Source organism: Myxococcus guangdongensis (assembly GCF_024198255.1).
GTDB lineage: Bacteria > Myxococcota > Myxococcia > Myxococcales > Myxococcaceae > Myxococcus > Myxococcus guangdongensis.
This window is the reverse complement of sequence record NZ_JAJVKW010000009.1, coordinates 172398-287740: the sequence shown is the minus strand read 5'-3', so window position 1 is coordinate 287740 and position 115343 is coordinate 172398. Positions and strand designations below refer to the sequence as shown.

The 115343-nt window shown below is 70.0% G+C and carries 89 protein-coding genes, 1 other RNA gene and 1 pseudogene (2 of these 91 cut by a window edge); 41 read left to right on the top strand and 50 right to left on the bottom strand.

The window, feature by feature from the left end:
- Positions 1-71, bottom strand: the 5' portion of a protein-coding gene (locus tag LXT21_RS27070; RefSeq protein ID WP_254041085.1) for an EF-hand domain-containing protein. The gene continues 2194 nt to the left of window position 1, outside the view; only the first 71 of its 2265 coding nucleotides appear in the window; its start codon is at positions 69-71; its stop codon lies off the left edge, out of view.
- Positions 72-265: 194 nt separating this feature from the next.
- On the opposite strand from LXT21_RS27070, the gene LXT21_RS27065 reads away from it, so the two are divergent.
- A complete protein-coding gene (locus LXT21_RS27065; RefSeq protein ID WP_254041084.1) occupies positions 266-574 on the top strand; it encodes a hypothetical protein in 309 nt (102 codons plus the stop codon).
- A gap of 22 nt (positions 575-596) precedes the next feature.
- Here LXT21_RS27065 and LXT21_RS27060 read toward each other — a convergent pair whose 3' ends face one another.
- A complete protein-coding gene (locus LXT21_RS27060; RefSeq protein ID WP_254041083.1) occupies positions 597-2255 on the bottom strand; it encodes a TolB-like translocation protein in 1659 nt (552 codons plus the stop codon).
- A complete protein-coding gene (trmFO, locus tag LXT21_RS27055; RefSeq protein ID WP_254041082.1) occupies positions 2252-3625 on the bottom strand; it encodes a methylenetetrahydrofolate--tRNA-(uracil(54)-C(5))-methyltransferase (FADH(2)-oxidizing) TrmFO in 1374 nt (457 codons plus the stop codon). Before trmFO ends, LXT21_RS27060 begins: the two co-directional genes overlap by 4 nt.
- Positions 3626-3911: 286 nt before the next feature.
- Here trmFO and LXT21_RS27050 point away from each other — a divergent pair, with 286 nt between their 5' ends.
- Positions 3912-4298: a TraR/DksA family transcriptional regulator gene (locus tag LXT21_RS27050; RefSeq protein ID WP_254041081.1), complete on the top strand. Its 387-nt coding sequence runs from the start codon at positions 3912-3914 to the stop codon at positions 4296-4298.
- A 52-nt stretch (positions 4299-4350) separates the two neighbouring features.
- On the opposite strand, the gene LXT21_RS27045 is transcribed toward LXT21_RS27050, so the two are convergent.
- The 8 genes from LXT21_RS27045 to pgeF form a co-directional block, all read right to left on the bottom strand.
- Positions 4351-4932, bottom strand: a complete 582-nt coding sequence (locus tag LXT21_RS27045; RefSeq protein WP_254041080.1) for an ExbD/TolR family protein — start codon at positions 4930-4932, stop codon at positions 4351-4353.
- A 3-nt stretch (positions 4933-4935) separates the two neighbouring features.
- A complete protein-coding gene (locus LXT21_RS27040) occupies positions 4936-5457 on the bottom strand; it encodes an ExbD/TolR family protein (protein WP_254041079.1) in 522 nt (173 codons plus the stop codon).
- A 20-nt stretch (positions 5458-5477) separates the two neighbouring features.
- The gene (locus LXT21_RS27035; RefSeq protein ID WP_254041078.1) at positions 5478-6218 is read right to left on the bottom strand and encodes a MotA/TolQ/ExbB proton channel family protein; all 741 of its coding nucleotides are present in this window, start codon (positions 6216-6218) and stop codon (positions 5478-5480) included.
- Between the two features lie 75 nt (positions 6219-6293).
- Positions 6294-8870, bottom strand: a complete 2577-nt coding sequence (gene topA, locus LXT21_RS27030; RefSeq protein ID WP_254041077.1) for a type I DNA topoisomerase — start codon at positions 8868-8870, stop codon at positions 6294-6296.
- Positions 8871-8881: 11 nt separating this feature from the next.
- Positions 8882-10003, bottom strand: a complete 1122-nt coding sequence (locus tag LXT21_RS27025; RefSeq protein ID WP_254041076.1) for a DNA-processing protein DprA — start codon at positions 10001-10003, stop codon at positions 8882-8884.
- A 135-nt stretch (positions 10004-10138) separates the two neighbouring features.
- Positions 10139-11374 (bottom strand): LysM peptidoglycan-binding domain-containing protein, encoded by a 1236-nt coding sequence (locus LXT21_RS27020; protein WP_254041075.1) that lies wholly within the window; start codon positions 11372-11374, stop codon positions 10139-10141.
- A gap of 26 nt (positions 11375-11400) precedes the next feature.
- Positions 11401-12288, bottom strand: coding sequence for a tetratricopeptide repeat protein (locus LXT21_RS27015; protein ID WP_256572003.1), 888 nt, complete (start codon positions 12286-12288; stop codon positions 11401-11403).
- 65 nt (positions 12289-12353) lie between these two features.
- Positions 12354-13118 carry a peptidoglycan editing factor PgeF gene (gene pgeF, locus LXT21_RS27010; protein WP_254041074.1) on the bottom strand — a complete coding sequence of 255 codons (765 nt, stop codon included), beginning with the start codon at positions 13116-13118 and terminating at the stop codon, positions 12354-12356.
- 192 nt (positions 13119-13310) lie between these two features.
- Between pgeF and LXT21_RS27005 the strand changes: the two genes are divergently transcribed.
- A complete protein-coding gene (locus LXT21_RS27005; protein ID WP_254041073.1) occupies positions 13311-15236 on the top strand; it encodes a GGDEF domain-containing protein in 1926 nt (641 codons plus the stop codon).
- A gap of 20 nt (positions 15237-15256) precedes the next feature.
- On the opposite strand, the gene LXT21_RS27000 is transcribed toward LXT21_RS27005, so the two are convergent.
- The 4 genes from LXT21_RS27000 to LXT21_RS26985 all read right to left on the bottom strand — a co-directional run bounded on the left by LXT21_RS27000 (position 15257) and on the right by LXT21_RS26985 (position 21501).
- Complete coding sequence (locus LXT21_RS27000) at positions 15257-15850, bottom strand: SGNH/GDSL hydrolase family protein (protein WP_254041072.1); 594 nt, start codon at positions 15848-15850, stop codon at positions 15257-15259.
- Between the two features lie 17 nt (positions 15851-15867).
- Entirely contained in the window at positions 15868-17334 is a 1467-nt protein-coding gene (locus LXT21_RS26995; protein ID WP_254041071.1) for a trypsin-like peptidase domain-containing protein, read from the bottom strand.
- Between the two features lie 77 nt (positions 17335-17411).
- Positions 17412-19001 carry a glycoside hydrolase family 57 protein gene (locus LXT21_RS26990; RefSeq protein WP_254041070.1) on the bottom strand — a complete coding sequence of 530 codons (1590 nt, stop codon included), beginning with the start codon at positions 18999-19001 and terminating at the stop codon, positions 17412-17414.
- Positions 19002-19026: 25 nt separating this feature from the next.
- The gene (locus LXT21_RS26985; protein ID WP_254041069.1) at positions 19027-21501 is read right to left on the bottom strand and encodes a DUF4912 domain-containing protein; all 2475 of its coding nucleotides are present in this window, start codon (positions 21499-21501) and stop codon (positions 19027-19029) included.
- A gap of 133 nt (positions 21502-21634) precedes the next feature.
- Between LXT21_RS26985 and LXT21_RS26980 the strand changes: the two genes are divergently transcribed.
- Together LXT21_RS26980 and LXT21_RS26975 are read left to right on the top strand one after the other, a co-directional pair.
- Positions 21635-25549, top strand: a complete 3915-nt coding sequence (locus LXT21_RS26980) for a glycosyltransferase family 4 protein (protein ID WP_254041068.1) — start codon at positions 21635-21637, stop codon at positions 25547-25549.
- Positions 25550-25648: 99 nt separating this feature from the next.
- Entirely contained in the window at positions 25649-30154 is a 4506-nt protein-coding gene (locus LXT21_RS26975; protein ID WP_254041067.1) for a response regulator, read from the top strand.
- 165 nt (positions 30155-30319) lie between these two features.
- Here LXT21_RS26975 and LXT21_RS26970 read toward each other — a convergent pair whose 3' ends face one another.
- The gene (locus tag LXT21_RS26970) at positions 30320-30526 is read right to left on the bottom strand and encodes a hypothetical protein (protein ID WP_254041066.1); all 207 of its coding nucleotides are present in this window, start codon (positions 30524-30526) and stop codon (positions 30320-30322) included.
- Positions 30527-30738: 212 nt separating this feature from the next.
- On the opposite strand from LXT21_RS26970, the gene LXT21_RS26965 reads away from it, so the two are divergent.
- The 8 genes from LXT21_RS26965 (at position 30739) to LXT21_RS26930 (ending at position 40894) form a co-directional block, all read left to right on the top strand.
- Complete coding sequence (locus LXT21_RS26965) at positions 30739-31677, top strand: AAA family ATPase (protein ID WP_254041065.1); 939 nt, start codon at positions 30739-30741, stop codon at positions 31675-31677.
- Positions 31678-31770: 93 nt separating this feature from the next.
- The gene (locus tag LXT21_RS26960) at positions 31771-33186 is read left to right on the top strand and encodes a patatin-like phospholipase family protein (RefSeq protein ID WP_254041064.1); all 1416 of its coding nucleotides are present in this window, start codon (positions 31771-31773) and stop codon (positions 33184-33186) included.
- A 94-nt stretch (positions 33187-33280) separates the two neighbouring features.
- On the top strand, positions 33281-34228 hold the full coding sequence (locus LXT21_RS26955) for a branched-chain amino acid transaminase (RefSeq protein ID WP_254041063.1): 948 nt from the start codon (positions 33281-33283) through the stop codon (positions 34226-34228).
- Positions 34229-34378: 150 nt separating this feature from the next.
- Complete coding sequence (locus tag LXT21_RS26950) at positions 34379-35716, top strand: AAA family ATPase (RefSeq protein WP_254041062.1); 1338 nt, start codon at positions 34379-34381, stop codon at positions 35714-35716.
- Positions 35717-35830: 114 nt separating this feature from the next.
- A complete protein-coding gene (locus LXT21_RS26945) occupies positions 35831-36673 on the top strand; it encodes a Fic family protein (RefSeq protein WP_254041061.1) in 843 nt (280 codons plus the stop codon).
- Between the two features lie 221 nt (positions 36674-36894).
- On the top strand, positions 36895-38016 hold the full coding sequence (locus tag LXT21_RS26940; RefSeq protein WP_254041060.1) for a DHH family phosphoesterase: 1122 nt from the start codon (positions 36895-36897) through the stop codon (positions 38014-38016).
- The gene (locus LXT21_RS26935) at positions 38013-39158 is read left to right on the top strand and encodes a cysteine desulfurase family protein (RefSeq protein WP_254041059.1); all 1146 of its coding nucleotides are present in this window, start codon (positions 38013-38015) and stop codon (positions 39156-39158) included. Before LXT21_RS26940 ends, LXT21_RS26935 begins: the two co-directional genes overlap by 4 nt.
- Before the next feature lie 191 nt (positions 39159-39349).
- Complete coding sequence (locus LXT21_RS26930; RefSeq protein WP_254041058.1) at positions 39350-40894, top strand: right-handed parallel beta-helix repeat-containing protein; 1545 nt, start codon at positions 39350-39352, stop codon at positions 40892-40894.
- Between the two features lie 39 nt (positions 40895-40933).
- Here LXT21_RS26930 and LXT21_RS26925 read toward each other — a convergent pair whose 3' ends face one another.
- From LXT21_RS26925 to LXT21_RS45470, 3 genes are all read right to left on the bottom strand, one after another.
- Positions 40934-41116, bottom strand: a complete 183-nt coding sequence (locus LXT21_RS26925; RefSeq protein ID WP_254041057.1) for a hypothetical protein — start codon at positions 41114-41116, stop codon at positions 40934-40936.
- 119 nt (positions 41117-41235) lie between these two features.
- On the bottom strand, positions 41236-42228 hold the full coding sequence (locus LXT21_RS26920; protein ID WP_254041056.1) for a serine/threonine-protein kinase: 993 nt from the start codon (positions 42226-42228) through the stop codon (positions 41236-41238).
- Complete coding sequence (locus tag LXT21_RS45470) at positions 42225-43157, bottom strand: tetratricopeptide repeat protein (RefSeq protein WP_254041055.1); 933 nt, start codon at positions 43155-43157, stop codon at positions 42225-42227. The genes LXT21_RS26920 and LXT21_RS45470 overlap by 4 nt, the downstream gene beginning before the upstream one ends.
- Positions 43158-43353: 196 nt before the next feature.
- On the opposite strand from LXT21_RS45470, the gene ssrS reads away from it, so the two are divergent.
- From ssrS to LXT21_RS26890, 5 genes are all read left to right on the top strand, one after another.
- A non-coding RNA gene (gene ssrS / locus LXT21_RS26910) (6S RNA) lies at positions 43354-43549 on the top strand.
- 19 nt (positions 43550-43568) lie between these two features.
- Positions 43569-44195, top strand: a complete 627-nt coding sequence (locus tag LXT21_RS26905) for a 5-formyltetrahydrofolate cyclo-ligase (RefSeq protein ID WP_141322811.1) — start codon at positions 43569-43571, stop codon at positions 44193-44195.
- Positions 44192-44983, top strand: coding sequence for a TIGR00282 family metallophosphoesterase (locus LXT21_RS26900; RefSeq protein ID WP_254041054.1), 792 nt, complete (start codon positions 44192-44194; stop codon positions 44981-44983). Before LXT21_RS26905 ends, LXT21_RS26900 begins: the two co-directional genes overlap by 4 nt.
- Before the next feature lie 58 nt (positions 44984-45041).
- Positions 45042-46304, top strand: a complete 1263-nt coding sequence (gene tyrS / locus LXT21_RS26895) for a tyrosine--tRNA ligase (RefSeq protein ID WP_254041053.1) — start codon at positions 45042-45044, stop codon at positions 46302-46304.
- A 100-nt stretch (positions 46305-46404) separates the two neighbouring features.
- Positions 46405-47538 carry an EndoU domain-containing protein gene (locus LXT21_RS26890; RefSeq protein WP_254041052.1) on the top strand — a complete coding sequence of 378 codons (1134 nt, stop codon included), beginning with the start codon at positions 46405-46407 and terminating at the stop codon, positions 47536-47538.
- 172 nt (positions 47539-47710) lie between these two features.
- On the opposite strand, the gene LXT21_RS26885 is transcribed toward LXT21_RS26890, so the two are convergent.
- The 3 genes from LXT21_RS26885 to LXT21_RS26875 are packed head-to-tail and all read right to left on the bottom strand — an operon-like array spanning position 47711 to position 55903.
- Positions 47711-49105 carry a hypothetical protein gene (locus LXT21_RS26885; RefSeq protein ID WP_254041051.1) on the bottom strand — a complete coding sequence of 465 codons (1395 nt, stop codon included), beginning with the start codon at positions 49103-49105 and terminating at the stop codon, positions 47711-47713.
- Positions 49106-49161: 56 nt separating this feature from the next.
- Positions 49162-55206 (bottom strand): alpha-2-macroglobulin family protein, encoded by a 6045-nt coding sequence (locus LXT21_RS26880; RefSeq protein WP_254041050.1) that lies wholly within the window; start codon positions 55204-55206, stop codon positions 49162-49164.
- Positions 55207-55255: 49 nt separating this feature from the next.
- Positions 55256-55903, bottom strand: a complete 648-nt coding sequence (locus tag LXT21_RS26875) for an RlmE family RNA methyltransferase (RefSeq protein ID WP_254041049.1) — start codon at positions 55901-55903, stop codon at positions 55256-55258.
- Positions 55904-55955: 52 nt separating this feature from the next.
- Here LXT21_RS26875 and LXT21_RS26870 point away from each other — a divergent pair, with 52 nt between their 5' ends.
- The 3 genes from LXT21_RS26870 to LXT21_RS26860 all read left to right on the top strand — a co-directional run bounded on the left by LXT21_RS26870 (position 55956) and on the right by LXT21_RS26860 (position 57098).
- Positions 55956-56396, top strand: coding sequence for a hypothetical protein (locus LXT21_RS26870; protein ID WP_254041048.1), 441 nt, complete (start codon positions 55956-55958; stop codon positions 56394-56396).
- Positions 56397-56457: 61 nt separating this feature from the next.
- Positions 56458-56745, top strand: a complete 288-nt coding sequence (locus LXT21_RS26865) for a hypothetical protein (RefSeq protein WP_046713217.1) — start codon at positions 56458-56460, stop codon at positions 56743-56745.
- A gap of 47 nt (positions 56746-56792) precedes the next feature.
- A complete protein-coding gene (locus tag LXT21_RS26860) occupies positions 56793-57098 on the top strand; it encodes a hypothetical protein (RefSeq protein WP_254041047.1) in 306 nt (101 codons plus the stop codon).
- A 58-nt stretch (positions 57099-57156) separates the two neighbouring features.
- Here LXT21_RS26860 and LXT21_RS26855 read toward each other — a convergent pair whose 3' ends face one another.
- Positions 57157-58296, bottom strand: coding sequence for an acyl-CoA dehydrogenase family protein (locus LXT21_RS26855; protein WP_254041046.1), 1140 nt, complete (start codon positions 58294-58296; stop codon positions 57157-57159).
- Between the two features lie 337 nt (positions 58297-58633).
- Here LXT21_RS26855 and LXT21_RS26850 point away from each other — a divergent pair, with 337 nt between their 5' ends.
- Genes LXT21_RS26850 through LXT21_RS26835 form a run of 4 tightly spaced genes read left to right on the top strand, consistent with a single transcriptional unit; the run spans position 58634 to position 64664 of the window.
- On the top strand, positions 58634-59731 hold the full coding sequence (locus LXT21_RS26850; protein ID WP_407667035.1) for an efflux RND transporter periplasmic adaptor subunit: 1098 nt from the start codon (positions 58634-58636) through the stop codon (positions 59729-59731).
- Between the two features lie 40 nt (positions 59732-59771).
- Positions 59772-62918: an efflux RND transporter permease subunit gene (locus LXT21_RS26845; RefSeq protein ID WP_254041045.1), complete on the top strand. Its 3147-nt coding sequence runs from the start codon at positions 59772-59774 to the stop codon at positions 62916-62918.
- Positions 62918-63487, top strand: a complete 570-nt coding sequence (locus tag LXT21_RS26840; RefSeq protein ID WP_254041044.1) for a MarR family winged helix-turn-helix transcriptional regulator — start codon at positions 62918-62920, stop codon at positions 63485-63487. Before LXT21_RS26845 ends, LXT21_RS26840 begins: the two co-directional genes overlap by 1 nt.
- Position 63488: 1 nt before the next feature.
- Positions 63489-64664 carry a hypothetical protein gene (locus tag LXT21_RS26835; protein WP_254041043.1) on the top strand — a complete coding sequence of 392 codons (1176 nt, stop codon included), beginning with the start codon at positions 63489-63491 and terminating at the stop codon, positions 64662-64664.
- On the opposite strand, the gene LXT21_RS26830 is transcribed toward LXT21_RS26835, so the two are convergent.
- The 3 genes from LXT21_RS26830 to LXT21_RS26820 all read right to left on the bottom strand — a co-directional run bounded on the left by LXT21_RS26830 (position 64630) and on the right by LXT21_RS26820 (position 66695).
- On the bottom strand, positions 64630-65799 hold the full coding sequence (locus tag LXT21_RS26830) for a CaiB/BaiF CoA transferase family protein (protein WP_254041042.1): 1170 nt from the start codon (positions 65797-65799) through the stop codon (positions 64630-64632). The genes LXT21_RS26835 and LXT21_RS26830 overlap by 35 nt on opposite strands.
- 96 nt (positions 65800-65895) lie before the next feature.
- Entirely contained in the window at positions 65896-66225 is a 330-nt protein-coding gene (locus LXT21_RS26825; protein WP_254041041.1) for an SCP2 sterol-binding domain-containing protein, read from the bottom strand.
- A 98-nt stretch (positions 66226-66323) separates the two neighbouring features.
- Entirely contained in the window at positions 66324-66695 is a 372-nt protein-coding gene (locus LXT21_RS26820) for a response regulator (RefSeq protein ID WP_254041040.1), read from the bottom strand.
- Between the two features lie 221 nt (positions 66696-66916).
- On the opposite strand from LXT21_RS26820, the gene LXT21_RS26815 reads away from it, so the two are divergent.
- Positions 66917-67921: a sensor histidine kinase gene (locus LXT21_RS26815; protein ID WP_254041039.1), complete on the top strand. Its 1005-nt coding sequence runs from the start codon at positions 66917-66919 to the stop codon at positions 67919-67921.
- An 88-nt stretch (positions 67922-68009) separates the two neighbouring features.
- Complete coding sequence (gene tatA, locus LXT21_RS26810; protein WP_407667033.1) at positions 68010-68234, top strand: twin-arginine translocase TatA/TatE family subunit; 225 nt, start codon at positions 68010-68012, stop codon at positions 68232-68234.
- 134 nt (positions 68235-68368) lie between these two features.
- Here tatA and LXT21_RS26805 read toward each other — a convergent pair whose 3' ends face one another.
- From LXT21_RS26805 to LXT21_RS26780, 6 genes are all read right to left on the bottom strand, one after another.
- On the bottom strand, positions 68369-70237 hold the full coding sequence (locus tag LXT21_RS26805) for an AMP-dependent synthetase/ligase (RefSeq protein ID WP_254041038.1): 1869 nt from the start codon (positions 70235-70237) through the stop codon (positions 68369-68371).
- The gene (locus tag LXT21_RS26800; RefSeq protein WP_254041037.1) at positions 70234-70974 is read right to left on the bottom strand and encodes a tetratricopeptide repeat protein; all 741 of its coding nucleotides are present in this window, start codon (positions 70972-70974) and stop codon (positions 70234-70236) included. The genes LXT21_RS26805 and LXT21_RS26800 overlap by 4 nt, the downstream gene beginning before the upstream one ends.
- A gap of 149 nt (positions 70975-71123) precedes the next feature.
- Positions 71124-71861, bottom strand: a complete 738-nt coding sequence (locus LXT21_RS26795; protein WP_254041036.1) for a sigma-70 family RNA polymerase sigma factor — start codon at positions 71859-71861, stop codon at positions 71124-71126.
- Between the two features lie 226 nt (positions 71862-72087).
- Positions 72088-73512: an FAD-binding oxidoreductase gene (locus LXT21_RS26790; protein ID WP_254041035.1), complete on the bottom strand. Its 1425-nt coding sequence runs from the start codon at positions 73510-73512 to the stop codon at positions 72088-72090.
- Positions 73509-74066 (bottom strand): GTP cyclohydrolase I, encoded by a 558-nt coding sequence (gene folE, locus LXT21_RS26785; RefSeq protein WP_256572033.1) that lies wholly within the window; start codon positions 74064-74066, stop codon positions 73509-73511. The genes LXT21_RS26790 and folE overlap by 4 nt, the downstream gene beginning before the upstream one ends.
- Before the next feature lie 106 nt (positions 74067-74172).
- Positions 74173-74517 (bottom strand): Rieske (2Fe-2S) protein, encoded by a 345-nt coding sequence (locus LXT21_RS26780; RefSeq protein WP_254041033.1) that lies wholly within the window; start codon positions 74515-74517, stop codon positions 74173-74175.
- Between the two features lie 141 nt (positions 74518-74658).
- Between LXT21_RS26780 and LXT21_RS26775 the strand changes: the two genes are divergently transcribed.
- From LXT21_RS26775 to LXT21_RS26745, 7 genes are all read left to right on the top strand, one after another.
- Positions 74659-75084, top strand: coding sequence for a hypothetical protein (locus LXT21_RS26775; RefSeq protein ID WP_254041032.1), 426 nt, complete (start codon positions 74659-74661; stop codon positions 75082-75084).
- 81 nt (positions 75085-75165) lie between these two features.
- Positions 75166-76536 (top strand): zinc-regulated TonB-dependent outer membrane receptor, encoded by a 1371-nt coding sequence (locus LXT21_RS26770; protein WP_254041031.1) that lies wholly within the window; start codon positions 75166-75168, stop codon positions 76534-76536.
- A gap of 25 nt (positions 76537-76561) precedes the next feature.
- On the top strand, positions 76562-77488 hold the full coding sequence (locus LXT21_RS26765) for a metal ABC transporter substrate-binding protein (protein ID WP_254041030.1): 927 nt from the start codon (positions 76562-76564) through the stop codon (positions 77486-77488).
- 4 nt (positions 77489-77492) lie between these two features.
- Positions 77493-78338 (top strand): hypothetical protein, encoded by an 846-nt coding sequence (locus LXT21_RS26760; RefSeq protein ID WP_254041029.1) that lies wholly within the window; start codon positions 77493-77495, stop codon positions 78336-78338.
- Positions 78325-79146, top strand: coding sequence for a metal ABC transporter ATP-binding protein (locus LXT21_RS26755; RefSeq protein WP_254041028.1), 822 nt, complete (start codon positions 78325-78327; stop codon positions 79144-79146). The genes LXT21_RS26760 and LXT21_RS26755 overlap by 14 nt, the downstream gene beginning before the upstream one ends.
- Entirely contained in the window at positions 79127-80002 is an 876-nt protein-coding gene (locus LXT21_RS26750) for a metal ABC transporter permease (RefSeq protein WP_254041027.1), read from the top strand. The genes LXT21_RS26755 and LXT21_RS26750 overlap by 20 nt, the downstream gene beginning before the upstream one ends.
- A gap of 103 nt (positions 80003-80105) precedes the next feature.
- A complete protein-coding gene (locus LXT21_RS26745; RefSeq protein WP_254041026.1) occupies positions 80106-81605 on the top strand; it encodes a hypothetical protein in 1500 nt (499 codons plus the stop codon).
- A gap of 3 nt (positions 81606-81608) precedes the next feature.
- Here LXT21_RS26745 and LXT21_RS26740 read toward each other — a convergent pair whose 3' ends face one another.
- The 7 genes from LXT21_RS26740 to LXT21_RS26710 form a co-directional block, all read right to left on the bottom strand.
- A complete protein-coding gene (locus LXT21_RS26740) occupies positions 81609-82157 on the bottom strand; it encodes an isochorismatase family protein (RefSeq protein WP_254041025.1) in 549 nt (182 codons plus the stop codon).
- A gap of 63 nt (positions 82158-82220) precedes the next feature.
- Positions 82221-82649, bottom strand: a complete 429-nt coding sequence (locus tag LXT21_RS26735; protein ID WP_254041024.1) for a MerC domain-containing protein — start codon at positions 82647-82649, stop codon at positions 82221-82223.
- On the bottom strand, positions 82646-84370 hold the full coding sequence (locus LXT21_RS26730) for a hypothetical protein (protein ID WP_254041023.1): 1725 nt from the start codon (positions 84368-84370) through the stop codon (positions 82646-82648). Before LXT21_RS26730 ends, LXT21_RS26735 begins: the two co-directional genes overlap by 4 nt.
- Positions 84342-84983 (bottom strand): hypothetical protein, encoded by a 642-nt coding sequence (locus LXT21_RS26725; protein ID WP_254041022.1) that lies wholly within the window; start codon positions 84981-84983, stop codon positions 84342-84344. Before LXT21_RS26725 ends, LXT21_RS26730 begins: the two co-directional genes overlap by 29 nt.
- A 15-nt stretch (positions 84984-84998) precedes the next feature.
- Entirely contained in the window at positions 84999-85382 is a 384-nt protein-coding gene (locus tag LXT21_RS26720) for a hypothetical protein (RefSeq protein WP_254041021.1), read from the bottom strand.
- 95 nt (positions 85383-85477) lie between these two features.
- On the bottom strand, positions 85478-85972 hold the full coding sequence (locus LXT21_RS26715) for a hypothetical protein (protein WP_254041020.1): 495 nt from the start codon (positions 85970-85972) through the stop codon (positions 85478-85480).
- A gap of 299 nt (positions 85973-86271) precedes the next feature.
- Positions 86272-86706 carry a hypothetical protein gene (locus LXT21_RS26710; RefSeq protein WP_254041019.1) on the bottom strand — a complete coding sequence of 145 codons (435 nt, stop codon included), beginning with the start codon at positions 86704-86706 and terminating at the stop codon, positions 86272-86274.
- A gap of 225 nt (positions 86707-86931) precedes the next feature.
- Between LXT21_RS26710 and LXT21_RS26705 the strand changes: the two genes are divergently transcribed.
- The 3 genes from LXT21_RS26705 to LXT21_RS26695 all read left to right on the top strand — a co-directional run bounded on the left by LXT21_RS26705 (position 86932) and on the right by LXT21_RS26695 (position 90511).
- A complete protein-coding gene (locus LXT21_RS26705) occupies positions 86932-88404 on the top strand; it encodes a hypothetical protein (RefSeq protein ID WP_254041018.1) in 1473 nt (490 codons plus the stop codon).
- Between the two features lie 98 nt (positions 88405-88502).
- Positions 88503-89213 (top strand): Bax inhibitor-1/YccA family protein, encoded by a 711-nt coding sequence (locus LXT21_RS26700; protein ID WP_254041017.1) that lies wholly within the window; start codon positions 88503-88505, stop codon positions 89211-89213.
- Positions 89214-89353: 140 nt separating this feature from the next.
- Complete coding sequence (locus tag LXT21_RS26695; protein WP_254041016.1) at positions 89354-90511, top strand: lytic polysaccharide monooxygenase; 1158 nt, start codon at positions 89354-89356, stop codon at positions 90509-90511.
- Positions 90512-90585: 74 nt separating this feature from the next.
- Here LXT21_RS26695 and LXT21_RS26690 read toward each other — a convergent pair whose 3' ends face one another.
- On the bottom strand, positions 90586-90927 hold the full coding sequence (locus tag LXT21_RS26690; protein WP_254041015.1) for a (2Fe-2S) ferredoxin domain-containing protein: 342 nt from the start codon (positions 90925-90927) through the stop codon (positions 90586-90588).
- A gap of 1002 nt (positions 90928-91929) precedes the next feature.
- Between LXT21_RS26690 and LXT21_RS26685 the strand changes: the two genes are divergently transcribed.
- Positions 91930-94719 carry a vitamin B12-dependent ribonucleotide reductase gene (locus LXT21_RS26685; protein ID WP_254041014.1) on the top strand — a complete coding sequence of 930 codons (2790 nt, stop codon included), beginning with the start codon at positions 91930-91932 and terminating at the stop codon, positions 94717-94719.
- 182 nt (positions 94720-94901) lie between these two features.
- Here LXT21_RS26685 and LXT21_RS26680 read toward each other — a convergent pair whose 3' ends face one another.
- On the bottom strand, positions 94902-96626 hold the full coding sequence (locus tag LXT21_RS26680) for a general secretion pathway protein GspE (RefSeq protein ID WP_254041202.1): 1725 nt from the start codon (positions 96624-96626) through the stop codon (positions 94902-94904).
- Positions 96627-100035: 3409 nt separating this feature from the next.
- On the opposite strand from LXT21_RS26680, the gene LXT21_RS26670 reads away from it, so the two are divergent.
- Positions 100036-100620 (top strand): hypothetical protein, encoded by a 585-nt coding sequence (locus tag LXT21_RS26670; protein ID WP_254041013.1) that lies wholly within the window; start codon positions 100036-100038, stop codon positions 100618-100620.
- A 44-nt stretch (positions 100621-100664) separates the two neighbouring features.
- On the opposite strand, the pseudogene LXT21_RS45680 reads toward LXT21_RS26670, so the two are convergent.
- A pseudogene (locus LXT21_RS45680) lies at positions 100665-100886 on the bottom strand (GspE/PulE/PilB domain-containing protein); the annotation flags it as partial.
- Between the two features lie 485 nt (positions 100887-101371).
- On the opposite strand from LXT21_RS45680, the gene LXT21_RS26665 reads away from it, so the two are divergent.
- Entirely contained in the window at positions 101372-103312 is a 1941-nt protein-coding gene (locus LXT21_RS26665) for a trypsin-like serine peptidase (protein ID WP_254041012.1), read from the top strand.
- Positions 103313-103407: 95 nt separating this feature from the next.
- Here the strand turns inward: LXT21_RS26665 and LXT21_RS26660 are convergent, their stop codons facing one another.
- Positions 103408-104802, bottom strand: coding sequence for an undecaprenyl-phosphate glucose phosphotransferase (locus LXT21_RS26660; protein WP_254041011.1), 1395 nt, complete (start codon positions 104800-104802; stop codon positions 103408-103410).
- A 218-nt stretch (positions 104803-105020) separates the two neighbouring features.
- Positions 105021-106163, bottom strand: a complete 1143-nt coding sequence (locus tag LXT21_RS26655) for a glycosyltransferase (RefSeq protein ID WP_254041010.1) — start codon at positions 106161-106163, stop codon at positions 105021-105023.
- Positions 106164-106290: 127 nt separating this feature from the next.
- Here LXT21_RS26655 and LXT21_RS26650 point away from each other — a divergent pair, with 127 nt between their 5' ends.
- A complete protein-coding gene (locus LXT21_RS26650) occupies positions 106291-107361 on the top strand; it encodes a glycosyltransferase family 4 protein (RefSeq protein ID WP_254041196.1) in 1071 nt (356 codons plus the stop codon).
- Between the two features lie 82 nt (positions 107362-107443).
- Here the strand turns inward: LXT21_RS26650 and LXT21_RS26645 are convergent, their stop codons facing one another.
- The 6 genes in view from LXT21_RS26645 to purH are tightly spaced (at most 13 nt apart) and all read right to left on the bottom strand, a layout consistent with a single transcriptional unit that may run on beyond the window.
- A complete protein-coding gene (locus LXT21_RS26645) occupies positions 107444-108748 on the bottom strand; it encodes an O-antigen ligase family protein (RefSeq protein WP_256572000.1) in 1305 nt (434 codons plus the stop codon).
- A 13-nt stretch (positions 108749-108761) separates the two neighbouring features.
- Positions 108762-109877: an LptF/LptG family permease gene (locus LXT21_RS26640; RefSeq protein ID WP_254041008.1), complete on the bottom strand. Its 1116-nt coding sequence runs from the start codon at positions 109875-109877 to the stop codon at positions 108762-108764.
- Positions 109874-110983 carry an LptF/LptG family permease gene (locus LXT21_RS26635; protein WP_254041007.1) on the bottom strand — a complete coding sequence of 370 codons (1110 nt, stop codon included), beginning with the start codon at positions 110981-110983 and terminating at the stop codon, positions 109874-109876. The genes LXT21_RS26640 and LXT21_RS26635 overlap by 4 nt, the downstream gene beginning before the upstream one ends.
- The gene (purD, locus tag LXT21_RS26630; RefSeq protein ID WP_254041006.1) at positions 110980-112245 is read right to left on the bottom strand and encodes a phosphoribosylamine--glycine ligase; all 1266 of its coding nucleotides are present in this window, start codon (positions 112243-112245) and stop codon (positions 110980-110982) included. The genes LXT21_RS26635 and purD overlap by 4 nt, the downstream gene beginning before the upstream one ends.
- Position 112246: 1 nt before the next feature.
- Complete coding sequence (locus LXT21_RS26625; protein ID WP_254041005.1) at positions 112247-115105, bottom strand: zinc-ribbon domain-containing protein; 2859 nt, start codon at positions 115103-115105, stop codon at positions 112247-112249.
- Positions 115106-115108: 3 nt separating this feature from the next.
- Positions 115109-115343 carry the 3' end of a bifunctional phosphoribosylaminoimidazolecarboxamide formyltransferase/IMP cyclohydrolase gene (purH, locus tag LXT21_RS26620; RefSeq protein ID WP_254041004.1) on the bottom strand. It continues 1310 nt past the right edge of the window, so 235 of the gene's 1545 nt are visible here — the last part of the coding sequence; its start codon lies beyond the right edge, outside the window; the stop codon is at positions 115109-115111.

Genomic DNA, 115343 nt, shown 5'->3' with positions numbered 1-115343 from the left:
ACATCGAAGGTGGGGATGTCGACCTGGAGCGAGCCGCCATAGCGGCGATACGTGAGCGGAGTCGAAGTCATACGCGCGGCGGACCTAAGCACACCCGAGGACCCTCGGGCGACACCGTGCGAGGGGCTCCCGGGTTGTCATCCCGGACCCGGTGTCTCCGGGCCAGGACGACCGCATGGGCCAAGCCATCGGAACGACGTGCCTCCCGCTGGCGAGAGGTCTGCACCCGTCGGCGGCACACCGCTTCACCTCCGAGAGGGAACCGATGCACACCGCCACCACTGAGTACGACGACCGTTTCCACCTGAGCCGCAAGCGCTACTTCCAGCTGCTCGCGCTCTCCAGCCTCTGGTTCACGGTGAACGACACCCCACTGCTCCCGGTGGGGTTCTTCTTCGCGCTGCGCTTCGTGGGCGCGAACTACGAGACGACCTTCTTCCACTCGCTGCGCACCGGCCACAAGGTGGTGTTCGCCTGCCTGGGCGTGGCGCTCTTCTCGCTGCTCGCCTTCGGCCCGCATGCGGGCTTCAGCATCGGGGACGGAGGCGTGAGGTTCCAGCTCACGCTCCGTTGACCCCGAGCCGAGGGACTCCGATTCAGGGAAGCGCGCTCACGCTGTAGACGCCCGCCTTGGGTCCCTGCGCGATGATGTAGACGGCGCGCGAGTCGTCCTTGCCGCCGAAGTACACGGGCACCTGGACGCCCTGGTCCAACGGCTTTCGCGCCTGCGTCTTCGCGTCGTACACGGCGATGTCGTACGTGTCCGAGTCCATCCGCGCGTACGTCGCCAGCACGCGCTGGCCCTCCGTGGACAGCTTGTAGCTGAAGATGCCCTGGAGCCACGTCTGCGGCTCGGCCTTCTGGGGCAGCTCCAGCGCCTTGAAGTCACACGCGCGGCCGTTGCGGATGCAGTTCGAGCGGAACACCACCTGACCGTTGCCCGGCATGAAGCCGTAGCCGAACACGCCCCGGTGCACCTTCTCCGCCTTCTCCGCGCCCAGCGGATAGAGCATCAGGTCCACCGAGTACTCGGGCTTGAGGAAGCGCGAGAGGAACGCCACGTAGCTCGCGTCCGCGCCCCACACGAAGTTGGGCACCCGGTCCCCCACCCGCTTGGGCGCACCGTCCGGCAGCGACGCCACCGCCATCAACCCCGCGCGCGCCGTCACGTCGTACTTGTCCAGGAAGCCCACCGCCTGCGAGTCCGGCGAGAAGGCGAAGGTCTCCACGCGCTCGCCCACCTTGCGGCCCGGGCCGCCCGCCGCGGGGCCCACGTACAAATCCCCCGGCACGTCCGGCTTGCCGTTCTCCGAGCGCGCCAGCCACTTGCCATCCGGCGAGAAGCCGAACGACTGCGACGCGACGGCCAGCCGCTTGGGCTTCTCCGACGGGAGCTCCGCCAGGTACAAGTCGTAGAGCCCGCGCACCGACTCGCTGCGCACCTGGAAGGCCACGCGCTGGCCATCCGGCGAAACCGCGTAGTCGCCCACCTGGTCCGCCAGCTTGCGCGGCGCGACCTCGGGCTTGTCCACGGACACCACGGCCAGGCCACCCGCCGCGGACAGCCGCCGCTTGAACAGGAGCGCCTTGCCGTCCGCGGTGAACTGCGCCGTGCTCACCTCGGCCGCCACGTCGACGAAGGGCCCCGCGGGCAGCGGCCCCAGCTTCAGCTTGCCGCCGTCGACGAACGCCACCTTCGAGCCATCCGGCGAGGGCAGCATGTAGCTGACCGCCGTGCCGAGCACCGCCGGCTCCGCCTTCGCGTCATCGAGCGTCGCCACGTTGAGCGTGCCGGACTGCGAGGCCGGGTTGTAGCCGGTGAGGTACAGCGCGTAGCGCGAGTCCGCGGAGAACAGGAGCCCGCCGGGCACGTTCGTCACGCTGTCGCCCAGCTTGCGAGGCTCCCCGCCCTCCACCGACACCACGCGCAGCTCGCCCAGCAGCATCTGCGGCGGCACGCCGTCCAGTCGGGGCTTCTGCCCGTTCATCAGGTACGTGGCGAAGCGGCCATCCGACGTGAGCCGAAGGTCCGCCGCGCGGCCCGCGTCCAGCAGCAGCCCCTGCCCCGCGCCCGCCGGAGCCCGTCCGGAGGGGCTCGGAGCGGCCGGCGCGCTCGGGGCCGCCGCCGAGGGCGTCGCGGCCGACGGGCTCCCCGCCGGCTTCGCGTCCTCGCTCTTCTTGCATCCGGTGCCAGCCACCACGAGCGAGGCGACCAGCCCCGCGCCCAGAAGTCGTCCCAGCCTCGGCCGAATCATGCGCTCCTCTGCTCCTCGTGCTCCGGGGCGCCCGATGCCGGGACACCCGCGTGTGGCAGCCACGCCGCCAGGTCCGTCCGCGCGCGGGCCGAATACGCCACCCGCTTCTCCGCCTTCTTCATCCGCCCCGTCAGCGGCGGGAAGAGCCCGAAGATGATGTTGGAGGGTTGATGCGGGTAGTCCGGGGGGTGCGCTTCGCCCGTCACATGACGGAACAGCGAGCCCAGCGCCGTCGTCGCCGGGGGCGGAACCCACGGCTTTCCGCTCAGCCGCGCATGCAGCGCCAGCGCCACCAGGTAGCCGCACGCCGCGCTCTCCACGTACCCCTCCACGCCCGACACCTGCCCCGCGAAGAACACCCGCGGCTCGCTCTTGAGCGACAAGTCAGCCGACAACAGGCGCGGCGAGTCGATGAACGTGTTGCGGTGGATCTGCCCCATCCGCAGGAAGTCCGCGTTCTGCAGCCCCGGGATGCAGGTGGTGAAGATGCGCTTCTGCTCGCCCCACGTCAGGCGCGTCTGGAAGCCCACCATGTTCCACGCCGTGCCCGCGCGGTCCTCCATGCGCAGCTGCACCACGGCATGGGGCTCCTTGCCCGTGCGCGGGTCTCTCAGCCCCACCGGCTTCATCGGCCCGTAGGCCAGCGTGTCGTCGCCGCGTTCCGCCATGACCTCGATGGGCAGACAGCCTTCGAAGTACTTCGGTTCCTCGAAGCTGTGCGGAACCACCTTCTGGCCCGCCTTCAGCTCCTCGATGAACCGGTAGTACTCCTCGCGGTTCATCGGCAGGTTCAGGTAGTCGTCCCCTCCGCCCTTGCCATAGCGGCTCTGCCGGAAGGCCACCGTCAGGTCGATGGAGTCCGCCGACAGGATGGGGGCGATGGAGTCGTAGAAATAGAGCTTCTGCCCCACGTGCCGCTCCAGCTCGCGCGTGAGGGCGTCGGACGTCAGCGGCCCGGTGGCCACCACCACCGGCCCCTCCTCGGGCAGCGTCTCCACCTCGCCCGCCACCAGCTCCACGTTCCCGGAGCCCCTCAGCGCCTGGGTGATGGCCTGGGAGAACCCCTCGCGCTCCACCGCCAGCGCGTCGCCCGCGGGCACCCGGTGCGCGTCCGCGCTCGACAACACCACCGAGCCCAAATCCCGCAGCTCCGCGTGCAGCAGGCCGATGGCGCTCTCCGGGTTGTCCGAGCGCAGCGAGTTGCTGCACACCAGCTCCGCGAGCGAATCCGACTTGTGCGCCGGCGAGCGCTTGTGGGGCTTCATCTCGCGCAGCACCACCGGCACGCCCCTGCGGGCGAGCTGGTACGCGCACTCCGTGCCCGCCAGGCCGCCGCCAATCACCGTCACCCGCTGCTTCACGTCCGACATCCGCGTCCTCCCGGGAGCGCCCACACGCGCGTGCCCGTCAGCCAACAGTTAGCAGGACTGGCACGCCCTGTCCCGACCCCGAATCCAGGAGCGTCAACCCGTCGCCGGGGACAAGCCACCGTGTCCGCCCGCCCGCCCCCCGAGCCACCTCCATCCCCCGTTGGAAGGCGCGGTTTCCGCACCTGGGTTGCACCCCTACGTTTCTCGCGTTCGTCGCTCGGGGCCGCGTGCTTCCGGGCGAGCGCAAGACGCACTCGAAGCAGCATCCACGAAGACGAGGCCCATCATGAGCCGAGCCCAAGACTTGCTGAGGGTACGCGAGATACTCCAGCGCCGCAGGCGGGAAATCCTCACCACGAGCCAGGGCACGCACCGCGAGCTGACCGCGCTCAAGGAGCAGGAGAGGGATCCCGAATACGAGGAGAACGCCCAGTCGGAGCTGGCGGACTACACCCTGTCCAGCCTGATGGAGGCCCAGCGACGCGAGGTCATGCTCATCGACGCCGCGCTGCGGCGCATGGACATGGGCGTCTTCGGCGAGTGCGTGGACTGTGGCCAGGAGATCTCCAAGGAGCGCCTGGAGGCCCTGCCCTTCGCCATCCGCTGTGAGGAGGACGCCACCGAGCACGAGCAGGAGATGCGCGGCGGACACTACGCCATGCCGTCCCTCTAGGACGCGGCTGGCCACGGACCGGGCGCTCCCTGACTCACGCCAGGGGGCGCCTTCAGTCTCCGTCCTTCTTGAGGACGACGAAGCGGTAGTTCTCCAGCTCGTTCTGCCCCGCCGTGTAGAGCACGCTCAGCAGCATGTCGTAGGGCACCTTCCGGTCCGCGATGACGGACAGCTCCTGGCTGAAGGGGGCCTGCGGATTGCGCTCGGCGATGTACTTGAGCTTCTCCACTTCCTTCTTGAGCCGCGCGTCGAGCGGGAGCACCAGCCGGCCCTGGAGGGCCTCGGCGGGCAGCTGCCCGTTCACCAGCCGCAGCACCTCGCGCTCGCCCACGAGGATGCTCTTGGGTGTGATCGTGACGGCCACCGTGTCCCGGGGCGTCGCGCGCGTGGTGGAGACGGGGGGACGCACATCCTCGGATGCCGTCACCGCCGCGGACGACGAGGCGAAGGACTTGAGCAGGAACACCAGGAGGATGGTCATCATGTCCATCATCGCGGTGATGTTCAGCTCCTTGATCTCCCCCGCCGCCTCGCGCTCCTTGCGCTTCTTGCGCGCCAGGGCCCGGCGGTAGCGCAGCCGCGCGAGGGCCTCCTCGTCGACCCCCTCCGGCACATGCGGCAGCGTCTCGGACATGGCTCAGGTCCCCGCCAGGGTGACGTCGGGGAACAGCAGGCGGCGCTGGGCGCCCTGCTCCTCGCGGATGGCGTCCATCGTCTGGATGAGCGCGTCGTAGGGGATGTCCGCGTCCGCGCCCACGATGACCTTGGTCTCCTTGGGGAACTCGGACTTGATCTTCACCATCCACGCGTTGAGCGCGGCGTAGTCGAAGTCACCGTCTGACTTGGTGGGCACCGTGGGCGCCCCGGCCTCGCCGAGGATGGCGTTCTCGCTGCTGACGAAGTGGCCCTTGCGCGAGATGAGCACCGACAGCGTCAACTTCGGCTCGTCGCTCGCGGACTCCTGCGTCATGCCCGCCGACGGAGGCCCGTACGCGGGCGCGCTCACGTTGAGGATGCCGAACGAGGCCAGGCCGGTGATCGACAGCAGCATGAAGATGATGAGGTTCATGAGGATGTCGAGGTACGGGACGACGTTCAGCTCGCCCGATTCCTCTTCCTCGCGGACCTTCAGCTTGCGGCGGGAGTAGTAGAACGCCATGGACGCGCGCTCCGCCCGCGCTACGACGCGCGAGCCTCGAGCTCGGTGGCCGCCGGGTCCACGCCGCCGCGCCGCGACAGCAGGTTCTCCAGCTTCAGCGCGTGCAGCTCCAGGCTCTCCACCATGCCCTTGGCGTACGACGTCAGGAACAGGTGGAAGACGATGCACAGCACCGCGATGGAGAGCGCGAAGGCCGTGTTGTTCATCGCCTTGGAGATGCCCTCCGACAAGAGCACCTGCTTCTGCTCCGCCGGCACGTTGCCCAGCGCCTGGAACGTCCCGATGAGGCCGAAGATGGTGCCCACCAGGCCCACCAGCGTGGCGATGTTCGCCAGGGACCACAGCCAGGGGATGCGCTTCGTCACGTGCGGGCTGTGCTCGACGATGGCCTCTTCGACGCCCTTGGCCACCTCGATCTCCCCCCGGTTCGCGTTCACCAGCCCCGCGCGGATGACCTTCGCCAAGGGCGCGTTGGGCGCCATGGCGCAGACCTTCACCGCCCGGTCCAGGTTGCCGCTGCGCACCAGCTTGGAGATCTGCTCCATGAAGGGCGCGGGGTTCAGGTTGTAGCGGAACACCAGCGTGACGATGCGCTCGGTGGCCACCGCCAGCGCGCACGCCAGCCAGAACAGGTTCACGAACATGAACGGACCGCCATCCTTGAAGAACTTGATGACGGAGTCCGTGACGCCCAGCTTACCGGCGTCCGCGGCCGCGAGGCTCGCGTTGACCAGCCACTCGCTGACCACCGAGGAAATCATTGGCCGGGTTGTAGGGCGGGCCCGCCGAAGCTGTCAAGCCACGGACGGGCCAGCCCCCTGTAAACACTTGGGTTTTCAGGCAGCCGAGCTGGTCCCCGGGTCCGTGGGGACGCCCGGCTGCTCCGCGACCTCGCGCCGGTAGTCGCACTCCTTGTTGGGGCAGGAGATGTACGCCCCGTCCCGCTTGGAGAACTTCTGCAAGAGGTACGGCGACGCGCACTGGGGGCAGGACTCGGCGAGCGGCCGGTCCCACGCGGCGAAGCGGCAGTCCGGGTAGCGGTTGCAGCCGAAGAAGATCTTCCCCCGGCCGCTGCGGCGCTCCGTCAGGTAGCCCTGCTTGCACTCCGGGCAGTTGACGCCGATGGAGATGGGCTTGGACGTCTTGCAGTCCGGGTAGCCCGAGCACGCCATGAAGCGCCCGAAGCGGCCGCGCTTGATGACCATGGGCTTGCCGCACTTCTCGCACAGCTCGTCCGTCGTCTCCTCCTCGACGATGACGATCTTCCCCTCGGCGTCCCGCTTGAAGTCCTTGGTGTTCTTGCAGTCGGGGTAGTTCGAACAGGCGAGGAAGTGCCCCATCTTTCCGAACTTGATGACGAAGGGGTTGCCGCACTTCTCACAGGCGATGTCGGTCTTGATCTCCTCGCGCTTGACGTCGCGCATCTCCGCCTTCGCCTTCTCGAGCGTGTCCTTGAAGGGCCCGTAGAAGTCGCGCAGCACCGCCACCCACTTGGCGCCGCCCTCGGAGATTTGATCGAGCTTCTCCTCCATCGTCGCCGTGAAGGTGACGTCCAGCTCGTGGGGGAAGTGCTTGACGAGCATCTCGTTCGTCATCTGCCCCAGGTCCGTGGGCCGGAAGCGGCTCTCCAGCTTCTCCACGTACTTCTTGTCCTGGATGGTGGAGAGGATGGCCGCGTATGTGGACGGACGGCCGATGCCCTTCTCCTCCAGCTCCTTCACCAGCGTGGCCTCGCTGAAGCGCGGGGGCGGCTGGGTGAAGTGCTGCTCGTGCACGAGCTTCTGCAGGCCCAAGCGATCGTTGTCGTTGAGCAGCGGCAGGTCGCCCACGGCGTCGGCGCCGTCGGCGCCCTCCTCGCCCGCGGCCTTCGCCTTCTCCTTCTCCGACTCCTCCTCCGGCGTCAGGCCCGCGCCGTACACCGCGAGGTAGCCCGGGAACTTCAGCGTGCTGCCGGAGGCGCGGAACGTGGCCCGCCCCGCGGCGATGTCCGCGCTCGTCTGGTCGTACACGGCGGGCTTCATCTGGCACGCCACGAAGCGGTTCCAGATGAGCTCGTAGAGCCGGAACATGTCCTGCTCGTCCATCGCGTCGAAGAACGGCCGCACCCGCTCCGGCGGGTACTCCAGCGACGTGGGACGGATGGCCTCGTGGGCGTCCTGCGCGCTCTTGCGCGACTTGTAGACCACCGGCTCCTCGGGCAGGTACTCCGCGCCGTACTTCGAGCCGATCATCTCCCGCACCTGCTTCACGGCGTCGTCCGACAGACGCGTGGAGTCCGTGCGCATGTACGTGATGAGCGCCGTCTGGCCTTCCTCGCCGAGGGGCACGCCCTCGTAGAGCTTCTGGGCCAGCGTCATCGTCTTCTTCGCGGTGAAGGACAGCCGGTTGGCCGCCTCCTGCTGGAGCTTGGACGTGATGAAGGGCGCGGGCGCGTTGCGGCGGCGCTCGCGGCGGTCCACCTTGGCCACGCTGAAGGCGGCGCCCTGCAACTCGGAGACAAGCGCCTCCGTGTTGACGCGGTCCTTCAGCTCCACCTTCTTGCCGTCCACCTTGGACAGCTTGGCCTTGAACGGCGGCGGGCCGGACGGGCCCTCCAGCAGCGCGTCCAGCGTCCAGTACTCCTCGGGGACGAAGGCCTTGATCTCCGCCTCGCGCTCCACGATGAGCCGCACCGCCACCGACTGCACGCGGCCGGCGGACAGGCCCCGGCGGATCTTCTGCCAGAGCAGCGGGGAGATCTGATAGCCCACCAGACGGTCCAGGATGCGGCGCGTCTGCTGGGAGTCGTAGTTGTCCTGGTTCAGCTCACGCGGCTGGGCGATGGCTTCCTGGATGGCCTTCTTGGTGATTTCGTTGAAGGTCACCCGCATCGCGTCCGGATGCGCCAGCTCTTCCTTGATGTGCCACGCAATCGCCTCGCCCTCGCGGTCGGGGTCCGTGGCCAGGAAGACCTTGTCGGCGGACTTCGCCATCTTCTTCAGCTCGTTGAGCACCTTCTCCTTGCCCTTGATGACCTCGTACTCGGGCTGGAAGTCGTGCTCCACGTCGACGCCAATCTTGCTCTTGGGCAGGTCCTTCACGTGCCCCACGGAGGCCTTCACCGTGTAGCCGGAGCCCAGGTACTTCTTGATGGTCTTCGCCTTGGCGGGAGACTCCACGACGACCAGGTAGTGCGGCCCCTTGCCGCGCGGCGTGGCCTCCTCCTCGGCGTCCGCCTCCACGGAGGGCAGCGCGTCGTCGTCACCCTTCTTCGTCGCGCGCCGGCGGGCCGCGGTCTTCTTGGCAGCGGCCTTCTTGGCCGCAGGCTTCTTCTTGGCGGCGGTGCGACCGGTCGACTTGCCGGCTGCCTTGCGGGGCGCCTTCTCCTCGGTCGCCTCAGTCTCTTCCGCCTTCTTCTTCGTCCGCGTGGCCATGACTCTCCTACCTAGAGCTTCTCGTACAACCTGCCCGGGTGCTGGAGGACCAGCCCCGTCATCTCCAGCTCCACCAGCGCGCTCACCAGCGCGGCCGGCGTGAGGGTGCTCCCGGTCAGCACCTCATCGAACGTCCGGGGAATCCGGTCCAACACCGCATAGGCCCCGCGCGCTTCCGCGGAGAGCCGGGCCCAGGAATCCTCCCTGCCCGGCGCCACCATCCACCCAGGGTCAACACCCACCGCCCGCCAGACGTCCTTCACGTCCAGGCACGCGCTCGCGTGGCCCTCTCGCAACAGCGCGTTGCAGCCCGCCGCCCCCTCCTGCCGCACGTCCCCAGGCATCGCGAGGACAGGCCGTCCCTGCGCCCGCCCCGCCCGGGCCGTGTACAGACTCCCCGACTCCGCCCCCGCCCTCACCACCAGGACCGCATCCGATGCGCCGGAGATGAGGCGGTTGCGCCGCGGGAACGTCGAGGTGCTCGCCCGGACCCCAGGCGGCAGCTCGCTGAAGAACACCCCGCCCCGCTCCAGGAAGTGGGGCAGCAGCCGGGCCTGCGCCGGGTCCAACGCGTCCAGCGCCGACCCCAGGAACGCCCAGGTCTCCCCTCCCGCATCCAGCGCGCCCCAGTGGCACGCCCGGTCCACCCCCGCCGCCGCTCCGGAGACCACCCCCACCCCGCCCTCGGCCACCTGACGGGCCAGCGAGCGGGCGAACGGAAGGAAGCCCTGGTCCGGACGCCGGCTGCCCACCATCGCCACCCGTCGGCGCGGAGGACCCGGCCGGCCGCGGAGGAACAACAGGGGCGGCGCGTCCTCGACGTCCCGCAGCCGCTCCGGGTAGGCCCGCTGGTCGGCGAACGCCACCCGCATGCCGCTTCGCCGACACTGCTCCAGGAGCCGCTCCGCCAGGGCCGGCAGCCCCGCCACCGCCGCCAGCTTCTGGCGGACCTGTGGGGAAACCGGCGCGTCGGACACCCAGTCCCGTACAGGAGTCGAGGCCAGGGGCGCCAGGCGGCCGTCGGCGAACGCGCGCAGGGCGACCAGCGTCCTCGGCCCCAGGCCGGGAACGGCCCAGAGCGCCAGGGATGCCTGCTGCTCCGCCGTGAGGCTGTCCGTCTCAGCGTCCGCCATACCGACCCCCACTCCAGACCCACCTATATAGAAGATGGGTCCCCTGGGAGGGGCGCGACACATAAACACCGGGCCGCCACCGGTCAAGCACTCAACCCCTCCGGCGTGGAGGGGGATGCACTTTTCCTGCCGGACTCAGCGGCTGGCGCTGGGCGCCGGCGCCGCGCCGCTCGGACGCATGAGCGCGCGGTCTCCCGTGGCGACCTCTTCCAGGGAGTTCATCATCAGGCAGTTGTTGGTGCGCTCCTTCACCTCGGTCACCATGCACGTGCCGATGCGCTCCCAGGGCAGCGCCTTGTCCGCCTCCGACTGGGCGGGCTTGACCTTCTTGCCCAGCACCGCGCGCGCCGGATCTCCCTGGCGCAGGATGACGAAGGTGTTGCCCAGCTGCACGCCGTCCGCGCTGCCCTTGTCCACGACGATGGTGTTGTGCTCGCCCAGGAGCGTCAGGTACGGCACCAGCGAGGTGATGACGGTGGCGTTGAGGTCCTTGGAGTTCGTGTTCGGCCGCGGGGCCACGCGCTCGGTCAGCTTCTCCCCGTAGGGGCCCACCAGGAAGCCGCGCTCGATGCCGTCCCAGGTGTCGACGATCTGCGCCGTCACCAGGCCCTTGTCCACGCGCACCACGCGCAGCGTGCCCGCGAAGTCCGTCAGGTAGCCCAGCTTGGCGCCCGTGCGGGGGTGGTGCACCGCCTGCGTGGTGTGGAAGACGACGTAGCGGTCGCCCACCTTCGCGTCCGCCTTGCGCTTGAAGCGCACGTAGACGTTGTCGGGGAAGGACAGCATGTGCGCGCCGTTGGGCGAGCCCTCGATGCGGCCCGCCTCGTCCAGCTCACGCGGCGTCACGAAGCCCTGCGTCGTCACCGGGCGCGACGAGGACACGTCGTAGCCAATCTTCCCCGTCACGGTGACGTTGTTGTTGTCGGCGAACTCGGTGGGCGCGACCACGTCCCCGGGGTCCTGCTCGGTCTCCACGCGCTGGGGGACCTCCTCGCCCGAGCCGAAGAAGCGCACCTGGTTGCCCGGGTAGATCCAATGCGGGTTGGCGATCTCCGGGTTGTAGGACCAGACCTTCGGCCAGTACCAGGGGCTGTCCAGGTAGCGCTGGGACAGGTCCCACAGCGTGTCGCCCTCCTGCACCGTGTGGACGGTGCCCGGCGCGCTCTCGCGGCCCTTGGGCGCGCCCGGAGGCAGCTGCACGGTGGTGCCGCCCGAGGGGGGCTCGGGGGCCTCGTCCATGACGTCGGCGCCTTCAGTCTCTCCGCCGGCCTCCGTGTCGTCCTGCTCGCCACCCTCCTGCTGCGCGAGCGCGCTCCAGGCGGGGGCGACGGCGAGGCTCAACATCAGCGAGGTGAGGATCCGGGAGCGCATCGCACGACTTCCTTTCGATGAAGACTTCACTGCGAGAGCGCGGCGAGCCGCTGCTCCGCCTGCGTGGCGGCGGCCGTCCCCGGGAACTGGGTGACGACGCGCGTGTAGAGAGCCCGGGCATCCGCGGCCTGGTTGAGCCGCACCCGACACTCGGCGAGCCGGAGCATGCCGTCCAACACGGCGTCCCCGGCGGGATAGGTGGCGATCAGCCGCTCGAACGTGCTGGCGGCGTCCTTGAAGTCGTTGAGCCCCATCTGCCCCAGCCCGCTGAAGTACAGCGCGTTGTCCGCGCGCGGGTGGCGGGGGTTCTCCTCGGAGAAGCGGCGCAGGCGCTGCACGCCCCCCTCCACGTTGCCGGTGCGCAGCATGGACACGTACTTCTCGTAGTCCGCGTCGAGCACGTCCGGGTCCGCCTGGTCCGCGGGGTCCTCGCCCCGCGTGCTCACCATGGTGGCGCCGCCCGAGGAGATGGCGGCCATGGGCGCGGAGTCCTCGCCCACGGGGCTGATGAACATCTCCATCTGCTCGGAGTCCGGCTCCGTCACCGCCACCTGCGTGTTCAGCTTGGGCGCGGGCTCGAAGCGCGGCTTGAGCTTCACCACGGACAAGTCCGGCGTGGCCATCAGCGCCCCACCCGACTCCACCGCCGTGACGGGCACCGTCGAGGAGGACGCGGGCCGGGCGGCGCTCGGGGTCGCGCGCGCGCGGTCCACCGCGGCATGGGCCTCCAGGCGCTCCAGCCGCTCCACCAGCCGGGACTGGGACTCACGCAGCGCGCGCACCTCGGCCGTCAGCGCCCCGACGTCCGCCTGGGAGGCGGCGTTGTTGGCACAGGCGCACAGCGCGCACAGCGGCGCGGCAACGAGCAGGCGGAAGATGACGGAGCGCGCGAGCACGGGCCTCGATGGACGCAAGGGAAGTCCCCCGCGAGGATAGGAAGGCACGTCCAAGAGCGTCAAGAAAACGGCTGGAAGCCGCCCTAGAACCGGTTCACCACCAGGTTCAGATGCCGCCCGGTACGCCCCGCGTCACGGCGGTGGGAGAAGAACCGCGAGGGCTCACACGCGGTACAGGCCTGTAGCACGTCCACGTGCTCCGGCCGCAGCCCCGCGCCCATCAGCGTCATCCGCACCGCCCGGGCCAGGTCCAACCGGACGCGGCCGGAGGGCTCCACCTCCACGACCTCCGCGCCGAAGCGCCGCGTGAAGCGCTGCCCCAGCTCCTCCGACACCTCGTAGCAGCAGCGCTGGATGGCGGGCCCCACCGCCGCGAGCAGCCGCTCCGGCCGGGCCCCTCGCGCCACCAGCGTCTCCACGGCGCGCGCGCTGATGGACAGGTCCGTCCCCTTCCACCCCGAGTGGATCGCCGCCACACGCCGCCCGTCCGGGTCCACCAACACCACCGGCACACAATCCGCCGTGCCCACCGCCACCCAGGTGCCAGGAACCTCCGTCCACAGCGCGTCCGCCTCGCCCTCCACCGGCCGCAGCGTGTCCTCCACGGGCTCGACGCGCGCCTCCAGCACCCGGTCGCCATGGACTTGTGACACGCGGGACAACGCCCCCAGCGGCGCACCCGCCGCGCCCGCGAGCCGACGCAGGTTCTCCTCCACCTTCTCCGGTGCGTCTCCGGTGGAGAAGCCCAGGTTCAGCGAGGAGAACGGACCTTCGGACACGCCACCCGCGCGCGTCGCGAAGCCGTGAGGGACGGGCAGCAGTCGGGACGTCAGCAACTCAATCGACATGGGGAAGCCTCTTCTAACCTCCCCTTCCCGCGCGACGCACGCGGACGTCGGCTCGCGCCAGCCGGATGCGCCAACGGAATGATAAATTTCCCATGGAAGTACGTTTGACAGTCCGCGTCAGCCCATTGACAATTCCGCGGACTCTTCGTGAAACGAGTGTCGTCTTTTCGAACGAAGTGACGCGAACGCGCCATGCCCCTGGGTCCCGACACCGTAGGCCGGAAGCTCCTCTGGAGCATCGCTCTGCCGGGACTGGTGGTGGCGCTGCTGGGCGTGGGGCACTTCTGGCGTGAGGCGCGGGTGGCGGTGCAGGACGCCACGCAGGTGGAGTCGCTCGCGCTCGCGGAGTTCGTCGCCTCCACCTTCATGTTGCCGCAGCCTCCTGGCGCCGCCGCGCACGGGGCGGTGACGGAGGTGCTGCACTCCGACACGCGGCTGTTCCGCTCCGTCGAGGACGTGCGCGTGCTGACGGCGGACGGCACCATCCGCTGGTCTCGCAACCCGTCGGAGGTGGGCACGAAGCACCGCGAGGCCGCGAGGCTCACCCGCCCCGGCCCGGAGTCGGCGCGCTCGGCGGACGGCGTCACCGAGGTGGTGCGCCCCTTGGGCGGGCCCGAGTGCGCCGGCTGTCACACGCGCGGAGAGGTCCCCGGCGAGAGCGTGCTGCAGATGCGGATGTTGGAGCCCGCGCTGCACCAGCAGCTCACGCACGTGTTCGGTGGCGCGCTGGCCTCCATGGCGCTGTTCGCCATCCTGCTCGCGCTGGTCATCGCGCTCTCGCTGCACTTCAACCTCACGCGCCCACTGCGTCGGCTGAGCGCGGCGATGGGGCGCGCGGAGGCGGGAGACCTGCTGGTGCGCGCGGACGTGCGCGGCACGGATGAAATCGCCAGGCTCAGCGCCGCCTTCAACCAGATGCTCGCGCGGCTCACCGCCATGAAGGCGGAGGAGATCGACACCCACCGTGACTTGGAGCTGGTGAAGGAGAAGCTCGCGCTCAAGGACGAGCTCGAGGACCGCCTGCGGGAGCTGTCGCTGCTGTTCGACATCACGCGCTCGCTCAACGACACGCTGGAGCTGGACGAGCTGCTCGACGGCGTCACCCGGCTGGTGGTGGAGCGGCTGCAGATCCCCGAGTTCTCCATCATGCTCCTCAACCCGGAGGGCGCGCTGGAGGTGCGGCAGGCGTGGCCGGAGCACCGTGGCTCGGAGGGCCTCACCTTCGCCGTGGGCGAGGGCGCGTGTGGACGCGCGGCCCAGACGCACAAGGCCGTGTACCTGCCGGACGTGGCGGACCCGACGAGCATCTTCGCGCGCCGCGGACTGTCGGTGGACGCGCTGACCACGGGCGCGCTGCTGGCGGTGCCCATGGTGCACGCGGGCACGCTCTTGGGCGTGGTGAACTTCCAGCGGCCGCACATCGCCAGCTTCTCCGCGGGGGAGATCGAGCTGCTCACCGCGGTGGCGGACATCGCGGCGGCGGCGGTGAAGAACGCGCGGCTGCACGCGGAGACGGTGAAGCTCACCATGACGGACCCGCTGACGGGGGTGCCCAACCGGCGCCACCTGTTCCAGCGCATGGAGCTGGAGCTGGCGCGGGCGCAGCGCTTCAGCACGCCGCTGGCGCTGCTCATGGTGGACGTGGACCACTTCAAGCGCCTCAATGACCTCGCGGGCCACCGCGTGGGTGACGAGACGCTCCGCCGCGTCTGCGACATCCTGCGCACGCGCGTGCGCAAGGTGGACACGCTGGCGCGCTACGGCGGCGAGGAGTTCGTCCTGCTGCTGCCCCAGACCACCAAGCTGGACGCCATGGACGTGGCGGAGAAGCTGCGCCGCGCGGTGGCGGAGCACGTGGTCCTCTCGCAGCCCGGACTGCCCGGAGGACACGTCACCGTCTCCGTCGGCGTGTCCCACTTCCCCAGCGACGCCTCCACGCAGGAGGGCCTGGTCGACAGCGCGGACGCGGCCCTCTATTGCAGCAAGCGCACGGGCCGCAACCGAAGCACGGCGTTCGAAATGGGGATGGAGATCCACCCCGGCCGCGAGCGTGGGCCCCACGCGCCCCCCGCCGAGGCCGCCGCCTCGACACCTCCGGGCGGCGTGGCCAAGGCGTAGGGCCGGGCGCCCTGCCCGTTTCAGCGCGACACGAGCGTGCGCACCGTGGGCAGCATCAGGTCCGCCCACTCCTCGTAGCCCTCGTCGGAGGGATGGAACCCGTCCTGCGAGAAGAAGTGCGCCGCGCGCGGGAACATCTCCCGGCTGGCCGAGTGCAGGTCCACCAGGTGCAACCCCTCCGCGCGAGACACCTCGGCGATGGCGGCGTTGAAGGGCTCGATGCGGCCCTCGTAGAGGGTGCTGGGCACCATCTGGGCAATCGGCGCCAGCGCCATGTCCGGGATGTTGACCAGCACGAGCGGCGCGCCGGTCTGCTTGAGCCGGCGAGCAATCCGCTCCAGGTCCTCGCGGAAGTCCTCCAGCGCGGTGCCGCGCCAGATGTCGTTGGTGCCCACGCCCAGAGTCACCAGCGTCGGCTGCGCGGCCACCGCCGCCTTGACCTGTCCGGTGAAGACGTCCCGGATGCGCGCTCCGCTGACGCCCAGGTTCGTCAACCCGACTGACAGTCCCTCGCGACGCAACCGCGAGGCCAGACGCTCCGGATAGCCGCCGCCCCGCGTCGCGCCCACGCCCACCGCCGTGCTGTCCCCGAGCGCGACGTAGTTGACGCTCATGTGCTCCGTCCCCTTCGCTACGGCACGCGCAGCGCGCGCAGCAGGCGGCCACCACCGGGCCCCGTCACGCGCAGCAGCAACGTGCTGCCCGCGGGCGCGGCGCGAATCGCCTTGGCCAGGTCGTCCGCGCGGGCAACGGGCTTGCGATTGACCTCCACCACCACCATGCCCGCCTCGAGCTGGGCGCGGTCCGCGGGAGAGCCAGGCACCACGTCGGTGATGAGCGCGCCCTGGCGATCCGTGAAGCCGGCCTGCTGCGCCGTGCGCGCATCCAGGTTCTGAAGGCTGACGCCCACGCGACGGGAGCTCTCCTGAGACTCGTCCCCCTCCTGCTTGCGCGATGCCACGCCCTCCAGGTCCGGCCGCGTGCCGAGCGTCACCTTCACGTCCTGCTTCTTGCCGTCGCGGAACACCGTCAGCGTGGACGTGCTGCCCGGGCGCTTGAGCGCCACCGTGCGCGTGAGCTGGCCGCTGGACGTCACGTGCTGTCCGTCGATGGCCGTGACGACGTCGTCCGACTTCAGCCCCGCCTTGGCCGCGGGCGAGCCCGGGTTCACCTGCGTGAGGATGGCGCCCTCGGTGACGGGCAGCTTGAGCGCGCCCGCCAGGTCCCGCGTCAAATCCTGGATGCCGACGCCCAGCCACGCGCGCGTGACGGCGCCGTCCTTCTCCAGCTGCGGCACCAGCGCCTTCACCAGGTTGCTGGGCACCGCGAAGCCGATGCCGGTCCCCCCGCCGACGATGGCCGTGTTGATGCCGACGACCTCGCCCTTCATGTTGAACAGCGGACCGCCGGAGTTGCCGGGGTTGATGGCGGCGTCTGTCTGGAGGAACTCGTCGTACTGGCTCGCGCCGATGTCGCGCGCACGCGCCGACACGATGCCCAGGCTGACGCTGGAGGCCAGGCCGAACGGATTGCCGATGGCGACCACCCAGTCCCCCACGCGCAGCGCGTCCGAGTCGCCCAGCTTCACCGTGGGCAGCCCCTCCACCTTGTCCTTGAGCTTCACCAGCGCGACGTCCGTCAGCGGATCCCTGCCCACGACGGTGCCGGCGAACGAGCGCCCGTCGTCCAGGCGCACGGTGATGGAGACGGCGCCCTCCACCACGTGGTTGTTCGTGAGGACGATGCCTGTCGGCTCGATGATGAACCCCGAGCCCGCGCCCTGGCGCAGCGGCTCCCGCCCGCCCCTGCCTCCACCGAAGAAGCGGTCGAAGAGCGGATTGTCATCCATGCCACCGCCCATGCCCCGAGGTCCGCCGCCCCCGCGCGCCTGCACGTCCACGTTGACGACGGCGGACTTCACCGACTCCACCAGCGGAGCCAGGGACGGAAGCGCCTGCGCCTCCCGCGTCGCGGGCTGGAGGTTGCCCGGCGGGGTCTGCTGCGCCGGAGCCGGAGCCTGGGCCCAGGAGACCGACGGGACGGCGAGCAGGAGCGCGCCGACCAGGGCCCTGCGGAACATGACGGGAGAACGGTTCATATGCACCCCAAGCTAAAGCCGAAATGCGGTCCCGCAAGCGAAAGGACCCGCGGGCGGTCATCCATCGGAACGTGGTGTCAGCCAGGCTGGTAGAGGCGGTAGTCCAGCTCCGGGAAGACGTTGTCACGCGACTCCAGCCCGGTGAGCCAGGGCTCGTCCAGGGTGCCCGCGCGGAGTTCGTCATGCAGGCGGAGGAAGTGGCGCACGTGCTCCTGGGTGCGGCGCTTGGCGTAGTCCACCATGGTGCCCGTCTTCAGGATGAAGGCCCAGTCGGAGCTCTGGGCGAGCAGCAGCTCGCGAGCGGCCTGGTTGAGCGCGCGACGCTGCGAATCGGTGGCCTCCGGGAAGTCCCGGGCGAGCTCCACCATCTTCCGCGCGCAGTGATTCAGGTGGCGGTAGACCCAGTCGTTGCTGTCATCCAGCCACATGTGCGCGTAGCCGCCCGCGCCCCAGGAGGACATCGGCGGCGTGGCCACCTGGTTCTCGGGGTGGTCGCGCAGGTCGTCCGCCGGCGTCACCAGGTCGAACGTGGACTGCGCGCGCGCGGCCTGACGGATGAGGGACTCGAGGAACCAGGGACCCTCGAACCACCAGTGGCCGAAGAGCTCCGCGTCGTAGGGCGCCACCACGACGGGCTTGCGGTCACCGAGTCGCGAGGCGAGGTACTCGAGCTGCCGCTGACGGTTGAAGAGGAAGTTGCCGGCGTGGACCTCGGCGCGCGCGCGCGCCCGCGCCGGATCATAGGGCTGCTTGTCGTTCGTCTTCCCCGTGATGCGGTAGTACTTGAAGCCGGTGTTCTTCCGGTCACCCGTGGGCTGGATGTACGGGCGGATGTAGTCCAGCTCCAGGTCCCAGCCGATGTCCCGGTAGAACTCGCGGTACTCGGGGTCGCCGGGGTAGCCGTACTCGGAGCTCCAGACCTGCTGGCTGCTCTCCGGGTCTCTCGCATACGCGGCGACGCCGGCCTCGGTGAAGATGGGCGCGTAGGGTCCGTGCAGTGGACGCGGCGTTGCATCCGTGAGGCCGTGCGTGTCGACGAAGAAGTAACGGATGCGCTCGGCGGCGAGCACGCGCTCCAGGCCCGGGAAGTAGCCGCACTCGGCGAGCCAGATGCCTGTGGGATCTCTCCCGAAGTTCTGGCGGTAGTGGTTGGCGGCGACCGACACCTGCGCTCGCACGGCCTCGGGGACCTGCTGCATCAACGGCAGGAAGCCGTGCGTCGCGTTGCACGTGAGGATGTCCAGGTGGCCCGCGTCCTGGAGTCGGCGGAACGCGGAGACCAGATCCCCTCGGTAGCGGTCATGAAAGGCGCGGCGCAGCGACTCGAAGTGGTCGCGATGGAAGCGCGCCAGAGGACCGAAGGTGGCATCGGTCTTCGTGCGATGGACCTCGCGGTCTCCCAGCTCACAGAGCGAATCGAGCTTCCGCGCGTAGCGCTTCATCAGCAGCTCGTCGCGCAGCATGGTGACGAGCGTGGGTGACAACGTCATCGCCAGGCGGAACGGGACGCCATCCTCCGCCAGGGAGTCGAATGCGAGGAGCAATGGGAGGTAGGTCTCGGAGATGGCCTCGTAGAGCCAGTCCTCCTCGAGGAAGTCCTCGTGCTCGGGATGACGGACGAACGGCAGGTGCGCGTGGAGGACGAGTGAAAGGGAGCCCAGGCTCATGGTCGGTCGGGAGATCCGTGGAGGTTCACGAGCGGCCGCCGCCCGAAGGCGGCTTCCGATGCGAGGGCTCGTTCGAGACAGCGGGTGGAGGACTCCTGACCTCCAGGACGCGCTCGGAGGCGACGCGATCCCTGGCGTCCGATTTGGGTGGCGCGTCGAAGAAGCCCGACACGGGGATGACCGACGCGGGCTCATCATGACGCGGCGGTGCTGGCTCGCGTGTCTCTGGCGGGCGAGCCTCGAAGGAGCCGGACTCCGGCGAGGTGGGCGGCGCGTCGCGGGAGTGCTCGGCGGTGCCTCGTGGAGGCTCGATGTTCGTGGGTGAGGATGCGACTTGCGTCACAGAGCCCTGGCGAGACTCCGAACCGTCGTGGGAGGACGTGTCCCCGTCGTGGAGGTCCGAGGCATCCAGGGCTCGCGCCGAGACATCGATGTGGCGGGACGTGACGAGCTCGTCGCCCCGGCGCGGGGCCGGGACAAACAGGGGCGCCGCGAGGGGCATGAAGTCCGAGCTGGTCACCGCTCGCGGAGGTGACACGAGGTACTGCCAGCCCGCGGCATCACTGTAGGCCCCATCCGATGCACCCGAGGCTCTCGGCGGTGACTCGAGGTAGCGCCAACCGGACGCCCCTGGGACCTGCGCGGAGGCATCGAAGTACCGCATGTCCGAGGCGCCCGGCGCACGTGGGGGTGCTTCGAAATACCGCCGGTCGGACACCTGAGCCCCGGTGGTGGCACCTGGGATGTCGATGTAGCGCATGTCCGAGGCGCCTGGAGCCCGGCCGACCTCCAGATACGCATACGTGGGGCGCGGACCTTCGACGGGGAGACGGGGTCCCTCGAGCTTGCCCACCGCGGGCGCTTGATATCGCTGGTCCGAAGCCCCTGGGGCCCTCGGCGGCCCTACCTCGAGATACGCGAGCGTGCGCGGCGCGGGCGGCGTCTGCTGCGCGTGGCGCATGTCTGACGCCCCCGCCATGCGAGCCTGGGCTTCGAGGTAGTGCTGCGAGGCGACGTACCGCTGGTCCGAGGCGCCCGGCGCGCGTCCGATGCCGGCGAGGTGTGGCCCCGAGGATTCGCCCGGGAGCACGCCCTCGACATCGAAGCGCTCGCGGTGGACGACGGGGATGTCCTTCAGCCCCGCGCTTCCTGGCAGCTCCACGCGATGCCACGTGACGTACTCGCGCTCCTCCACCGGCGGCACCTGGCGCTTGGGAACCGGAGGCGCCTCGGGCTCCACGGGGAGCGGGCGGCGCATGAACCGCACGGTCGTGTCGGTCGACACGCCCGTCGGAGGAAGTGCAACACGATTGCTGGAGCCACCGATTCGATGCGAACGACCATCGCGTCCGATGAAGTGCGCCTCGATGCGGTACAGGCGTCCAGCGGGGAGCCCGTGGATGTAGTACCCGCGCGTCTCCAGCACGCAGTCGAGCTCGCGCACGAGCGCGTCTCCGTCGAAGACGCGCAGCACCGCACGAGGGGAATCGAGGTCGCGCATCGCGCGGGTCCGCGTCGCGGCGCTGAAGTCCCAGAGCGCGAAGAGCGTGTTCGGATCTCTCGCGAGCAACAACACCGTGTCGTCCTGGTATTCGGAGGGCAGCGCATCCTGCGCGACGGTGTGCCCCTCGCCTCGCTGCGCGGACACGGGCCGGTGCTCGACCTTCTCCTGGAGGTGGTGACGTCGGGCTTCGCTCTCGCCGGCGACGCGGGCGACGAAGAAGCCTTCGATCACCGGCTCCGCGCGGTGCTGCTCCACGGGAGGAGACACGGGCGGCGTCGACTGGGAGGGCGCAGAGGAGTCCATCGGCTCCGGCGGGATGGGTGAGGAGCCCTCGGCGTCCGCCTTCGCGGGTTCACGAGGCGAGCGGGGCTTGGGCGGGAAGTTCACCACGTGCGCGGGCCGGGCCGAGGGAGCACTGCCGGGCTTCTCGGAGGCGCGCTTCGCGGCCACGCGCTTGGGCGCGGACACCCTCCCCTGCTCCGGGGGCGCCTCCGCCCGGGAACGACCGGGCTTCGGTTTCGATTCGGCGGTCGCCTTCGCCACCGTGACTGGGGATGCCCGAGGCGCCCGCTTCGGGGCCGGCGGTTCCTTTGAAGCGCCACCGCGAGACACCGGGGCCTTGGCCTTGGTGGACTCGGCCGGGGCCTTCGAGCCGGGGGCCTTCTTCGCCGGGGGCGCCGCCTTCGGGGTGGCCCGTGGCTTGTCGGCCTTGGAGGCCGGCGCGGAGGTCTTGGCCGGAGCGGCCTTCACCGGCAGAGTGGGTCTGGCCGCGATTTTCGCCGGGACCGGAGTTTTTTCAGCCGGGGCCTTCCTCGCGGCGGCCTTCTTCGCGGGAATCCTGAGGCCCGCCAGCCGGGCGAGCTTCGCCAGCGCGGGCACGAAGGCGGCCAGGGCGGCAATCAACTCTTCCTTCTTGAGCTTGCTGTATCCGCTCCCCAGGTGCTTCCGAGCCAGCTCTCTCAGGGAGCCGACGGTGACGCTCTTGAGGTCGTCCATAGGCACCGTTCGCCTTTAGGTCGCTGGCACTGGAGGGTCAACGTGCCAGCATTGCTTGTGTTCGTCGCCCGACCCCCTCACCTTCTCATCACCCGATGACACACAGGATGCGGCTGGGTATTCTGCCCCCGCTTTGAGCGACCTGCCCAGACTGCTCCTGTGCAGCTTCGACGTCATCCCCGGCCCATCCGGCTCGTCACGCCGTTTGACCGAGTACCTCAAGGCATTGCCCGACCGCTTCTCTGTGGTGGTGCTATCGGCGAAGACGCCTGACCACTCCCATATCGAGAAGTACCAGGGTGCTCGGCTGCTGCGCGTGCCGGTAGGCTCGGGGGACCTTGCCTCGCGAATCCAGGCCTTCGAGCGGGCCGTCCGGCGCCAGCTCGAGAGCGAGGACTACGCGCTCGCCCACTTCACGGACCCCTTTGGGGGCTACGCGTTGTGCGAGCTCAAGGGGGACTACGGCTACCGCCTCATCTATGAGGCGCAGACCTTCCCGTCCCAGGAGCTGCGCTACACGCACCCGCAGACGGAGGGCGACCGGCGCTTCCTGTCGAAGGTCCGCAGGCAGGAGCTGTTCTGCCTGATGAACGCGGACCGGATCATCACCGGCTCCGAGACGACGCGTTCGTACATCCAGTCCCTCGGGGCGAGCGAGGACCTCATCCGTGTGGTGCGCGCCCCCGTGGACCTGGGGCCGTTCTCGCCCGACGTGCTGGGCGCTCCGGATGGGGAGCCGCTGCGGCTGATGTACCTGGGCAGTCACGTGGGCTGGCAGGGTCTGCCCACGCTGCTTCGCGCGGTGGCGCTGGCGGCGAAGCAGGTGGAGGTGCGGCTGACGCTCGTGGGCGCTCAGCACCCGGACTGGCAGCCCCACCTGGACGAGCTGGTGAAGGAGCTCGGCCTGAAGGACCAGGTGGAGTTCCAGCCGCCGGTGCACCACGACGACGTGGCGAAGGTGCTGGCGCTGGCGGACGTGGGCGTGCTGGCGCTCGACGACGTGGAGCGCAACCGGCTGCAGGGTGGGCCGCTGGCGAAGGTGTCCGAGTACTGCGCCGCGGGCCGGCCCATCATCGCCGCCGACCTGCCCGTGTGCCGCGAGCTCATTCCGGCGGACGCGGCGGTGTTCTTCCCCGTCGGCGACAGCCGGGCGATGGCCGACCGGATCATCGAGCTGGCGCGCGACGTTCCGCGGCGGGTCGAGCTGGGGCAGCGGGCGCGGGAGCACGCCGAGTCGGCGCTCGACGCGGGTGTCATCCGGGGCCAGCTGCTGGATATCTACGACTCGCTGTTGGACAAGCGCTCCGTCCCCGTGTCGGGCAGGAGCGAGGATGATCTGCCCGCGGCGACGATGGTGACGGGCACGCCGACCAGTCGGCTCGCGTCGCTGCTGCCGCCCGACAGCGGGCGCATCAAGATTCCGCAGCCGGAGAAGCGCGCCCCCGTCGAGGAACAGCCCGCCGAGCCCCCGTCCGAGGCGGCCGCCGAGGAGCCCCCCGTCGTGATGGGGATGGTGCTCGAGGACGGGTTCGATACGCGGCTCATCAAGACGGAGCCAGACGCGCGGCCCATCGAGCCTCCCGTCGTCATGGGCCTGCCGCTGCGTGAGCGCGCGGCGCAGGCGTCGAATCCAGGCGCCTCATCGTCGGCCTCGGGCCCGACGACTTCCGAGCCCACGCCGGTGACCGCGCAGGGCATCCCTCCGGATCCGACCCCCGTCACGTCCCGTCGCACGACGGAGCCCGAGGAGCCGGAGCAGGACGCGTCCTCAGCGTCCTCCCGAGACGCGGGCCGCGAGGAGGACACCGCGGAGGAGCGGCTCTCGAAGGTCCCGCCGCATGGGACGCCCCGACTAGGGGATGAGCCGCCGGCTCCAACGCCGGTGGAGTCGCAATCGGCGAGGTTCCCGGACGAGTCGCGCGAGCGGATGCGCCAGGGCCTGGACGAGGGGGAGGCGCGGGATGAGCGGTCCGAGGAGCCCCCGTCTCCGACGCCCGTGGTCCGCGCTCCTGCTCCGCTGCCCATGGAGGAACCTCCTTCACCCACGCCCATCATCCGCATGCCGGCCTCGCTGAGGGATGACCGGGGCGGCTCGGCACGGGACGAGGGCGTGTACTCCAACGGTCGCTATTCGACGCGAGAGGAGCCGCCCTCACCGACGCCGGTGGTGCGGGCGCCGGCGCCGCTGCCATTCGACGAGCCGCCCTCGCCCACGCCCATCATCAAGGCACCCGCGCCGCTGCCATTCGACGAGCCGCCCTCGCCCACGCCCATCGTCAAGGCGCCCGCGCCGCTGCCAAGGGACGAGTCGCCTTCGCCCACGCCCATCGTGCGCAGCCCTCTCGCATCGCGAGCGGAGGACGACGCACCGGCACCGACGCCGATCGTCCCCGCGCGCTCGGTGCTCGCGAGTCGGAGCACGTCCGCACGGGTCGAGACTCCGTCGCGTCGGATGGCGCCGCTCACGCAACATGCGAAGGGAGCATCGGACGGGGAGCGCGGATCAACGAGAGCGGACTCTGATCGGCCCTCGGTTCGTGGTGCCCCCGTGCCGGATCCGGAGCGGCCCGCCGGACGTGCCGGTGCGTCAGCTGACTCCGAGACACCGTCCGTTCGCGGCACGCCAGTCCCCGACGCGGAGCGCCCCAACGGACGCACGGGTGCGGACTCGGAGCGGCCCTCCGTCCGAGGCACGCCGGCTCCTGAACCGGAGCGCCCCTCCGGACGTACGAGCGCAGACTCCGAACGCCCTTCTTTCCGAGGCACGCCGGCGCCTGAGCCGGAGCGCCCCAACGGACGCACGAGCGCAGACTCCGAGCGCCCGTCCGTCCGAGGCGCGCCAGCCCCCGAACCGGAGCGCCCCAACGGACGCACGAGCGCAGACTCCGAACGCCCGTCCGTCCGAGGCGCGCCAGCCCCCGAACCGGAGCGCCCCTCCGGACGCGCGAGCGTGGATTCCGAGCGCCCGTCCGTCCGCGGTGCACCGGTCGTCCCTGATCCGGAGCGTCCCTCGACGCGAGGCACACCTGCTCCCGAACCCGAGCGCCCCTCCGCGCGCATCCCGGCGGTCCCCGAGTCCGAACGGGCCTCCGTGCGCGTCCCGAACCCCGACTCGGAGCGGCCTTCGGTCCGAAGCGCCCTGCCGGAGCTGACCTCCCGCGGCCACACCACCGACCCCGAACGCAACACGCCGCGCCCCTCCGGCATCGTCGAACCAGAACGTCCTCGCGGCACAGGCGAGACGGATCGGCTCCCGCCCCTCGTCCGTCCCAGCCCGCCCCCCGACCTCTCTCGCACCGGATCACGAGGCAGCGCGCTCGACCCGGATCGCCCCCCGCCCGTCCTCACCCCGGGAGCCGGCACTCCGTCCCTCGGAAAGTCGTCCCTGCTGGGCGACCTCCCGCCTCCCGACACCGAGCGAGGGCCCCCCGTCCTCAGCACGTCCAGCGACGCGGAGCGGCCCCCCGCCCTCCCCCCTCGCTCCACCAGCGCCCCGCCACCCGTTCCCCGGCAGCGTCCGCCGCGACTGCTGTCCATCGACGGTCCTCCCCGACTGGAACCTGTCGACACCTCCGCGTCCCGACCCGGCCTGCCCGCCGTCAGGCCCCCCGATTCCGAGGACGAACCGGAGGAGATCTCCGAGGACGAGGCCCACGCCATCGAGGATGGCGAGGAGGCGGGCCCCACTCCGTCCCACTCGCGCCCACGTCTGGACGACGAACCCGACGAAATCAGCAGCGACGAGGTCGAGGACGCCGAGGTCTCCGCCAGCAGCGCCGCCCAGCTCGTCGATGACGAGGACGACCTCCAGGAAGCCGACGCGGACCCCATCCCCGACGAAGACGAGGGCCCTCCACCCGAGCCGCTCGCCTCGACGCTGAACCCCTGGTTCGCCCAGCTCGCCCACGGCTACTGTCCACCGGAAGGCACTCAGTTCGCGCGCCACACGCCCCCCACCACCTTCCCGGGTCGGGATGACGACGCGGATCCATCCCGAACGCCCTCGGGCCCCCGTGCACCAGGCGCCGTTCGCGGCAAGGGCTCGTGAAGCAGCCAACCGAGCACCCTCCGGAAAGTTTCCAAGCGTCGCTCCCGCCCAGTAGGATGTCGCGGTTTTCACTGCACTTTTTACGGGTGAAAGGGCTTCATGGAGCGCCGCGTCCTCATCGTTGAAAGCCAGAACGACTTCGCCCTCAGCATGGCGACCGTGCTCAAGAGCGCGGGTTACCAGACCGCCATGGCGGCGACCGCGACGGATGCGCAGCGCGAGCTGGAGAAGCGCCGACCGGATCTCGTCGTCCTTCGGGCCGAGCTTCCGGATCAATCCGGTTTCACGCTGTGCGGGCAGATCAAGAAGGGCAAGTGGGGCCAGAACCTCAAGGTCCTGCTCCTCTCCTCCGACACGGGCGTCGAGGGCCTCACGCAGCACCGGCAGACCCCGGGCGCCGCGGACGGCTACCTCGTCATCCCCTTCGAGATGGGTGAGCTGGCCTCGATGAGCACGGGCATCATGCCGCCGGGCCAGGACGAGTCGGATGCATCGCTCGACGCCGCGCTCGCCGGTAACGCACCGCGCGAGGCACCGCCCCCCATGCCGGGCATCCGCACCAGCGCCGGCGGCCCGCCCAAGCTCCCCAAGCGCGAGCGCCGCAGCGCGATGACGGAGGAGGACCGCGCCTTCCTGGACCGCGCCTTCCAGTCCATCGCCGACCGCAAGGCGGAGCTGCTCGCCGAGTCGCGTCAGCTCAAGCGCCCTCCCCCGCGCCGCGAGCTGATGGGCACGCCGGAGGGCAAGATTCAAATCCTCCGCGACGAGCTCAAGACGCGCGAGGCCCAGCTGGCCCGCCTCTCCGAAATCTGGAGCGTGCGCGAGCGCGAGCTGCTCTCCGGCGAGGACCGCCTCCACGAGAAGGACGTGGAGCTGCAGGGCCTCAAGATGCAGGTGGACGACCTGCTGCGGCGCTTCAACGAGGCCCAGCAGGCGATGCTCCAGAAGGAGCGCGAGCACGGCGCCACCGTCGACGACCTGCTGCTGCAGAAGTTCTCCTCGGAGAAGGACCTCATCGAGGTCGTCGCCTCCAAGGAGAAGGACATCAACCTGCTGCGCAAGGAGGTCCACAACCGCGACGATGATCTCGCGCGGCGGGGCTCCGAGCTGGAGCACCTGCGCGGCGAGTACGAGAAGCTCGACAAGCACCTCAACGTCGTCACGTTGGAGTTCGAGGTCAAGGAGCAGAAGCTCCAGGACAGCGTGCGCGCGCACGAGGCCGAAGAGGCCCGGCTGGGCAAGCGCGGTGACGACTTCGAGGCGGAGCTGGGCCGCACCGTCAGCGAGCGGGATCAGCGCTACGCGGAGCTGGACGGCGAGCTTCAGGCCCTCCAGGAGCGGCTGCAGCAGACCGAGCAGGAGCGCGACTCCACCGTGCGCGGCCTGGAGACGCGCGCCGCCTCCGCCGAGGAGCACGGCGCCCGCGCCGACGCGGAGATCACCCGGCTGAACGCGGAGCGCGACGCGCTCGACGCGCGGCTCAGCCAGCAGGTGGCGGACCTCGAGACGGACCTCGCGCGCACCACCGGCGAGCGGGATCAACTCCGACTCGACAAGGACGCCCAGGAGGCGGAGCTCAGCCAGCGCATCGAGGACCGAGACGCCAAGATTTCGGCGCTGGACCGCGAGCTGTCGGAGACCATCGCCCGCAACGAGCGCACCGAGGCGGACCTCAACTCCAACATCCAGCAGCAGTTGGAGCGCATCGGCGAGCTGGAGGGCGAGGTCGAGGCCGTCAAGGCACACCTGGCCGACCGCGAGGCCGAGCTCACCGGTGAACTGCAGGCGCTCACCGACGCGAAGAACGAGCTGGAAGAGGACCTCACCGGACGCCTGGAGGCGCTGCGCGTCGCCAAGGACGCGCTGGAGGAGGACCTCACCCGCCAGCTCGAGGAGGTCCGCGCAGCCAAGGCCGAGCAGGAGGCCGACCTCACCGGGCAGATCCAGGCCCTCACCTCGCAGCTCGAGGAAGCGCAGAACCAGGGCGAGCAGCTCCAGGCCCGCGTCGCGTCCCTCGAGGATACCGTCGCCCAGCGCGAGTCGACCATCGAGGGGCTCCAGGGCGATGTCGCCACGCGGGATCAGCGCATCTCCGAGCTGACCGGCGACCTGGAGGCCACCAGCCAGACGCTGGCGCAGACGCAAGGCACGCTCGCGCAGACCGAGCAGCAGCTCGCGGACACGCAGGGCACCCTCGCCGCCACGGAGCAGTCGCTCTCCGAGACGCGCGGCGAGCTCGAGGCCACCAGCCAGTCGCTGTCCGAGACTCAGAACACGCTCGCCACCACGGAGCAGTCGCTCTCCGAGACGCGCGGCGAGCTGGACGCCACCAGCCAGACGCTGACGCAGACGCAAGGCACGCTCGCGCAGACCGAGCAGCAGCTGGCGGACACGCAGAACACGCTCGCCACCACCGAGCAGTCGCTCTCCGAGACGCGCGGCGAGCTGGACGCCACCAGCCAGACGCTGGCGCAGACGCAAGGCACGCTCGCGCAGACCGAGCAGCAGCTCACGCAGACCGAGCAGCAGCTCGCGCAGACCCAAGGGACGCTCGCCACCACGGAGCAGTCGCTCTCCGAGACGCGCGGCGAGCTGGACGCCACCAGCCAGACGCTGGCGCAGACCCAGGACACCCTCGCCCGCACCGAGCAGCAGCTCGCGCAGACGCAAGGCACGCTCTCGCAGACCGAGGGCAGCCTGGCCGAGACGCGCGGCGAGCTGGAGGCCACCAGCCAGACCCTCACGCAGACGCAGAACACGCTGGAGGAGACGCGCGACGAGCTGGGCACCACCACCGCGCAGCGCGATCAGCTCAAGCTGGAGCTGGACGAGACGCGCACGGTGCTCCAGGAGACGCAGGCCTCGCTGTCCCGGACCACGGGCGAGCGGGATCAGCGCATCGCCGAGCTCCACGCCCTGAGCGAGGCCAAGGACTCGCTGGAGCAGCTGCTCACCGGACAGATCGGACAGCTGCGCGGAGAGCTGTCGGAGACGCTGGGCAACTACGAGGCCGAGCGCGCCGCACACGAGAAGCTCGCCGCCGAGACGAGCGCCACCATCGAGGCGCTCACCGGGGAGCGTGACGGGCTGCGCGCGGAGCTGGAGGCCACCAGCCAGACGCTGGAGCAGGTCCAGGGCCAGCTCGCCGCCACCCGCGACGCGCTGTCGCGCGAGCAGCAGGCGCACACCACCAGCCGTCAACAAGCGGCCAGCACCCAGTCCGCGCTGGAGGGCGAGCTCAACGAGGCGCGCAACCAGGCGGAGGAGCTGGGCGAGCAGCTCACCATCACCAAGCACGAGCTGGGCGCCCGCGTGGCGGACGTCACCCAGCTCACCGCGCAGCTCGCGCAGGTGGAGGACACCCGCGCGAACCTGAAGGAGCGCCTGGACACCCTCACCGAGGAGTCCCAGCGCCGCGAGGAGCTGCTCCAGAACGACCTGGCCAACAAGGGCAAGGAGCTCTCGGACACGCTGCGCAAGCTCACCCAGGTGACGCAGGAGAAGATGCGTCAGGCCGAGGTGCTCAACCGCGAGGTCGCCACCCGCACCGAGCAGCTGAAAGCCCTGGAGACCAAGCTCCAGACCCAGGCCACCGACGCCAAGCGCCACGCGGACGGCCTCGGCCAGCAGATGGCCGGGCTGAACAACCAGCTGGAGCTCGCCAAGAAGGCGCTCGGCGAGCGCGAGGAGCAGCTGCGCGCGGCGGGCACGAGCCACCAGAAGCTGACCCAGGAGCGCGACGGCCTCGCCGGACAGCTCCAGCAGGCACAGGCGGCCCAGGCGCAAGCGGCGCAGGCCCAGCAGCAGGAGCGCGCCGACGCGAAGCGCGCGTCCGACGAGCTGGCGGCGAAGCTGGCCAAGGCCGAGCAGCGCATCGCCCAGCTCACCCAGGAGGCCCAGGCGAAGGCGGCCGACGCGGACGCCAAGGCCAAGGACCTGCAGGGGCAACTCGCCACCCGCACCAAGAAGGTGCAGGACCTGGAGCTGGCGGTGGAGAACGCGCAGGGCGCCAAGGCCCGCGCGGAGAAGGACCTGGCCGCCAAGGTCGCCGCCGCCGAGGGCAAGGCCAACGAGGCCGCCGCCCGCCTCGCCACCGCCCAGAAGGAGCGCAAGGACCTGGAGGCTCGGCAGCTGCGCGAAATCGACGAGCTCAACACCAAGCAGAAGGCGGAGCTCGAGCGGCGCGAGGCCATCAAGACGCAGGAGGTCACCCGCCTGCAGCAGTCCGTCCAGGAGAAGAGCAAGGCGCTCAAGGTCGCCGAGCTGGAGCTGGCTCGCTACAAGAGCAAGGCCCCCGCCGCCACGCCCGCCCCCGTCGCCGCCAAGGCCGCCAAGGCCCCGCCCCCCGTCGAGGACGACGACCTGGCCACCCGCCCTCAGGTCAACCAGGTCATCCCCGCGGCCGCCGCTCCCGCCAAGCCCGCCAAGCCCGCCGCGAAGCCCGCCGCCGCCGCGAAGAAGGCCGCCGCTCCCGCTCCCGCCCCTGCCCCGCTGGGTGGCGACGAGTCGGAGCCCACCGACCGCACCATGGTCATCCAGCTGCCCACCCAGGCCGCCAAGGAGGATGACGACTGGACGGCCCTGGTGGACGAGCTGGACAAGTAGCGGGCCTGGGGCCGCCTCACCCGGGGCGGCCCCGCCGGCATCCCGTCACCCTGGCTGTCTGGAATCCCGGCGCCCGCCGGTGAGCCGGCTGTTCGCCGACCCGGGAGGGCCTCGGGAGCGACTCGCGCGGAGTCGCGACATCCGTGCCCTACCTGGGTGAAAAACTCAGAGGGCGGCGCGCGCGTCGCGCACCAGCTCCTTGAAGTGAAGTGTGGCGAGGACGTCACGGAGGGAGGCCTCACGGCCCACGCTGTGCGCCTGCACCTGCGCCTCACGCCAGCGGCTCATGAGCGTCCGCAGCGTGATGTACGCCAGCAGCAGCGGGAAGCCTCCCGGCAACAGGAGCACCGCCACCGCCATCACCATCCTCATCCACGCCCACACCATGACCACGGACCTCGCTGCTTTCCCTTCGTGAGTTGAGCCAGTGAGATGCACGGTGCGTGCCCATGGTGCGCAAATAATTTCCCTCCCTTTTTCCGCAGGGTTGGGGAGCAGCGGGGCAAGAGAGCCGCGACGCGGGGGCGAGGATCCTGGCATTTTTGCCGCAGTCGCCTGAAAGGCCCTCGGTTAAGTTCCGCCGCGTGAGCACCCCAGAGACGGCCAAGACCCGCGGCTTCGACAGCGTGGCGGACGCGGAGAAGCAGCTCGAGCAGGTGGGATACCTGCCCTCACCGGAGATCGCCACCGCGGCCTTCCTGGCGGACCGGATGGACAAGCCCATCCTGGTGGAGGGCCCCGCCGGCGTGGGCAAGACGGAGCTGGCGCGCGCCATGGCCGCCGCGCTGGGCCGCGAGCTCATCCGGCTCCAGTGCTACGAGGGGCTGGACGAGGCCAAGGCCCTCTACGAGTGGGAGTACGCCAAGCAGCTGCTCTACACCCAGCTGCTCAAGGACAAGATTGGGGAGATGGTGGAGGGCACCCAGTCCCTGGCGGAGGCCGCCGACAGGCTGGCGTCCGGCGACGCGGTGTTCTTCTCCGAGCGCTTCCTGTTGCCCCGGCCCATCCTGCGCGCGCAGCTCTCCGAGCGCCCCGCCCTGCTGCTGGTGGACGAAATCGACAAGGCGGATCCGGAGTTCGAGGCCTTCCTGCTGGAGGTCCTCTCCGACAACGCCGTCACCATTCCGGAGCTGGGCACGTTCCGCGCGAAACACATCCCGCGCGTGCTGCTCACGTCCAACGCCGCGCGCGAGCTGTCGGACGCGCTCAAGCGCCGCTGCCTGCACCTGCACATCGACTTCCCGGACCGCGAGCGCGAGCTGCGCATCGTCCGCTCCCGGCTGCCGCACGTGCCGCAGGTGCTCGCCGAGCAGGTGGTGGAGGCCGTCGCCGCCATCCGCGCGCTCGACTTGAAGAAGGCGCCGTCCATCAGCGAGACGCTCGACTGGGCGCAGAGCCTGGTGCTGCTCAACGCGGACCAGCTCACCTCGGACGTGGTGGCCTCCACGCTCAACCTCGTCCTCAAGTACGAAGGCGACATCGAGAAGGCGCGCGCCAACCTGCCGCAGATTGCCCAGGCGTGAGGTGCTTCGGGACACCCGGCTCCGCGTGAGCCGGGGCGTCCGTCCACCGGTGTATGCTCAGGTGGCTCGCTCTCCTCGAGGCCCTGGCCGCTCGTGCTCCTGAAGGAACGCTTCCAGATCAACCGCCCGCTCGAAGAGCAGGAGCTGACGCTCGTGCGCGCGTGCGTGGACAGCCCCGGCCTGCTCGACGCGCGCGAGGAGGCCGTGCTGCGCACCGCGCTGTCGCTCGCCAGGCTCTACAAGGTCCAGCACGGCGGGCTCGACGTGGGCGTGGGCGCGCAGCTCACGCCCTTCCGCGACGAGGTGGAGCGGCGGCTCGGCCCCGTGCTGAACGGCGCGAGGCCGCCCACGCGGGACAGGCTCGTGCCCCACGTGAGGGACCTGCGCGAGCACGCCGCCCGCGCGCGTGACGGTGTGCTCGCGCGACTGCGTGGACGCGTGCCGCCCGAGGCGTTGGACCGGGAGCTGCGGCACAAGGAGCTGGTGTTGGTGACGGGCGGCGGAGGCGGCACCGCCTTCGTGTACCTGGGCGTGATGAGCGTGCTGGCCGAGCACGCGCTGGAGCCCCGTCTGCTGGCGGGCGCGTCCATGGGCGCGGTGCTCGCGTTGATGCGCTCGCGCATGGCGCGCTTCGACCCCACGGAGATGATCAACATCGTCCGGGGCCTGTCCTTCCGGAAGCTCTTCCGCTTCATCTCCACGGAGAGCCGCTATGGCCTGCCCGCGGCGCTGCGGCTGTTCCTGCGCGCGGGCCTGGGCCGCTTCTTCGGCGCGGGCCCCGAGGGCAGCGGACTCAGGCTGAGGGACCTCCCCGTCCCCACGCTCATCGCCGTGGGCGGCATCCGCCGGGGCATGCTGCCCAGGCCGCTCGAGTATTACGAGCGCCTGCTCGGCACCAGCCCCCTGGGGCTGCTCGACCCCGTGGGTGTCGCGCGCCGCATCCAGGCCGCCATGGGCACCATGGCGGAGCTCTTCACGCGCCCCGAAATCACGATGCGCCTGCACCTGGGCGCCGATGACGCGACCAGCGAGTTCGACGCGCTCGACGCCGCGGGCTTCTCCTCCGCCCTGCCCGGCGTCATCCACTACGACGTGCTGCGCGAGGACCCGCGCATGCACTCGCTGCTCGACGGGCTGATGGCGCACCACGGCGTCGCGCGCTTCATCGACGGAGGCCTCGTCGACAACCTCCCCGCCAAGGCCGCCTGGAAGGCCGTGGCCAAGGGCCGCATCGGCACGCGCAACACCTTCATCCTCGCGCTGGACGGCTTCGCGCCCAGGCTCGCCACGCCCTTCTGGCTGCCCCTGCAGCGGCTCGCCGCGATGACCGTCGCGCCCAACCTTCCCTACGCGCATCACATCCAGCGCTTCCCTCGCACGCTCTCACCGCTCGACGTCGTGCCCTCCGTGGAGCTCGCCTCCAAGGCCCTCCACTTCGGTCGCAAGGCCATGGCGGACGACCTGCCGTGGCTTCGACGCATGCTGACTCCCTTGCCCGCCGTGCTCTGAATTCCGGGGAATGGCTTTCACGCTTTGACCTCATAGCGTGTGCTGGCTAGAAGGGCGGGGCAGTCCCACTTCTTAAGGCCGAAGGAACCCCCGCATGAGCTCCACCTCGACCAGCGTATTGCGTGCCGACCAGATCTGGCTCGACGGCAAATTGGTGAAATGGGACGAGGGTCATGTCCATGTGATGACGCACGCCCTGCATTACGGCCTGGGCGCGTTCGAGGGCATCCGCGCGTACCGCACGCATGATGGCCGGCTGGCGGTGTTCCGCCTGCGCGAGCACATCCGCCGCCTGCTCGACTCGGCGCACATCATCATGCTGAAGATTCCCTACTCCGAGGACGAGCTGGTCGACGCGTGCCTCGACGTGCTGCGCAAGCAGAAGGACCTGTTCGCCAACGGCGCGTACCTGCGGCCGGTGGCCTTCATGGGCGACGGCGCCATGGGCCTGGGCGCCGTCAACCCCACCCGCGTCGCCGTGACGGCGTGGGATTGGGGCGCGTACCTGGGCGACAAGGGCATCCGCGAGGGCATCCGCGCCAAGGTGAGCTCGTTCACCCGCATGCACGTCAACGTGAACATGGTGCGCGGCAAGATTTCGGGCCAGTACGTCAACTCCATCCTCGCCAAGCGCGAGGCGGTGCTCGGCGGCTATGACGAGGCCATCCTGCTGGACATCAGCGGCTTCGTGGCCGAGGCGTCCGGCGAGAACATCTTCATGGTGAACAAGAAGGGCGTCATCAAGACGCCCCCCCTGTCCTCGCCCATCCTCGACGGCATCACCCGCGACACCGTGCTGAAGATCCTCCGCGACAGCGGCCGCGCCGTGGACGAGGTCACCTTCACCCGCGACGCGCTCTACATCTGCAACGAGATCTTCTTCACCGGCACCGCCGCCGAAATCACCCCGGTGCGCGAAGTGGACGACCGCATGGTGGGCACCGGCAAGCCCGGCCCCATCGGCACCTTCGTGCAGGAGACGTACTTCCGCACCGTCCGGGGCCAGGAGCCGCAGTACGCCGATTGGCTCACCTACGTCTGACGCCCCACCCTTCCGGCTCCCGGCGCCCCTGACGGCCCGGGAGCCCGACGGCCCGCCGCCAACCCAGGGCCCCTTCCCCCCGGTGACGGGAGACCCTCCCCCATCGTCGCCTGCCCTCCACCCACCGGATTGGGCTAGAAAGGGCTCCCGATGGCACCCGCCGGCCCCGCCTACAACGACAATCCCTTCAAGCTTGAGAACCCGTCCATCCTGGACATCGCTCCGGCCGAGCCGAAGACGGTGGAGGAGACGGGCCTGAAGATGGGCCTGCTCGCGGACATCGCGCTCAAGTTCCTCTACTACTCCGGCACCGGCACCGGCATGGGCATCGCCGACGAGATGCGGCTGCCGTGGCCGGGCGTCGTCGAGCACGTGGTGGACTTCCTCGCCACGGAGAAGCTGGTGGACCTGCGGGGCGGCAAGGGCTTCGGCCGCGCCTCCGTGGAGTTCGTCCTCACGGAGAAGGGCCGCGAGTACGCGCGCGACGCCCTCACCCGCACGACCTACGTGGGCCCCGCCCCCGTCCCCATCGAGCAGTACAACGCGCTCATCACCAGCCAGACCGAGGAGACGCCCGTCGTCAGCCAGGAGGAGCTGGTGATGGCGCTCAGCCACCTCACCGTGCCCGCGGAGCTGATGGACAAGCTGGGCCCGGCGGTGAACTCGGGCCGCTCGCTGTTCCTCTACGGCCCGCCCGGCAACGGCAAGACGAGCCTGGCCGAGGCCGTCTCCCACATGTTCGGCGGCGAGGTGTACGTCCCGCACTGCCTGGAGATCGGCAACCAGATCATCCAGGTGCATGACCACCTCATCCACACCCCCGTCCCGCTGGAGCTGGGCCGCGACACCTCCGGCCGCCGGCAGACCTTCGAGATGGACAACCGGTGGATGCTCTGCCGCAGGCCCGCCGTCGTCGTCGGCGGCGAGCTCACGCTGGAGACGCTGGACCTCATCTACTCGGAGAGCACCCGCTTCTACGAGGCCCCGTTCCAGGTGAAGGCCAACGGCGGCATGCTCCTCATCGACGACTTCGGCCGCCAGAAGGTCCACCCCACGGACCTGCTCAACCGGTGGATCGTCCCCCTCGAGAAGCGCGTCGACTTCCTTACCCTGCATACCGGGAAGAAGTTCGAAATCCCGTTTGATCAGCTTCTCGTGTTTTCAACGAATCTTGATCCGAAGGAGCTGGTGGACGAGGCCTTCCTTCGACGCATCAAGTACAAGATTGAAGTCGGAAATCCGGACGAGGAGTCCTACCGGGAGATCTTCCGCCGGGTGTGCGAGGCGGCGGGCATCCCCTATGTGGACCAGGCCGTCACGTACCTCGTCGAGCACTATTACAAGCCGCGGACCATGCAGCTGCGCGCCTGTCATCCTCGGGACTTGGTGGGCCTCATCAAGGACGCGGCCAGGTACCGGCAGATCCCGCCCGCCCTGTCCAAGGACCTGCTCGACCAGGCGTGCGAGGTCTTCCTCGTCAATCTCTAACGGAATTCGTTGTTACAACCGTGCGGAATTTCTAGAATCCGCATGCCGTTGTATCGCTCGGCCGCACGCTATGGCCACTCTTGGGTGGCTCGGCGCAAGAAGGAGCCGCAGTCCGTGAAGGAACGCTACCAGGACATCGACGAGAAGAACGAGGCGCTGCGCGACTACCTCGAAATCTTCAAGGACAAGCAGCCCGCGCGTGAGTTCCTCGAGCAGTTCGAGATGTCGTGGATCTACCACGACGCCGCGTTGGAAGGCGTGGTCTACACCCACCAGGAGCTGAGGGCCGCGCTGTATCCGCAACGCGCGAGCGCCGAGGCCTCGATGATTCCGGTGGTGCTCGAGATCCGCAACCACAAGGCCGTCTGCGACTTCATCCGGGAGGAAGCCGCGGGCGCCAAGAAGCAGGCGCAGATCACCCTCACCACCATCAAGCGGATGCACGACCTCTTCCTCGGGAACACCCCCGAGGCGCTGGCCGAGCGCGCGCGCATGGAGCGACGGGAGCGCACGGAGAAGGAGCTCGCCAAGGAGCGTGATCGCTCGGGGCTGCGCAAGGACATGCCGCTGCACCGCACGTACTTCCACGACATCCACCAGCCCGCGAAGATCCAGCCCGCGCTGGAGAAGCTGGTGGACTACACGGCGAGCGCCGAGTTCCGCGAGTTTCACCCCATCAAGCAGGCGGCGACGGTCCAGCACAACTTCCTGCAGATCTTCCCGTTCACCGAGCACAGCGGGAAGGTGGGCCGCATGTGCAGCAACCTCATCCTGCTGCGCAACGGCTACATGCCCGCCGTCATCCACTCCATCGACCGGCAGCGCTATTACGAGTGCTTCCGCGGCCCGCCGGCGCAGTTCCGCACGGTGTTGATGGACGCGATGGAGAACTCGCTCGACAACGGCGTGAAGTACTTCCGGGACCTGGGCCGCAAGTACAAGGCCATCAACAACTAGGTCCGCTCCCCTCCAGGAAGACCTGGCCCCCTCCGGCCGGCAAGGCCCGCCGCCCGGAAGGGTGGGCCTTCGCACCTGGAGCAGGAGGGCGTTCGGCCACCCGGTCTTCCGCCCCTCCGTGAAGGTCGGCCGGGGCATCTGCAACTTTGGTGTGAGGCAGACACCCCGCACCCGCCGGCCTCTCGAAACCCGGAGCCGGAGGAAGTAAAGAAGACCACTCCATGCCCGTGACACAGTCCTTCAACAGCCGCCGTGCCCAGGGAGCCTCGGGGGGCGAGCTGACGGAGCCTCCGCCACCGCGACTGGCCCTGATGTCGGCGCGGGACAAGCTGGAGCGGCTGCTCGAGGTGGCCAAGGGCCATCGCAAGGCGCTCATCCTCACGCACGACAACCCGGATCCGGACTCGCTGGCCGCCGCGGTGGCGCTCGCCCATCTGCTCGAGCGACGGGCGGACGTGGAGGCCCACGTGGGCTACGGCGGCATCATCGGCCGCGCGGAGAACATCGCCTTCGTGAAGGTGCTGCGGCTGCCCGTCTCGCACGTGTCGCAGCTGGACTTCGACGAGTACGACCTCTTCGGGCTGGTGGACACGCAGCCCAAGGTGGGCAACCACTCGCTGCCCGCGCGCATGGAGGCGCACCTGGTGGTGGACCACCATCCGCTGCGTGAGGAGAGCCTGGCCTCGCCGTTCGCGGACGTGGGCGGCGACTTCGGCGCCACGTCCACCATGCTGGTGGAGTACCTGCGCGCCGCGCGCGTGGAGCCCTCGGTGGAGGTGGCCACCGCGCTGTTCTACGGCATCAAGGCGGACACGCGGGACCTGGGCCGCGAGACGACGCAGACGGACATCGACAGCTACCTGTGGCTGTTCCCGCGCATGGACAAGTCGATGCTCGCGCAGATCGAGCACCCGGAGCTGCCGGCGCGCTACTTCCAGCTGTACCACACGGCCTTCGAGCGGGCGAAGGTGTACGGCACCGCCATCGTCACGGACCTGGAGGAGGTCTACTCCCCGGACATGGTGGCGGAGGTCGCCGAGCGGCTGATGTTCCTCGAGGGCACGAAGTGGTCGCTGGCCTTCGGCACGTACCGCAACCAGCTCTACTTCAGCCTGCGCGTGAAGGACCGGCGGATGAACGCGGGCCGGCTCATCCGCGAAATCTTCGAGGACTACGGCGGCTCGTCCGGCGGCCACGGCAGCATGGCGGGCGCGCGGCTGCCGCTGTCGGGCAAGGCGGCGCAGCGCAAGGCGCTCAAGCGCGAGCTGGTGAACCGCTTCCTCGAGGCCTTCGGCGTCGCCGACGAGCGGCCCGTGTCGCTCCTGTCCGCGCAGGACTCGTGATCTACTGGGACCACAACGCCGCCGCGCCCGTGCGGCCGGAGGTGGCCTCGCTGCTCGCGCGCGCCTTCGCGCAGGGAGGCCACGGCAACGCGTCCAGCGTGCACGCGGCCGGACGCGAGGCCCGCGCGAGACTGGACGCCGCCCGTGCCCGGGTGGCGCGGGTGCTGGGCTGCGAGCCGAAGGAGCTCTGCTTCACCAGCTCCGGCAGCGAGGCGGACGCGCTCGCGCTGGTGGGCGCCTTCCACGCGCGCCCCGCTCCCGAGCGACGCCGCGTGGTGACGACATCGGTGGAGCACCCTGCCCTGCTCGGCGCGGTGGCGCAGCTGGAGCGAGAGGGCGCGCAGGTGGTGCGCGTGGCGCCGGGCGCGGATGGACGAGTGCGCGAGGAGGACCTGCTCGCGGCGCTGACGCCGGACACCGCGCTGTGCTCGTTGATGTGGGCCAACAACGAGACGGGCGTGGTGCAGCCCGCGGCGGAAATCTCGCGCGCGTGTCGCAAGCAGGGCGTGCTCTTCCACACGGACGCGGTGCAGGCGGCGGGCAAGGTGCCGCTGTCGTTGCGCGAGGTGGACGCGGACCTCTTGTCCCTGTCCGCGCACAAGTTCGGTGGGCCCTCGGGTGTCGGCGTGCTGGTGGTGCGCAAGGGCGTGGACGTGCGGGCCCTCACGCCGGGACACCAGGAAGGTGGCCGGCGCGGTGGGACGCAGAACATCCCGCATGCGGAGGCCCTCGCGCTCGCGCTGGAGCTGGCCGCGCGTGAGCAGCCCCAGGTGGCGTCGCGCGTCGGCGCGCTGAGAGACGCCTTCGAGCGGGCGGTGCTCGCGGACGTGCCGGGCGTCGCGGTGAATGGCGCGGGCGCGCCGCGCGTGCCCAACACCAGCAACCTGCGCTTCGAGGGGGTCGAGGGCGAGGCGCTGCTCATCGCGCTGGACCTCGAGGGAATCTGCGTGTCGATGGGCGCCGCGTGTGCCTCCGGAACGCTGACGCCCTCGCATGTGCTCCGGGCCATGGGGCTGACGGCGGCCGAGGCCCGAGGCAGCCTGCGCTTCAGCCTGGGCTCCGAGACGAGCGAGGATGACGTGCGACAGGTCGTCGACGCCCTCCGTCGTCACGTCCCCACCGTCAGGGCACTCGCGGGCTGAGGCCGCGAGAGTCCTCGTCCGTTCACAGGGGAAGGCGATGACCGGCGCAGGGGCCGCGGCCGCGCCACACGCCTCCGGAGCGAGCATCCTGCGGTGAATGTCACCTCATCCCTGAGGGGCAGGGTCCTTGAACATGCCCGCTCCGGTGGAAACCCTTCTTTCCGCTGCCGATGCACGGGGGACATATGGGGATGGGTTCAAGGGGGAAGCAGTGGCGGGCGCATCGACTCGCGGTGCTCGTGGCGGGGCTCGCGCTCGCGTGTGCACCGGGCGTGGAGGGCTCGGAGCACGCGGAAGCATCGACACGCCAGGGAGTCCTCCGCGCCGCGAGCACGTCGACACCCGGAGGGGACGAGGACGCGAAGCCACTCGAAGCGCCCAGTGCCTTTCGTGACGCGTGTCCGGGTTCCGAGATGGCGCGAGGCCCCACGCTCCACGTCGCGAGCACGGGGCCAAGGGATGACGACGAGCCACTCGGCTCTCGCGGCAATCCCTACACCACCATCATGGCGGCGGTGAGGGAGGCGCGGCCCGGGAACATCATCCAGGTCCACGCCGGCATCTATCCGGAGCAGGTCGCCATCACGCCCCTGAAGGCGCGCGCGGGCACCGCCTCGGCGCCCATCGTCCTGAGAGGAGACCGCGTCGCGCGCCCCCTCATCGTCCCCACGTCGGCCGACGTGGGCAGTCTGATGATGCTGAGCCAGCCCTACTGGGTGGTCGAGTTCGTCGAGGTGGACGTGCGCGAGCGCCCCTCGTTCGCCGCGTTGTTCGAGAACGAGGCCACGTGCTCGCAGCTCCGTGACTCGGTCCTCCACGGCGGGCGGGCGGGGGGCGGCGTCGTCGTCAGCGACGCGTCACGGCTGCTCATCTCCGGCAACAAGGTGCACGACTTCTCCCGGTGGGGTCAGGACTCCCACGCCGTCGTGGTGAAGGGGACGTCTCGAGAGGTCTTCATCGTGGGCAATGACCTGCATGACGTCTCGGGCGACGCCGTGCAGTGCCAGCCCAACGGGGGCCGCCCCTCCAAGCTCGTCATCGAGGGGAACCAGATGCACGACTGCGGGGAGAACGGCATCGACGTGAAGGCGTGTGACGACCTGGCCATCCAGGGCAACCTGCTCTTCCGCTTCCCGAACCTGGAGCGCTACCCGTGGCAGGCGACGACGTCGGCCGCGGAGGCGGTGCTGGTGCACGAGGACGCCACGAACATCCGCATCATCGGCAACATCATCTTCCAGGCGGGCCGGGGCATCTCCATCGGCGGATTGTCCCCCGTGGACAACCCCACGGACGTGCTGCTGATGGCCAACATCGTGACGGACATCTTCAACTTCGCGAACCGGGCCAACGGCCAGGGCATCCGCGTCGCTCGGGCGCACAAGGTGCGGGTGCTCGACAACATCATCGAGCGGACGGAGGACTCGGGGCTGCGGCTCGCGGCGGACGAGCCGCTCATCGTCACGGACCTGCAGGTCTATGGCAACACGCTGCGCGACATGGCGAGCTTCGTGAAGCTGGGGCGTGACACCTCGCGCCCAGGCCTGCGGATGGACCACAACCGTTACGAGGGAGCAGACGGCAAGTTCAGCGCCTTCGGGCTCCTGTCCATCGGCACCTTCACCACCTGGCAGAGCCGCCTGGCTCCCTTCAACCTGGAGCAGGGCTCCCTGCGCATCACCGCCGAGCCCGAGCCCGACACGGGAGGGCTGCCACCGATGCTCGAGGAGGAGTGACACCTCGCCCGCGTCACGGCGCGCGCGGCCCCGCCAGCGCTACCACGGCTGTTCGGGCAGTGACTTCTCGCGCACCTCTTCGTCCGGCTGGCCGTAGCCCGGCATCCCGTCCTCGCGAGGCTCCTCGGGCCGGGCGGGCAGCCGCTCGGGCTGCTCCTCACGCGTCTTGCGCTCGGGGGCGGACTCTTCGGGCTTCGACGGCGGGGGCTTCTGGGTGGCCATGGCGGTCCTCGCGAGGGGGCGCCGAGCGAATGTGGCGCGGCATGCGAGGAGGTTCGCCATCCCCGCGCCCGCGTGGGACTGGCGGCGCCGAGGCGGCAGCGGGGCGCGTGGCCGCTCCCCTACTCCGTACCCGAGGAGCCCGAGGAAGCTGGAGGCACCACCACCGCGGGCATCACATCGCTGGCGCCGAACAACCCGCGCACCACCGCGGCGATGGCCAGGGGCGTCCCCACGCGCTCGTCGTAGTGCGGCGCGAGCGCCTGGGCGAAGGACTCCGCCGTGGTGAACCGGTCCTCGGGGCGCTCCGAGAAGGCGCGACGGACCACGTCCTCGAGCGCCTCGGGCACCTCCGGTCGCAGCTCGCGCAGCGGCCGATACGTGCGGGAGCGGATGGCCTGGAAGACCTCGTCCGGCGTGGCGCCCGTGAACGGACGCTCCAGCGTGAGCAGCTCGTAGAGCACCACCGTCGCCGCCCACAGGTCCGCTTCCGGGCTCACCTCGCCCAGCAGCGACTCCGGGGAGAGGTAGTACGGCTTGCCCAGCACCTCGCCCTCCTGGAGCTTGCCATCCACGAGCACGCGCGAGACGCCGAAGTCGCCCAGCTTGATCTCCCCCACGCGGGAGATGAACAGGTTCGACGGGGACACGTCGCAGTGGACGATGCCCAGCGGCTCCCCTTGCGCGCCGGTGGCGGCGTGCGCGTACGCCAGCGCCTCCAGCAACACCTTGCCCAGGTACACCGCGAAGTCGAGCGGCAGGGGGATGCCGCGCACCTTGCAGCGGCGGAGGATCTGCCCCAGGTCCCGGCCGTCCACCAACTCCATGACGATGAAGTAGATGCCCTCCAGCTCACCGGCATCCAACACCGTCACGATGTTCGGGTGGTGCAGCTGCTTGGACAGCTGCGCCTCGCGCGAGAACAACGTCACCGAGTCCGGGTCCGCCGTCAGCGCCGGGAGCAGCCGCTTGAGCGCGACGGTCCACCCCTCGCGCGGGCCCGACAGCACGCGCGCGCGGTACACCTCCGCCATGCCGCCCTTGCCGAGCACGGAGAGGATTTCATAGGGGCCGAAGACCCGCTGGGCTTTCGGAGGCGAAGGCGTCTGGCTCACGGGCTCGAGCTTCCGGCTCCCGCCGACTCGCGGCCCGGCGCGCGCTTGCCTTTCTTCACCGTCTTCTGCACCTGCTCGATGTCCGAGGCGAGCGCCCGCACCAGCACCGCTTCCCAGGGCTTCGGGCTCTCCGGCGCCCAGTTCAGCTCCAGCGCCCGGCGCAGCAGCGGCGCGACGCGCCCCTTGAAGCCCTGCTGGTCCGCCGCGTACGCCTGCCACGCGTAGACGTCCGGCCGGGACGCAGGCACCGGCCGGATGCGCTCCAGGAACTCCACCGCCTTGGGGGCGTTGCCGGAGCCCAGGAAGCTGGCCGCCATGCCCACCAGCGCGTCGACGTCCTTGGGGTCCTCGGCCAGCGCGGCCTCGAGGCGCGCGCGCGCCATCTCCCACTTGCCGTTCGCCAGCAGGTTCTGCCCCAGCTCCAGCGGCTGGGTCCCCAAGGGCTGGGGCCGGGCCACCGCGGCCTCCTTCACCGGCGCTGGGGAGGCCTCCGACTCCTCCGGGGCGGCGGCGGGCACCTCCTCCTCGCGCTCCACCGGCTCCGCGCCCTTCACCCCGCGCAGCGTCAGCACCGAGTCCTTCAACCCGGGCGAGTGACACTTGGGCGGCAGCCGGACGTGCGCGCTGAGCACCTGGGCGTTGGCGTTGTAGACGGCCAGCACCGTGAAGGGCCTCACCCCCACGCAGTCCGGCGGGGGGCCCTCCAGGCAGAGCTGCACCGTGGCCACCAGGACGGTGCCCTGGAACTCTCCGGACAGGACTTCCGTGGCGGGCGCGAACTTGCAGCCACCTCCGGACCCGGCGGACAAGCCCACCAGGCGCTCGCCCTCCATGTGCAGGTCCACCGGCCCGTAGGTATCCCCCTGAGAGGGGCCTGCGAGCTTCGGTCCCGCCCAGGCGAGGCCGGAGGCGACGGAAAGAGCCGTCACGAGTCCCTTGTTTAGAAGCGAGGGCGGCATGTGCGGGGTGTGGGGGACTGCCATCATAGGGGGCCCATGCCCGCCTTGTAAACGCGCGAGGATGCCTTGACCTCGCCGCTTCCCATCCTTATCATTTCAAAAGGTGGTCGCGAGTTTTCGCTGTAATTTCGGGACCTTGGTGGCACTGTAGCTTTGTTTCAAGGGCTGTCCCCTGCGGGGCGCGTGATGCCCAGCAGAAATTCGAACCGATACGTCCATTCCGGGGTCCGTTTCGGTCGCCATGTGCAAGCCCTCCCTCCTCGCGGGGGATGAGGGAAGCCTGCGGCGGCATGATTTCGGTTCCCACCTGGCTTTTGAGGGTTCAATGGACGCTGGGCACACGGCCATGCGGCGGGGGACTTTTTCTGCGGAGCGGCGGCGGTGAGCGAGACGGTGGTGGAAGAGGCGGCGGCGGCGAGGAAGCAGACGCTGCGGGATGAGTTGACGGCGCGTCGGAAGGCGATGACGCCCGATCTCATCGATACGCGGGGTCTCAAGGTCCAATCTCGATTCCTGGCGACGAAGTATTACGAGAAGGCGCGGTACGTGGCGCTCTACGCCCCCATCAAGGGCGAGGTCCCCACGCAGGACATCCTCAAGGCGGCGTTGCAGGACGGGAAGATCGTCTGCTACCCGCTCTCCCACGTCCACGGGCGAATCCTCTCCTTCCGAGCCATCAAGTCGGAGCTGGAGCTGGAGCCCGGGCGACTGGGCGTGAGAGAGCCGACGAACGCGTCGGACCTCATCGCGGTGGAGCAGATCGACCTGTTCGTGGTGCCTGGACTGGGCTTCACGGAGGACGGCAAGCGGCTGGGACGCGGAGGCGGCTACTACGACGCCACTTTGCGCGCGGCGAGTCCCCGGAGCAGGCGCGTGGGCCTGGCCTTCAAGGAGCAGCTGGTGTCCGTGCTGCCCACGACGGGTGACGACGTGGACATGGACCTCGTGGTGACCGAGTCCGAGGTCCACCGCGGCCTGCATCGCGAGCCAGAGTTCCTGGATACGTGAAGGTCCTCTTCATGGGAGACGTGGTGGGTCGTCCGGGGCTTCAGGCCGTCCGCGCCCTCCTGCCACGCCTGAAGGCCACCCATGGCGTCGAAGTGACCATCGCCAACGCGGAGAACAGCGACCAGGGTGCCGGCATCTCTCCGGAGACGGCCGACACCCTGCTGTCCGCGGGCGTGGACCTGCTCACGAGCGGCAACCACTTCTGGTCCAAGAAATCCATCATCCCCTGGGTGACGGCGCGGCCGGACAAGTTGCTGCGGCCCGCCAACTATCCCAAGGACACCCCGGGCAAGGGCCATGGCCTGGTGACGCTCCCGGACGGGCGCGCGCTGGGGGTCATCAACCTGGAGGGCCGCGTCTTCATGCGTCCCCACGACAACCCCTTCGAGGTGGTGCTGGGGTTGGTGGAGGAGCTGAAGAAGCGAACGCCGTGTGTCCTCGTGGACATGCACTGCGAGGCCTCCAGTGAGAAGAACGCCATGGGGGCGCACCTGGATGGGCGGGTGTCCGTCGTGGTGGGCACGCATACGCACGTGCAGACGGCGGACGAGCGCATCCTCCCCGGCGGCACGGCCTTCATCACCGACGTGGGCATGTGTGGCCCGCTCGACTCCGTCATCGGGATGAAGAAGGAGCAGTCGCTGGCGCGATTCCTGGGGCAGAAGCACGCGCCCTATGAAGTCGCCGAGCGGCTGGTCTACCTGCAGGGCGTGGTGGTGGACATCGACGATGCCACCGGCCGAGGGCGGAGCATCGAGCGCGTGCGCGTCCACCTGCCGGGTACCTGAAATCCGGCAGCGGAAGGCTCGCGTGCAGGGCGGGGGTTTCGGTTATGGTCCGCCGGCCATGAATCAGGACGCACTGCGCAAGGCGACCCCCGAGGAGCAGTTCGAAGAAGTCACCCGCGGCACGGTGGACCTCCACTCGCCCGAGGACCTGAAGAAGAAGCTCCAGTATTCGTATGACTCGGGCAAGCCGCTGGTCATCAAGGCGGGGTTCGACCCGAGCCGGCCGGACCTGCACCTGGGCCACTCGCTGCTGCTCACGCGCATGCGGCGCTTCCAGGACTTCGGACACTCGGTGGTGTTCCTCATCGGCGACTTCACGGCGCTGATTGGAGACCCCACGGGGCGCAACGCGACGCGCCCGGCGCTCACCCGCGACGAGGTGAAGGCCAACGCGGAGACGTACAAGCAGCAGGTCTTCAAGGTGCTGGACGCGGACAAGACGACGGTCCGCTTCAACTCCGAGTGGCTCGACAAGCTCGGCACCGAGGGGATGATTCGCCTGGCGTCGCGCTACTCGCTGCAGCGCATGCTGGAGCGCGACGACTTCAAGAAGCGCCACCGGGACAACATCTCCATCGCCATCCACGAGCTGCTCTACCCGCTGCTGCAGGGCTACGACTCCGTGGCGCTGAAGTCGGACGTGGAGCTGGGCGCGACAGACCAGCTCTTCAACCTGCTGGTGGGCCGGCAGCTCATGCGCGAGGAGGGCATGGCGCCGCAGGTCATCATGACGGGCCCCATCCTCGAGGGCCTCGGTGCCCGCCTCGTCGACGGCAAGATTGTCGGCGACAAGATGTCCAAGAGCCTGGACAACTACGTGGGCGTCAGCGAGCCGGCGGACGCGATGTTCGGCAAGCTGATGAGCATCACCGACGACCTGATGTGGCGCTACTACGAGCTCTTGTCGTCGAAGACGCTCAAGGAGGTCACCGAGCTGAAGGCCAAGGTCGCCAGTGGTGAGGTGCACCCCAAGGCCGCGAAGGTGGCCTTCGCCCGGGAGATGACGGCGCGCTTCCACGACGAGGAGGCGGGCCGCAAGGCGGAGGAGGACTTCGAGAAGCGCTTCGCGAAGAAGGAGGTGTCCACCGAGTCGCTGACCGTGGTGGAGGTGGCGCTGGAGGGCGCGGCGGCGCTGCCGGTGACGAAGGTGCTCGCCGAGGCGAAGCTGGTGGCGTCGTCGACCGAGGGCCGGAAGATGATCACCCAGGGCGGCGTGCGGGTGAACGGCGAGAAGGTGGCGGACCCCAAGGCGGAGCTGTCCGCCGGTGAGTACACGCTCCAGGTCGGCAAGCTGAAGCTGGCGCGCGTCAAGCTGGCGTGAATTCCCACCAGGGGCGGTGCGTCCCAGGTGCCCGAGGAGTGGCCCGTCCCGTCCCTCGTGTCGAGGGGCGGGGTGGGATTGGGCTACAGTCCCGCGCACCATGCGTCTTTCCGCCGCCCTGAGCCTCGGTCTGCTGCTGAGCGCCCTGCCCGCCCTCGCGGGCCCGGGGGCCTTCGTCTCCGAGTCCTCCGTCGACGCGGTGGAGCAGCCCGAGTCCTCCCGCGTCATGTTCACCGTGGAGGCTGGGAAGACGTATCCGTTGCTCAAGAAGGGGGGCCCCGGCAGGGCCTGGTGCAAGCTGCGAGGCGCCTCCGCCGAGGGCTGGGTGCTGTGCGAGGGCGCCGAGGAGTCCGCGGCCCCTTCGGCCCCGAGCGCCGCCACGCTGGCCGCCGCGGACCGCGCGGATGCAGCGGACCGGGCACGCAGTCGTGAGAAGCAGCTCGCGGAGCGTGATGAGTCGAACGGCGCGCCCGTGGTCGTCACCGCGCCGAGCGCCGAGGCTCCCCGCTACGCCGAGGCGAAGCCCGCCGTGTCGTGGAAGCCGGCCACGGGTTGCGCGACGACGTGCTCGCGAGAGCCGCTGTTCGCCAGGCCCCCTCCCCTGTCGGCGATGGACCGGGAGGTGTTGGATTTGTGCCCCGCGCGGCCGGACGTGAGTGTGAGCGCGGCGGACGTGCGGCGCTTCGTCACCCGGCACTACGACGACGCGCGGCTCCAGACGGCGCTATCCGCGGCGGGGCGTCCTGGGAATCGGCAGGCGAACATCGACTGGCTGACGAGCCTCTGGGTGAGCACGGGGCCTCGCAACGCCTTCACGCACGTGTTCTGCGGGGACGACTGGCAGCGCGGCCCCATCGGCGGACTGCACTTCCTGCCGCGCTATGCGCAGCTCGAGGCGGAGGGCCGCATCTGCTACGGCGGCCCGGTGCGCGGGGGCTCCGCGAAGACGAAGGAGCAGTACCTCATCCGCTTCCAGGGCGTGGCGCCGTGGTCCTGCGGCGAGAAGCGCGTGGGCGGGTTCACCGACGCGCACGACGCCGTGGGCCTGCTGTCGATTGGGACGCGGGCCTTCGCGCGCTGCTGCGCTCGGGATGGGGCGAAGAAGGAAGGTGGCGTGTACGCCGCGAAGGACCTGGGCAACACGCGCTGGCAGATCTGGTGCGGCACGCGCAACGGCACCTACGGTATCGCCACGCTGCACCCCACGGACAACGCCGCCACCTGCGGCGAGTAGCCGCTCCGCTGGCGGGCTGTCGCGATGGGCTCGTCGCGACATGCCCCATGGAGCCACTCCAGCATCCTCACGGACCGTGGCCAGCACGGCCCTTCTCACGGACGCGTGATCTCGCGCTTGGGACGACCCAGCGGCCAGCTCCGCGAGATAGGTGACGTCCACGGCAGCGCCGTCAGGGCGCGACGTACTCGCGAGGCCGGTAGCCCAGCCGCATGACTTCGAGCTGCCCGTGCGCGAGCGGGTCCTGGAACACGCAGACCAGGTCGGGCCGGTCTTCACAGGCCGAGGGCACCATCCACTTGCGGATGCGCTGGATGAGCTCGTCACTCATCGTCCTGTCCGCGAAGCGCTCGTAGCGGACGTGGATGAAGCGCGACAGGGCCAATGGGGCCATCCACGACGTCGTCGCCGCGGTGATGGGGAAGATGTCCACGCCGAAGCTGTCCACCTGGAGCCACGGCGTCGTGTTGTGCGTGAAGGGCCGCGTCGGAATCACGCCGCTGTTCAGGTACACGTCGACGTTCTCACGCGCGGGCCACCCTTGCAGCTTCGACGTGTCTCCCCTCCCCGAGACATCGAGTCCTGACTCGAGCGTCGTGAAGAAGCCCACGCGCAGCCGGTTCGGGTACTCCGCCGATGGGAAGTCGTAGGGGGAGTCCAGCGGGTCCTTGGCGTCGATGGCGGCCTGCGCGGTGAAGACGCCGGGTGTCGCGAAGAGCACCTGGGTGATGGGAGCGTAGGCCGCCAGCTTCGCGCGGAGGACTTCGACGCCCGGGACCTCTCCCGCGCAGCGATAGGGCCAGGTGAGTCGCAAGGTGTCGATCGTCTCCCCCAGGCTCAGGTTCACGAAGCGGACACGATGTCGCTCCATCAGATTTCGCAACCCCGTGGCCGCGCGCTGCGCCCTCCCCCGCAGCCGCTCCAGGGCCCCCGGCTCACCGGTGGGCTCGCAGAACTCCGAGCGCGACAACCAATAGAGGCTCGGATGGCGCATCAAGACGATGGGCTGCTGGGGGTTGGCCTCCGCCAACAGGGACAGCACGGTGCTTCCGTGTCCCACGCTCTGCCGACTGATAGCGGGGTAACTGGACTGGAGCGGCTGAGCCAAGGGGCGCAGCACCTCGGCCGGAATGAAGTCCTCGGTGGCGAAGGTGGTCAGCGCCTCGTGGAGCTTGGGAGGAAGCGACCAGCCCGGGTCCACCTCGATGACGTCGCCCCCCTCCAACGCCTCGTAGTACCCGAGGATCCGGTTGCGATAACGGAGCACCCTCGGGGGTAACGTCGGAAAGTCGTCGACGATGAGCAACGCCTCACCCGTGCCGTCCTTCATGGCGAAGTCGCGCGTCGGCGCGAAGGACACCGCCATCACGGGACACCCCCGAGGATCCTCCCCCTGGTAGCACGTATCGGCGAGGACCTCCGTCCTCAGCGTCTCCAATCGCGCGGCACGCTCGGGGGACAGCCGGTACGCGGGAACAGGCGCAGGAGGCTCGCCGTCGGAGCACGCCACCCCGAGGCACAGCAGCAGCCACCCACCCGACCGACACAGCCTGCGCGACAAGGACATGACCCGACTCGCTTCCAGGGGACCCGGGCCCGCTCGGCCCGGGCCCCGGAGCGAGCCTACTTCGCCGCGCCCACCGTGATCACCGCTCCCGAGGAGTACGCGGTGAACTCCGGCGCGTACATGGACTGCACGGTGGCGGGCCCCACGCGGAAGGTCCCCGCCATGTTGGCGCGCAGCCGGTACTTGAAGGTGTATTCACCCGCGGGCAGCCACTCGAAGAAGAAGTTCGAGCCCGAGTCCCGCGTCTCCTCGTACCAGACGATGCCCAGGTCCCACTGGTGCCGTGACTGCACGTTCTCCGGCTCCAGGCCCGCGGCGCGCGGGTCTCTCAGGTGGACGTACTCCGCCGCGTGCTTCGTGCGCAGCGACAACTGCACCTCCACCTCGTCACCCGGGGCGAGCATCGCGCCTTCCTTCAGCGGCTGGAGCACCACCTGCTTGCCCTCGCGCTCGCGACGGAAGTAGCGCCGCGACACCTGGAAGAAGTCACCCCGGTCCTCGTCGGGCAGCTTCTCCGTGGAGAAGTGCCACGTGGCGGACGCGAAGGCGAAGCCCTTGGTCGTCTTCTCCACCACCACGCGGCTCATCGTCTCCGGCTGGAGCTCCGGCCCGGGCACCACGACCTGGTTCTTCTTCCCCGTGGACACGTCCGGCGCGAACTCCATCCGCACCACGCGCGGGCCCACCGTCACCTTCGCGTCCTCGCGGATGCCCAGCGCGCCCTCGGCCTCCAGGTACTTCACCAGCGCGTACAGCGCCTCGGCCGTGGCCCGCGTGGACTTCCAGTGGTTGAGCTTCTTGTCGAGCAAGAGCCACTGCACCAGGCCCTCGCGTCGCGAGTCCTTCGGCTTGAGCTCCGTCAGCGTGCGCAGCGCGAAGGCGTGCGTCTCCGTGGTGTCGTTGTACCAGAGCCAGCTACGGTCCTCCGGCGCCCAGTACGTCCCGAGCTCCTCGCTCGTCTTCGCCGAGTCCATCACGCTGTCCCAGACCTTCAGCGCGTCCGCGTTGCGTCCCGCGCGCTTGAGCGTCAGCGCCAGGTAGCCCTTCAGGTAGGGCGAGTGCTTCTTCCAGTGCGTGAAGCTGAAGGCGAGCATCGACTTGCGCTCGTCCTCGGTCAGCGCGTCGCCGGTGTAGCTCGCGTTCGGGTAGTTGGACGCCACGTAGTTGAGGAAGGTGAGGAACTCCCAGCCCATCCCCTTCTTCATCAGCTTCTCGGAGTACTCCTCACGGAAGTGCCGGGCCACGTACTCCCAGGCACTGCTCGTCATGTCCGCGGGAACCTCCACGCCGTACTCCATGGCGCGCGACAGGCCGTGGAGGATGTAGAGCGTCATGTACGGCGACGGCGGGCCACCCGGCCACCAGGGGAAACCGCCGCTGGAGGTCTGCGCCTTGCGCAGCTTCGCCATCGCCGAGTCCCGCTCCGCGCGCGCCACCTTCGGGTCCAGCACCTTCACCAGCCCCGCGTTGCCCTCGCGGCCGCCCTTGGCCATCTCCAGCCAGGGCGTCTCCTCCAGGGCCATCTTCCGGTTCGGGTCCACCGAGTCCCAGGTCTCGAACTGGGTCTCGCGCTGGCTCATCTCCTTCGCCATCTTCGCGACGGCCGGGTACTTGTCGTAGAGGCTGCCCAGGATGCCGGAGGACACGAAGCGGTTGAGCGTCTGCTCCGAGCACTCATAGGGGTAGTCCACCAGGTACGGCAGCGCCTGGAGCGCGGAGTAGAAGAGCTGCGTGTCCACCGTGACGACCAGCTGCTCGTTCACGCGCGTGGAATCGCCGCCCTTCTTCAAGTCCTCGAAGGTCATCGTCTTCGAGCCCGGGCCCTTGAGCGTCACGAAGCGCGACTGCGCCAGGTGCACGCGACCGGGCAGCACGGGCAGCGGGCGCAGCTCCCCATCGCTCAAATCACCTGAACGGGCCTCCACCCGGAAGGCCACCTGCCCCACGCGCGTCGGCGTGGTGAGCGGGAAGCGCAGGCTGGTCCCCCGCCCCGCCGCCACCGTGAAGGTCTGCGACGCGTTCTTCACGCCGAACTCCGCCAACAGGCTCTTGCGCGTGTCCGGGTCGACGATGTCCAGCGTGAGCGTGCCCTGCTTGGGCTGCTCGGAGGCGTTGTTCACCACCACCTCCAGCACCGCGAGGTCTCCCTCACGCAGGAAGCGCGGCACGTACGGCCGCACCATCAGCTCCTTGATGCTGCGCGTGGTGCGCTGCACCGAGCCGCCCTTCAAGTCCTTCGTGAGGCCGTGCACCCACACGCTCCAGGCCGTCACCGAGTCGGGCACCGTGAACTCCAGCGCCGCGGAGCCATCCTGGCCGGTGATGAGGTGCGGCACCCAGAACGCCGTCTCCGCGAAGTTGGAGCGCAGCCCCGCGGACGGCGCCTCGACCTGTCCACCTTCCGCCTTGGGCTTCTCGGCCTTCTGCTCCACCATCGCGCCCGGAGGCGCCGGAGGAGGCGGCGGTGGCGCCGCGGCATCCGCCTCGTTTCGCTCCCGCCGCGACTCGGCCATCACCGTCGCCGCGGAGGGACTGGCGACACCCCCGAGGCTGCCACGAGCGGCCTTGTACCGACGCCCGGGCCCGCCCACGCCGTAGCCATCATCGAACCGCAGCCGGTCCGGCGAAGGCGGCGACCACGAGGCGTAGTTCCCGTAGTCCTCCGACACCAACCACTGGGCATGCGACATGGACAAGGAGGTGCCCAGATCCACCGACGCCACGCGGCTGGGATAGAGGCTGGACACGCTCGGCGGGCTGTGGGGCGCGAACAGGTCCAACGACTGGTCATACATGTACGCGAGCAGCTCCGCGGTGGCCGAATCCACCTTCGCGCCGTTGGGCCCCTTCACCGTCACGCGCCAGGTCTCCTTCGCGCCCGGGCGAATCTTGTCGCGGAAGGTGGAGAACTCCAGTTGCAGGTCCTTGTTGTCCCATGGGACGTACACGTGCTCGGTGAAGCGCAGGAACTGCCAGTCGCGCACCGCCACGAGCACCGCCGTGAAGCCGCCCCGGAGCTCCTCCGTCACCGGCACCTCGACCAGGGCGGAGGACTCACCCGCCACCAGCACCTTGCGCAGGATGCGCTTCTCACCCTGGTACAGGTCCAACATCAGCGGCTGTCCCTCGAAGCCGGACGTCGCCAGCAGCCGGACCTTCTCCCCCACGCGCGCCGACGACTTCTCCACCACCAGCGTCGCGGCGAGCTCGGCCGGCGCACGCGTCCCCGCCACCAGCAGCTCGCGCGCCACCGTGAAGGTCTGTCCGAAGGCGTCCTTCGTCTCGTAGTGCAGCCGGTAGGCACCCGCCGGCAGCGCGGGCAGCGTCACGCGGGCCAGGCCGTCCTTGTCGTGCTGGACCTCGCCCTTGGCGCGCTCGGCGCCATCCGCCCATCGCGCCATCACCGAATCAGGCTTGTACGTCTGCGTCCAGCGCGGCTGCACCGAGTCGCCCGGCGTGGGCGAGGGCGCGGCGGCGGGGTCCACCTTCAAGTTCGGCGGCGTGGGAATCGGCTCGTCCGCGGGAAGCAGCGGCTGCGCGGGCTGCTTGAGCGCCACCAGGCGCCAGCGCCCCGCGCCCGGCTGCGGCGCGCCGTCCAGGGTAGAGCGCACCAGCCGCACCTCGGCCCGCGTCCCCTCGGACAAGAAGCCCGTGTCCGTCTCCACGCGCCCCTCCACCGCGACGAAGCCCAGGCGGAACGCGCGCTCCGCCGAGCGCGTCTCACCCCCCTCGTCCGTGGCGTCCGCCTCCACGCGGTAGCGCCACGTCAGGCCGGGCGTGCCCGCCGAGCGCTCGTCCGCCTCCGGCGTGAAGGTGATGTCGAAGCCACCATCCTCCTTCACCGACGACGAGCCCGCGGCGACGAGCTGCCGCTGCTGCGAGACGAAGCGCGTGTCGTACCACCACCACCAGGGCAGCACCGGCTCGCGGTACGCGCGCCAGCGCACCGTGCCGGACGCCACGGGCAGCCCGAAGTAGTAGCGCGCCTCGCCCTTGAAGGTCGCCGGGCGGTTGAGCCGCATCGGCGCGTCCGGGTCCTTCAGCGACACCTCGAAGGTGGGCCGCTTGTACTCCTCCACGCGCACCGCCGCGCCGCCGCCCGACTCGACCTGCACCTGCCACGCGCCCAGCAGCCGCCCCGTGGGAATCGTGAACTCACCCGCCGCCGAACCGAAGTCGTTGGTGCTGACCTCCTTCGAGGCCACCTCCTGGTAGTTCGGGTCCATCAGCCGGACCTTCAAGGGCGTGCGAGGCAGCGTCTCGTAGCGCGCCGACTCCGTCTGTCCGGAGTACGCCACCACCTTCCACTGCAGCTTCTGCAGCGGCCGGTAGACGCTGCGGTCCGTGAAGACGAGCGACGACACGACCTGCCGCGGCTCCGAGTGGGGATAGAAGTTCACCCCGTTGAGCAACATCAGCGCGGACTTCCCCTCGCCCAGCACCAGGATGTAGCTCTGGTAGGGCTGGCCCTTGGGCGCGGGGAACGTCACCTCGCCCTGGGCATTGGTCTTCGCCCGCGCCACGGTGCGGAAGCCCTGGCGGTACTCCATCTGGACCAACCGCACGGACACCTCGGGCGTGGCGACGCCTGTGTCGCCCTTCACCACGCGCGCCTCCACGCTCTGCCCTCGCGCGTTGCGGGTGACGGCCACCCACGGCGTCACCGACAGGAACGAGGCCTCGATGCGGTTGGTCTTGTCACGGAAGTCCTCGCGCGCGGAGGCGACGATGACGTACGTGCCCACGTCCTTGAGCGGCGGCGTGACGAAGGTGCGGTGCATCTGGAAGTCGGGCGTGGCGGGCAGCTGCGTGGTCCACGAGGCCACGGGCTTCAGGCTCCGGATGAGGCGCAGCAACTCGTTGCCGTACGGCAGAAGGTTGTAGTCGTCGACCTTCTTCAGCCGCGCCTCGACATCCAGCGGGTACGCGCGGAAGTAGAGCACAGGCACGTTGCGGTGGGAGACTTCCACGGAGCGACGGTTCGCCCCATCCGACTGCATGGAGACGACGCGGAAGTCCGGCGCCTCCAAAGACTCCACCAGCGTCCGGCACCGCGAGGCGCCCAGCGACTTGGGGTGCGCCGCCATGCCCTCCTTGCCGAGCGCGTGCGCGCGCACCGCGTGGCCCGCCGCGTTCTCCTGCTCCGCCAGCAACCCCTGCCCCATGGACCACCAGGGCACGTCCTTGAACGCCGCCAGGTGCGCGGACAGGTGCTCGCGGATTCGCGTGCGATCATCGGCGTCGGTGATGTGCTGGTGGAGGACCTCGTAGCGACGCAGGCGCGCCTCGAGCGCCGCCTCACGCCGTCCGCCCGCGCGGTGCCAGGACTCCAGATCGCCCAGCACCGAGGCCACCTTCACCAGCGGGTGGATGTTCGGGTCCGTCAGGTCCACCACCGGCGAGCCCTCCAGCAGCGAGCGCAGGTCCAGCTTGAAGACCTCGTTCGCCTGCTCGGGCAGCCAGTGCGTGCTGTCCGCGAGCAGCTCCACGCGCATGTACGTGACGGCGTCGCGCAGCGTGGGACGGATGCCTTCCGGGTACGTGTTCGGCTGCACGTACTCGGACAGCACCTTCACCGGCTCCTGGCCCAGCGCCTGGCGCTGCTTCCAGACCTCCTCGTACGCGCGCTGCGCCTCGGTGATGAGCTGGGTGTACGTCCACGCCTTCAGGTCCACCGGCCCCGAGGACGCCACCTGCTCACGCTGCCGGACCTCCCAGCTGTAGACGCGCGCGTACGTGACGAGCGAGTTGGCGTAGTAGAGGTTCAGCGTGGCGCGGGCCAGCTGTCCCTTGGGCCAGGGCTCCTCGCGCAGGAATCGCACCGCCGTCTCGTACCCGTGCAGGGCCCTGCGCAGGCGCACCGTGCGCAGGAGCGCGCGGGCCCACTCGGCCTCGTCCTGTCCCTCACGCGCCTTGACGAGCCGGGCCTCCGCGCCCTTCGCGGCGGCCTCGTATTGCTGATTCGACTCCAGCGCGTCGATGTCCTTCCACGAGGGAGGCGCCTTCGCCGCCGCGGCGCCGAGCGCGGGCGGGGCGAAGAGCAGCAGGGACAACAACGACAGCGCGACGGTGGATGCCCAGGTCCGGAGGGTGTGGTGCATGGTCGGCACTCTAGACACAGGTGGCCGCCCCACCGTTCCACAATGCGGATCAACTCGCGGGGGCAGCCCCCTCCGACGGCGCCTTGCGGCGCAGCCCCACCAGGTAGACCTCCATGCTGGCGCCGCGCGTCGCCTCGGGGCGGACCACCTTCACCTCCTCGAAGAGGGCGCGCACCTGGTCGCGGAAGTCCTCGAAGTCGCCCCCCATGAACACCTTCGCCACGAAGGACGAGCCGGGCCGGCCCCGCTTCTGGGCCAGCTCCAGCGCCTTGCCCGCCAGCCGCAGGCTGCGCGCCTCGTCGGTGGCCTTGATGCCGCTCGTCTTGGGCGCCATGTCGGAGATGACCGCGTCGAACAGGCCGTCATGCAGCGCGGTGAGCTTCGCGTCGAAGTCGTCCGCGAGCACGTCCAGCACCGCCGTGCGCACGTGCCGCTGGGTGAAGGGACGGATGGCGACGATGTCCACGCCAATCACCTGCCCCGCGCCGCCCACCGCGTCCGCGAGAATCTGGAGGAACCCTCCAGGCGCGGCCCCCAGGTCCAGCACCACATGGCCCTTCTTCACCATGGGGAAGCGTTTGATGAGCTCGTCGACCTTGAAGGCGGACCTCGCTCGGAGGCCCTCCTGCTTGGCTTTCTGGAAATAGTGGTCTTTAGGACGGTAGGGCTTGCCCATGTCAGGGGGGCTCCCTACCATCCGCTACTGTCTTCGGGAAGCCGGGGCAGTCGTGGGTGTCGAGGCCCGCGCAATGGCGATTCCGGAGGACGAGGCGATGGGCACCCGGAGCTTGACGCTGGCGCTGTGCTTCACCCTGCTCTGCTCGGGCGGGGCGGTCTACTGCTACACCCGGGCGCACGCGCTCCAGGTGCAGGGGCAGTGGCTGATGGAGCGCGGCACCGCCCAGGCCCAGGAGTACGCCCACCGGCTGGACGACAAGGCCGCCGCCGCCCAGCTCAAGACGTTCTCCGAGCGTCGCGGGGTGATGGAGAAGGCGCACCTGTGGGAGCGCGGGATGATGCTGGCCGTGCTGGCCGCCGCCCTGTCCCTGGTGGGCGCCTACGTGCTGTTCCTCCTCAAGCGCCTGGATGATCAGCTCCTGGACGCCCTCGGGGAGCTGCGCCCCTCCGCGCCGCCCTCGCCCGCTCCCTCGGAGCGCACGCCGGCGCTCGTGTCCAGCCTCCAACGGTAGGGCTCCCGGCCGTCACGCCGCGCTGGCACAATGTCCCCCCTGCTCTTTCGCGGAGGTGGTCATGGCCGGCTGTGCGCACTGTGGACACACGCTCGACATCATCGCCAACCAGGTCGGACGCAGCGACACGTGTCCGAAGTGTGACGAGGACGTGCGCTCGTGCCGCAACTGCCGGCACTACGACGCGAGCTTCGCCAAGGAGTGCAAGGAGCCCTTCGCCGAGGTGCCCTCCGACAAGGACGGCGCCAACTTCTGCGAGCTGTTCCAGATTGGCGAGGGTGGCCTGCACGCGAAGGCGAGCCGCGACGCGCTCATGAGCGCCGCCGAGGCCCTGTTCAGGAAGCGCTGAAGGCCCCTCCGAGCGCCCCGGCCCCGGGCCCGTGATAGACGGGCGGGATGAACCGAAACCTGATCGGACTGCTGGCGCTGCTCGTGCTCCCTGGCTGCTACACGGCCGCCGCCACCACCGCCCCCGTGCCCAAGGAGCGGGCCACGGAGTGCGCGAAGATCTGCACGGACCTGGACATGGAGCTGGGCGCGGTGGTCGTCATCCGCAGCTCCGCCGGGTGCGTGTGCTCGCCCAAGGACAAGGCGGCGACGCCCGAGGGCGCGGGGGCCGCGGCCGCGGGGAGCGCCGCGGCGCAGGTGCTCGAGCAGGAGCAGGAGAGCGGCACCTACGCCTCGCAGCAGAGCGGCATCTGAGCAAGCAGCGCCCGGGCGGACCGGGCCCCCCCCGTCCGCCCGAGCCCGCTCACGGTCGTCAGAAGCCGTAGAGCTTGGAGATGATCTCCTTCATCACCTCGGAGGTGCCGCCGCCGATGGTGATGAGGCGCACGTCGCGCCACATGCGAGCGACGGGCGTCTCCTCGACGTAGCCCATGCCGCCGTAGAACTGCTGCGCGTCGTAGGCCACGCGCTGGGCCAGGTCGCCCGCGAACAGCTTCGCCATGGAGATCTCCTTCACCGGATTCTCCTTCCGGTCGAAGAGGTCCACCGCGTGGTACGTCAGCCGCTTCGCCGCCTCGATGGCCGTCAGGTGCTCCACGAACTTGTGGCGCCACACCTGGAACTTCATCAGCGGCCGGCCGAACGCCTCGCGCTCGTTGCCGTACTGGATGGCGTCCTCCATCATCCGCTCCATGCCGGCCACCGCGGTGATGGCGCCCACCAGGCGCTCGCCCTGGAAGTTCGTCATGATGTGGTAGAAGCCCTCGTTCTCCTCGCCCAGCACGTAGCGCGCGGGGATGCGGCAGTCCTCGAAGTAGAGGACGGCGGTGTCCGAGGACAGGTTGCCCACCTTGTCGAGCTTCTTGGAGACGCCGAAGCCCTTCACGTCCGTGGGGAACGTCACCAGGGAGATGCCGCCGTAGCCGGCCTCGCCCGTGCGCACCGCCAGCGTGATGAAGTCCGCGCGCGTGCCGTTGGTGATCCACATCTTCGAGCCGTTGATGACGTAGTCGTCGCCGTCCCTGCGCGCCGTCGTCTTGATGCTCGCCACGTCGGAGCCGCAGTTCGGCTCGCTCACGCCCAGCGCGGCGATCTTCTCGCCCTTGAGCGCCGGCTCCAGGAACTCCTTCTTCTGCTCGTCGGTGCCGATCTCGTTGATGATGGGCGTGGCCATCTGGCTCTGCACCAGCAGCGCCATGTTCACGCCCGCGTTCTTGCTGTAGCTGAGCTCCTCGCAGAACGCCGTCACGTACCAGTAGTCCAGGCCACTGCCACCGAAGCGTGGATCATGGTTGATGCCGAGGAAGCCCAGCTCCGCGCACTTCTTGAACAGCTCGCGCGGGAAGATGCCGGCCCGGTCCCACTCCAGCCCGTACGGCGCCATCTCCTTGTCGACGAAGGCTCGCACCGTCCTGCGAAACGCCTCGTGCTCCTCGGTGAACGGGTTCGGCATGCACACTCCTCCCTGGAGAAATCCCGGGGTACCTCGGGGGATTGATTCGCGAATCAATACGCACCCCCGTCCGGTGGGCAACACCCGTGACGCAACCGGCAGAGTGACGCAGTGAGCCAACCTGCTCGCCCTCCAGGGCAGGTCCCGCAGAAAGTCCTGCTTGCCCGGTAGGCAGGTGTTAGGTAGGCCCGGCAGGAGATAGTCCGCATCACGGAGTATCCCCTTGACAGACAGTTCAGTCTCTGTAGTTTCTGGGGCGCAGAATTTCCATGGCATCAAGCCGGAGCAGCGACCTGGAGGAGTCCAGGTCACGCGAGCCGGCAGGAGCAGGACGATCGTGATTCGACGCATGTGGATGGCCGCGGTGCTGGCGGCGGTGGTTTTGACGGGCTGCGGCAAGGGTGGAGCCCAGCCGACGCTGCCTCAGCAGACGGGCCCGGCGGCGATGGGCGTGAGGGCGATTGCCCCCGCCACGGAGCTGGAGGCCAGCGTGACGCGCGTCACCGGTCAGGTCCGCTCCAAGCAGGAGGCGACGCTCAGCCCCCAGGCCAGCGGCACCATCGCGAAGATGCTGGTGAAGGTGGGCGACAAGGTGAAGAAGGGCCAGGCCCTGGCGGTGCTGGACACCTCCAACATCCTCATCGGCGTGGAGCAGGCGCGCGCGGTGAAGGCGGCCGCCGAGGCCGGGCTGCAGCTGGCGACGAACAACCTGGAGCGCACCCGCAAGGTGGCCGAGGGTGGTGGCATCGCGGCGGCCGGGTTGGATCAGGCGGAGATCGGCCAGAAGCAGGCGGCGGCCCAGGCGGCCCAGGCCACGGCGGCGCTGCGCATGGCGGAGGAGAACCTGCGCGACATGTCCATCGTCGCCCCGTTCGACGGCGTCATCACGGCCCGGCTCAAGAGCCTGGGTGACTCGGTGTCCATGACGCCCCCCACCGCGGTCTTCACCCTGGTGGACACCACGGGCCTGGAGGTCCGCGCGCTGGTCCCCGAGTCCGTCGTGGACAAGGTCAAGCCGGGCGCGAAGACGCACGGCACGGTGAGCCCCAGCGGCATGCGCTTCGAGGTGCAGGTGGCCACGGTGGGCGCGGTGGTGGACGCCACCAACCGCACCGTGGAGGTGCTGGCGGACGTGGTGGGTGACACGACCAACCCGCTGCGCCCCGGCGCGCTGGTGGACCTGGACTTCTCCAACGTCGCGGACCAGGCGGACGACAAGGGCCTGTTCCTGCCGACGCAGGCCGTCTCCGCGCGAGGCCAGGAGGGCTTCGTGTGGGTGGTGCAGGACGGCACGGTGCGCAAGCGCGACGTGCGCGTGGAGCGCGTGCTCCCCGGCTACGTGCGCGTCCTCCAGGGGCTCAGCGCGGACGAGCGCGTGCTCGCCGACTCCTCCCTGGACGTGAAGGAGGGCACGGCCGTCCGCGTGGTGCAGTGACGTCCCGCCCTCCCCCCTCCAGACTTTTCAAGGGAGCTCCATGAGCCCGCTCAAGACATTCATTTCACGACCCATCTTCACCGCCATGTTGATGATGGCGGTGGTCGTGTTCGGCATCAACGCATACCCGCGCATCGGCGTGGACCAGTTCCCGGACGTCGACTTCCCCGTCGTGACGGTGACGACGGTGCTGCCCGGCGCCGACCCGGAGACCATCGAGAAGAACGTCAGCGATCCGCTGGAAGAGGCGCTCAACACGCTCAACGGCGTGGAGCAGCTTCGCTCCATCAACATGGAGAGCGTGTCGCAGATCGTCGTGCGCTTCACCCTGAACACGGCCGTCGACGTGGCGGCGCAGGACGTGAGAGATCGCGTCCAGGCGACGCTGAGCAAGCTGCCGAACGAAATCGAGACGCCCGTCGTCGAGAAGTTCGACATCGGCGCGGCGCCCATCGTCACCCTGTCGCTGTCCGGCGCACTGCCCATCCAGGAGCTGACGCGGACGGCCGAGGACCTCGTCAAGCCGGCGCTGCAGCGTCAGCCGGGCGTGGGCAGCATCGACGTGACGGGTGGCCGGGAGCGTGAAATCCAGCTCGTGGTGGACCCGGACCGCCTGCGCGGCTTCGGCATGGCCATCAGCGACGTGAGCCAGGCGGTCAAGGCGCAGAGCCTGGACATGCCGGGTGGTCGCACCATGGACTCGGGCCGTGAGCGCGTGCTGCGCCTGACGTCCGAGGCCAAGAGCGTGGACGACATCCGCAACATCATCCTCACCAACACCAACGGCGCGCCGGTGCGCGTGCGTGACGTGGCGGACGTGGTGGACGGTCCGGAGGAGGCGCGCGGCGCGGCGAAGAACGGCGACCGCAGCGCGGTGGCGCTCATCGTGCGCAAGCAGTCCGGCTCCAACACGGTGCAGGTGGCCGAGCTCATCAAGGAGTCGCTGGCGGACATCAACAAGCAGCTGCCCGAGGGCATCCTCATCGAGACGGTGTCGGACAATTCGCGGTTCATCCGCTCGTCCATCGCGTCGGTGCAGTTCGACCTGGTGCTCGGCGGTGTGCTCGCCGTGCTCATCGTGCTGGTGTTCCTGCGCAACCTGAACTCGACCATCGTCGCCGCGATCGCGCTGCCGGTGTCCATCGTCGGCACGTTCGCGGTGATGGCGGCGCTGGGCTTCACCTTCAACATGATCACCATGTTGGCGCTGACGCTCTCCATCGGTCTGCTCATCGACGACGCCATCGTGGTCATCGAGAACATCGTGCGTCACATGGAGGAGGGTAAGTCCCCCATGCAGGCGGCCATGGACGGCGCCGGGCAGATCGCCGTCGCGGTGCTCGCGGTGACGCTGGCCATCGTGGCGGTGTTCATCCCCGTGGCCTTCATGGACGGCATGATGGGCAAGTTCTTCTACCAGTTCGGCGTCACGGTGGCGGTGGCCACGCTCATCTCCTACGCCGTGTCCATGACGCTCACGCCGATGATGTCGTCGCGCCTGCTTCGTCATCACGGCCAGCCGACGGGCCTCTCCGCCAAGGTGGAGAAGGTGCTGGTGGGCATGGAGACCGGCTACCGCAACCTGCTGGCCGGCATCCTGCGTCGCCGGGCGCTGACGCTGATCATCGCGGTGGGCGTGCTGTTCGCCACCTTCGCGATGGCGCGCTTCCTGAAGTTCACGTTCATCCCCGAGCAGGACAACGGCAACATCAAGATGACGGTGGAGCTGCCCATCGGCTCGACGCTGCAGGAGACGCAGGCGGAGCTGGACCGGCTCGACGCCGTCATCCGGCCGCTGCCGGGCATCGCCTCCACCTTCTCCACCGCCGGTGGCGGCGTGCAGGAGGAAGTGCACAAGGGCGAGCTTCTCATCAACCTGGTGAACGTGAAGCTGCGCGGCTACACGCAGAGCGAGCTGAAGACGTACCTGCGCCAGAACATCAAGGCGCCCCCCGGCATCCACCTCGCGGTGCAGGACATCTCGCCGGTGGCCGGTGGCGGCTCGCGGACGCAGGCGGTGCAGTTCAACCTGCGCGGCGACAACTGGCAGCAGCTCATCGAGACCGCCGACAAGGTGAAGGCGGCCATGGCCAAGAACCCGGGCCTGGTGGACGTCGACTCCACGTACCGCTCGGGCAAGCCGCAGTACGACGTGGAGGTGGACCGCGAGCGCGCCGCCGCCCTCGGCGTGCCGGCCGCGTCGCTCGGCGCCACGCTGCGTGCCTTCCTCGGCCGCGACAAGTTCATGGACTACCGCGAGGGGGGCGAGACGTACGAGGTGAAGCTGAGCCTGCCGCCCTCGACGCTGGCGTCCGCGGACTCGCTGGGCAAGCTCACGGTGCGCTCGCCGAGCGGCCAGCTGGTGGAGCTGCGCAACCTGGCGAAGATCACCCCGGCCGACGGTCCGGTGCAGATCGACCGCGAGGCGCAGAAGCGGCAGATCACCCTGCTGGCCAACCTGGCCAGCGGCTACCAGCTCTCCGAGGCCATCGCGTTCATGAACACGACGGCGCAGGAGCTGGCGCCCGCGGGCGTCATCCACGACTTCGAGGGTAACGCGAAGGAGCTCGGCAAGGCGGTGACGGCGTTCGTCTCCGCGCTGCTGCTCGGCATCATCCTCGTGTACATGATTCTGGCGGCCCAGTTCGAGAGCCTGGTCCACCCGTTCACCATCATGCTGTCCTTGCCCTTCGCCTTCATCGGCGCCATCGGCGCGCTGCTCATCACCGGGCAGGCCATGTCCATGTTCGCCCTCATCGGCGTCATCATGCTCATGGGTCTGGTGGTGAAGAACGGCATCCTCCTGGTGGACTTCACGCTGCAGCTTCGTGAAGAGGGCAAGACGGCCACGGAGGCGCTGCTCGGCGCCGCCCCGGTGCGTCTGCGTCCGATTCTCATGACCACCATCGCGATGATCGCCGGCATGGTGCCGGTGGCGATCGCCCGCGGTGACGGCGCCGAGACGCGCGCGCCCATGGCCATCACCATCATCGGCGGTCTCATCACCTCCACGGTGCTGACGCTGGCCGTGGTGCCGGTGGTGTACTCGCTGCTGGACCAGCTCACCGAGAAGTTCAAGCGCAAGAAGGGCCCGGGCTCCGCTCCGGACCACGGCACGCCGCACGCCGTGGACCCGCACAGCGGGAAGCCCGCGGTGGCCGCCGCCGCGCGAGTGGAGACGGCCTGATGCGAGTGCCGGCCAACAGACCGGCCCTCCGCGTGCAGCCGACGGGCGCGGGCGAGGAGGAGCTGGAGACCCCCGACGACGGGAGCACCTCGTACGAGGCGCCCCCCGAGGAGGACACCTCCACTCCCGCGTCGCGGCGGCTGCACGACCTCATCATCCAGCTCGGGCGCTACCGCTCGTTGAGGGATCCGCTGCACGGAATCTGCGAGAGCAACCAGCTCACCCCCACGCAGATCCACGTGCTGATGTGGCTGGGCAACGACGGCCCCACGCACGTGGGCGTCCTGGCCCAGCGGGTCGGAATCACGAAGAAGACCATCACCGGCGTGGTGGACCGGCTGGAGGACATGAAGATGGTGGAGCGCACGAGGGACGCCGAGGACCGGCGCGCCGTCGTCGCGCAGCTCACCCCGGAGGGCGTCAAGCTCTTCACCCTCATCAGCCGCAGCGTGGACCAGGGGCTGCGGCGGATGTTGGACCTGCTTCCCCCCGATGACCAGGAGGCCCTCTTCGGTCTCCTGGAGCGGGTGCTGAAGCGGCTCGGGACCACGCCCGAGCAGGCCGTCTAGGATGGACGAGCGCGCGTCGGGGGCGACCTTCGCCCGGCGCGCGCTCCGTCTCCTGGCGTGCCTCCCCTGTCTCTTCACCCCAGTGGCTCGAGCAGAGCCCTCGCCGCTCGCGCGTGAGCTGGCGTCCCGGTGCCGTGCGTGGGCCTCGGATGCGCGCGCTCCGTGGGCGCTCGCGCATGGCATGGCGCTGGACGGGCGTGCGTTCCGCGCGGCGGATGGACGGCTCGCATCGGAGGTCGTGGTGGCGGACTTCCTGCGCCGTGCGTCCGGGCGGGAACAACCCGCTTCGAGCCGGGTGGACGTCTACTTCGAGCCGTTCACGCCAGAGGGCACGCCGGTGGATCCGCATCCGGCGCTCCAGGTGAAGACGCTGCTTGCGTCCGGGTTGCCTTTGTCACAGCGCTTCAAGACGGCATGGGGCGAGGTGACGCTGCGCGAGCTCGTGGAGGACGTGAAGCTCGACTTCCGGATGGCGCAGGTGGAGTCCAGCGAGAGCGCGTGGATGCTGGAGGTGCTCTCGCTGAGTTCGCGGCCTGGGGACTCGTTTCGAGATTCGACGGGGCAACGGGTGAGTGTGGACGCGGTGATGACCCGCGCACTCGTGGCGCTGGAGGCGGCGAACGCGGAGCTGGCCGAGGGCCTGAAGGCGAAGAGGCCCGAGGTGCCCAAGCGGGGCCAGGGCATCTACGCGCATCCCTGTGGCGGGCTGCACTACTTCCAGGCGGTGGCCGGCTGGGCGCGCCACGCGTCGGTGCGCGAGGCCTGGAGGCAGCGGCTCGCGGCGCAGGTGGACGTGCTGCTGTATCGGCTGGACTCGGAGACGCGGCAGTACGAGTCCGCGTGGGCCTCGGCGCCCGCGGAGCGCGAGCGCGTCCTCGCGCAGATGCTGAAGTTCCAGGGGCACCTGCTGGAGACCCTCGGGCGCTTGAGGGAAGACATGGGCTGGCGCCCGACCCCCGCGCAGCAACAGACGGTGGAGCGGGCGCGCCGGTATCTGGAGAACACGGTGCGCCGGATGGACCAGACGGGCCTGCTCGCGGCCCCTGCCTCGGTGGCGGCGCGAGACCCGCAGCTCGCGCTCGACCTGGTGGGCGACACCTGCCACGCCGCCCGAGGAGAAGCGCTGTGGAGCCCCCGAGGCATCACACGCCCAGCCGCGCCATCTCCTCCTCGGTGAAGCCCGCCTCGGCGAGCACCTCGCGCGAGTGCTGGCCCAGCGCGGGCGGCTCGCGCAGCGGCGTGGGCCCCATGCGCAGCGGCGTCAGCAGGTGCGTCACCTTGCCCAATCGGGAGTCCTCCGCCTCGACGAAGAGCCCACGAGCCCGCAGCTGCGCGTCCTTCAGCACGTCGTCCCCTTCCGCCACCGGCTCCACGCACAGGTCCGAGCCCGCGAACTTCTCCGCCCAGTGCGCCAGCGGCTTCGACGCGAACAACTTCGTCAGCTCCGCCTTCACCCGCGCCCCCGCCTCCCCTGGCGCATACGCGTCCTCCATCAGGTCCGGCCGCTCCAGCCGCTCACAAACGCCCGAGAAGAACTTCGGCTCCAGCGCGCCCACCGCCAGCCACCGGTCATCCGCCGTGCGGTACAGGCCGTAGCACGCATACCCGCCGTTGAGCGCCTCGCGCCCGCGCTCCAGGGGCGCGCCCTGCTCGCCCATGAAGAGCCGCGCCGCCAGGTGCATGTGCAGGAACGCCGTGGACCCGTCCGTCATCGACACGTCCACGAAGCGCCCCTGCCCCGTGCGCTCGCGCTCGTACAGCGCGGCCAGGATGCCCACCAGCGCGAAGAGACTCCCGCCGCCGATGTCGCCCATCTGCACGCCCGGGAACGCCGGCGCCCCACCCGCCTCGCCGCCGTAGCCCAGGAGGCCCGCACGGGCGATGTAGTTCAGGTCATGCCCCGCCTTCAGCCGGTCCGGCCCCGTCTGCCCGTACCCGGAGATGGAGCAGAAGACGAGCCGGGGGTTCTCCGCGCGCAGCACCGCCTCCCCCACGCCCAGCTTGTCCATGACACCCGGACGGAAGCTCTCCACCAGCACGTCGTGCGTGCGCGCCAGCCTCTTGAGCGCCTCGCGCCCCTCGGGCGTCTTGAGGTTCAACGTCAACGAGCGCTTGTTCCGGTTGAGCCCGTAGAACAACGCCCCCACGTCGTCCCGCGACGGAGGCATCGCCCGGACGTAGTCGCCGCCCTCCGGCTCCTCCACCTTCACCACCGTGGCGCCCAGGTCCGCCAGCACCAGCGTGGCGTAGGGACCGGGCAACAGGCGCGACAAGTCCAGCACGCGCAAACCCTTCAGCGGCAACGTCGACATGGGAGTCTCTCCTGGAGGTGCTCGGGGGGCCCGAAACGACACGCGGCGCGCTCCCAAGGACGGGGGCGCGCCGCACGTGACTCACTCAAACGACCACTACCCCAGAATCTTCGCGAGCTTCATCGCGAGGCCCATGTCCATGGGCTTGAACTTCAGCTTGCCCTGCATGGCCGCCATCTGGGGGTTGAGCGTCTTGTTCTTGATCTTCACGAAGTCGTCGTTGCTCACCAGGATGGTCATCTTCGACGCACCCTCGTGGCCCGCGCTGACCCAGCCCGCATCCTTGGTCAGGTCCAGCGTCCACTTCCCGCCACCGTCACCGGAGACGTCGAAGTGGATGATGGCGTTGACCTCCTTCGCCAGCTCCGGCTTCGCCGTGAGCTTCTGCGGAATCTCGGTCTCGATGATTTCCTTCGCGGTCGTCATGGCTCGCTCCTTGGCCTGGTCGTTGATTGGAGAATCAAGACGGGGGGACCGTAATGTCGCCCCCCGGGTAGGTCAAGGCATCAGATGCGCCGTGTTCATCACGCGCTGGTCGTGTTCACCACCGACGAGGGCAGTGAGCGGCGCACCATGCTGAGCAGATCATTGAGCTCGAACGGTTTGGCCAGGTGCCCCACCGCGCCGATGTCCGCGGCCTTGCTGCCCACGTTGCGGTCCGCGCTGAGGACGATGAGGGGGATGTTCGCGATGGCCGGCGGCTTCTGGCGCATGCGCTGGGCGAACTCCCACCCGTCCATCACCGGCATCATCAAATCCAGCAGGATGAGGTGGGGGGGCTCCGGCTCGAGGCGCTCCAGGGCCTCCTTGCCGTTGCGCGCTCGGCGGATGACGAAGCCCTCGGCTTCGAGGATTTCGGAGAGGGCTTCGAGGATGTCCGGGTCGTCATCCACCACGAGGACGACAGGGGCACCATCAGGCTGTGTGTTAGGCGGAGTCAGGGCAGTCTCCCTCGGTGCGACGCTGGGGATTCTTCCACCATCCTCCCACCCGGCGGCGCAACAAAAACGCGCTCCCCGCACGCGGCGGGGGTGCACGTTGCAAAACCGACAGTCACGCCCCACCCTTTCCGTGACCTGCTGGACGGGAGGTGGAAAACGTGAGGAGCCCAGGGGAGATGGGAGCTGGCAGCACGGCGGAAGCGCCTGGCCTCGTCCTCGTCCCCACGCAGGGGCCGCCACGCCTGCTGGGCAGCCTGCTCCTCGAGCATCTGGGCCTCCAGGAGCTGCCCGCCGACGTGAGCTCCCTGGACGCGCTCCTGGGCGCCGCGGGCTTCCAGCGCCGCGCCGGGGACGCCCGCCTCTGGGAGAAGGACGACGACCGCGTCCTGCTCGCCGGAGAGGAGCCCCTGGGCGACGGAGGCCAGCTGTGGTGGACCTTCCCCGTGGCCTGGGACGAGGCCGACAACCGCCGGCGGGTGCGCTACCTGGGCATGGCGTCCCATGACCTGCGCGGCTCACTGGCCAACATCCGCTCCTATGCCGCGCTGCTGCTCAACGGACGCTCGCCGCTGGAGCCCAAGGTGCAGCGCGGGCTGGAGACCATCCTGCGCAACGCGGACCGCTCGCTGTCCTTCTCGCAGGACTTCTTCGACTCCAGCCGCGCCGACCTGGGCTCGCTCGCCTGCGAGCCGGAGCGCCAGTCGCTCCTGCCCCTGCTCGACGCGGCCATGGAGCGCCAGCGCGCGGCGGCCACCGCCGCCAACGTGGCGCTCGTGTTGGACCTGGACCCGAGCGAGCCCCAGCCCGAGGTGAGCGTGGACGGCGCCCGCATCCAGCACGCGCTGGAGGCCTTCATCCTCTACCAGCTCTCCCGCGCTCAGGCCGGGGAGGTCATCCACCTGCGCATCCACCCCGGCGCCCCTCGGGTGCGGGTGGAGGTGCGCCGCGAAGGGGTGCCGCTGTCGGACGAGGACGCCTCCGTCGTGTTCCGGCGCGAGGAGCGGGCCTTCCGGGAGAAGAAGCTGGAGGATCCGCTGCGCATCTACCTGGCCCGCCAGGAGGTGGAGGCGCACGGGGGGAGCGTGGGGGTGGAGACGGATCCGTCCGGCAGCTCCCTCTTCATCACCCTGACGGCGGTGCCGGGCGCCGTGCTCGCAGAGCCAGCGGCCCTCCAGGCATGACACCGCCGCTCTTGCTGGCGGTCGACGTCGCCCCCCGGTATGCTCCGCCCGTTTTCACGAAGGAGCCGTGATGCTGGGGCTGAAGCCGATGGAACTTCTTCTCATCCTGTTTGTGCTGCTGCTCCTCTTTGGAGCCACGCGGCTGCCGCAGCTCGGCTCGTCCCTGGGCAGCGCGATTCGCAACTTCAAGCGCGGCTTCGGCGGCGAGGACGACGCGGGGACGCCCGGCGGCGACAAGAAGGGCGGCAACCTGGCCAGCGGCGGCAACGCGGACAAGGACGTGAAGTCCTCGTCCCCCAGCAGCCACGCCTGAGCCCCGCTTCCTGAAGGGCCCTTGAAGCACGACGCCCGCTCCACCCCTTCTCGAGGGGCCGAGCGGGCGTTGACGTTTCCACCTGTCAGCCGGGCCCCCGGTCGACCGCACCGGGGGCGAGCGGCCGAGGCGCGCTACTCGACGACGGCCACGTTGTCGTACATGGCGTCGATCTGCGCCTTGTACTTCTGGCTGCACACCTTGCGCTTCACCTTGAGGGTGGGCGTCAGCTCACCGGACTCCTGGGTGAAGTCGGCGGACATGATGGTGAAGCGCTTGATGGTCGCGTACGGCGGCGAGTCCGCGTTCACCTTGTCCAGCACCGCCTTCACGGCCGCGTGGACCTCGGGGCGCTTCGCGTTCTCCGCGTAGGTGCCCACCGGGGCGCCCTTCTCCTCGAGCAGCTTCTTCGCCGTCTCCTCGCCCACGGTGATGAGCGCCACCAGGTACGGGCGCTTGTCGCCGTACACCATGGCCTGGCTGAGGATGGGGAACGTCTTGAGCGTGTTCTCGATGTTCTGAGGCGCCACGTTCTTGCCGCCCGCGGTGACGATGATGTCCTTCTTGCGGTCCGTGATGCGCAGGTAGCCGTCCGAATCCAGCTCACCGATGTCGCCGGTGTGGAACCAGCCGTCCGCCTCCAGGACCTCGGCCGTGGCCGTGTCGTTCTTGTAGTAGCCCTTCATGATGCAGGGGCCACGGGCGAGCACCTCGCCGTCAGCGGCGATCTTCACCTCGGTGCCCGGCATGGCGGGGCCCACGGAGCCGATCTTGATCTTGTTCGGGCGGTTCGCGTTGGTGGGCGCGGCCGTCTCCGTCAGGCCGTAGCCCTCCACCACCTTGAAGCCGAGCAGGTCGAAGAAGTAGCCGATCTTGCGCGACAGCGGCGCGCCGCCGGAGACGAACAGGCGCATGTTGCCGCCCAGCTTCTCGTCCAGGGTGCCGCGCACCTTGGTGAACACCAGCTTCTTGGCCAGGGTGAACGCCAGGCCGTCGTACTCGCGGCCCTGCTGCTTGGCGTCGACGTACTCGTCGAACAGCTTGAAGGCCCAGCGCGCCATGCGACCCTTGAGGCCCGGGGCCGACGTGCCGTTGGACACCACCGTGTTGTAGACCTTCTCGAACACGCGCGGCACCGACGGCAGCACCGTGGGACGCGTCTCCACGATGTTCGCCATCAGCTTGTCCACCGACTCCGCGATGATGAGCCGGAAGCCCATGGACAGCCACGCCGCCTTCACCACCTGCGCGAACACGTGCGCCAGCGGCAGGAACAGCATGACCGCGTCGCTGGGCTCCATCATCCCGATGGCCTGCACCGCGTGCGCCTGGTACGTCCAGTTGCCGTGCGTGAGGATGGCGCCCTTCGGGTCACCCGTGGTGCCCGAGGTGTAGATGAGACAGTTGGTGTCCTCGGACTTCACCGAGGCCACCCGCTCCTCGAAGGAGGCCGGGTTGGCCTGGTGCGCCTCGCGCCCCTGGGCCATGACGTCCGCCAGCGCGACCTCCTGGCCGCCCGCCACCGCGCCCTCGAAGACGATGACCTTCTGGACGGTGGGGCACTCGGCCAGCTTCTGCCGCACGCGCGTCAGCCGGCCCGCCTGCTTGGCATCCTTCTCGTCATTGTCCACGAAGACGAAGGACGTCTCCGAGTGCTTGATGACGTAGCGGAACTCGTCCGGAAGGTTGGACGAATAGATGGGGACGGTGATGGCCTGCGCCGCGGTGATCGCCAGGTCCGCGATGATCCACATGAGGCTGGTGTTCGCGAACAGCGCCACCCGGTCTCCGGGCTTCACGCCCTGCGCCACCAGGCCCGCGGACAACGCCTTCACGTCGTCCAGCACCTGCCCGAAACTCACGTCCTGCCAGCGGCCGTCCTTCTTGTGCGTCACACCCGCCTTGGAGGCGTTCTGTGCGCGCTGGATCAGCAACTGGACCAGGTTTCCCTCCTGCGCTCCGGCCGCCGAAGCCGAAGGTCCTACCTGATTCTCTGCTCTCACTTGAGCTCCTCCTCGATGTCGGCTTCGACCTTCTTCGCCCACTCCTGGATGCGCCGTCCCTCCGGAGGGTCGTACGCGACGCTGCCCTGCTTCACCTTCTGGATGGCGTCACGCGCCTGCTTCGCCTTGTCGTCTCTAAGGAGCGTCTCGGCCAGGAAGTAATACGCGCGCAACATCTCCGGGTGCTGCTGAATGGCCTTGTCGTAGAACTCGGCCGACTTCTTGAGATCCCGCTTCGGCCAGGGCAGCTCGTAGTAGTAGCGCCCCTTGGCCAGGAGCGGCGCGGCGCCATAGAAGCCGGAGTCCAGCTTGATGGCCGCGTCGAGCCGCTCGTTGAACTTGCCTTCCAGGCCCTCGCCCAGCGCCTTCATCACCCCCACCGCTTGAGAGTAGGCGCCGATCCCCGCCGCCGCGAAGTAGTGGCCTTCCACGCGGTTGGGGGCCAGCTTGACGGCCTTCTCCGCCACGTCCCACGTCTGCCGCCCGAGCACCTTCTTGAGCTTCTCGCTCGCGGCCCCGTCCGCCTGCCACTGGAGCTGCCGCGCCTGACGCCACACCAGCTCGAAGTCGTCCGGCGTCGTGGAGAGCGCCGCCTTCAGCTCGGCCTCCAGCGCCTTGCTCCCCTCCGCCTCACCACGTCGCTCATGCAGGGCGTCCAGCCGAGCGAGCAACTCCGGCTCCGCCGCCCGTGCCGAAAGCGCCACGAGCGAGCACAAGGCGAATAAAATCAAGCGCATGGCGGGTGGGCTTAGCACGCACGCTCGGTTGCACGCAAACGACCCGGGCCGACTTTTCCACCAAAGAGAAGGGGCGGGTCCAGCAAGGGTAGAAGACCCCGCCAGTCCCGCCCCATTCGAGCGCCTCCCCAGGTGGGGAAGCGAGTGGCTCAGGCCACGTCCAGCAGGGCCTGCTCCTCGTTCTCGTTGAACGCCGAGAGGTAGCGCTCGAGGAACGTCTTCGTCTTGAGCTCCACCTGGCGCACGCGCTCACGCGACACGCCCCAGCGCTGCCCCAGCTCCTCGAGCGTCAGCGGCTTGTCCTGCGTCAGCCGCTCCGTGAGGATGTCCCAGCCCAGGTCGCCGATGCGCTTGCGCACCTTGGTGAGCGCGTCCTGGATTTCGGTGTCCTGCTCGTGGGACAGGAACACGTCCTGAGGCGACGGTCCGTTGTCCTCCAGGCGGTCCAGGAAGGTCGTCTCGCCCTCCTCGTCGATGGAGGCGTCGAGCGAGAAGTCCACCATGCTGCCCCGCTCGGCCTCGCCGCCGCGCACCTGGCTGCGGTTGTCCTTCAGATAGCGGGTGATGTAGGCGCGAATCCACCACACCGCGTACGTCGCGAAGCGCACGTTCTTCTTCGGATCGAAATGCTCGATTGCCTTCATCAGGCCGACGTTGCCTTCCTGGACGAGGTCATCCAGGCGAGCGCCGCGATTGGCGAACTTCTTCGCGACGGCGACAACGAAAGCCAGGTTGGAGGTGGCGAGCGTCTGCCTCGCCGACTCGTCGCCCTTGCGAGCGCGCCGAGCCAGCTCGTACTCCTGCTCGCGAGTCAGTTGCTGGTGTCCCCCCAGCTGACGCAGGTATTGCGACAGGCCCTCCGCCGCAAACTTCGTCGAGTTGGCCATGATTTCCCGTCCTCCGTTCGATGCCGGACGCGTCGTCCCCGCCGACTCGCGTCCACCTGTCTCTAGGACGCCCAACGAGCGAAAGGGTTTCTCATTCCATCGCCGAAAGTCGTTTCGACTGTCGAACTTCGTCCTCACGCGGACGCAAGGCTTGCGCTTCCGCTGACTTGCAAGGTCGAGAAGCACCGACTCCCACGGCGATGACCGCGACGCGGCCACACACTCTTCAACGTTTGAGCGTGGGGAAGATTTTCTCGGGATTGAGCAGCCCTGATGGGTCGAAGAAGGCCTTGAGCCGCCGCTGCAATTCCAGCAGCGCGGGCTGCTGTTCGAGCGCGAGAAATTCCCGCTTCGCGAGGCCCACACCATGCTCGCCTGTGATCGTCCCGCCCAGCTCCACCGTCATCACCAACATGCGGCGCAGCGCTTCGTCCACCAGCGGGCGTTGATGCGGGCCTTCATAGAGGATGTTGGCGTGGAGGTTTCCATCGCCCGCATGGCCATACGTGGCCACCGTGAGGCCCAGCTCCGCGCCCATCGCCTTCAGCCGCTCGATGATTTCGGGGATTTTCGAACGCGGGACGACGATGTCCTCGGAGACCTTTCGAGGCTTCAGCGCGCGCAGCGCGGGGGAGATGACCCGACGCACGGCCCAGAGTTTCTCGCGTTGGGAATCATCCTGCGCGACGAGTGTTTGACTGGCTCCCTGCTGTGCGCAGATGTCACCGAGGCGCGACAACTCCTCGAACAAACCTTCCGCGCCGTGGCCATCGACCTCGGCGATGACGGCCGCGCCCGCGCCGGGTGGGAACTGGAAGCCTCGTCCATCCACCGCGCGCAGGGCCACGTCGTCGATGAGTTCCAGACACCGGGGCAACAGCCCCGCCGCCAGCACGGCCGACACCGCGCGAGCCGCGTCCAGCACGGACGGAAAGACGACCAGGGCCGTCAGCACCTTTCGCGGGAGCGGGATGAGCTGGAGGGTGATTTCGGTGGCCACGCCCAGCGTGCCCTCGGAGCCGACGAAGAGGCCCACCAGGTCGTAGCCGGCCACACCCTTGATGGTGCGCCGCCCCACCTTGATGACCTCACCGTCCGGAAGCACCCACTCCAGACCGATGACGTAGTCGCGCGTGACGCCGTACTTCAGCGCGCGGGGGCCGCCCGCGTTCTCCGCGACGTTGCCGCCCAGCGTGCACGACTCCCACGAGTTGGGGTCGGGTGGATAGAAGAGCCCCACCGCCTCCACGGCCTTCATCAGGTCGCCCGTCACCACGCCGGGCTCCACCACCGCGGTGAGGTCCTCCACGGAGATGGCGCGGATGCGGTTCATGCGCTCCAGGCTCACCGCCACGCCGCCGCACAGGGGCAGCGAGCCACCGCTCTTGCCGGTGCGCGCGCCACACGGCGTGTAGGGGACTGCGTGCGCCACGCACGCCTTGAAGATGGCGGACACCTGCGCGGCGTCCTCGGGGAACACGACGACGTCCGGAGGGAAGACGCCGCTGTCCGACTCGTCCCGCGCGTAGGCGGCGAGCGTGGCCTCGTCGCGCTTCAGTTGCCCGGGGGACAGCACTCGCGAGAGCGCCTCGCACACGCGCTCCACCCGCTCGGGCTCCACGCGGCCCGGCCGCGCGGACACGTCACTCATCGCCGCGCCCCCAGTCGCGCCCACAGCTCGCGTCGCAGCGCACCGTCGCGGCGCAGCTCTCCTTCATAGGCCTCCGCGTGGGTGATGGCGTCGCGCTGCTGCGGACCGCGCATGCGCAGGCACGCCTGCTCCGCCTCGATGATGCACGCGGTGGCGGGGCTGCCCAGCTCACGCGCCAGCGAGCCCGCGACCTCGCGCGCCAGGTCCTCCTGGAGGATGAGCCGGTGCGCGAAGCAATCCACCAGCGCGGACAGGCCACCGAAGCCCGCCACGTGCTTGCCCGGCACGTACGCGACATGCGCCACGCCCGTCACCGGCAACAGGTGGTGCGGACACATGGAATGGAAGCGCAGGCCCGTCACCACCACCAGCTCACGCGACGAGCCACGAGGCGCGGAGAACGTCTTGCCCAGCACCTCGCCGGGCGTCTGGCCATAGCCGTCCAGGAACTCGCGACTCCAGGCGTCGGCCACGCGCTTGGGCGTGTCCACCAGGTTCTCGTCCTCCATCGGCAGGCCGGCGGCCCGGAGGAAGGCCTCCACCGCGCTCGCCATGGCGGCGGGGTCTGGCACGCTGGCGAAGGACCTGGAGGCAGGGACTCCGCGGGGACGGACTTTGGACGAGCTCACGGGGCAGACACTCCTGCGGGGGTGCGGGCGCTCAACGGCCGGGCACCCTATCCGATGCGGCGATGAGGATCTCCTCACCTCGCACGAGCACGTCGTAGATGCGAACCTTCGTCCCCGGCCGCAACGGACACAGCCCCGTGCGGACATCGAACGGCCAGGCGTGCAGGGGACAGTGCAGCAGCGTCCCCTCCAGGTCCCCTTCGTGGAGCGAGCCCCCCCGGTGGGGACAGGTGTCCTCCAGCGCGTGCACCTGCCCGTCCACGCGCACCAGGACCACCCGGGTGTCGCCCACCTGGACCAGGGCACGACCGCGTGCGTCCAACGCGGTGAGCCGCGCCACCGGAATGAAGCGTCCGTCCGGTTGTCCTTCATCCATCCAGGTGTCTCCCATTCCCTTGTCCCACCAGGGCCCCCCATGAATGCGGTGACCCGAGTATGCGTCCCACCACCGTGCTAGCCTGTCTTGACTCTCCCGGGGGCCGTCAGTAGAGCACCCGGGCCTCCCCCTTTCCGGCCGATGACCCAGCGCGCCCATACCTTCGCCCGCGGCACCGCGACGCTGTTGGTCGTGCTGTGGGCGTTGCAGCCGCTGGGGACGCTGCTCCACGCCCGGGACGCGCACGCGCACCGGTTCTGTCCCGAGCACCAGACCTTCGAGGAGACGGCCAAGGGCACCGGCGCCATCCAGGCGCGGCTCGCCCCGGAGAAGCTGGCGCAGCTGTCCGCCGTTCCTCCCCTGGGGGCCGACTCCACCCGCCCCACCCACGAGACGTGCCCGGTCCTGACGTCGGGTTCGCGCGACGAGCTGTGGTTCGTCGCCCCGTCCTCATGGGTCCTCGCGCGGCTCGCGGTGAGCCGTCCCGCCACCGCGCCGCCCCGCGTCACCCCTCCCCTCTCCGTCCTCGACATCGCGCCCAAGTCCTCGCCACCCGCGCACGCCTGAGTCGCGTCCGCAGTGAGCTTGCAGGTCTTGTGCTGTGGGGCGCCACGCGCACGCGTGCGTCCCGTTCGAGGAGCATCACCGGTGTCATCCGTTCCACGTCGTCCTCACGGCGCGCTCGTCGCCGTCTCCCTCTCCGTCCTTCTGTCCACGGCCACGGCCGCGGCACAGGACCTTCCCCCACCCTCTCCCGACGCCGGCGTGCCCGCGTCGGATGCGCCCACCGCCGAGCCCGACGCGGGCCCTGCCTCCGACCTCCCCGCCGGCCTCACGCCGGAGGAGATGGCCGAAATCGAGAAGGCCTTCGGTGGCAACACGCAGCAGGGCGTGCCCGCCAGCACCTCCGCCGCGCCGGACGCCACGCCCGGCGGGGGCTTGCCGCTGTCCATCCCTGGAGCGACCAGCGGCACCAACTTCCTGGACATGAGCTTCATCCTGGACATGGCCGCGGCGGCCTTCACGTCCAAGGAGCCACTGCAGCGCGGCGCGCACGACCCCTCGCGCAACGGGTTCAACCTGCAACAGTTGGAGCTGTCCATCGGCTCGGTGGTGGACCCGTACTTCCGCTTCGACGCGAACATCGTCTACAGCCAGTTCGGCGTCGAAATCGAGGAGGCCTACGGCACCACGCTGGCGCTGCCCGCGAGCCTGCAGGTGCGCGCGGGCCAGTTCCTCACCCGCTTCGGTCGGCTCAACGCCACGCACCCGCACGCGTGGGACTTCGTGGACCAGCCCTTCGCGATGAGCCGCGTCTTCGGCGGCGAAGGCAACCGCGGCCTGGGCGTGGAGCTGTCGTGGCTCACCCCGCTGCCCTGGTACGTCGAGGTGACGGGCAGCCTCACCGACGCCACCGGCGAGGCCACCGCGCGCAGCTTCCTGTCGTCCTCGGGCGACCGGGTGCTGTCGCCGTTGGACCTGCAGGCCACGGGCGTGGTGAAGCAGTTCTTCCCGCTGTCGGACGACCTGTCCTTCATGTGGGGACTGTCCGGCGCCACGGGCCCCAACCCCACCGGCTACCGCAACCGCACGGACATCTTCGGCACGGACCTGTACCTGCGCTATCGCCCGATTACCGAGGCGAGCAACACGCTGGTGTCGCTGCAGGTGGAGGCTCTCTACCGACGACGGCAGGTGCCCGGCGACGTGCTGACGGACTTCAACTCCTACGCCCAGCTCGCGTGGCGCTTCTCGCAGCGGTGGGCCACCGCCGCGCGCTACGAGTTGGGGACCGCGGCCAAGGGTGAGGACGGCCAGGTGGCCGTGGACCCGTTGGACCCGGAGTGGACGAAGAGTCGCGACCGCGTCTCGGTGAACCTCACCTTCTGGCCCACCGAGTTCTCCCGCCTTCGCTTCCAGGCCGCGCGCGACAACGCACGGTGGCGCGACCAGGCGGACTACTCGGCCTTCCTCGCCCTCGAACTGGTCACGGGTGCCCATGGCGCCCATGCGTTCTGAACCTCTTTCACGGGAGCCCTTCCCCATGCGTTCTCTTCGATTCGTCGCGGCCCTGTGCGCCGCCCTCTGTGTGCTCGCCGCCGCGCCCGCGCTCGCGGCCCTCAATGTCGTCACCACCCTGCCCGACCTCGCCGCGCTGACCAAGGCGGTGGGCGGAGACCTGGTCAAGGTGCAGTCCATGGCGCTCGGGACGCAGGACCCGCACCGCGTGGACGCCAAGCCCAGCCTCGCGCTCGCGCTGCGCAACGCGGACCTGCTCGTCTGCGTGGGACTCGACCTGGAGGTGGGCTGGCTGCCGAACCTCCAGACCGGCTCGCGCAACCCGCGCATCCAGCAGGGCAGCCCGGGCTTCCTCAACGCCTCGCAGTTCGTGCGGCTGCTCGAGGTGCCTCCCACCAAGGTGGACCGCAGCGAGGGTGACGTGCACCCCGGCGGCAACCCGCATTACCTCTATGACCCGAGGCAGGGCGCGGCCGTCGCGCGCGGCATCGCCGAGCGACTGGCCCAGCTCGATTCCAAGAACGCGGCCACCTACCGCGCGAACGCCGCGAAGCTGACGGCGGACCTGGATGCGGCGCGCGTGGAGTGGGAGAAGCGGCTGGCGGGCCTGAAAGGCGCGCCCGTGGTCGCCTTCCACCGGACGACGGCGTACCTGGCGGACTGGCTCGGCTTCGACCCCATCGCGTTCCTGGAGCCCAAGCCGGGCATCCCACCCAACCCGTCGCATGTGGCCGGGGTGCTGGTGCTCGCGCGTCAGCGCAAGGCGCGCATGGTGCTCATCGAGAGCTACTACAACGACCGCGAGGCGAAGATGCTCGCCAACATGATTCCGGCGCCGCTCGTCATCCTCCACGGCGGCACGGACTTCCGCGCGGGCGAGACGTACCTCCAGCACATCAACGAGATGGTGGGCAACCTGGAGAAGGGCCTCAACGCCGGGAAGGGGGGCTGACACCATGAAGCTCGGACAACTGCTTCCCCTGTTGTTGCTGTCCGGCTGCGCGCTGGACGCGGGCGAGGGCTTCGCCGTGCTAGAGCCCACCGTCAACGCGACGTATGCCCCGGTGGCCACGCGCGACGCGGGCAACGGCTTCCAGCGCCTCGCGTCCGACTACCAGGTGCGGCTGGACTCGGCCGCGCTGGGTGTCTCCCACGTCGAGCTGGTGGGGGGCGCGAGCGGCGGCGGGCCGACGACGTTCGACCCCGCCAACCCTCCTCCGGGGTACTCGCTGTGCCACAACGGCCACTGCCACAGCGACAGTGGCGCGCTCGTGGACTACGAGGACATCCAGGCGGAGCTGGGCGGCGGCGCGTCCTCGTCGGTCGTCGCGGCGCTGCACGTGGATGGCGCGCTGGACCTGCTGACGTCGGCGGCGACGCCGGTGGAGTGCGAGCCGGACTGCGAGCTGCCACGCACCGCGGTGACTCGCGGCGTCTGGGAGGTGACGGCCGTCACGCTGACGGGCGTCGTGCGGGACTCGCGCGCCAGCCCGAGACTCCAGGAGGTGCCCTTCCGCCTCACGCTCGAGTCCACGGGCGGCGAGGAGGCGGAGCCGCTGTTCACCGTGGCGGGGGCCGTGGACGTCCCGTCGGACCGGGAGCACAAGCCGCGCGTGAAGCTGGACCTGTCGCTCGCGGTGCCGCCGAGCATCTTCGACGCGGTGGACTGGGCCCAGGTGACGCCCGGCGCGGACGGCGTGCTGGACCTGGGCACCGCGCAGAACGAGGCGACGCGCAAGGCGCTGCTCGCGGAGCTGGCGGAGCTGGAACCCCAGGCGGAGGTCCGACGTGAAGGCCGATGAGCCCGTGACTCCCGAGGGCGCCGCGCACGCCGTGTCGCCGACCTTCACCCTGGGCGAGCCGCTGCTGACCTGCACGGAGCTGGTCATCGGCTACAACGACAAGGCCATGTTGCCGCCCATCAATATGGTCATCCGCCGTGGCCAGTTCATCGCCGTCGTGGGCCGCAACGGGTCCGGCAAGAGCACCTGGTTCAAGACGCTGCTCGGCATGCTCGAGCCGGTGTCGGGCTCCATCTCCCGGAGCCATCCGGCGATGCGCAGCGCGTACGTGCCGCAGACCTCCAGCATCGACTCCATCCTCCCGCTGCGGGCGCGGGAGCTGACGGCCTGGGGACGGCTGCGCGGGTGGAGCTTCCTGTGGCCGTTCGCGCGCAAGTCGGAGCGCGACGCGGTGGAGGTGGCGCTGGAGACAGCGGGCGCGAAGGGCATCGCCAACAAGCCCTACCGCGAGTTGTCCGAGGGCCAGAAGCAGCGCACGCTGCTGGCCCGCCTCATCGCCACCGAGGCGGACCTGGTGCTGCTGGACGAGCCCACCGCCGCGATGGACGCCGTCGCCGAGCGCGAGACGATGCAGCGGCTGTGTTCGTTGGCGCGTGAGCGCGGCCTGGGCGTGGTGGTGGTGTGCCACGACCTGGAGGTCGCCGCGGAGCACGCGGACGTGCTGCTGTTCGTGGACCGGGAGACCTCCGCCTTCGTCGTGGGCGACGCGCGCACCGTGTTCTGCCACCCCGCCTTCCGTCGTCAGTACGGCGACGAGTACTGCCACCGCGCTCCCGAGGGACCCCACCGTGGACCCGATGCTCGCTGAACCCTCCCAGTGGCAGCAGTTCGTCGAGGGGTTCGAGCTGTTCAGAGACCCGCTCCTGTGCGCGCTCATGGCCGGAGGTGTGCTGGGCTTCCTGAGCGTCTACGTGGTGCTCCGGCGAATGGTGTTCGTCAGCGCCGCGGTGGCCCAGTCCGCCGGCCTGGGCGTGGCGCTCGCGTTCTACGCGGGCATCCACCTGGGCTTCGAGGTGGAGCCTGTCATCGGCGCCACCGCGTTGGCGCTGCTGGCGACGATGCTCCTGATGATGGACCCCACGCGGCTGCGCCTGACGCGCGAGAGCCTGCTCGGCATGGCCTATGCCCTGTCCGGCGGTGCGGCCATCCTCGTCGGAGACCGCATCGCCCAGGAGTCGCACGACATCCAGGGCATCCTCTTCGGCACCGCGGTGCTGGTGACACCCGAGCAGCTGCGCACCGTGGCCGTCGCGGGCGTCGCGGTGATGGCGCTCCACCTGTGGTGGTACCGGGGCATCACCTTCGCGAGCTTCGACCGCATCGGCGCGCTGGTGCAGGGGCTGCCGGTGCGGCTGCTCGACGGCGTGCTGATGGTGTCCATCGGCGTCATGGTGGGCGTGTGCGCGCGGGCCCTGGGCGCCCTGCCCGTGTTCGCGTTCTCCACGCTGTCCGCCATCGCCGCGCTGATGCTGGACCTGCGGCTGCCGTGGACCTTCGTCGTGGCGACGCTCGTGGGCATCGTCTCCGGCGTGGGCGGCTACATGTTCGCCTACTTCTTCGACTTCCCCGTGGGCGGCTCGCAGACGGTGGTCGCCGCGCTCCTGGTCGGCGTGGCCATGGGTGCGCGCGCACTCATCCAGCTGGTCCAACGCAAAGCCAGTTGAAGCCCGAGCGCGCCGGGTGAGCGGTATCCCCCGGCGCGCAGATATGCACCCGCGCAAAGGCCGTTCCCCGTTCATCCCAACGATGAATGACGCGAGGTTGCACATGAAGCCACAAGGCCGGTGGTGGTGTGTCGTCTGGATGCTGTGCGTGGGATGTGCCCATGCCCCGCGCTCCGAGGAGCCGGACACGCCGCAGTTCGAGCACGTCTTCCAGAAACCCCTGGAGGAGGCGCTGGGCGTCACGCGGGAGCTGCTCGCCAACCGCGGGATGACCTTCGAGGACACGGAGGACCCGCACCAGCTGCTCACCACGTGGGAGGTCCGTGACTCCATGCGGACGGCGAACAACACCTACACCCGCTACCTGGTGACGGGCATCGCCGTGGGTCCGCGCCAGTCCGTGGTCCGCGTGTTCAAGTCGACCTTCCAGTCGTCCGGGAACGACGCCAGCCGCGGCGACCACTGGTGGAAGATCCTCTGGGAGCGCGCGGAGATGAGCATCGAGAGCCCCGCCCAGAACCAGACCGGCCTCGCGCGTGCCATGCCGCGCAGAGCCGGCCCCATCGAGCTGCGCAACGCGCTCAAGGGGACCCGAGACCTGGACCTGGAGAAGGAGCTGACGCTGCGGCTGGAGTCCGGTCCTTCGCTGGAGGTGGTGAGCGGGAACGTGAAGGAGGCCCCGCGTCCACCGCCGCCCGTGCGGGACTCGGACTTCTATCTCACGCGCTGGAAGGAGGACGGCGCCAGGGAGGGCCCATGCGAGGAGCCGCTGCGCGGACTCCCTGCGCTCCTGTCCCCCGGGCTCACGTTGCTGGTGGGCGAACAGCTGGGCTCACGCGAGGCGCCCGCGGTGGTGGGCGAGCTGGTGTGTCAGGTCGCGGAGCTGGGGCTGCCCGTCGCGCTGGGCGTGTCCATCCCTCGCAAGGAGCAGGAGCGGCTGGACCGCTACCTCGCGAGCCCCGGTGGGCCGGCGGACCAGGACGCGCTGCTCGAGGGACGCTTCTGGCATCGGCCCTATCAGGACGGCCGCAGCAGCCGGGCCATCCTGGACCTCATCGACCGCGTGCGCGCGCTGCGGCTCGCGGGGCTCGCCGTGACGCTGGTGGCCTATGACACGGACTTGAAGGGCGGCAGCGAGCGGGATCAGGCGCAGGCGGACCTCTGGAATCGTCGCAGGCAGGCGCTGCCGGACGAGGTGCAGGTGGTCCTCGCCGGCAACACGCACACGCGCACCGTCGCCGGCACGCCGTGGGACAAGACCTTCACGCCCATGGCCCACCTGATGAAGTCCTCGCGGCTCGTCGTGCTGGAGATGAGCTACGCGCAGGGCACGCGGTGGGGCTGCGACCTGGACCGCGCCGGGAAGATCCAGTGCGGCTTCGTCGGCGCGACGCCCAGCGGACGCGTGGCGGCGATGCCGGGCCTGTCCCCGCACATCACCTTGTTCGAGGAGCCCACGTCCGAGGGCACGCACGGCCTGCTCTACGTGGGGGAGCTGTCGCCGTCACGCCCGGCCATCTCGCCCCACAAGGAAGCACCGCCGCCCACGAACCTCCAACCGCCGCGATACATGCGCGAGGACGACAAGCCGCCCATGTTCTAGGCGTCAGCGGACCGCGTTGGAGATGGCCTTGAACTCGGGCGTGCCCGCGCGCCCGAGCACGTCGAACAAGGCGGTCTCCACCGTCGCCACCACGGCGCCCGCGTCCCGGCACAGCTCCAGCCCCACGCGGCGGTCCTCCGTCGAGCGCGACAGCAGCGCGTCCGCCAGCAGCACGGGCAACAGCCCCTTCTCCGCCAAATCCCTCGCCGTCTGGAAGACGCAGATGTGCGTCTCCATTCCCGCCACGAGCACCTGCTTGCGCTCACCCAGCTGCGCGAGCACGTCCGGCACCGCCGCGCTGAACTCGAGCTTCTCCACCGCCTTGTAGTTCTTCAGGAACATCTTCAGGAGCGAGTGCGTGGGGCCCAGCCCCTGCGGGTACTGCTCGGTGACGATGATGGGCAGGCCCAGCGCGCGGGCGCCCTGGATGGCGGCGTTGGTGCGCGCGAGCATCCGGTCCAACGCGTCGCGCTCCATGGCCGCGCACAGGCGCTCCTGGACGTCGACGATGAGCAGCGCGGTCTGGTCCTGCGTGAGGCGGAAGGTGGCCATGCCCCCTCCTCGCGCGAATGGCGCGGGGCCGTCAAGCGCGAGGCACCGTGGACGCCCGACGCCTCACGCTTCGGCGCGGCCCGCTTCGGGCGGACAACACTCGCGGCACAACGTCCGGTTGCGACCATGCGCCACGGCCAGCAGCGCGCCGCCGCCCAGGGTGAGGCCCACCTCCCACGCCTCGCCCGCGCCCTCGGGCACCAGGAAGGCCCCGGCGCCGAGCAACCCGAGGCCGCCCACCGCGAGCACCGGCACCCACGCGCGGCGATGCAGGCGCCACCCCGGGAGGAAGGCCGCGAGCGCGCCGAGCAGCGCCAACGCCAGGAGCCCGCGGTGAGCCCCCTCTCCGCCCAGCCACCCCGCCAGCGCCGCGGGCAACAGCCCGAGCACCGCGGGGAGCACCAGGCAATGCACGACACACAACGCGGAGAGCAGCTGCCCCACGCCATCCCAGCGCGAGGGCGCGGCTGCGCTCCGTTCAAGAGAACTCAACAGGACACCTTCTCCAGGGGAAGGAAGTCGGGGGGAACCGGAGGCGGCACCTCCGACGTGTGGACCAATCGCAGGATGCGCCCACGGCCCGAGATGTACGTGCGCGCGCGCCGCAGCTCCGGCAGGTGCTCGTCCGCGTCACGCCACCGCTCGAGGAAACGCTCGAAGTCCTGCACCGCGAGCAGCCGCTCCCCCATCGCCACGTGCGTCTCGGCCAGGAGCAGTCGGTAGTGGCCACACGCGGGCCGCTCCTCCACCAGCGCGCGCGCCAGCTCCAACGCCTTCTGCTCACGCTCGCCGCGCAGCCGCGTCCGGGCCAGCGTCTCCCGCGCGGGACGCGAGAAGGCCGAGGGGCCCGCGGTCCGCAGCCGACGCTCCATGCGCCACGCGCGCACCAGCGTGGCCTCGGCGCGGCCACCATCGCCCCGACGTGACTCCAGCGAGCCGCGCAGCTCCTGCTCGGCCACCTCCACGACGCGCGCGACATCGCGCGGACACAGCTGCCGACCCTCGGAACGGCGCAGCTCGGACAGGGGCGCGTGCAGCAGCGCGAGCGCCTCGCACGCGCGCTCCACCTCCGAGAGCCTCCCCGCATCCAGCGCGTTGATGCCGCGCGTGTACAGACGCACGCCATCGCGAAGGCCCCGCTCGGCCGGGGTCAGCTCACCCGCGAGCTCCAGCGGCACGTCCGCCGCCGCGCGGCAGAAGCCGAAGCGCAGGTGCGTGGACACCAGCGTGGACGCCGCGAACAGGACCGCCTGGGCCTCGCAACCCGCGGACTCCACGCGCTGACGCAGGCGGCGCGCCCACGTCTGCGCGTCGCTGTACCGCCCCACCTCCGCGCAGCCCTGGCTGAGCAGCCGCATGGCCTGCTCCGCGCACGGCGCGAAGGACGCGGGCAGCGACTCCGCCGACAGGTACGCGTCATCCGTCTCCACCGCGGCCTCCAGCACCCGGTAGGCCGCGTCCGTCTCGCCCAGCCGGCTCAGCAGTCGCCCCGAGGCCAGCAGCACGGGGCTCGCTCCGGGCGCGAGCCTGGGCAGGCGCAGCGCGCTCTCATGGGCCAGCTCGGGGCGGGAGCTCGGCAGCGTCGCGCACACCCAGGCGTAGTGGACGCCCACGTGGTCCGGGCTCGTGCGCATCAGGTCGCGCAACATCGCCTGCGCGTAGGGCTGGCCCTGTCCCGGACGGCCGTCCGGCTCGTAGCCGTCCACGAGGAAGCCCGCGAGCAGCAGCTTCGCCTCGACGTCCTCCGGATAGCGGTCGATGAGGCTCTCCATCTCGCGGATGAAGGCGTGGCGACCGTTGGCGGGGCCCTTGTCCGACAGCAGGCTGGCCGCAACGATGTAGCGCTGCTCCAGGTCCGGCAGCCCCTCGCTCAACGCGAGCGCGCGGGCCATGGCCTCGGCGCGAGCGGACGCGAAGCGCGCCCCCGGCCCGCGTGTCAGGGCCAGGCCCCACCACGCCATGGCCAGCTCGGGGTCCTGCCGCGCCGCCTCCGCGAAGGCGCGGCGGGCCTCGGCGCCCCAGCCCAGGTGCAAGAGGCTCAGCCCCTGGTCGAACCAGGCCTGCGCCAACGGCACGCGCGTGCTCACCTTCAGGTGCGAGGCGCCCAGTCCCTCACGCAGCCGGGGACTCGGGAGCGCGTCGTCCGCGACGTCCTCCCAGGCGGCCTGGACGTAGACGGATGGCTCATCGTTGCGCAGCAGTCGCGACAGCATGATGTCCTCCCAGTGCCCCGGCATCCGAGGCGCCACAGGCTTCGAATTCACAACCCAGTGAGCGAATGCGCGCGCCGAGCCGCCACCACGCGGCGGCCAGCGCTTCCGGCGAGACGGGAGACGCCTTGCGCCGCGACGCGACGCACGCACGCCTCCAGTCCAGTCCCACTTCCCGAAGCACCCAGTCCTCGTGCCCGGCCAACCACTCGGCGAGCTCCACCAGACACTGGTGGACCTCCCGCCGCTCTGTCTCGGTGGCCGGCGCCCGCGAGGGGCCCAGCGCGCTCGCCTGGAAGGCCGGGCCCGCGGGCGCCTGCTCCAACCAGCGGGGGGCGAAGCCGTCCCGTGGGACGAAGACGGCCTGACCGCACTCGCACAGCGCACCGAAGCCCCAGAGCGACAGCCTCCCGCCGTGCGCGAGCGCGATGGAGTAGGCGCTCTGCCCCTCCACGCCCTCGGGCCGGGCGTGACGCGTGAGCCCCCGACGCAAGAGGAGGTTCCCCTCCGGGCAGCGCACGTCCTGTCCGAGACACCACATGGTGACGTCGAACAAGCGGTCCGCGTCCCGGAGGACGTCGTGGGGAAGCAGCTGAAGGGCCTCAGGTCCGGACATGGGGGCTTCCGGACCTCAGCTCGCGGACTTCTTCGCGGGGCCGCCGGCGCGGATGGCCGTGTCACCGAACAGGGCCTTGGAGTCCACCGCCGCGCCGCCCTTCTTGGACAGCACCGCGTTGATGGCCCTCACCAGCTTGCCGCGCACCTTGCGGGGCAACGGCTTGTCCTCGAGCGCCGCCTGGAGCTGCTGCGAGCTCACGCCCCGGCCACTCTTCGGCTTGTCGAGCGACAGGTCCGCGTAGCTCTTGCCCTGCGTCTCCTTGTCCCGCCGCTTCGAGGTCCGCTTGCGCGCGAGCGCACGGCCATCGCTCCCCTGCGACTCCAGCTGACGGGACAGGCGCAGCAACGCGTCGGAGGCAATCTGCTTCTCGGTCAGGAACTGCTGAAAGGTACCCATGGTCTTCTCTCCAGGAGGGGCCGGCTGGAAGGCCGACCCCGGATTCGGTTGGGGAAAGGTCCGGGCCCCTCGCGAGGCCCCGGACACGTCGCCGGCTAGTGCTCGTGGCCCTCGTGCGACGCCTCCTCGACGACCAGGTTCACGGACGCCGAGGGGGTGGGGCCGAAGGTGAAGGTGAACGTGCCGACCGACAGCGGGACGACGTGGCGGCCCTTGATGTCGGTGCAGGACTCGGAGCTGGTGGCGCTCTCCTCGATCTCCACCGCCGCGCCGCTGGCGTCGGTGATGGACACCGGCACGTTCGCGCTCAGGTAGAGGACGTAGTCGGTGGCCTCCGCCGCGGCGAACGACACCGAGCCCCGATGCCCGGCCGCGCCATCCACCAGCGCGATGTCGTAGCGACGGTGATCATTCGACACGGAGGGCGGCGTGCCCGTCAGCGTGGCGTTGACGGCCGCGGCTGGGCCCTCGCGCAGGTGCTCGCACCCCTCGACGTCGACGTTCTCGTCGTGCGGCTCGTCGTCGTCACCGCAAGCGGTGGACAGGAGCGCGGTGGACATCAGGAGGGCGGCCAGAAGCTTCTTGTTCATGTGTGTAGCTCCACGTGGATGGACTGCGGATACCCAGCCACCAACGCCGCCACGGACCCCACCCGCGCGGGCAGAGCCAGGACAGACACGGATGACGGGGTGGGAATCGCGCGAACCGTGCGCGACACGGGGGGCGAGAGCGTGCACGCAGGGGAAACGAGTCATCCGGCGGCGCGTCGCGCGACGTCTGACGCAGGGCTCCGAATTCCGGAACCGGACGTCAGCCGTCGACCACGGACCGCGGCCTTCTCACGGCACGACTGTGCCGGGAGCGAGGGACGCGTACCCTGGGTGCTGACTCAGGCGCGAGGCGGAGAGGCCTTGGGGGCCAGGTGCAGGCGAGCAACGGGCTCCGCGTGGAAGCGGAACACGGCCAGCGCCGGCGAGGAACGGGTGGGCACCCGGGTGATGACCGGGGTGACCTCTGTCGGAGGAGGACCCTCACGACGGATCAACGTGTGGACGCAGTGGGCCTCGGCACCGTGGCCCGAGGGAGCGTCGTCACGCGAAGTGAGCCGGACGTCGTCGAAGGACTCCTCGGCGACGGGGGCGGTGTGCGAGCCCCCCTCCTCCACGTGGACCACCTCACCGTGCTCCAGACACGTGGCGTGCTGGACCATGGCGAAGTGGAGCACCGTCCCCATGTACGCCAGCGCACACACAGCCGCGAGCGGCAGCGCCAGGAGGCGCGACCGGACGAGACGCGAGGGCAGCGAGTGTAGGGAGCGGCTCACGGTGATAGGGATTCCAGCGTTGAACGCAACGCGGTTGTAAGCCAGACGGAGCGCGCGTGCAAGTCACACGAGCGAATCCGCGACGCGCGACGGGATGAGTGGCTTGTTGGCGGTCGCGGCGAGCGGCGCCGTGCAGGCGGCGCGCCGATGGACCGGTGAGCCTGTCCGCGCATAGGTTCGCCGCCCCGGGCAGGCCCCGGCATCTCGAGAAGGACAGAAACACCCGTGCAAGAGCTCATCGACGTGCTGCGACACCAGGCGCGCCACTTCGCGCCCGAACTCGCGCAGCTCGCGTACAAGCGCGGACTGGCCGTCACCCAGTCGGACGGCACCACGCGCCCCATCCCCATCACCGCGACGCCCGTCATCCTCGACGCCGCGGAGATTCGCCGCCGCGCGGAGCTGTCCGCGCACCTGGCCTCCGCCACGGTGAAGATGGCGCGCGCGTGGCTCGCCGCGCCCGACGCGGAGCTCCTCTTGGCCTCGCTCTCCCCGCTCGAGCGCGCGCTCGCGGAGCGCACCTGGCCCCAGGCGGTGCGACTGGCCACCACGCGCGTGGATTACTTCGTCTCCGGTGGAAAGCCGTGGGCGCTGGAGGTCAACGCGACCATTCCAGCCATGCAGGGCTACTCGGACATCGCGGCCCGCACGTTCATCGAGGTGGTGGCGCGCCACTTCCGCTATCCGGAGAAGGCGCTGCCCTCGCTGCTGACGCTCAACGGCAGCAACGCGCTGGCGCTCTATCGCTCGCTGTTGGACGGGTACGCCGCCGAGCGCCCCGGCCAGTTCCCCGACACGGTGGCGCTCTTGTGCCGCCGCAACGACGCGCAGATCTCGGAGCTGAGGTGGCTGTGCGAGCGCTTCCGCGAGCTCGGCGCCGACGCGGACATCGTGCACCCGGACGAGGTGTCCGGCGACGCGGCGTTCGAGGTGCGCGGCAAGAAGTACGACCTGGTCTACCGCCACCTCTTCGTGCGGCGGCTCGAGCAGCAGCCATCTGCCTGGGTGGAGGACTTCCTCGCCACGGTGCCCGGGAAGAAGGCCGTGTTCCTCAACCCGCCCGCGTCGCAGGTCGAGGTGAAGTCCACCTTCGCGCGCCTGTCGCAGGCCCTGGCGGAGCCCGAGCTCGCCGAGGCCGCGGGACTGACGCCCACGGAGTTGGAGTCCATCCGCGCGTCGGTCCCCTGGACGCGCCTGTTCCGCGCGGGCCCGACATCGGGCCCGGATGGGACGAAGCTGGACGACGTGGTGGCCGAGGTGGCGCGCACCCCTGCTCGCTTCGTGCTCAAGCGGGCGTGGGACTACGGCGGCAAGGCCGTGTTCCTCGGTCGCTCGGCGGGCACGGTGCCGTACATCGAGCGCGTGACGGCGGCGTATGGCGCGCCCCTGGGCTGGCCGGAGCTGTGCGCGCGCGCGGCGAGCGACCCGACGGGCGGCGGCTTCGTGGTGCAGGAGATCGTCGACTCTCCTCCCGAGGACCACCTGCTGGTGGAGCCCCACGGGACAGTGCTGCCCACGTCGTTCTTCGTGGACTACTCGGCCTACGCGTCCGTGGGGCTGGCGAAGCAGCCCGCATGGGGCGGCGTGTGCCGCGGCTCCATGGCGGAAATCGTGAATATCGTGGGCGGCGGCGGCGTGCTGCCCCTCATCACGACCGAGGTCGCCTCGAAGCTTTTGCTCGCGTGGAAGGCGATTTAAGGAAGGGCTCCGGCCAGGGTTCGCGCACGCCCGGGTCGAAGACGCTATAAGCAGTGGCGCCGCCGGGGCCGGTTCCTGGCGCGAAAGGACACGATTACATGGCCTGGGAAACTTCCGGATGGCAGACGGCCGAGAGCGACTCGGTCAACTCCGTCCTGGTGCAGGAGTCGAAGCGCGCGTTCATGACGCGCGTGCATGGTTGGATGTTCGCGGGGCTGCTTGTCACCGGCGTGATGGCCATGGTGACGCTGAGCAACGAGGCGCTCCTGCGCACGGTGCTCCAGTGGCGGTTCGGGTTCATGATCGCGCAGTTGGCCGCGGTGTTCGCGCTGTCGTTCCTGGCGCCCCGCCTGTCGGGCCCGGCGGCCGCGGCCCTGTTCCTGGGCTACTCCGCACTCACGGGGATGACGTTCTCCATCCTCTTCCTCGTCTACACTGCGGGCAGCATCGCGCAGGCGTTCTTCCTGACGGCGGGTGTCTACGGCGCCATGGCGCTGTTCGGCACGGTGACCAAGAAGGACCTGAGCGCCTGGGGCACGTTCCTCTTCATGGGCCTCATCGGCGTGGTGCTGGCGGGCATGGTCAACCTCTTCATCCGCAGTGACATGATGTCGTTCGTCATCGCGTGCGCGTCCGTCCTCGTGTTCGCGGGCCTGACGGCGTACGACATTCAGAAGCTGCGGGAGATGCACGCCAACACCGGCCACAGCAGCGCGGCCACGGTGAGCATCGTCGGCGCGCTGACGCTGTACCTGGACTTCATCAACCTGTTCCTCGCCATCCTCCGGCTGCTCGGCCGCCGTCGGTAGTCACGGCAGTCAACAGTCCTCCGTTCGCGACGAGCGGCGGCACGGCCCATGTGGGCACGTGTCGCCGCTTTTTTCTTGGGGCGAGTTTGACCCGATTGCCGGCCCTCCCTGCTCCATCCGTGCGCACAGGAGGAAACCCAATGCAGAGGTCGCTCGCATCATCCCTCGTGGCGCTGTCCCTGTTGTCCTCGAGCCTGGCGTCCGCGCACGGCTCCATGGAGGTGCCGCTCAGCCGCGTCTACAGCTGCTTCAAGGAAGGGCCGGAGACGCCCAAGTCCGCGGCGTGCAAGGCCGCCATCCAGAGTGGCGGCACCCAGGCGCTCTATGACTGGAACGGCGTCCGGCAGGGCAACGCCAACGGCCGCCACCGCGAGCTCATCGCCGACGGCAAGCTGTGCAGCGCGGCCAACGAGAGCCACCGGGGCCTGGACCTGGCGCGAACGGACTGGCCCGCGACGCTCATCTCGCCGGACTCGAGCAACCGCTTCGACTTCGTCTTCCACGCGACGGCGGTGCACGCGACGGCGTACTTCCACCTCTACGTCACGAAGGAGGGCTACAACCCCGCGCTGCCGCTGAAGTGGTCGGACCTGGAGGCCTCGCCCTTCTGCACGCTGACGGCGCCGTCCGCCCCACAGAACAACCGCTACCGCTTCACCTGTCCGTTCCCGCAGGGGCGCACCGGCCAGCACGTCATCTACGCCATCTGGCAGCGCTCCGACAGCCCGGAGGCCTTCTACGCGTGCACGGACGTGAAGTTCAGCAACACGCCCCCGCCGCCCACCACGTGGAAGGAGCTGGGCGCGGTGCAGGCGCGCGAGGACCTGCCCGCGCAGAGCAAGGTGACGCTGCGCCTGTTCGACAGCGGCGGCCGTGACGCGGAGACACACCCGCTGACGCTCTCCACCGCGACGCCCGCGGCCTCGTGGATCTACCAGCTGGCCCAGCAGGTGAACGCCACCTCCAGCCGGGTGCAGGTGGGTGAGCTGCAGACGAACGGCACGGTGCGTCCCGCCAACAGCGCCACCGCGAACCGCGTCTACTCGCGCGAGGCGAGCGACGCGTTCCAGCTCGACATCGAGAAGCCCACGGGTGGAGGCGGTGGCGGGGACCCGGCGCAGTTCAAGTACCCCAATGGACTGGGCAGCTACACAGCGGGGACGCTCGTCGAGAGCACCCAAGGTGGCATCTACCGGTGCAAGCCCTTCCCCTACTCCGGCTGGTGCAACGGCGCCGCGTCGCACTACGCACCGGGCACGGGCAGCCACTGGAGCGACGCGTGGGAGTTCGTGCGCTGAAGCTTCGTCCGCCCTCACGGGCATGAGTCGATGACGTCTGCGGGCGGGGAGTTGCCGGGGGCCATGCGCCGCCGTCAGCTCCCCGCTTTCTCCTTGCGGGAGAACGGCATCAGGAGCCGATCCACGGGACGGCCGTTCATCAGGTGCTCCTCGACGATTTCGGGCACGTCCTCCACCTTCACGCCCGCGTACCAGGAGCCCTCGGGGTAGATGACGACGGAGACGCCGAAGGCGCAGGTGTCGAGGCACCCCGCTGCGTTGGCCCGCATCCGCCCCTTCACCCCGCGCTTGTCGAGCTCCGCCTTGAACGCGGCGCGCACCTCCTCCGCGCCCTTCGTCGCGCAACACCCCTTGGGGTTTCCGTCGGGTCGGCGGTTCGTACAGACGAAGACGTGGCGCTGGAAGGGAGGTGGCATCCCCACGTCCTAACCCGCGGGTTGCATGAAATCGACCCCTTCCTGGTCCTCCCAACGGGACGGACGAGCGAAGGGCTCTCGGTTCGGCCGATTCAGGAGAGGACAAAGACAAACATCACGGCCGTCCCCCACGACGCTTCGGGACGTCCCGAGCGATTGAGTCCGGAGCGCCGCGGCCAGGGCTCTTGATGCTTCTGTTCGAACCGCCCGACGCCGGTCCTGCGTCGGAGACCCCGCATCCGTTTTCACGTGTCGGGGATGTGCTCGCCCCTTCGTGCTGACCTGAGGCGCGCACTCTCATTTCGGGTGCGCGGTCGCGCAGACGCTCGAGGTCGTGGCCTGATCCCCGGAGAGCCCTGGCCCACGGACACCGGCGCGGTGGATCCACCGCGAGGTGCCTTCTGGGCCTCCTTGCCCACCCGATGTCCGAAATCGGCCCCCTCCTGGCCACCCGGCGACTGGACTGTCGAGCGGAGGGCTCGCGGATCATCGACCCCCTTGTGACAGCGCGGATCCGGGCACAGACTTTCAGCAAACGTCCCCCAGTGATCACGCCCGTTTGCATCGGAGTGACGATACATGTCTCGCACGCTGTTATCAGTCACCGTGGAACCCGGCTTGCGGTGCTCGCGCCAAGGGTCTAGATCCGCCCTTGCACGCCCTCCGAGCTACAGGTTGCTACGGGTCCTGCCCGCACTGGCGGAGGCGGGCTAGCACCCATTTAGTGGTGTGTACGACGTCCGCCGGCACTACTAATAGGGTGGCTGCTGTTCCTTGATCAGCCGAGGCGAAGGGCGTATTGATCCCGCCCGCCCGGTCTTCGGCCGAGCAATCTCCACAACGGAAGTCCGAGGCGATGAGCCTCCAGCAACGCTACGCGAGCCCGCTCCGGAGCCGTTCACGCCTGTCCGCGTGACGCCCCCGGAACCTTCGGAATCTCGCGCCTTTAGCGTTGCGCAAAATTTTGCATTCCAACTCAGAGTGAACCCGGAGGGTGGCGCCATGGAGAAGGAACTGAGTTCGAAGGCCCTGATCAACGGCAAGGAGCGCCGTGCGGCTCGCAGCAAGCCGAAGGGGGTCGCGACGGGGCTGGGGCTGGAGCGCTACTTCACGACGCCGGGCGTGGACCCCGCGGACGAGCTGGCGTGGGAGTACCGCAGCGCGAGCATCACCGGTGAGGACGGCAAGGCCGTCTTCGAGCAGAAGAACATCGAGGTGCCCCGCTCCTGGTCGATGCTGGCCACCAACGTCGTCGCCTCGAAGTACTTCCGCGGCACCCCGGGCACTCCCGAGCGTGAGACGAGCGTGCGCAAGCTGGTCGCCCGCGTCGTCGACACCCTCACCCGCTGGGGCGTCGAGGGCGGCTACTTCGCCACAGACGCGGCCAAGGAGACCTTCCACGCCGAGCTGACGCACCTGCTCCTTCGCCAGAAGGCCTCGTTCAACTCGCCCGTCTGGTTCAACGTCGGCGTCGAGGCGCAGCCCCAGTGCTCCGCCTGCTTCATCAACAGCGTGGATGACTCCATGGAGTCCATCCTCACGCTCGCGCGCACCGAGGGCATGCTCTTCAAGTACGGCAGCGGCACCGGCAGCAACCTCTCCAGCATCCGGGGCAGCAAGGAGCTGCTCGCGGGCGGAGGGACCGCATCCGGCCCGGTGTCGTTCATGCGCGGCTTCGACGCCTTCGCTGGCGTCATCAAGAGCGGCGGCAAGACGCGTCGCGCGGCGAAGATGGTCATCCTCAACGCGGACCACCCGGACGTGCTCGATTTCATCCGGTGCAAGTCCGCCGAGGAGAAGAAGGCCTGGGCCCTCATCGAGGCCGGGTACGACCCGTCCTTCAACGGTGAGGCCTACGCCTCGGTGTTCTTCCAGAACTCCAACAACTCCGTCCGCGTCACCGACGACTTCATGAAGGCCGTCGTCTCCGATGGCCCCTGGCAGACTCGCGCCGTGCGCGACGGCTCTCCCCTGGAGACGCACCGGGCTCGGGACGTGTTCCGTGAAATCGCCGAGGCCGCGCACCTGTGCGGCGACCCGGGCATGCAGTTCGACACCACGGTGAACGACTGGCACACCTGCTCGACCACCGCGCGCATCAACGCGTCGAATCCGTGCTCCGAGTACATGTTCCTGGACGATTCGGCGTGCAACCTGGCCTCGCTGAACCTGATGCACTTCCGCGACATCGCGGGCGACTTCGACGTGCCTGCCTTCAAGCACGCCGTCGATGTCCTGTTGATGGCCCAGGAGATCATCGTCGGCTTCTCGCGCTACCCCACCGAGCGCATCGCCAAGAACAGCCACGACTACCGGCCGCTGGGCCTGGGCTTCGCGAACCTGGGCGCGCTGCTGATGGCCTCGGGCCTTCCGTATGACTCGGACGCGGGCCGCAACTACGCGGCCGCCATCACCTCGCTGATGTGCGGCGAGGCGTACGCCATGAGCGCGCGACTGGCGGAGAAGCAGGGCCCCTTCGCCGGCTACGCGAAGAACGCCGAGCCCATGCTCGGGGTCATCCGCAAGCACCGCAAGGCCGCCTACAGCGTCCCTCAGCTGGGCGTCACGGCCGACCTGCACGCCGCTCAGAAGGCCGCGTGGGACGCGGCGCTTTCTCTCGGTGAGGCCCACGGCTTCCGCAACAGCCAGGTCACCGTGCTCGCGCCCACCGGCACCATCGGCTTCATGATGGACTGCGACACCACCGGCATCGAGCCCGACATCGCCCTCATCAAGTACAAGAAGCTCGTCGGCGGCGGCATGCTCAAAATCGTCAACCAGACGGTGCCCCAGGCCCTCGAGAAGCTCGGCTACCCCCAGACTCAGGCTCAGGACATCGTCGCCTCGCTCGACAAGGCCGACACCATCGAGGGCGCTCCTCACCTCAAGCCCGAGCACCTCTCCGTCTTCGACTGCGCCTTCAAGCCCGCCAACGGCTCTCGCAGCATCCACTGGATGGGACACATCCAGATGATGGAGGCCTGCCAGCCCTTCCTCTCCGGCGCCATCTCCAAGACGGTGAACATGCCCTCTGACTCCACCGTGGAGGACATCGAGAAGGCCTACCTGGAGTCGTGGAAGCGTGGCCTGAAGGCCGTCGCCGTCTACCGCGATGGCTGCAAGCGCACCCAGCCCCTCAACACCTCCAAGGCCGGCGTGAAGGACACGCGCAAGGCCGAACCGGCCCACGTCGTCGAGCCCGCCGTGAAGCCCGAGCCTCGCGCGGTGCGCCGTCGCCTGCCGGACGAGCGCCGCTCCATCACCCACAAGTTCTCGATTGGCGGCCACGAGGGCTACCTCACCGTGGGCATGTACGAGGATGGCTCGCCGGGCGAGCTGTTCATCGTCATGGCGAAGGAGGGCTCGGTGGTGAGCGGGTTGATGGACAGCTTCGCCACCAGCATCTCCCTGGCGCTCCAGTACGGAGTCCCGCTGAAGGTGATGGTGGACAAGCTGAGCCACACCCGCTTCGAGCCGAGCGGCTTCACGGGCAACCCCGCCATCCCCATCGCCAAGTCCATCACCGACTACATCTTCCGGTGGCTCGAGCTGAAGTTCCTGCCGAGCGAGGACCTGGTGGAGGACGCCGTCCTGTCTCCCGCGGATGGCGCGTCCACGCAGCCCGTCCTGCCCGCCCAGGCGGCCTCGCTGTCGCTCCCGTCGACGAATACGCGCGCGACGTGGCTCAACCAGGCGGATGCCCCGCCATGCCACACCTGCGGCGCCATCATGGTCCGCAGCGGCGCTTGCTATAAGTGCGGCAACTGCGGCGCGACCAGCGGCTGCAGCTGAACCTCGCGCGATGCGCTGAAGCACTCGAGGGCTCCGGAACACTGCTTCCGGGGCTCTCGCTGTTTTCCGCTCGCGTCTGTTCCGACGCGGGTTGCCGGGAGGCTGGGCGTCCACCTCCGCACTCGCGGGGTGCGCGAGGTCCGTGGGTGGGGACCTCGCGACCGGAGCAGGCGATGCGTTGCTCAGTCCGCCCGGGTCGCGGGCAACCGGTCGTAGACCTCCGAGGCCTTCGCGGACACTCGCGTCAGCTCATCGAGCGTCGTGGTGGCCACGTGCGCGCCTCCCGAGTCCGCGACGACGAACGCCACGGGACGCCCTCGGGCACGGATGGGGACGACGAGCAGGTGTGACGTGGGGCCGCCGAGCGCGGCGAAGATGGCCTCGTCCTGGACACAGGATGGAGCATCGAAGCTGCTGGGCCCCAGTTGGCCGAGCGCGGACACGAGCAGCGACGGGGCCTCCAGGTCCACCTTGAGCGAGGCCACCGCGGGGCTGTCACTCCCCGGCCCCCACGCATGGCCGACGCGCACGAGCCCGAAGCTCTCGCCGAGCAGGAAGGCTCGCTGGAATCGGCCCGCGCAGTAGGCGATCAACACCTTGCCGAGCACGCCTTGTGAGCCGACGTCATCGAGTGCCGTGAGGACCTGGTCCGCGGAGATCTTGGGGCCATCCGGGTTCACGTCCGGAGTGGACTCGTCCGCGGCGGCCAGCAGCGTCGCCAGTGCTTCCGAGGGGGCGCGCGCCTGGGGCTGCCAGGGCTGCTGGATGAAGTCCCAGGCGGAGGCGAGGGGCATTTCCGTGGTGGCACCCGCTGGCGCCGCGGAGCGAGCGTTGCCCTCGAGGTCCACCGCGCGGTCCTCCCACGTGCTCTCCGCGGAATGGCCGATGGTTCCGTTGCCTTCGGTGCCCTGCCACCCGACGAACTCCCACGTCGACGCGAGTTGCATCGGGGCATCGTCCGCCGCCGGCAGCTCGTCCAACTCGATGGCCGCACGGCGCGGCGCGGTGGGCCTGGGCTGTGGAACAGAGGGCACGAGCTCCGCGTCGGGCGGCCGGGGCTCGCGCAGTCCAATCACTTCCGCGCCGGAGTGAGCGACGGGTTCGGCTTCGACGGGTGACGGTGACTCTACGGGAGGAGGAGCCACGGATGCGGCGCCGGAGGACTCGCCGTGGGATGCGAGCATCGTCCCCGCGGCTTCGAGCGTCAGGGTCTCCCCCACGTCGCTCTCGGCGAGCACGGGGGACGGAGCACTCGAGTCAATCGCGGGGGATGACGTTTCCTGGGCAACCCGGCTCGCGTCACCGAGCGTTGCCTTCATGAGCTCCCAGTGTTCGTCGGACGGCGCATCCGTGCGGTCGGAAGCGGCGGCCTCGGGGTGCTCCGACGCACGGCCCTCCGTCGAGGACGGGGCCTCGGCGTGAGGCTTCACCTCGGGTTCGTCGAGATAGGCCACGGTGGTGGAAGGCTCGACGTGCGTCCCTGTCGAGTCGTTCAACGGCGCGGCGGTCTGGGGCTCATGCGCAGCCGACGCGGGAGACTCCTCCGCCGTCGCGCTGCCGTTGGGCTGCGCGGGGGCGAGGGCGGCCGAGGGCTCAGCGGCCAGCTCGGGCGCAGCCGTCTCTGTGGACCGCACCTCACGCGCGATGGGCTCCACCTCCGCGGAGGCCCCTGTGACCCGCACTTCAGGCTGCGCGACATCGCCCCAGTCATCGAGCGGGCTCGCGTCCTGGCTGGTGATGCGTCCATCCGACGCGGAGACATCTCCGGCTGCGTGAGGCTCCGCGGACGCACGATGCGAAGCCGAGGCACTCGAATCGACCTCCGCAGTGGGGAGCGAGCTGCCTTGTGATGCGGTCTGCGACTCGACCGCGAACGGCGCGGAAGCAATCACCGACGCGAGGGCCACGTCCGTAACCGTGTCGACAGCAGGTGCTACAATTCCATCCAGCGTCGTTGCCTCGGAGCTTGCGGTGGGAAGAGCCACCGCCATGCCATCCCCGACTTCTTCACGAGTGGAGAGTCGAGCCGCCTCGGCGTCGCCATGGGCTGACGATTCGGATTGGGATGCTGTCGCGGCGTTGTCAGCAGGAGAGGCGTGCTCCTCGACTCGCGCCAAGATCTCGGTCTTTGAAGCCGTGTCCTCTCCGTCCTGGAGTTGGGACGCGTGAGATGTGGCACTGGCATCATCCGAGGAGGTGGGCTCGAGCACACCGCCCTGCGCATTCGCAGGGACCTCGATGCGTTCGTCCGCCACACCTGATTGGGTGAGGTGCGTCGCCGCTCCGATCAACGGCTCGGGGGACTTGGCGACGGCATCGAGTGAGGCGACTTCGCCACTCGGCACAGTTCGAGCACTCGCGTCACCCGCACTCGACGGTGCCTCGGAGATTTCGGACGTCGTGAACTGCGGCGACTTGTCCTCAGCACGGTCCCAAGAGAGGAGCCCCTCCTCGGACGCGTTGCTTCGTGTCAGGTCGCTCGCTGTTTCGACGTTCAGCGACGAGACAGAGAGAGGTGCAGATGCCTCACCATCCTCGGCCCCTCGTGCATCCGAGGTCGTTTCCGTCGAGGGACTCGCCATGGCGACCGCATCGTCCGTCGCAGCCACCACGGGGGACTCGCCCGAAAGACTCGCGGAGTTCGACGAAGCGAGACCCGGCACTTGCACCGGTCCATCGTCGAGAGCACCGAACGCGTATTCATCGACACCCGTTGCGACCACCTCACGAACCGCCGAGACGTCGGAGACGTTCGCCGCCTTCGCCGGCCCGTCGTCGAGATGAGCGAGCGTCTCTTGCGAGATGTCGAGTGCGCCGCGCTCACGAGCCGCTGAGACGTCAGCCAGTCCATCCTCGAGAGCGCCAAGCGCCTCGTGAGCGAGCTCGGTTGCTCCACTCTCACGAACCGCCGAGACCTCCGTGGCCTTCGCCAGTCCATCAGCGAGAACGCCGAGCGCCGCGTAAGAGCTGTCGGGTGCCCCGCCCTCCCGAACCGCCGAGCCCTCCGTCACCTTCACCAGTCCATCATCGAGAACGCCGAGTGCCCCGCCCTCTCGAACCGCCGAGACATCGGCGACATCCGAGGCCTTCCCCGGTCCATCGTCGAGAACGCCAGGCACCTCTTGAGAGACGTCAGGTGCCCCGCCCTCTCGAACCGCCGAGACATCGGCAACATCCACGGCCTTCGCCGGTCCATCGCCGAGCACCTCTTGAGAGACGTCGGGTGCCCCGCCCTCTCGAACCGCCGAGACATCGGAGGCATCGGTCGCTTGCGCCTTACCGCCTTCGCGAGCACTGAGTACCTCGCTGGAGACTTCGGGCGCTCCTCCGCCGAGGGCGACCTCGGCCACGGAGACAGCAGAGATCGACGCGGGCGCGCTGTCCTCCGTGGAGAGGATCTCCAGGTCAGACTCTGCCTCCGCGGACACATCGAGCCGGCTCAGCGGAGCCTGCGAGACATCGCCGGCCGAGGGTGTTCCTGGTCCGATGCTCGGCAGAATCGTGCCGGCAGCCATGTGCGTCGGAGCGCCTCTTGGAGCCATCCCCGGAGGTTGTGGCGCGGCGCTCCCCTTCATGCCCGGAGGCTGCTGCAGCCCCATCGGCGGGCGCGGCGCTGAACCACCCACCTCGGGATTCATGCCGCCCACGGGCTGCGGCGGACGCACCATGCCCGGCGGCGGTGGAGCTCCGGGTCCTCCGGTCATCGGCGGAGGTCGGCCCCCTTGCATTCCGGGAGGCATGGCCCCCTGAGGCCCAGGGACCGTGGGGAAGCCCGTTCCCGAGGGAGGCCGAGCACCCGCCATCCCTGGAGGTACCGGCCCCTGCGGGGCGCCCAGCCCAGGCATGCCCGGACTCGAAGGACGAGTCCCCGCGACGCCCGGGGGCACGGGGCCCTGAGGTCCCGGACCGCTCACTCCCTGCGGAGGCCGAGGTCCCATCCCCGGCGGAACAGGCCCGGCTACCGTGGGCACGCCCGTGCGCGACGGAGGCCGAGCGCCCATCATCCCCGGAGGCACATGCCCAGGGACGCCCGGTCCCGACGGAGGCCGAGCGCCCATCATCCCCGGAGGCACGGAGCCCGGCCCACCCATCATCCCCGGAGGCGCGGAGCCCGGCCCACCCATCATCCCCGGGGGCGCGGAGCCAGGACCACTCACATTGCTCGGAGTCGAGGAGCCAGGTCCCCCCAGGTTCGAGGGTGCTCCGCCCACCACATTCGGAGGCACGGTGCCCGGCCCGCCCGCATTGCCCGGAGGCCCGAAGCCAGGACCGCCCCAATTCGAGGCCGGCCCACCCACCACTCCCGGAGGAGGCACGGGCCCAGGCATCGGCGACACCACTGCGCCCGGAGGCGGCCCACCCTGCGCGGGTCTCGCCACCATTCCAGGCGGCAGCCCCTGTCCTCCCGCTCCAGGTCCACTCGGAACAGGAGACGCGCCCTGAACCGAAGGCATCCCGCTGCTCGACGGCGGACGCGCCCCCATCATCCCAGGCGGCCCACCAGGTCCACCGGGCATGGGTGCGCCCCCTGGCGCCCTCGGCGGAACAGCCCCCTGAACCGTGGGCACTCCACTGCTCGAGGGCGGACGCGCTCCCGTCATCCCAGGCGGCCCCATGGGCCCCGGTCCACCCGACATCCCAGGAGGAACGGGCCCAGGAACCACGGGCATGCCCGCGCTCGACGGAGGTCGCGCTCCGCTCATCCCGGGAGGCACAGGTCCTTGCCCACCAGGCACCACGGGAATGCCCACGCCCGACGGTCGCGCGCTCGCAAGCCCCGGCGGGACAGCCCCTGTCCCCCCCGGCGCGCCGACGTTCGGAGGTGGCCTCGCACCGGGTCCAGCAGGCGCAGGCGGCCTCGCGCCCTGCGGCCCCGCGGACGGGGGACCCATCGGAACTCCAGGACCCGACTGCGGCCTCGCTCCCGGCCCCGCCACGAACCCCGGGGGCATCCCTCCCGGTGCCAACACAGGCGCTTCAGAAACGCCACCCGCGGCAACCGACGGCCTCGCCCCAGGCCCCGAGGGAGCAGACTCCACGAAGCCACCGGGAGCAGACGAAGGTCGCGTCGACTCCACGAGCGGGCCCGCGGCCCCAGGACCACGAACCGGAGGCAACCCCACGCCACCAGGCGCCGCCGCCCGAGCCAACCCCGGAGGCTGGACCGGAGACCACTGCCCCGCCGACTGTCGCGACACCATGCCCGGCGGCTGAGTGGACTGCCCCCCATGCGCCTCCGGGCTCCCCGCCAACACCGGGCTCCTCGGGGCGGGCGTCTCCACCACCTCCTCCATCACCCCTTCGAGCACCTCCTCGGTGTCCACCAGCTCGAGCTCCTCGGTGGGCTCGATCTCCTCCGCCGCCTCGAACTCCTCCTCGGGTTCGATCTCCTCCGCCTCCTCCATCGGCGCGGGCGGCATCGCCGGAGCCAACCGAGGCGGCTCCGCGGGCGCCAGCCGAGGCGGAGGCCCCGCAGGCCGAGCCCCTCGCGCCGCGTCCACCGATACCAACTGGGGAGGCTCCGGAGGCCGCGCCGACGTCGCGGGCCCCAACACCGGCGGCCCCGACTTCGGCACCACCGCCACGGGCGCCTCCGACGCATCCCCCAGCAGCCCCCCCGTGGACGCGAGCATTGGGCTCTCGCCCGTCCACGGAGCCTCTTCCGTCGTCGAGTCGTCGGAGTCGTCGCTCAGGAACTGCCCCGGCGCCAACCCGCCGAACATCCCCTCCGTCCCCGGAGCGGCGCGCACGGGCGCGGGCGGCGGCGCCACCTCGGGCTGCGCGACCATCACGCCCCTCGCGGCCGGTACCGGCGCGGCGGCGGGACGGGGCGGCGCGGCGGGAGCTAGCCGCCGAGCGGTCGCCATGCTCAACGAGCGCGAGTCGCGCCGGATGCCGTAGCGCTGGGCCTGGTATTGGAACAGCCGCAGCTCCGGCGTGATGTGCGGCAGGATTCGCAGGCCCGTGATGAACCCCAGCGCGTCCGTGTGCTGGATTTCGAAGGGGCTCGCCATGGCCACCCTCAGCCGGCGCCCCTCCTGTCCCAGAGGGAAGGCCAGGTGCTTCTCCGCGAGCGCCGCCGGCAGCAACGTGAGCGTCGCGTCCGTGACGGCTTCGAAGTCCGCCTCCTGCGCGACGGGGTAGCGGGTCTGCTCCCCCAGCACCATCGCCAGCGTGTCGATGTCCAGCATCTCCAGCTCGACGAGAATGGAGCCCAGCCGCCCACCGTAGATGAGCTGTGCCTTCAGGGCTTCGTCGAGCTGCGCCTGCGTGAGGAGGCCCTTGCGGACCAGGATTGCTCCGAGCTTTTCGGCCATGCCTCCCGGAGTCTAGACGGCTTCGCCCCACACGGGACCGGCCCCCGTGCCCCCTCGCTTCATTTCACCCAGGTCCGACGGCACCTCGCACACAACCCGGCGGCAACAATCGCGCTCCGTGTGAAATCAGACGGGCGCCCAACCTGCCTGCCCTCCCCCCGAGACAGTGTCACTTCCGCGTCCAGGACCCTTGCTCCCGGCAAACGCCGCCAGGCCCACATCTCATCGCCTTGTTGCAACTGGGTAAACAACTGCGAATCAGGTCCATAAGTGACACCCGCTATAACGGTGGGTGCAGCCCACGCTGCGAAGTCCCATCCCCTGCAGGAGAACCGATGAAACGATTCCAGCTCGCAGGTCTCGTCGCCGCGCTGTCGCTCAGCGCGCCGGCAGCGCTGGCCTCGTCACCCGTGTGTGAGGCGTCCGTGTCGCCCGCGTCCCAGCGCGCCACGAAGGTGGGCGAAGACGTGTACCGGCGCTTCGAGTCGGCCCATCCCTACGCCACCCCGGCGCTGCGCACGCGGAGCGGTCCGGTCCACACCGATGTCATCACTCACCCGGGGGCCGCGTACATCGCCGCGCACTTCGAGCGGCTGGAGCTGGCGGAGGGCGACTTCGTCGTGGTGCGAGCCCCGGACGGCTCCCGCTCCAAGCGCTACGACGCCCACCCCCCGGACGCGCGCGATGGCTTCTGGGCCCTGCACATCCCTGGCGACACGGCCATCATCGAGCTGCACAGCGCCGACCACCCCGGCCGCCAGGGCATCCTGAACCAGCACGGCTACAGCATCGACCGGTTCGCGCGCGGCTACACCAACGAGGAGATGGGCTTCACGTCCGAGCTGAACAAGGCCGTGTGTGGCGCGGACGACTCGCGCTGGGCGCCCTGTTACGCCGCCAGCGACCCCACCGTCTACGGCCGCGCCCGTCCCGTGGCGCGCCTGCTCATCGGTGGCTCCAGCGCGTGCACCGGTTGGCTCGTGGGCAGCCAGGGCCACGTCATGACGAACCAGCACTGCATCGCCACCGCGAGCGACGCGCAGAACACCGACTTCGAGTTCATGGCGGAGGGCGCCAACTGCGCCACGAGCTGTGGGAGCTGGTTCGGCTGCCCCGGTCACGTCATCTCCGGCGGCACCCTGGTCCAGGCGGACGCGCCCCGCGACTACGCGCTGGTGCGGCTCGCGGTGAATCCCACCCCCAGCTTCGGCTACCTCCAGCTTCGCGGCTCGGGCGCGGTGGTGGACGAGCGCATCTACGTCCCACAGCACCCCGCCGGGTACGGGAAGAAGATCGCCGTCGCCTCCTCGGACCCGACGGACGCGTCCGGCTTCGCGGAGATCTACAGCCTCAACGAGCCGTCCTGCCAGGCCGGCGGCCCCAACGACGTGGGCTACTTCGCGGACACGCAGGGCGGCTCCTCGGGCTCGCCCGTGATTGGCCACGGCGACCACCTGGTGGTGTCACTGCACCACTGCGCCAACTGCCCCAACCGCGGCGTGCCCATCCAGGCCGTCATCAGCCACCTGGGCGCCCACCTGCCCGCGTGCGCCCTGCCCGCCGCCGGCTGCCCCGACCCCAACGGCGACGGCACGCCGCCCCCGGAGGAGCCACCTCCGCCGGCCAACTCCTTCCCGTACACGGCCTCCAACACCAACGACGCCCAGCAGAACACCCACAACAAGCGCATCGCCCTCGCCGCCGGCCAGACGCTCACCGTGGCCACCTGCGGCCTGACGGGCGCGAAGACAACCGGCGACACCTACCTGCGCGTGCACAACCCGTCCGGCACCTCCGTGGCCGCCAACGACGACGCCTGCGGAGGCCGGGGCTCCAGCATCACCCACACCGCCACCATCACCGGTGAGTACGAGGTGCGCGCGGGCTGCTATGCCAACGGGAGCTGCGGCGGCACCGTGGTGTGGGAGATCTCCGGCGGCAGCAACCCACCCACGCCCCCCACCTCCGGCACCTTCCAGTACAACGGGACGAACACCGACAGCGCCCAGCGCAACACCACCAACCGTGACGTCGTCGTCACCGCGGGCAAGACGCTCCTCGTGGCCACCTGCGGCCTGCCGAACACGTCCTTCAGCGGAGACACCTTCCTGCGCCTCTACGGCAACGGAGCGCAGGTCGCGTCCAACGATGACGCCTGTGGTGGCCGAGGCTCCAGCGTGAGCTACACCGCCACCACCAGCGGCACGGTCCAGATTCGCGCCGGCTGCTACACCAGCGGGACGTGCAGCGGCACGGTGGTCTGGAACCTCCAGTAGCACGGAGGATTCCACTGTGCGTCGGGCCCTCGGAATTCCACGGCCCGACGCGGGCCCGGGCCTCGGATTTCCGAGGCCCGCTCGCCCTCCCAGACTCAGTACGCGTTCTTCGACAGGAACCCGCCGAGCGCGGTGCGCACGAGAATCTTCAGGTCCATCAGCAGCGACCAGTTCTCGATGTAGTACAGGTCGTACTCGATGCGCTTCTCGATGCACGTCTGTCCGCGCAGGCCGTTGATCTGCGCCCAGCCGGTGATGCCCGCCTTCACCTTGTGCCGCAGGTGGTAGCGCGGAATCTGGCGCTTGAACTCCTCGATGAAGACGGGACGCTCGGGGCGCGGGCCCACGAGGCTCATGTCCCCCGTCACCACGTTGAAGAACTGCGGCAGCTCATCCAGCGAGTACTTGCGCAGGAACGTCCCGATGACGGTGCGGCGCGGGTCGTCCTTGCGCGCCATCATCGCCCCGGAGTGCTCGGCGTCCACGCGCATGGTGCGGAACTTGAGGATGGAGAAGGTGCGCCCGTCCATCCCCATGCGCTCCTGGCGATAGAGCACCGGTCCTCGGCTGGTCAGCCGCACGGCGATGGCCGTGGCCAGAATCAGCGGCGAGGTGGCGAGGATGGCCAGCAGCGAGAAGAGGATGTCGAACGCCCGCTTGGCCACCCGGCTCCAGCCCTCCATCGGGTCGCCCTGGAGCCGGATGATGGGCAGGCCGCCGAACTCCTCCAGGCCGCCGTACAGCGTGATGTACTGGTAGAGGTCCGGCACCACGCGAACGTCCACGGTGCGCAGCGCCAGCTGCTCCATGAGCTGCTTGACGTGTGCCTGCTCCTGCAGCGGCAGTGCGAGGATGACCTGGTCGACCGGCTGCGCGTCGAGCACGCGCTCCACGTCGCCCACGTGGCCAATCACCCGCACGCCGCTGACGTACTGGCCCACCTTCTCCGGCCTCAGGGACAGAAGGCCCGTCACCCGGAAGCCCAGCTCCTTGTGGACCTCCACCGTCTCCACCACGCGCTGGCCCAGCTCCCCCGCGCCGATGACGAGGATGGACTTCAGGTTGTGGCCCCGCCGGCGCACCTCGCTGAGCACGTAGCGGAACGCCAGCCGGCTGCACGTCACCAGCACGAAGGCGTAGACGACGAAGATGACCAGCGTCAGGCGCGAGTAGCGCTCGCGCACGAAGTAGGTCACCGCCACCAGGATGAGCGTCGCGGTGATGGTGGACTTGAAGACCTCGAACACCTCACCGGTGTTCGTCCGGGAGCGGATGGCCGCGTACAGCCGCGACTGCTTGAAGGTCACCGGGAAGATGACCAGCAGCATCAGCAGGAAGACGAACGAGTCCTCCCAGGGAGGGATTCCCTCCGTGACGGGGACGATGCCCGAGAACCGCGTGACGTACGCCAAGGCGAACGCCAGCGCGAGCATCACCATGTCCGCGACCACCTTGATGGACGTGTAGAAGCGCTGGAGACGACTGAACACGCCTGGACTCCTGTAACCTGGTCAACGGGGCGCCACCCCACTGCAAGACTCGCACCCTGGTCCGACGAGCACGCGTCCTGCCCGACTCCCTCTGACGAGACGGCCTCCTAACACGGAAAAACGCGTGAAACCAATGGGTTACCTCCGCCCCGGCTGGACAATGATGGGGGGAGGACACTGCCGCTCGATGAAAGACGGAGGCAGGGATGACAGCGGCGTCACACCGCCGTGGCGCGGGTTGTGGATTTCGTCGACAGGCTGAGGAGCGACTCCACTTCGCGGAGCATCGCCTGCTGGAAGGACGCGCGGCTGAAGCGCTCGGCCTGCGAGCGGGCGTCTGCGGGATTGAAGCGCGCCTCCCAGGAATCGAAGCGGCGGACGGCCTCCGACAACGACGCGGGTGTCTGTTCTGAGAAGAACAGTCCGGTGCGGCTGTTCACCGTCTCCAAGGCGCCCCCCTTCGCGAAGGCGATGACGGGGCGGCCGGTGGCCTGGGCCTCCAGCGGGGTGATGCCGAAGTCCTCCTCGGGCGTGAAGATGAGGGCGCGAGCGTCCCGGTACAAGGACGGCAGGGCATCATCGGAGACGTTGCCCAGGAAGCGGATGTTGGGCGGCGGCGCGCCGGACGCGAGGCGGGCGGCCTCCTGGCCGGTGCCCACCACCCAGAGGGGAACGCCCAGCTCGCGGAAGGCCTCGAGCGCGATGTCCAGCCGCTTGTAGGGCGCGAAGGCACCGAGCCACAGGAAGTATCCGCCGCGGCCTCCGCCCTCCAGCGGAGAACGGGTGAAGCGCTCCAGGTCGACGGGGGGATGCACCACGGTGGCCTCGCGGCCCCAGAAGCGCTGGAGCTTGCCGGCGACGTGGTGGCTGTTGGCCACGAAGCGGTCCACGCGCGCCGCCGAGGCACGGTCCCACCGTCGCAGCCAGGGCCGCACCGCATGGGCCGCCGCGCGCACGGGCAGCCGGGCGCGGCCGGGGCCGAAGTAGTCGTCGAACAGGTCCCACATGTACCGCATGGGCGCGTGCACGTAGCTCAGGTGCGGCACTCCCGCGGGCGCGCGCAGGCCCTTGGCCACGCAGTGGCTGGAGGACAGCACCAAGTCGTAGTGCCCCTGGAGGCGCAGCGACTCGATGGCCTGGGGCATCAGGGGCAGCAGGTGCCGGTAGCGGGCGTGGACGCCGGGGAGGCGCTGGAGGAACGAGGTGAAGATGCGCCGGGACTCGATGGCGGGAGACTGCGTGCCCGGCTGGTGGATGAGGGTGTAGATGTCCGCGTCGGGGAGTGCTTCGCAGAGCGCGTCGAGCACGCGCTCTCCCCCGCGGTGGGTGACCAACCAATCGTGGACCAGGGCGACCTTCACGAGGGCGGCTTCTAGCACCCCCCATGCCGCGCACGGCCAGCAACATGAAGCAGGTGCCTGCCTGCCCCCATGAGGGCCGCGCGTGTGGTACGCGGGAAGCGTGGCTCAAGTCCTCCTCGACCTGCGCATGGTGCGCGGCCGGCTGCACGGAATCGCGCGCTACGCGCTGGAGCTGGCGCGGCGAGTGCCGATGCTCGCGCCGGACCTGCGCTTCTCCGCGCTGGTGCCACCCGAGGGGCTCCCCTCGGACCTGGGAGCGCTCGCGCCCCGGATGCCGCTGCACCGCTCGCTCGCGGGCTTCCTCTCGCCGGTGGAGCAGGCCGCGCTGGCGGCGGACCTGACGAAGCTCTCGCCGGACGTCTTCCACGCCACGTCGTTCTCGCTGCCGCTCTTCTGGCGCGGTCCGCTCGTCGCCACGCTGCATGACGCCAACCACGTCGCGCTCGCGCGGGAGTACACGCCGGCGCAGGCGCTCTACTACCGACTGGTGGTGGGCCCACGCGCGAAGCGGGCCTCGGCGCTGGTGACGGTGTCCGAGTTCTCCCGCGAGGAGCTCGCTCGGCACCTGGGGCTGTCGCCCTATCGGCTGCAGGTGATTCACAACGGCGTGGACCCGAGCTTCCAACCGCCGTCGCCGGTGGAGGCCCGTGCGTTCCGGGAGCGACACGAGCTGCCCTCGCGCTACGTGGCCGCGGTGGGCAACGCGAAGCGGTTCAAGAACCTGGAGCTGCTGCGCCACTTCGCCGCGGACCTGCCGGTGCCCATCGTCCTCCTGGCCGGCAAGGGCGCGGTGGCGCACGAGCTGGGGCTGCACGAGAACGTCCTGGACCTGGAGGAGCTGCCAGAGTCACAGATGCCGCTGTTCTACGGCGCCGCGGCCGCGCTGCTGTTGCCCTCGAAGTACGAGGGCTTCGGACTGCCCGCGCTCGAGGCGATGGCGACCGGATGCCCGGTGCTCGCGGCGGACGCGACGGCGCTCCCCGAAGTGGTGGGCGGCGCGGCGCTGAGGTTGCCTCCGGATGACCCGAACGCCTGGCGCGAGGCGACGCTGCGGGTCCTGCGCGACGATGCGCTGCGCTCGGAGTTGATGGAGCTGGGACGCGAGCGCGCCGCGCGCTTCACGTGGGACGAGTGCGCCAGACGCACCGTCGCCGTGTACCGACGCGTCCTCGAGAACCGCGTGTCCCCGGCCACCTGACGACTCGCGAGCCACGTGCGCGACGGCGTGCGGTCCGCCACCACGCCGAGGCAAGGCGCCTCCACGTGACGCCGCCCCGCCCTCACTCGTGCGCCGGGGTCACTGCCGCGTCGGGCCGCCGTGGCGCCGCGCCACGAAGCACCCCGCTCCCTTCACACAGCCCCAGCCCCCACACGAGCGCGAACGACAGGTGCACGCTGGAGTGGAACGGCAGGTAGTGCACGAGCGCCAGGATGTGGAAGCCCACGAACGACAACAACGCACCCGTGGCCGCGAGCGAGCCCGCGCGGTATCGACGGATGAGCGCCCAGCCCAACAGGCCGTGCACGGTGAGCATCAACACCAGCCCCACCAGCCCCGTCTCCGCCCACACGGTGAGCCAGAGGTTGTGCGAGTCCGTGGCCAGCAGGTCCGTGATGCCCGACTCGTCCTGCCGCGCGAGCACCGCCGCCTTGTGGTTGCCGAAGCCCACGCCCACCCACGGGTGGTCCTGGACGAGGCTCCAACCCACCGTCATCGCCAGCTCGCGCTCGCCGCCGTAGATGTTGTCCACCGCCTTCCCCAGGCGCGCGCGCCACGCGGGTGACGCCAGCACCACGACGATCAACCCGGCGATGAGCCCCAGCCCCACCCTGCGCGCCAGGCCACTCACGAGCAGCAGCAACGCCACCACGCTCACCATCAACGCCGCGCCGAGCGCCGCGCGCGCGAACGCGTTGTAGATGGACACCAACATGCCCAGCACCACCACACCCGCCAGCAGCCGCCGGCGCGCGACCTCGGAGCCTCCGAGGATGGCCAGCGCGGGCCCCAGCGCGGCGATGGCGCCATGGGCGAAGCGCAGCCGGTGGAAGAAGATGCCCCCCGCCGCGTAGCGCGGTGAGGCCTCCGTGCCGAAGTTCTCGTGCAGCCGGGCCAGGTTCAGCTTCAGGAACGCGGGCGGCTCCCAGGGCCAACGCACGCGGTTCTGGAACACGCCCAGGCCCGCCGCGAACAACCACCCGCCCAACACCGTCCCGGCGATCGCCAACCAGGGCACCCCCACCGAGCCCACGCACGCCACCGCCGCTCCCGCCACGGAGTCGAGCACCTGCCCGTACCGTGAGCTCCGCGGCCACGCCGCCGCCGCGCCCGTCACGAGCGCGAGCGCGGGCGACACCACCTGCCACGCGCACAGCGCCACGCTCGCCAGGACATACGCGCGCACGTCCCGCGCGAGCACGAGCCTCCGCTTCGCCAACAGCACCAGCGAGAGCAGCACCGCGGCGGACGCGGCCACCTGCAGCACGACCTCCGCCAGCACCAGTCCCACGGCCCAGACGAGCAGCACTCCGGCCACGGCGCGACGAAGAAGAATCTCCAGCCGGGGCTGGGAGGGTTGGTCCATGAGGGGGTTCACGCTATCTCACGGCGAGCCAACGGCGGGGCACGTGAAGAAACCCCTCCCGCCGGAGCCAGAGCGCGGCGGCCGCCAGCACGAGGATGACGGGGGGTGTCCACGCCGCCACCGGGGGCGACAGGCGCTCCGTCAGCACCAGCGTGCGGCACACCATCATCAGGCCCCACATCGCCACCGCCACCAGCAACCCCTCGACGATGGCGGCGGTGAGGTGGCCCTTGCGGCTGTTTCGCAGCGCCAGTCCCACCCCCAGCAGCGCGGCCGGCAGCGCCGCCAGCGGATAGGCGAAGCGGTTGTGCAGCGCGAGCTCGAACTGCTTGGTGGCGAGCCCCACCTCGCGCCGGGCGACAATCTGCTCGCGCAGCTCCCGCACGCGCATCTGCTCCGGGCGCCCCGGGCGGATGCGGAAGGCCGAGGCGGCGATGCCCAGCTCGTACTCCGCGCTCTCCAGGCTCTTCACCGAGGTGCCCTGCTCCCCATTGAACGTGCGATCCACCACATCCGTCAGTCGCCACCGGTTGCCGTCCAGCCACTCCATGCGCGCCGCGTCCAGCCGGCGCTGGAGCTTGAACTCCCGTGACACCGTGAAGATGGAGACGTTTTCGAAGCCCTCCTGCGCACCGCCCGCGCGGAGGATGAAGATGCGCTCGCCCTTGCGAAACCACTGCTTCGGCGTGGAGTAGGAGCGCAAATCTCCCCAGCGGTTGAAGCGCTGACTCGTGATTTCGTCCACGCGACGACCCGCATGGGTCGCGATGAACTCGTCGAAAGCCACCAGGCCCAGGCACGCCAGCAGTCCGAAGACCAGCACGGGCACATACAAGGCGGTGGGACCGAACGTGAGCGCCCCGATGGCCGTCACCTCTCCCTGCTTGCGCAACGCGGAGACCGTCGTGCCCGCGGCCAGCAGCAGCGCCGCCGGCCCCAGCTGCTGCAGGGCCATCAACGCCTTGTAACCGTAGAGCTTCGCCGCGTCGGCGACCCAGCCAGGGCCCTCGTAGATCTTCACGCGGTCGACGAAGTCCACCACCACGAAGACGAGCACCAAGCCAAAGGCGATTCCCAGCGCGAAGCGGATGTACGTCCGCAACACGTAGCCGAAGAGCGTCAGTCTCACTTGAGCGTCCCGGACCGGCTCACCCGGTAGAGCGCCACCAGGCCCATCGCCATGAAAATCAGGTTGGCCAGCTGCCCCGCCAGCAAGGGCGGCAACCGTCCTTGCTGCCCGAACTGCTCGAAGACCCGACTCAGCATGTAATACAGGACGTAGCCACCCAAGGTCAGCAGATAGCCCCAGGCTTTGCCCGCCTGGCGCCGGCCAATGGCCAGCGGCGTTCCCAGCAGCGCGAAGGCCATCGGGGCCAGCGCGGCACCCAGGCGGCTATGCATGGCGGTCAGGGGGATGTGCGGGTAGCCGCCATTCGCCTTCGCGTCCTGCGCCGCTTCGTACAACGCCATCAGCGTCGTCTCCTCCTTGCTCGAGGTGAAGCGGCGCCCCTTCGCCGATGCCCCGCCGAACTCCAGATTGATCTCCGCTCGGTCGAAGTGGATGAGCTCGTAGGACTCGGAGGCACGGGCGGAGCGATGAACCTCTCCCCCCTCCAACGCGAATCGCAGCACCTGACTGCCGCTCGCGGTGCCCACCTTTCCACGGTGCGCCACGACCAGGAGCGGCGTTGTCTGCTCGCGCTCGTCATGCAGGAGCACGTTGGTCCACTGGCCGTCCGGAGACACCTCTTCGGTGTACAACGTCAACGCACCGAAGTTCTCGTAGAAGGTGCCGGGCTTCACTTCGCCCACCGCGTTGCGCTGGATGACCTCGCTCACCAGCTCGGCGACACCCGAGCTGCCCCAGGACAGCGCCGTGGAGGTGATGAGCAACATGAGCGCGCTGAGCACCACGGCGATGCCCATGGGCGCCGCGAGCAGGCGCGCCGGCCCCACGCCCAGGGATTGAAGCGCGGTCAGTTCATGGTCCTCACCGAGCCGTCCCAGCCCCAGGAGGATGGCCAGCAGGAAGGCGACGGGCAGCGCCATCATGAGGAAGCGCGGCGTGAGGTAGACAATCAGCCGCGCCACGTCCACCAGCGTCACCGACGCCCCGAGCAGGACGTCCGTCCCCAGCAGGAACTGCATCACGAAGAGCAGCAGGAACAGGAAGGCCACCCAGACACCGAGCGGCACCAGCAATTCCTTGAGCAGGTAACGCGAGATGCGCGTCACGGCGTCGCCTTCAGCCCCTTCGCGCCGATGTCCCGACGGAAGTGCATGCCCTCGAAGCGGACCGCCTCCACCGCCGCGTAGGCACGCTCCCTCGCCCGCGCCAGGTCCTCGCCCCGGGCACACACCGTCAACACGCGTCCGCCACTCGTCACCAGCGCCCCGCCCCGCTCCTCCGCGCCCGCGATGAACACCGTGGCGTCCGCCGGCACCGCGTCCAGCCCGTCGATGCGCTGACCCTTGCGCGGCGACTCCGGATAGCCCTCCGCCGCCACCACCACGCCCACCGACGCGCCCGACGCGGCCACCAGCGGCCTCGACTCCAGCCGCCCCCGCGCGCACGCATCCACCAGCGGCAGCAGGTCCTCTCCCAGCTGCATCATCAACACCTGCGTCTCCGGGTCTCCGAAGCGCGCGTTGAACTCCAGCACCTTGGGCCCGCTCCGCGTGAGCATCAGCCCCGCGTACAGCACGCCCCGGAACGCAATCCCGCGCCGACGCAGCACCGCCAGCGTGGGCGCGATGACGCTCTCGCCCACCTCCGCCAGCTGCCGCGCGTCCAGGAACGGCGCGGGACTGTAGGCCCCCATGCCGCCCGTGTTCGGACCGGTGTCGCCATCCCCCACGCGCTTGTGGTCCTGCGACAGGGGCAGCATCGCGTAGCGCTCGCCGTCGCAGAGCGCCATGGCGGAGACCTCCTCGCCCTCGAGCAGCTCCTCCAGCACCATGCGCTGGCCCGACGAGCCCAGGGCCGCGACGGCCCGCACCGCCTCGCGCGCGGCCTCCACGTCATGCGCGACGATGACGCCCTTGCCCGCGGCCAGCCCGTCCGCCTTGACCACGATGCGGCCCTGCGCCACCGCGTAGGCCTCCGCCTCCGCCGCGTCCGTGAAGGTCCGGAAGGCGGCGGTGGGAACGCCCGCCTCGGCCATGATCTCCTTCGCGAAGGCCTTGGAGCCCTCGATGAGCGCGGCGCCCGCCACCGGTCCGAAGCAGGCGATGCCCTCCTTCGCCAGCGCGTCCGCCACCCCCGCCACCAGCGGCGCCTCCGGCCCCACCACGACCAGGTCCACCGCCTCGCGCTTCGCGAGCGCCACCACCTCGTCCGGCGAGTCCGCCTTCACCGGCACATTCGTGGCCAGCTTCGCGGTGCCCGGGTTGCCCGGGGCACACCACAGCCGCGTGAGGCGCGGGCTCTGCGACAGCTTCCACGCCAGCGCGTGCTCACGGCCTCCGGAACCCAGCAACAGGACCTTCACAGCCACCTCATCTGTCCAACAGGTAGAGCATCCGTTTGGCGGGGAGGTACTCGGGGTCCAACCCCACCACGCTCACGAGTTCCTTGCGCGCCTCGGCTCGACGCTGCGTGGACTCCAGCTCCGCCAGCCGCACCCTCGCGGACCAGAGCGTGGGGGACAGCCCCAGCGCATCCCGCAGCGCGCGCTTGGCCGGCTCCACCTGACGGCCGTCCGCCAGCGCCCAGCCATGCGCCAGGTGCGCCACCGGGTGCTGCCGCCCCGCCGACACCGCGCGCGTCGACAGCGCACGCGCCTCCGTCGAGTTGCCCTTCCGCGTGGCGATGAGCGAGCGGTATGCCAGCGCGTCCGCGTTGTTCGCGTCCGACTCCAGCACGTCGCGCAGGTGCCGGTCCGCCGCGTCCAGGTCTCCCTGGTGGAAGCGCAGCACACCCTCGTAGAGGGACGGCGCCGGGTCATCGGGGTTCTGCGCGAGCGCGAGGATGGTGCCCTCCACGCCCTTCACCGTCTCCGCGGGCCGCAACCAGAAGCGCGTGCTCACCGGCCGGGGCTCCAGCCGCAGGGGGTCCGAACCCAAGGCCTGCTTCAGCGCCCGGAACGCCTCCGTGCCCCGCTTGGCCGAGGCCTCGGCCACGCCCGACAACAGCTGCGCGTCCAACCGTCGCGCATCCAGGCTCGTCGCCGTCTGGAAGCGCTCCAGCGCCTCCAAGGGCTTCTTCTCCAGGAGCAGCAGGCGGCCCTCCAGCACCGCCTCCAGCGCGCGGTCCTCGAGCCGTCCCTTGATGCCATCCAGGTGCTTGCGCGCCCTCGCCGCGTCGCGCTGCTCCAGCGCCACCAGGAACACCTGGAGGTGCGCCTCGGGCAGCTCCTTCGACAGGCCCAGCGCCTCTTCCGCGGCCTTCACGCCCGCGTCGCTGTTGCCCGCCGCGCGCTCCGCGGCGGCCAGATGCACGAGCACCTGCGCCACGTCGCGGTGGTCGTGGCGCTCGCGCGTCTTCAACAACGCCCGCAGCTCGCGCACACCCGCGGCGGCGTTGCCCTCCGCCTGATAGCGCAGCACCGCGAGCGGCAGGAGCGCACGCAGCTCCCCGGGGTCCGCCTTCACGCGCGCCTCGTACAGCTTGCGCGCCTCCTGCGGCTCACCGACCTCCTGGTAGATGCGCGACGTGGCCGCGAGGCTGTCCCAGTCCCGAGGGTCCGCCGTCAGGCGCTTGCGCAGCGTCTCCAGCGCGAGCTTGTACTCACCGGCGGACTCGTGCGCGAGCGCCCGGTAGTACTGGATGCGCTTGAGGTCCGGGGCGAGCTTCTCCGCCGTGCCGAACTGCTGGTCCGCCAATCCACCGGACGACGACAGGTAGACGCGGCCCATCACTAGGTGGGCCTCCGCCTTCTGCGCATCCGTCACCTTCGCGTGCGCCAGCGACTCCTCCGCCAGCACCCGGGCGCGCTCACGCGGCGAGCTCTGCCGCGAGCGCGTCAGCAACAGGTTCGCCTCCGCCAGGAGCAGCAGGGGCACCCGTCCCGCGCGCAACTGGGCGGCCTCGACCAGCTCGCTCGCTTCCTTGAAGGCCCCGTCGTCCAACCCCGCGCCGCGCCCCAGCGCCAGCGCCTGGACATAGCCCGCGATGGCCTCGTCGCTGCGAGGGTCCAGCAACAACGCCTGCTGGAAGGACTCCTCGGCCTCCGTGTACGCCGAGCGCTCCTCTCGGGCCAGCTGTCGCCGCCCCTCCTCGAGGCGCTGCGCGCTGGTGCCCTCCAGCTCCAGGTACTTCAGCTTCCAGCGCGGGAGCACCGCCTGGATGACGTCGGGGATGGGTGCCACGACGGGCGTCGCCGCCGCCTGCCGCGCCTCCTGCTGGTGCTGCAGGTAGAAGTAGCCGCCGACGCCCACGCCTCCGAGCACGAGCACCAGCCCGCCCACCAACCCCCAGCGCCCACCACCACCTCCCGACGGGCCCTGCTTCTGCGCGGAGCCCGAGCGCACATTGGACGGCGGCGGACGCGACGCCGCGGCGCGCTTGCCACTGCGCGGCTCCGCGCCCAGCTCCGGCGCGGCCGGCGAGGGAGGTCCCCGCATCGTGCTCACGTCGTCGCGCATGCTCTGCCCCAGCGAGGCGTCCACCCCACCCTCCTCGGGCGCGGTGAGCGGGGGCAGGAAGTCCATGCTGCCCGGCGCGGCGACGGGCGCGGGCGCGGCGCCCTTGGGCGCGCTCCCCGCGGACTCACGCTGACGGCACGCATCACAGATGCCGAGCGCCTGGTCGAACGGGTCGACGAGCGGCTTGTTGCAGGTGCGGCAACCCATGGTCGCCGGCTTCGGGCCGGGAGCAGCGGCGGCCGGAGGCGCGGCGGCGCGCGGCGGCGCCACGGAGACCGGCACCGCGCCAGGCTCCGAGGAGATGCGCGCGACGGGCGCGGGCGGCGCGGTGGGCGCGGGCCCGAGGAAGTCCAGCAGGGGATCCGCGCCCGCCGAGGGCGCCGGCGCGGGCCCGCCCAGGTCGGCGAAAGGGTCCACAGGGGGCGCGCTGCTCGGCGCAGGCTCCGGCAGGGCGCCGAAGTCGCCGAACAGGTCGGCCTCCGGCGCTGCGGCCTTCGCGGAGCGTGCCGGAGCGGCGGGGGCCTGCGCGGGCGACGGCGCCGGAGCGCCGAAGTCACCGAACAGGTCATCCGCGGGAGGTGGCGTGGAGGAAGCGGGCGCCGCGGGACGTGACGGGGCCGCCGGCGCGTCCTGTGAAGGCACGGCCGAGGGATCCCGCCGGACGAGCTGCAGGTTCCGGCAGCGGGGACATTGCGCGCGGACGCCCTTGGCCGTGATCAGTCGATCATCGATGGCATAGGCGGCGGCGCATTTCTGGCAGACGATGCGCATGAGTCAGTGCCGGAAGTGTCGCACTCCGGTCACCACCATGGCCATCCCATGTTCGTCGGCCGCGGCGATGACCTCCGCATCCCGAACAGAGCCGCCCGGCTGGATGACGCAGGTCGCACCCGCCCGGGCCGCCTCGTCCAGGCCGTCCCGGAAGGGGAAGAAGGCGTCCGAGGCCACCGCGCTCCCCTGGAGGGCCGCTCCGCCGCGCTGCATCGCGATTCGGACCGAGTCCACCCGG

What these genes read in the sequence shown, in the direction of transcription:
- LXT21_RS27065 (WP_254041084.1), top strand. Translation starts at nt 266, where the DNA reads ATGCACACCGCCACCACTGAGTACGACGACCGTTTCCACCTGAGCCGC.
- LXT21_RS27060 (WP_254041083.1), bottom strand. Translation starts at nt 2,255, where the DNA reads ATGATTCGGCCGAGGCTGGGACGACTTCTGGGCGCGGGGCTGGTCGCC.
- trmFO (WP_254041082.1), bottom strand. Translation starts at nt 3,625, where the DNA reads ATGTCGGACGTGAAGCAGCGGGTGACGGTGATTGGCGGCGGCCTGGCG.
- LXT21_RS27050 (WP_254041081.1), top strand. Translation starts at nt 3,912, where the DNA reads ATGAGCCGAGCCCAAGACTTGCTGAGGGTACGCGAGATACTCCAGCGC.
- LXT21_RS27045 (WP_254041080.1), bottom strand. Translation starts at nt 4,932, where the DNA reads ATGTCCGAGACGCTGCCGCATGTGCCGGAGGGGGTCGACGAGGAGGCC.
- LXT21_RS27040 (WP_254041079.1), bottom strand. Translation starts at nt 5,457, where the DNA reads ATGGCGTTCTACTACTCCCGCCGCAAGCTGAAGGTCCGCGAGGAAGAG.
- LXT21_RS27035 (WP_254041078.1), bottom strand. Translation starts at nt 6,218, where the DNA reads ATGATTTCCTCGGTGGTCAGCGAGTGGCTGGTCAACGCGAGCCTCGCG.
- topA (WP_254041077.1), bottom strand. Translation starts at nt 8,870, where the DNA reads ATGGCCACGCGGACGAAGAAGAAGGCGGAAGAGACTGAGGCGACCGAG.
- LXT21_RS27025 (WP_254041076.1), bottom strand. Translation starts at nt 10,003, where the DNA reads ATGGCGGACGCTGAGACGGACAGCCTCACGGCGGAGCAGCAGGCATCC.
- LXT21_RS27020 (WP_254041075.1), bottom strand. Translation starts at nt 11,374, where the DNA reads ATGCGCTCCCGGATCCTCACCTCGCTGATGTTGAGCCTCGCCGTCGCC.
- pgeF (WP_254041074.1), bottom strand. Translation starts at nt 13,118, where the DNA reads ATGTCGATTGAGTTGCTGACGTCCCGACTGCTGCCCGTCCCTCACGGC.
- LXT21_RS27005 (WP_254041073.1), top strand. Translation starts at nt 13,311, where the DNA reads ATGCCCCTGGGTCCCGACACCGTAGGCCGGAAGCTCCTCTGGAGCATC.
- LXT21_RS27000 (WP_254041072.1), bottom strand. Translation starts at nt 15,850, where the DNA reads ATGAGCGTCAACTACGTCGCGCTCGGGGACAGCACGGCGGTGGGCGTG.
- LXT21_RS26995 (WP_254041071.1), bottom strand. Translation starts at nt 17,334, where the DNA reads ATGAACCGTTCTCCCGTCATGTTCCGCAGGGCCCTGGTCGGCGCGCTC.
- LXT21_RS26990 (WP_254041070.1), bottom strand. Translation starts at nt 19,001, where the DNA reads ATGAGCCTGGGCTCCCTTTCACTCGTCCTCCACGCGCACCTGCCGTTC.
- LXT21_RS26985 (WP_254041069.1), bottom strand. Translation starts at nt 21,501, where the DNA reads ATGGACGACCTCAAGAGCGTCACCGTCGGCTCCCTGAGAGAGCTGGCT.
- LXT21_RS26975 (WP_254041067.1), top strand. Translation starts at nt 25,649, where the DNA reads ATGGAGCGCCGCGTCCTCATCGTTGAAAGCCAGAACGACTTCGCCCTC.
- LXT21_RS26970 (WP_254041066.1), bottom strand. Translation starts at nt 30,526, where the DNA reads ATGAGGATGGTGATGGCGGTGGCGGTGCTCCTGTTGCCGGGAGGCTTC.
- LXT21_RS26955 (WP_254041063.1), top strand. Translation starts at nt 33,281, where the DNA reads ATGAGCTCCACCTCGACCAGCGTATTGCGTGCCGACCAGATCTGGCTC.
- LXT21_RS26950 (WP_254041062.1), top strand. Translation starts at nt 34,379, where the DNA reads ATGGCACCCGCCGGCCCCGCCTACAACGACAATCCCTTCAAGCTTGAG.
- LXT21_RS26940 (WP_254041060.1), top strand. Translation starts at nt 36,895, where the DNA reads ATGCCCGTGACACAGTCCTTCAACAGCCGCCGTGCCCAGGGAGCCTCG.
- LXT21_RS26930 (WP_254041058.1), top strand. Translation starts at nt 39,350, where the DNA reads ATGGGTTCAAGGGGGAAGCAGTGGCGGGCGCATCGACTCGCGGTGCTC.
- LXT21_RS26925 (WP_254041057.1), bottom strand. Translation starts at nt 41,116, where the DNA reads ATGGCCACCCAGAAGCCCCCGCCGTCGAAGCCCGAAGAGTCCGCCCCC.
- tyrS (WP_254041053.1), top strand. Translation starts at nt 45,042, where the DNA reads ATGAATCAGGACGCACTGCGCAAGGCGACCCCCGAGGAGCAGTTCGAA.
- LXT21_RS26890 (WP_254041052.1), top strand. Translation starts at nt 46,405, where the DNA reads ATGCGTCTTTCCGCCGCCCTGAGCCTCGGTCTGCTGCTGAGCGCCCTG.
- LXT21_RS26885 (WP_254041051.1), bottom strand. Translation starts at nt 49,105, where the DNA reads ATGTCCTTGTCGCGCAGGCTGTGTCGGTCGGGTGGGTGGCTGCTGCTG.
- LXT21_RS26880 (WP_254041050.1), bottom strand. Translation starts at nt 55,206, where the DNA reads ATGCACCACACCCTCCGGACCTGGGCATCCACCGTCGCGCTGTCGTTG.
- LXT21_RS26875 (WP_254041049.1), bottom strand. Translation starts at nt 55,903, where the DNA reads ATGGTAGGGAGCCCCCCTGACATGGGCAAGCCCTACCGTCCTAAAGAC.
- LXT21_RS26870 (WP_254041048.1), top strand. Translation starts at nt 55,956, where the DNA reads ATGGCGATTCCGGAGGACGAGGCGATGGGCACCCGGAGCTTGACGCTG.
- LXT21_RS26865 (WP_046713217.1), top strand. Translation starts at nt 56,458, where the DNA reads ATGGCCGGCTGTGCGCACTGTGGACACACGCTCGACATCATCGCCAAC.
- LXT21_RS26860 (WP_254041047.1), top strand. Translation starts at nt 56,793, where the DNA reads ATGAACCGAAACCTGATCGGACTGCTGGCGCTGCTCGTGCTCCCTGGC.
- LXT21_RS26855 (WP_254041046.1), bottom strand. Translation starts at nt 58,296, where the DNA reads ATGCCGAACCCGTTCACCGAGGAGCACGAGGCGTTTCGCAGGACGGTG.
- LXT21_RS26845 (WP_254041045.1), top strand. Translation starts at nt 59,772, where the DNA reads ATGAGCCCGCTCAAGACATTCATTTCACGACCCATCTTCACCGCCATG.
- LXT21_RS26840 (WP_254041044.1), top strand. Translation starts at nt 62,918, where the DNA reads ATGCGAGTGCCGGCCAACAGACCGGCCCTCCGCGTGCAGCCGACGGGC.
- LXT21_RS26835 (WP_254041043.1), top strand. Translation starts at nt 63,489, where the DNA reads ATGGACGAGCGCGCGTCGGGGGCGACCTTCGCCCGGCGCGCGCTCCGT.
- LXT21_RS26830 (WP_254041042.1), bottom strand. Translation starts at nt 65,799, where the DNA reads ATGTCGACGTTGCCGCTGAAGGGTTTGCGCGTGCTGGACTTGTCGCGC.
- LXT21_RS26825 (WP_254041041.1), bottom strand. Translation starts at nt 66,225, where the DNA reads ATGACGACCGCGAAGGAAATCATCGAGACCGAGATTCCGCAGAAGCTC.
- LXT21_RS26815 (WP_254041039.1), top strand. Translation starts at nt 66,917, where the DNA reads ATGGGAGCTGGCAGCACGGCGGAAGCGCCTGGCCTCGTCCTCGTCCCC.
- tatA (WP_407667033.1), top strand. Translation starts at nt 68,010, where the DNA reads ATGGAACTTCTTCTCATCCTGTTTGTGCTGCTGCTCCTCTTTGGAGCC.
- LXT21_RS26800 (WP_254041037.1), bottom strand. Translation starts at nt 70,974, where the DNA reads ATGCGCTTGATTTTATTCGCCTTGTGCTCGCTCGTGGCGCTTTCGGCA.
- LXT21_RS26795 (WP_254041036.1), bottom strand. Translation starts at nt 71,861, where the DNA reads ATGGCCAACTCGACGAAGTTTGCGGCGGAGGGCCTGTCGCAATACCTG.
- LXT21_RS26790 (WP_254041035.1), bottom strand. Translation starts at nt 73,512, where the DNA reads ATGAGTGACGTGTCCGCGCGGCCGGGCCGCGTGGAGCCCGAGCGGGTG.
- folE (WP_256572033.1), bottom strand. Translation starts at nt 74,066, where the DNA reads ATGGCGAGCGCGGTGGAGGCCTTCCTCCGGGCCGCCGGCCTGCCGATG.
- LXT21_RS26780 (WP_254041033.1), bottom strand. Translation starts at nt 74,517, where the DNA reads ATGGATGAAGGACAACCGGACGGACGCTTCATTCCGGTGGCGCGGCTC.
- LXT21_RS26775 (WP_254041032.1), top strand. Translation starts at nt 74,659, where the DNA reads ATGACCCAGCGCGCCCATACCTTCGCCCGCGGCACCGCGACGCTGTTG.
- LXT21_RS26765 (WP_254041030.1), top strand. Translation starts at nt 76,562, where the DNA reads ATGCGTTCTCTTCGATTCGTCGCGGCCCTGTGCGCCGCCCTCTGTGTG.
- LXT21_RS26760 (WP_254041029.1), top strand. Translation starts at nt 77,493, where the DNA reads ATGAAGCTCGGACAACTGCTTCCCCTGTTGTTGCTGTCCGGCTGCGCG.
- LXT21_RS26745 (WP_254041026.1), top strand. Translation starts at nt 80,106, where the DNA reads ATGAAGCCACAAGGCCGGTGGTGGTGTGTCGTCTGGATGCTGTGCGTG.
- LXT21_RS26740 (WP_254041025.1), bottom strand. Translation starts at nt 82,157, where the DNA reads ATGGCCACCTTCCGCCTCACGCAGGACCAGACCGCGCTGCTCATCGTC.
- LXT21_RS26730 (WP_254041023.1), bottom strand. Translation starts at nt 84,370, where the DNA reads ATGCTGTCGCGACTGCTGCGCAACGATGAGCCATCCGTCTACGTCCAG.
- LXT21_RS26725 (WP_254041022.1), bottom strand. Translation starts at nt 84,983, where the DNA reads ATGTCCGGACCTGAGGCCCTTCAGCTGCTTCCCCACGACGTCCTCCGG.
- LXT21_RS26720 (WP_254041021.1), bottom strand. Translation starts at nt 85,382, where the DNA reads ATGGGTACCTTTCAGCAGTTCCTGACCGAGAAGCAGATTGCCTCCGAC.
- LXT21_RS26715 (WP_254041020.1), bottom strand. Translation starts at nt 85,972, where the DNA reads ATGAACAAGAAGCTTCTGGCCGCCCTCCTGATGTCCACCGCGCTCCTG.
- LXT21_RS26700 (WP_254041017.1), top strand. Translation starts at nt 88,503, where the DNA reads ATGGCCTGGGAAACTTCCGGATGGCAGACGGCCGAGAGCGACTCGGTC.
- LXT21_RS26695 (WP_254041016.1), top strand. Translation starts at nt 89,354, where the DNA reads ATGCAGAGGTCGCTCGCATCATCCCTCGTGGCGCTGTCCCTGTTGTCC.
- LXT21_RS26690 (WP_254041015.1), bottom strand. Translation starts at nt 90,927, where the DNA reads ATGCCACCTCCCTTCCAGCGCCACGTCTTCGTCTGTACGAACCGCCGA.
- LXT21_RS26685 (WP_254041014.1), top strand. Translation starts at nt 91,930, where the DNA reads ATGGAGAAGGAACTGAGTTCGAAGGCCCTGATCAACGGCAAGGAGCGC.
- LXT21_RS26665 (WP_254041012.1), top strand. Translation starts at nt 101,372, where the DNA reads ATGAAACGATTCCAGCTCGCAGGTCTCGTCGCCGCGCTGTCGCTCAGC.
- LXT21_RS26650 (WP_254041196.1), top strand. Translation starts at nt 106,291, where the DNA reads ATGGTGCGCGGCCGGCTGCACGGAATCGCGCGCTACGCGCTGGAGCTG.
- LXT21_RS26645 (WP_256572000.1), bottom strand. Translation starts at nt 108,748, where the DNA reads ATGGACCAACCCTCCCAGCCCCGGCTGGAGATTCTTCTTCGTCGCGCC.
- LXT21_RS26625 (WP_254041005.1), bottom strand. Translation starts at nt 115,105, where the DNA reads ATGCGCATCGTCTGCCAGAAATGCGCCGCCGCCTATGCCATCGATGAT.